The following is a 112,813-nucleotide window of genomic DNA, read 5'->3' as shown; positions in this document are numbered from 1 at the left end:
TTTGTGCTCAGGCACAGGGCTGTTCGCTGACGGCGCACGATTGCCGGGGAGGGTTCATTGCAGGCTTAAAAAGCCGCACCCCCGGATCGGTGATCCGGGGGTGCGGGCAGGAACTGCGGGAACCGTTCGTGCTAGAACTTCACGGCCGCGGGGTCGTCGTTCTTCGGCGCTTCGGTGGCTGCTGCGTCATCGGCGGTCTCGGCCTCGGAAGCGGCTTCCTCGAAGGAAGCCTCTTCGCCGCCGGGGCGGACGAAGTCGCTCAGGTCAACCTTGTTGCCCTCGGAGTCRGTGACCTCGGCCTGGCCCAGGACCACGGCGAGTGCCTTGCGGCGGCGAACCTCGGAAACCATCATCGGAACCTGGCCGCTCTGATCGATGATCTGGGCGAACTGGTTCGGGTCCATGCCGTACTGGCTGGCGGTGGTGACGATGTAGTCGATCAGCTCGTTCTGAGTGACATTGACTTCTTCCTTTTCGGCGATGGCGTCAAGGATGATTTCGTTCTGGAAGGCGCGCTCGGTGTTGGCCTTGACMTCGGCGCGGTGCTCCTCGGTGTCGTGCTCGCCTTCACCGTGGGAGTTCTCGGCGCTGAAGTGCTGCTCAAGCTGCTCTTCGACGACGGATGYCGGGACCGGGACCTCGACGAGCTCAACGAGCCTGTCCAGGACCTTGTCGCGGGCCTCGACGCCCTGCTCGACGGTCTTGGAGTCGGCGGCCTGCTTGGCGAGGTCCTCGCGAAGCTCGCCAAGGGTGTCGAACTCGGACGCCAGCTGGGCGAAGTCGTCGTTGGCCTCGGGAAGCTCGCGCTCCTTGACGGCCTTGACGACAACCTTAACCTGTGCGGACTCGCCGGCGTGGTCGCCGCCCACGAGGGTGGTGTCGAAGATGGCGTCCTCGTCGGCGCTGAGGCCGGTGACTGCCTCGTCGAGGCCTTCGAGCATGGTGCCGGCGCCGACCTGGTAGGACAGGCCGGACGCGGAGTCGACCTCGGCGCCGTCGATCGAAGCGGTGATGTCGATGGTGAGGAAGTCACCGTCGGCTGCCGGGCGGTCCACGGACTTCAGCGTGCCGAAGCGGCCGCGCAGTTCGTCAAGGGCCTTGTCGACGTCGGCGTCGGACGACTCCGCAGCGGCAACCTCGACCTTGATGCCGGAGTAGTCCGGGAGCTCGATCTCGGGGCGCACGTCGACCTCGGCGTGGAACTTCAGCTCGCCGTCGGTGGCGGACGGGTCCGGAACCTCGGTGATTTCAACCTCGGGACGGCTCAGCGGGCGGATGCCGGTTTCCTGCACGGCAGCCTGGTACCAGCCGTTGAGGCCTTCGTTGATGGCCGTTTCCAGGACGTAGCCGCGGCCGACGCGCTGGTCAATGAGCTTGGAGGGGACTTTGCCCTTGCGGAACCCGGGAACCTGGATCTGCGAAGCAACAGTCTTGTATGCCTCTTCGATGCTGGGCTTCAATTCCTCAAAGGGGACCTCAACATTGAGCTTGACCCGCGTGGGGGTGAGGTTCTCGACAGCGCTCTTCACAGTCTAAGTACTCCTGGTTTTGGGGGATGGGGTTCTGCAACGCCACATGTCTGGCAGTTGCTGCAGAGTCGGGGTGACAGGATTTGAACCTGCGACTTCCTGCTCCCAAAGCAGGCGCTCTAGCCAAGCTGAGCTACACCCCGTAAGTGCACAGAACAGTCTACGGTCATACTGTGCCGATTTGCACATTTGACACTGGGGGCCTGAATTGGGTTTAGTTATATCCGGCTTCAACAGCCGCCCGGAAGTTTTGCTGAAGTTCCAGCAAATTCCCGGGGACGTAGCTTAATGGTAAAGCCTCAGTCTTCCAAACTGATTACGCGGGTTCGATTCCCGTCGTCCCCTCCGAAACATGACGAAGCTAGGGCCCCTCTCCGGAGGGGCTTTTTTTCGTGCCCGTCGCCCCCATCGATTGCTCCGTAGCCGCCCTTTTGGCGCGTCAAAAGGGCATCTACTCAGCAATCGACGCGCCTGCCGGGCACCCCGGCCGGTTCAGGCTGACTGGCAGGCAGGGCACCAGTAGAGCTTCCGGGCGGCGTGCTCCGTCAACGCCACCGCTGTGCCGCAGTCCCGGCACTCCTGGCCGTGCCGTCGGTACACGAAGTGCGCGTCCCCGGGCTCCGGCAGCGTGCCGGCGGGGCGGGCTMCGTTGCCCCTTGCGCCCACGACGGCGGTTCCGTCGCCGCGGGTCGAGGTCCAGTAGCRCTCGGGGGTGGTGATGATCCGGCCGTCGCGCACGCCGTCGGACATCATCGCGACGGTGTCGTCCCACAGCTGTCCCGCGGCCGCCGCGGACAGGGCCGTGCCCGGCAGCCAAGGATCCAGCCGCTGCCGGAACAGCAGTTCGGCCCGGTAGACGTTGCCGACGCCGGCGATCACCTTTTGGTCCATCAGCAGCGTCGCCAGCGGGGTGCGCTTTTTCGCCAGGGCGGCGATGAAGCCCTCCCGGTCCCCCGGAAGATTCCGCAGCGGATCGGGTCCCAGCCGCTCGGTGACTGCCTGGGCCTCTGTTTCGGTGAGCGTCTCGCAGGTGGTTGCCCCGCGCAGGTCAGCCCAGCCGTGGGCGCTGGCCAGCCGCACCCGCACGGCGCCCACCGGAGCCGGTGGGCCGGCATACACGGCATCCGGGGCGGCGTCGCCGGAGACCTCCCGCTCCCCTATTTTGCGGGGCGCGCCGATGCTGGAAGCACCACGGAAACGCTCGTCCCCGCCAAAGTCCCACGCGCCGTAGAGCCCCAGGTGCACGTGCAGCACCAGGCCGTGGTCGAAGTCGAGGAACAGATGCTTGCCGTGCGCCACGGAGCCGGTGAGGACATGGCCGTCCAGCAGTGCCGCGCCCTGCACGAAACGCCCCTGCGGGCTGGACACGGTGAGCCGCTCCCCCGCAAAGACGTCGGCGAACTGCCGCGCCAGCCGGTGGATCGAATGCCCCTCTGGCACTACTCGACGACCTCGCCGGTGGTTTCGTAGGTGGCGATCTTGCCGATCCGGCGGACGTGGCGTTCGTCATTGCTGAACGGCTCGGTCAGGAAGGCCTCGATGATGGCGGTGGCCTCGTCGACGCTGTGCTGGCGGCCGCCCACGGCAACGACGTTGGCGTCATTGTGCTCACGCGCCAGCTTCGCGGTGGAGAGGTTCCAGGCCAAGGCGGCGCGGACTCCCTTGACCTTGTTCGCCGCGATCTGCTCCCCGTTGCCTGAACCGCCCAGGACGATGCCCAGTGCGTGGATGCCGGCTTCCTGGTCCGCGACGACCGCGCGGGCGGCGTTGATGCAGAACGAGGGGTAGTCATCGAGTGCGTCGTAGACCTTGGGCCCGTGGTCCACCACGTCGTATCCCTTGGCGCTGAGGTGGCCCACCAGGTGGGCGCTGAGCTCCATGCCGGCGTGGTCGGTGGCGATGTGAACGCGCGGGAAATCCGGGGCAGTGGTCACGGCGTATCCGTTTCTGTGGGGCGCCGGTGGGCTTTCGGCGCTGCTGGTCAGGGTTCTTCCCAGCCTACTAGGGCTGCGCCGTCGGCGCCCCGCCGTTGCGGCGTGCCCGCGCCGCCACGCGGGAGAGCACCTGCGCCACGCTGTCCGCCGTCGTCGCATTTCCCCCGCTCACTGCCAACCGCCGGCCGTCGGAGCGGTCGACGACGACGGCGGGGCCGCTGCTGACCAGCATCGCCGTCGTGGCGCCGTGGCTCCGGTAGCCCCAGCCGCCGTAGTCGGACGCCTTGACCTCTTTCGGCGTCGCCGAGTCGATGGCCGCTGCAGGAACATCAATGACCCGCACGAACCCGGCAGCGAACACCCGCAGCCCACTCCGGTCCACCCGGATCCGGGCAAAGAGGAACACGGCCGCCAGCAGTGCGACCGCCACCAGCAAGGCGGCCAGCCAGGGCACGGCGACGGTGAGCAGCGCCGCGGGGAACAGTGTGGCAATCCCCAGCATCACAAAGACCGAACTGCGCGCATGGACCCAGAGGCTCACGGAATCGCCGGCCAACTCGGGGTCCAGCTCCCGTCCCAGCGCGGCCTGCACGGCCCGCTCGTCATCCGTGGACCACCGCTCGTCGGCCTTGAAGACGAACCCCATGACCACTCCCAGGCCCAGGGCTGCGCCGCTGCCCATGGCCAGGACAACAACGTCCACCCGCGATCCACGGGCGTCCGGCAGGCCGAGCTGGCCCACCAGCACCGCGGCGAGGACGGTGGTGACGAACAGGCTCACCGCGAGTCCGGCGCCCATCATGAACCGGCGCATCATGACCGGCCGGGACAGCGGCGCCGCCTGCAGCAGGACGGCCCAGCCGACCAGCACGATCAGGGCCGCCCCCACCCCCACCAGCGCTCCAAAGGGCGCGAAGTCCGCGGCGCCAGCATCCGTCCAGCGGACGGCCAGCGGCTCGGGCAGGTCATTGCGGATCAGCAGGGCGCACACCACGAAGGCGGCCGCCAGCATCAGCGGGAACCCCACGGCGAAACGCAGCGCCCTGGCGTCAACCGAATCCCGGATCTTTCCCATGACTCCAACGCTACCCCTGCGCGGCCGCCCGGAGGGGACGCGCGGTGACGTGCACAACTTGCCAAGCTGCTGCAACGTGAAAGAATAATTTCACAGTATTGTTTCCACCGTTCCCACCCTTTTGGAGGCACCCTTTGCCCGGTATGAACCTCACGCGCGCCGAAGCCCGCGAGCGCGCCGAACTGATCGCCGTCGACTCCTACGAGGTCAGCCTCGACCTGACCCGCGGGGAGAAAGTGTTCGGCTCCACCACCGCCGTGAAGTTCACGGCCAAGCCCGGCTCCTCGACCTTCATCGACGCCGTGACCCACACGGTGCACAGCGTCACGCTGAACGGCCGCGAGCTGGATCCTGCGGAGGTCTCCGACGGCATCCGGATCCAGCTGCCGGACCTCGCCGCCGAGAACGAGCTCCTGGTGGTCGCGGACGCCCCTTACATGAACACGGGCGAGGGCCTGCACCGCTTCGTGGACCCGGTGGACAATGAGGTCTACCTGTACACGCAGTTCGAGGTTCCCGACTCCCGGCGGATGTTTGCCGTCTTCGAACAGCCCGACCTCAAGGCCAGCTTCAGCTTCACCGTCACCGCGCCGTCCCACTGGGACGTCGTCTCCAACTCCCCCACCCCGGTGCCGGTCGAAACCATCCCGGGCGAGGACGGCGGCGCCCGCTCGGTCTGGGAGTTCGCCCCCACCCCGCGGCTCTCCTCCTACGTCACGGCCCTGATCGCCGGGCCCTACCAGTCGGTCCGCAGCGAGGTGAAGTCCGCCGACGGGAAGGTCACCCCGCTGGGCGTCTTTGCCCGCAAGTCCCTGATGCAGTACCTCGATGCCGACAACATCTTCGACCTCACCCGCCAGGGCTTCGAGTTCTTCGAGGCCCAGTTCGGCTGCCCCTACCCGTTCGAGAAGTACGACCAGCTCTTCGTGCCGGAGTTCAACGCCGGCGCCATGGAAAACGCCGGCGCCGTGACCATCCTGGAAGGCTACGTCTTCCGCAGCAAGGTCACCGAGGCCCAGGTGGAGCGCCGCGCCATCACCGTGCTGCACGAGCTGGCCCACATGTGGTTCGGCGACCTCGTGACCATGCGCTGGTGGAATGACCTCTGGCTCAACGAGTCCTTCGCCGAGTACATGTCCCACCTCGCGGCCGTCGAGAACACCAAGTTCGACCACGCCTGGACCACCTTCGCTTCGGTGGAAAAGTCGTGGGCCTACCGCCAGGACCAGCTGCCCACCACGCACCCGATCTTCGCCGAGATCAACGACCTGCAGGACGTCGAGGTGAACTTCGACGGCATCACCTACGCGAAGGGCGCCTCGGTGCTGCGGCAGCTGGTGGCCTGGGTTGGCCCGGAGGAGTTCATGGCCGGCGTGCGCGAGTACTTCCGCAAGCACTCCTGGCAGAACACCGAGCTCAGTGACCTGATGGTCGAGCTGGAAAAGGCCAGCGGCCGCGACCTGGACCACTGGGGCCGGCTCTGGCTGGAAACCGCCGGGGTCAACACGCTCAAGCCGGAGCTGTCCGTCGGCGAGGACGGCACGATTACCTCGTTCGCCATCCTGCAGTCCGCCACCGAGTCCCAGCCGACCATCCGCCCGCACCGCCTAGCCGTCGGTTTCTACAACCTCGACGGCGCCGGGAAACTGGTGCGCGTGCACCGGGAGGAGCTCGACGTCGACGGCGAGCGCACCGAGGTCCCGGCCCTGGCCGGGCTCGCTCAGCCGGACCTGATCCTGCTCAACGACGACGACCTCGCCTATGCCAAGGTCCGGCTGGACCAGAAGTCCCTGGCCACCGCAACGGCGCACTTGAAGGACTTCGGCCAGAGCCTGCCCCGGACCCTGGTCTGGGGTTCGGCCTGGGACGCCGCGCGCGACGGCGAAACCCCGGCCCGCGGCTACGTGGAACTGATCCTGGCCAACATCGCCGAGGAATCCGACTCCTCCGTGATCCTGGTCCAGCTCCGACAGCTCGCCACCACGTTGAACTTCTACGTGGCCGCAGAACACAAGGAAGCCACCGCGACCGCCGCGGCCGACCGGCTCTGGGAGCTGGCCTCCCGCGTCCCGGCCGGCTCCGACGCGCAGCTGCAGTTCGTGAAGTCCTACGCCTTGCTGGCCCGCAGCGCCGGCCAGCTGGACACGGTCGCCGGCCTGCTGGACGGCTCGCGCGAGCTGCCCGGCCTCACCGTGGACCAGGACCTGCGCTGGGAGCTGATTGCATCCCTCGTGGTCGGGGGCCGGGCAGGCCAGGATCAGATCGACGCCGAGCTCGAGCACGACAACACCGCCACCGGCCAGAACGCGGCAGCCCTGGCCAAGGCGGCCATCCCCACCGCCGAGGCCAAGGCCGCGGCCTGGGAGTCGATCGTGGTCAAGGGCGAGCTGTCCAACGCGCTGCAGGGTTCGGCGGTCGCCGGGTTCAYCCGCGTGCTGGACACGGCCCTGCTGGAGCCCTACGCCGAGAAGTACTTCGAGGCCGTCCCGGGCATCGTCAAGGACCGCACCCACGCTCTGGCCCAGCAGATCGTCGTCGGACTTTACCCGGCGCAGCTGACCACGCAGGAAACGGTGGACCGCACCGATGCGTTCCTCGCCTCGCTGCCCGAAGACAGCGCGGCGCTGCGCCGGATGATGCTGGAGAACCGCGACGGCGTGGCCCGCGCCCTGCGCGCCCGCGCCGCGGACATCTAACTCCGGCCGAAGCTGACCCGCAAGGCGGGGACAGCAGCCCAGGACCCCGGCACCGCTAGGCGGCGCCGGGGTTCTGGCGTTTCAGCGCCGCTAGACTGGCGGCATGAGCCTCGACGAGCACCGTTACGCCCTGACCGTCCGTTGGACCGGAAACCTGGGCAGCGGGACCTCGTCGTATCGGGGCTACTCCCGCGACCACGACGTCGAGATCCCCGGGCTGCCGGTGCTGAAAGGCTCGGCGGACCCCACCTTCCACGGCGACCGGGAGCGGTACAACCCCGAACAGCTGCTGCTGGCGGCGCTCTCGCAGTGCCACATGCTGTCCTTCCTGCACGTCGCGGTGAAGCACGGCGTGGTGGTGACCGGCTACGAGGACCAGGCCGAGGGCCTGATGCGCACCAACCGGGACGGCAGCGGCCAGTTCGAATCGGTCACACTCAAACCCCGGGTCACGACGGCCGCGCCGGTGGCCGACGAGCTCTTCCAGGAACTGCACCGCGGAGCGAACGCGGTCTGCTTCATCGCCCGGAGCGTGAACTTCCCGGTCCGGCACGAGGCCTCCGCAGCCGTGGACCCGGCGGCAGCAACTCAGCTGGACTGAAACTCCACCTGGAACTCCTGCAGCAGCCGGCGCTCGGTGTCCGGGCTGAGACCGGCCCGGCGTTCCCGGTCCAGCCCGCGGCGGCGTTCATCGGCCAGTGTGTCACGCAACGTCTCCGTCCAGGGCCGCAAACTCATCCCGGCGGCCTGCGCCGCGGCGCCGCTGCGGGAGGAAAACCCGGCGTGGCCGTCCGGGAGCCATAGCGGCAGCGAGTCCGGACCTGCCCAGTAATTCGCACCGCGGGCGGCGAGCCAGTCAGACGGGGCCGCCACGACCTCCCCGGTTCCCCCGGACAGCCGCCGTGACTCCTCGAGGTACTCGGCAAAGGGCACCGGCTCGCCCACCGCGTTCAACGCCCCCGTGACGCCCTCCTCCGCCGCGGCCAAGACCCAGGCGGCCAGGTCCCGGACGTCGATGATCTGGGTGGCGTCCGCAGGAATATCCGGAGCCAGCACCGGACCCGTATCCCGGGCGAAACGGGCGGGCCAGTAACCGTACCGGTCCGAGCCATCCCCCGGCCCGCCGATCAGCCCGGCCCGGCAAAGGTGCGCCCGGCCCCCGGCCAGTTCCGTTGTCAGGCGTTCGATCGCCGACTTCGCTTCCCCGTAATTCTCCGCCGTCGCCGGGATGCCGGCCGGCAGCGGCGCCAGCACGGCGTCGTCCTCCGCCGCGCCGGGCACCGAGTGGTCCTCGTACACGGAACAGCTGGATACGAACGTCCAGTGCCGGGCACTGCCGGCGAGCGCCTCAAGGGCCTCCTGCGCCTGGCCCGGGTCCCGGGCGACCTCGATGACGGCGTCCCACTCCCCCGCGTGGACGGCCCCCTCGTAGGCGGCCGGGCCGGCCGAGCGGTCCGCTTGCAGCCACGTGGCCCCGTCCGGCGGCTGGGACGTTTTCCCGCGGGCCAGGCACATGACCTCGTGGCCGGCGGCGACGGCCTGCCGGGCGATTTCTGCTGACAGGAAGGCTGTGCCGCCGAGGACGAGGATGCGCATGGGGCCACGGTACGGCGCTAATGTTGAAGCTGAACAGAGTGTTATGCGCCCGGCGAACGCGGGCGTTCCTAAGGAGTAAACCCTGCTGATGTACAGCCTGACCGCCGCCGAGCCGCTCACGACGCCGGACATTTCGGCCATCAACCTGCCCGGTGTCCTGATCAGCATCGGGGTCGGCGTCGCCGCGTGGCTGGTGGCGTCCTTCGTGATCGCAGGCATCACGAAGCGGGTCGCCGCGGGCACCACATTCTTCAAGAAACCGCATTTCCGCTGGGTGGCCCCGGCGCTGCGTGCCCTGGACCATCAGCGGCGCGAGCAGCGCGCCAACACCATCGGTTCCCTGCTCAACAGCGTGGTGAGCGTCCTCGTCGTCGTGATCACGGTGATGTATGTGCTGCAGAACCTCAACGTGAACATCGCCCCGCTGCTGACCAGCGTGGGCATCCTCGGCGTCGCGATCGGCTTTGGCGCCCAGCAACTGATCCGCGACTTCCTGGCCGGCATCTTCATCACCATCGAGGACCAGTACGGGATCGGCGACGTCATTGAGACCTCCGAGGTGGTAGGCACGGTCGAGTCCATGGGCCTGCGCATCACCCGGGTCAGGGCCGAGGACGGCACGGTCTGGTACCTGCGCAATGGCGAGATCCTGCGGGTAGGAAACCGTTCACAGGGCAGCTATGTGGCGCCCGACAGCGGACCGGCCGACGACGCCGGCTCCGCAACCCAGCAACAGGCCGGAGAATAAAATGACGCTTCCCATTGCCGGCGAACCCCGCCAGCCCAAGATGCTGATGCAGAACGATCCATTCAGCCAGCCCGGTTACACGGACAATTTCTATGACGCCGTGGGCGGCCATGAGACGTTCGTGAAGCTCATCGATGTGTTTTACGACAGCGTCGCGACGGACCCGCTGCTTCGCCCGATGTATCCGGAAGAGGACCTCGGACCGGCGAAGCGGCGTTTCCTGATGTTCTTGGAGCAGTACTGGGGCGGTCCCACGACCTACGGTGAGGAACGCGGCCACCCGCGGCTGCGGATGCGGCACCAGCCGTTCCGCGTCACGCCCGAGGCCAAGGACGCCTGGCTGCACCACATGCGCACCGCTGTCGACGCCCTGGAACTGCCGCCGCTCTACGAGGGGACCCTCTGGGACTACATGGAACGGGCGGCGCTCTCGATGGTCAACAGCCCCTCCGGCGCCTAGGCCGGACATGGAAAGACCCCGGAGGCACTTGGGGGGATGTCTCCGGGGTCTTTCTGCCTCAAGAATACCCGGGTATGGGGCGGCAAGTGTTGCGGCCGTCTTTGCTGCCGCCGTGACGGGTAGGGTACTTTCCATGCCGATAATCCGCGACGACCGTCCCGCCGACCGCACCGCGCTGGCCGCGCTCAGGGCCAGGTGGGCCGCAGAGCAGGAGCCCGAACCGCGGGGCGGCCTGGCCTTCGACGAGATCTACGGCGACTGGATGGATGCCAACCCGCGCAAGTTCTTCGTGGCGGAGGAAGACGGCCAACTGATCGGGATGCTCAACCTCCTGGTCTTCGAACGGATGCCGAAGCCGGGGAAGCCGCCCTCCTTCTGGGTCTACCTCGGTAACGTTTACGTGCTGCCGGACTTCCGGAATGCCGGCGTCGGGGCGCAGCTGGTGCAGGCCGCAATTGAGTTCTCGCGAGGCCTCCCCGCGGCACGAATGGTCCTGTCGCCGTCTCCCGCGTCGCACAATTTCTACGCCCGGCTGGGATTCCAGCCCGCAGCGGAGCTCAGCGTTCTCCGGTTCTGACCGGGGACGCAGCCCCGTCCGGCTAGGCTGACGGGCATGGCGATCATTCATCAGGCTCAGCTGCAGCCCACGAAACTTGAACTCCTCCAAAGCTGGCTGCCGCGGCAGCCCTGGTTCACGAGAGGCGCCGCGGGGCTCGGCAAGGTGGGCGCCTTCCGGTTCGACGACCCGGACGGCGAAGTCGGCATGGAGACGATCCTCGTCGCGGCTGACGATACGGTCTTCCAGGTGCCGCTGAGCTACCGGGGCTCACCCCTGCACGGCGCCGAGGCGTCGTTAATCGGGACCATGCAGCACTCGGTCCTCGGCGAGCGGTGGGTTTACGACGCCGTCGGCGATCCCTGCTACCTGGACGCCCTGGCCGCCGCCATCCTGACGGGCCAGCCACAGGCGCAGCACTTCCTGGCGGTGGAGGGCAGGCTCGAGGCGATGCCGGAGACGGTCCTTGTTGGCAGCACCGGGCCGCATCGTTCCGCGGCGCCGGCCCTCGGCCCAGCCACAGTCTCCAACACGGACGCGGGAACGCTGGTCCGGACCGGAGCGCTGGAGCTGCTCGTCATCCGCCGGCTTCAACTGGCGGAACAGGCCGCTGGCCCCGAGGCCCTCACCGGAACCTGGGACGGCCAGCAGACCCCGGTCAAACTCGGGGCCGTCACGGCAGGCTGAGCGCGTCGAGCTCCGGGCGGCGCTGGCCTGGGGATCTGGGGACCTAGGGACCTGGGCTCGTCCTAGAGTCCCGATCCGGCACGGACCAGGACGTGCCCGCGGGGGCTGCTGAGCCGGAACCACCGGCCCGAGCGGAAGAGGCTTTGTTCGGCGTCGGCCAGGAATCCCAAGGTCAGCGCGGCGAAGGCCGCACCGGCTGGCAGGCCGCTCGCGTCGGGCAACTCCCGGCCCCAGACGGTGGCCCGGGCGTTGTTCACGATCAGGGCGCCCGGCTTGTCCGGGATGATGGCCGCGATTTCGCTAATGCCGGCCTCTGCCGCCAGTCGAAGGGTTGCATCCTGCAGCGTTCCAAGCGGCTCCCACCCGGCGCGGGGAGCGCCGACGCCGGCCCACGATTCGGTGACGGTCATCGGCGGCACCGGCAGTTCGACGTCGTCGGCGCCAGCACGGGCCAGACGGTCCAGCACCGCGGAGAGCGGGACGGTCACGTCGAGTTCGGCGGGCGCAGCCAGGGCGACGGTCCGGAGCCCCAGGATGGTCGGGGTGGCCTCCCCCAGCAGCCGGGGCCGCAGCACGCAGACATAAGCCGCCAGAACCGGCCCCGAGGCGTTCAGCCGGATGGCGCCGTCGTCGACAGCCCGGGCCCGGGTGGCGAAGGTGCGCAGGTCGGCGAGGTCGCGGGGATCGGTGAACTGCAGGGGCTGGGTTAGGACGTCAGACACAATCTCGACTCTACCGGCTGCGCCTCTTTTGAGCCGTGCCGGGGTGCCGTCTAGAGTCAAACCATGACTGAAGCCGAAGCCGGATTGCAGGCGATGCCCACCGAGGATCCCACCTCCTCGCTCATCCAACTCCTGAACCTCGGCGAGCTGGAGGGCGCAAGGACCGACGAGGACATCTTCATGGGCCCCTCCCAGAAGCAGCCGCGCCAGCGCGTCTTCGGCGGCCAAGTGCTGGCACAGTCCCTGGTAGCCGGCAGCCGTACCGTTCCCGAAGGCCGCGGAGTCCACTCCATGCACGGCTACTTCCTCCGGCCCGGCGACGCCAACAAGCCAATCACCTTCGGGGTCCAGCGGCTGCGCGACGGCCGGTCCTTTTCCGCTCGCCGGGTCCATGCCTACCAGGAGGGCATGCCTATCCTGTCGATGATCGCGTCTTTCCAGGACGAGGATGAAGGCATCGAGCACCAGACCGAAATGCCCGCCGGGATACCGGACCCGGAGTCGCTGCCGAGCACGGCCGACCTGCTCGGCAAATACGACCATCCCGTGGCGCGGCACTGGGCCTACGAGCGGCCCTTTGACATCCGCCACGTGGATCCGGCGCTGTACGTGTCCGCGAAGGGCCCCAAGGAGCCCCGGAACGCTGTCTGGATGCGTACCTTCGGCCCGATGCCCGACGACCCGGAGATGCACCGCGCCGCGCTGGCCTACGCCAGCGACTACACCCTGCTCGAATCCGTGCTGCGCCGGCACGGAATGAGTTGGATTACCCCGGGAATGTCCGTGGCCAGCCTGGACCACGCCATGTGGTGGCACCGGCCCGTCCGCGTCGATGAATGGCTGCTCTACGTCCAGGAATCGCCCAGCGCACAGGGTGCCCGCGGCCTGGCCACCGGCAAGATCTTCAGCCGCGACGGCCGGCACGTGGCGACCGTGGCCCAGGAGGGCATGATCCGGGTGCCGACCGACCTGAAAAACAAGGTCAAGGGTGCTGTGCAGACCAAGGTGCTGGAGCACCAGATGCGCAAGGCCGACCGCGGCTGAGGCAGGACCGCGCATACCTGAATAAATCTCAATCCCGGCGACTTGGCTAACGTGCCTCAAGGCTCCAACCAATAAGCCCTGCGACAACAACGACGCCACCAAGAAGCATGAAGCTCTTTGCTCCCAGACGTATCCTGCGGAGTTGCATGCTTTTATAAGCCTCCAGAATGTCTGCATCTTGCTGAATGAAGATATTCCAGTTAGTCATAAGTTTGGCTAGCGGGCTGGAGACGGCCAGGCAAAATAGACCCATCATCACAACGGCTAAACCAAACAACAAAGCCGCCATGATCATCCTCCTGGTTCGTCGCTGACTGGTGCCCGAATTCTAGGGTCAACGAAACCCGAAGGCCAATGCTCGGGCTCTCCCCTAGCACCTAGCTAGATTGCCTATCCACGGCTCATCACTACCTGCCCCCTAGAATCCCTAGGAACGGAAGGGAAGAAAGAATGGCCAAGCGTCAGATGCCCGGTATTTGGGTGTTGTATCTGCTTCCACCCTTCGCATTCGTTGCCTTCCTCTTCTGGCTCACGAGGGATGTCTGGCATTGGTTTTGACCGCTCCGTCGAATGGCTTTTGTCTTCCGGAAGTATGGCCGATGCAAAGGAAGGCTTCGTCCCGTTTGGGACGAAGCCTTCCTCATAAACCTTGCCAGTCGACTAAACCTTGCCAGTCGACGCTGCGGTACGGGCTCACCTAATTTCGAGTCCAACTTCCGGGGACCATTTCATGGGGAGCCGGCCCTTTGCATTGGCCCTGGCGGAACCGTGCTGCCGAACTTAGTCGCGGGTCAGGCGGCGGTGCGTCACGCGGTGCGGCTTGGCCGCGTCCGGGCCGAGGCGCTCGATCTTGTTCTCCTCGTAGGATTCGAAGTTGCCCTCGAACCAGTACCACTTGGAGGGGTTCTCCTCGTCGCCTTCGTAGGCGAGGATGTGGGTGGCCACCCGGTCCAGGAACCAGCGGTCGTGCGAGACGACGACGGCGCAGCCCGGGAATTCGAGCAGGGCGTTCTCGAGGCTGCTGAGCGTCTCAACGTCGAGGTCGTTGGTCGGTTCGTCGAGGAGCAGCAGGTTGCCGCCCTGCTTGAGGGTCAGCGCCAGGTTCAGGCGGTTGCGCTCACCACCGGAGAGCACGCCGGCCTTCTTCTGCTGGTCCGGACCCTTGAACCCGAATGCGGCAACATAGGCGCGGGACGGCATCTCGACCTGGCCGACCTGAATGAAGTCGAGTCCGTCGGACACGACCTCCCACAGGGTCTTGTTCGGGTCGATGCCGCCGCGGCTCTGGTCAGCGTAGGAGATCTTGACGGAGTCGCCGATCTTCAGTTCGCCGCCGTCGAGGGGTTCCAGGCCGACGATCGTCTTGAAGAGCGTGGTCTTGCCGACGCCGTTCGGGCCGATGACGCCCACGATGCCGTTGCGCGGCAGGGTGAAGGAGAGCCCGTCGATCAGGGTGCGGTCCTCGAAGCCCTTCTGGAGGTTCTTGGCCTCCAGGACCAGGCCACCGAGGCGCGGGCCCGGCGGGATCTGGATCTCTTCGAAGTCGAGCTTGCGGGTACGGTCCGCCTCGGCGGCCATTTCCTCGTAGCGGGCCAGACGGGCCTTGGACTTGGTCTGGCGGCCTTTCGCGTTGGAGCGGACCCATTCGAGTTCTTCGGCGAGGCGCTTGGCCTGCTTCGCGTCCTTCTTGCCTTGGATCTCCAGGCGGGCGCGCTTCTTCTCGAGGTACGTGGAGTAGTTGCCCTCGTACGGGTACAGGTGGCCGCGGTCGACTTCGGCGATCCATTCGGCCACGTGGTCCAGGAAGTACCGGTCGTGGGTCACGGCCAGGACTGCGCCCGGGTAGGAGGAGAGGTGCTGCTCGAGCCACAGCACGCTCTCGGCGTCGAGGTGGTTGGTGGGCTCGTCGAGGAGCAGCAGGTCCGGCTTCTGCAGCAGGAGCTTGCAGAGGGCGACGCGGCGGCGCTCACCACCGGAGAGCAGCGTGACGTCGGCATCGGCCGGCGGGCAGCGGAGGGCGTCCATGGCCTGCTCGAGCTGGGAATCGAGATCCCAGGCGTCGGCGGCGTCGATGGCTTCCTGCAACTGGCCCATTTCCTCGAGGAGGGCGTCGTAGTCGGCGTCCGGATTGGCCATTTCCTCGGAGATCTCGTTGAAGCGCTGGATCTTGCCGTAGATCTCGCCAACGCCTTCCTGGACGTTGCCCAGGACGGTCTTGTCCTCGTTCAGCGGCGGCTCCTGCAGCAGGATGCCGACGGTGTAGCCGGGGCTCAGCCGGGCTTCGCCGTTGGAGGGGGTGTCCAGGCCGGCCATGATCTTGAGAATGGTGGACTTACCGGCACCATTCGGGCCAACAACACCAATCTTGGCCCCCGGGAAGAAGGACATGCTCACGTCGTCGAGGATAAGTTTTTCGCCAACAGCCTTACGGGCCTTGGTCATTGTGTAGATAAATTCCGCCATGCCTATAAATCTAGTGGCTCGGCACGGATAACTCACATTCCGGCGCCCTGCCAGCCGGCGATGTGGCTCCGCGTGCCCGGACGACCTCCGGACGGGTTCTAGGCAGCCGAACCCGCGAAACAGCGGCCATCGGCCAAGACGGGCAAGACGGTCACTGCCACCGCGCCGTTGCGCAACTGGGCGACGACGCAGTCCCTGTACTGCCGGACCGCGGCCTCAACGGCATCAGCCTGCAGGCCGGTGGGGGTTTGGCTCGCAGTGACTTCGATGGATGCCCGAGGAAACCCAGCTTCGACGAGGGCCGCCCGGATTTGTTCCGTTCCGGGCTTGGACCCTCCGCTCGATAGCTTCGTCAGGGCCGCCTCTACCCGGTCCCTGGCAGCGGAAGTCGCAGGGCCCAAGGTTGCTGCCGTGGAGGGGATCCGGGCGGGTACGGGCGGCGCCGGGACAAGCGGAGCCTGCGTGGACGAAGCCTGCGTGGACGGGAGGCGGGCCGACGCTCCCCCGTTGCCGCCATCGACCGCCGAGCAACCTGCCGATGCTGCCAGCAACACGGCAAGCGCTCCGAGCACGGGCAGCACCGGATGGCGTTGGGTGTTCGTCCTGGCTCGCTTCACCCGGCAATTCTGCCATGTGGTCTCAGCCACCCGACCTCGCGGCCTCAATCCACCGAACTCAGGCGGCGGCCCCTTTCAGTTCGCCGGTCTCAGCATCAAAATCCGGCTCGTCATCGTCTGTTCCCGCAGCGTCGGCGTCGTCCGCGCCGGCATCCATGTCGCGGTCAGCGTCGTCCGGGGCGTCCTGCCCGGCGTCGGCTCCGTGCGGCACGGCGCCGTCGTGACCGGGGACCGGGCCATTAGTGGCAGTGCGCGTGAAATTGGCAGAGCCCCACATCAGGTCGTGGCCCACGGACTCGGCGTCGATTTCCGCCACGTGATAGACGCGGCCATCCTTTTCCCAGCTGCGCATTTTGAGCCGGCCGACGATGATGACCCGCTGGCCCTTCTTGATGCTGCAGCCCATGTTTCCGGCCAGCTGGCGGTAGCCCTGCACCGTGAACCAGTTGGTGTTTCCGTCCACCCAGGCGTTCGCGGAGCGGTCAAAGCGCCGCTCCGTCGAGCCCAACCGGAAGGAAGCGGTGGCGACGCCGCCCGGCGTCGTCGAACTCCTGATCTCCGAAGCAACGAAGCCGCGGACCGTGATGCTGTCGTTCATTGGTCTGTCCTGTCTGGGAATTGTCCCTGTTTCGAGGAGGATCTGTCCTGAAGAAGCGCTGTCTTGAATAAGCTGTCTCGATTGGTCCCGCTCCAGCGGGCAGTTCCAGCTTCACGCCCGGGTGTCCTGGCTGTCAGTGCGGGACTTCGCTATGTGGAAAACCCGGCCGGCCAGCAGGCACGGGCGCTCCTTGACTGGCGGGGCGCGCGGGGCACTGTAAACTTCTTGAGGCGTCCCCGGCATCAGCCGGGCGGCACGCCGAACGTGCCCCAGTAGCTCAGGGGATAGAGCAGCGGCCTTCTAATCCGCCGGTCGGGGGTTCGATTCCCTCCTGGGGCGCAACGTGCGGCCCTGGTCGCGGATCATCCGCCGCCCAGGGCCGCACCTTTCCCGCCTCGCACCGCCGAGGCCCACAACCGCCGCTGGAAACCGGGCCCCCTCAAATCCATTTGTTGTGCCTGAAGGTCAGGTAGAGCGCCACACCCATCACCAGCATCAGCCCCAGCGCCATGGGGTAGCCGAAAACCCAGTCAAGCTCCGGGATGAGGCGGAAGTTCATGCCGTAGATCGACGCGATCAGCGTGGGCGCGAAGAGAATGGCCGCCCAGGACGAGATCCGCTTGGTCTGTTCGTTCTGGGCAATGCTCGATTCCGTGAGGAGCCGCATTTCGTCGTTCTGCCGCTGGGCCACGAGTGCGGCGTTGACCGCGAGCGCGTTCTGGAGCAGGGCGCGGAAGGCTGCGATCCGTTCACTCAGGCGCAGCACGTGGTCCAGCACATCGCGGAAGTGGTCCTGCAGTTCCGGCCCGGGCACGCGGTTCGGGAGCCCGGCCCGGAGCGCCTGGAGTATGCCGGTCAGCGGCACCGTCGCACGCTGGAACATGATCACCTGCCGCGAGAGTTCGTAGATCCGGCGGGAAACTCCCGGATCGGCGGCGAAAAGCTCGTCTTCGATCTCGTCGACGTCGTTCTCCAGGCCGGCGGCCACAGGTTCGTACTCATCAACCACCTGGTCGAGGATGGCGTACAGCACGGCGTCCGGCCCCAGCGCCAAGAAGTCCGGCTGGGATTCCATCCTCCGGCGCACCCGGGCCAGGTCCGGTGATTCCGCCCGGCGGACGGTGACCACGAAATCGGGGCCAGTGAATATGTGGATCTCGCCGAACTGGACCTTTTCCACTTCGTCCAGGTAGCGGGCCGGCCGCAGCACCAGGAAGGTGGTCTCGCCGTAGTGTTCGAGCTTGGCGCGCTGGTGGCCGGCAAGCGCGTCCTCCACCGCAAGATGGTTCAGGTCAAACTCTTCGGCCACCGAGCGGAGCTCCTCGGCGTCCGGACGGTACAGCCCGATCCAGGCCATGCCCTGGCGCTGCCGCAGCAGGAAGTACGTCTCATCCAGGTCATCCGGGTCCGCAGTCCGGTACCCGTCCACGTAGACGGCGTTGTCGACGATCGTCACGGCTATGCCTCCTCGCCTGAACCGCCCGCTCCGGGCGTCCCCCCTTTGGCTGTGACGCTATACCGTCGGCCCTCCGGTGCCAACAGCCCGTGGCCTCCCGCGTGCGCCAAGCGGACCGGGCAGGAACGCACCCCCAGGCTGCATACCCCCCGACCATCAGCACGCTTAGTATTGAGGTGAGACGCGGGGCGCCAGGGAATGCCTGGGCAATCCGCCCGCAACCGAAAGGTACGGCCGCCATGACCCAGACTCCCGACAGATTCGATCCCAGCGACCGCATGGCTCCCCACGATGCCCACGACGCCCCGCCCGCGCAGTACCCCAGGCCGGCGGAGGCCCTGTCCGGAGACGTCGGGGGCTACCCGGCTGGCGCCGCGGGAAACAGCGCCGCCGTTGATACCGGAGCCCCGGTTGAAAGAGCCCCTGTTGAGACAACCTCGGTTGGCCAGACAGCCGAACCGCGCCAAGAAGCTCCCCACGCCGGGACCCCGGCACCGACGGCGGCCATAGACGAACCCCGCCGGGTCACCCGCGCAGGCATGGTGTGGACCGCCGTGGCCAGCGCGCTGGTGGTGCTGATCCTGCTGATCGTCTTTATCCTGCAGAACCAGGTCTATGTCCAGGTGAAGTTCTTCGGCCTCGCAGGATCCGTCCCGCTCGGCGTCGCTCTCTTCATCGCAGCGGTGGGCGGCGGCGTGCTGGTCGCCATCGCCGGGGCAGCCCGCATCGTCCAGTTGCGGCTCGCCACGCACCGCCAACGCGCCCGGCTCGCCGGCCAGGGCACACGAAACCGCTGAAATCCCGCTGACACCCCGGCGGCCTGCGCCGATCGTTCGGTCTTCGCCACCTACCGGCCCTAGGGCAGGGTCAGGATGACCGGCCCGTCTGCGGTGATCGCCACGGTGTGTTCGCTGTGGGCTGCCCGGCGCCCGTTGGCCGAACGGAGGGTCCACTCGTCGTCGTCGTGGTAGTAGTCGTCGTCGCCGCCGAGGATCAGCATGGGTTCGATCGCGATGACCAGTCCTTCGGTCAGTTTGAGGCCCCGGCCCGGCCGCCCGTGATTGGGCACGGGCGGTTCGGCGTGCATGGTCCGGCCAATGCCGTGGCCGCCGTGGTCGGCGAGCAGCCCGTAACCGGCCCGGCGTGCGGCGCCGCCGATCGCGTAGGCCACATCTCCCATTTTGTTGCCGATCCGCGCCGCCTCAATGCCGCGGGCTAGCGCCCCATCGGTAGCGTCGATCAGTGCCTGGTCCACCGGATCCGCCGTGCCCACGATGAAGCTGACGGCCGCGTCCCCGCACCAGCCGGCAAGGAAAGCGCCGCAGTCAACGCTCAGCAGGTCGCCGTCCGCGAGCCGGTAGTCGTTGGGGATGCCGTGCACCACGGCGTCGTTGACGGACGTGCAGATCACGCCCGGGAAGGGGACGGAGGCCCAGCGGGGGTGGTAGTTCAGGAACGCCGGCGTGGCGCCTGCCTCGGCCATCACCTGCGCGGCCACGGCGTCGAGGTCCTTGAGGGACACCCCGACGGCGGCAGCCTCACGGACCTGCGCCAGCGCGTTCGCCACCACCCGCCCGGCCTCGCGCATGAGGGCAATCTCTTCGGGGCTCTTGATCATGGACATGGCATTCCTTCCGACGCTGGGGCAGGTGGCTGCGACGCTCAGATGACGGGCCGGGTGGTCACCGGCTCCGACGGCTTGCTGAACAGCTGCTTGGTTTTCGGATCAAGGAAGATCAGGTACAGGGCGAACAGCAGGGCAATGATCGCGGCGGCGTTGCGCGCCAGGGCGAGCGCGAGGCCCAGGTCGTCGGTCTGCAGGTAGGGGAAGACTTCCAGCTGGTCCGAGATGGCGTAGACCATGAAGAAGGACACCATGAAGTACAGAGCCTTGACCTGCCAGTCGTCCCGGATGCCGGTGACCGCAAAGAGCGGGATGAGCCAGACGACGTACCAGGACTGGATCATCGGGGCCAGGAAGACGACGGCGGCGAACGCCAGGGTGAGGCGCCGCATCAGGCGGTCGAAATCGCCGCGGAAGATCTGCCAGCCGACAATGCCTAGCGCAAGCAGCTTCCCGGCGTCGTACACCCACTTGGCCATCCCCCAGCCGTCCAGGCTGAAGGCGTTGAAGATCGAGGCGACAATGAGCCCGAGCAAGCCAACCGGCGCATACCAGATCCAGATGCTGCCGGGGGCGGAGAGCCCGTTGATCCAGCCGAAGCCAAAGCCGTTGACCAAGCTCATCGCATAAAGCAGCCCCAGGCTGATGCCGGCGGTCAGGGCCCAGAAGATGAACTTGCGCGGCCAGCCGGCATTCTTGCCTGCCCACAGCAGGCCGATGAACGGCAGGAACACGATCGTGATGGGTTTGACCGAGATGGAGAGCGTGACCAGGACCAGGCCAAGCGGCACGCGTTTGGTGGCGCAGTAGTAGAGGCCGGCGAGGGCCAGGCCGATCATCAGGGCATCGTTGTGCACGCTGGCGATGAAGTTGGTCAGGAACAGTGGGTTGGCGGCGGTGAGCCAGAGGGCGCGGTGCGGATTGACGCCGTGGAGCTCAGCCAGCTTGGGTACGTAGATCACGCAGAGCACAATGCCGACCAGAGCCGCGAGCCGGAACAGCATGACGCTGGCCTCCGGGTGGACGTTCGTGGACCAGACAACAAACTGTTCGATCCAAAGGAACAGCTGCCCGTACGGTACCGGCGCCTCGGTCCACATCTTGTCCGCGCCCAACTGGAAGTAGTTCGACAGCGCCGAGATGCCGTTCTCGTAGGGGTTGAACCCCTCCACCATGAGTCGACCCTGGCCGATGTAGGCGTAAACGTCGCGGCTGAACAAGGGGACGGAGAACATCATCGGCAGACCCCAGGCCGCCACGGCCGTCAACGTTGCCTTGCGAGCGCCGGGGCCCCAGGTGCGCACGCGCTGGCCGAGCCGGAGCCAGGCGCGGACCAGCAGCATGCCGCCCACGGCCAACAGGACGATGCTCAGCCCGACACCGACGGCCTCGGTCCGCATCCAGATGAACAAAGGCAGGCGCCGCAGTTCGGAGACCGGGGCGAGCCAGCCAACGCCAAGCGAACCGACCGCCATGAACATGGAGCCCAGGAAGCCCGACAGGATCGGCGAGCGGGCGTTGTCTACATCAGCAGCAACTGCCTTCGGGGAGGTGCGGGACGTACCGGCAGCCGTTTCCCCCGCCGCAGGTACAGGCGCCGTCATCTCAGGATCGTCCAATCTCTTGTGGGGCTTGGTTGGCCCGCAGCTGGCCGGTAATCCGGCCATGGGGCAAGCCGCGATGACGAAAATCTTCGACGGCCGCGTACCCGAAATCCTAGCACCGGACCGCTCAGCGGCGGCGGAACGGTAGGCTGGGCGGGTGCCTATAACTAACGAACGCATCGTGTGGATCGACTGCGAAATGACCGGCCTGGACTCCAAGAACGACGCCCTCATCGAAGTGGCGGCCCTGGTGACGGACTCGGAACTGAACATCCTCGGCGACGGCGTCGACGTCGTGATCAAGCCCGACGACGCCGCGCTGGCCCAAATGAACGACTTCGTGCGCGACATGCACACCCGGTCCGGCCTGCTTGCGGAACTCCCCGATGGCAAGACCATGGCGGAAGCGCAGGCCTTGGTGCTCGAGTACATCAAGAAGTGGGTCCCGGACCCGAAGAAGGCCCCGCTGGGCGGCAACTCGGTCGGCACCGACCGCGTGTTCCTGGTCCGCGACATGCCGGAGCTCGTGGAACACCTGCACTACCGCGTGATCGATGTCAGCACCATCAAGGAGCTCTCCCGGCGCTGGTACGCCCGGGCATACTTCCAGTCCCCCGCCAAGCTCGGCGGCCACCGCGCACTGGGTGACATCAAGGATTCCATCGACGAGCTGCGCTACTACCGGGAGGCTGTCTTCGTGCCGGCCCCCGGGCCGGACAGCGCCACCGCCCAGCGGATCGCCAAGTCGATCATGGCACCCCAGGAAGCACCTGCCGCCGCACCGCAGGAAGCCCCTGCGGAGTAATCTCCACCACGTTTGGGGAAAATTTCGGCGAATTCGGGAAAAGTGGCAAAACCACCCCCAAAGAGCAGGTAAGCTATTTGTCGTTGCCTTTCCAGCCAGCCGGTTCACCGGACGGCACGGCGGGGCACACATGGTGGGCGTAGCTCAGTTGGCAGAGCGCCTGGTTGTGGTCCAGGAGGTCGCGGGTTCAACCCCCGTCGCTCACCCTCACCAAGGACGGCAGAATTGTCCGACCTTGCCAAAGGCCGCACCGGTTATCCGGTGCGGCCTTTGTTGTCTGTCCAGAAAATGCCTGCCCAGAACTTGCCCAGCGTCGTCCGTGCACGGAAGGAACCTCATGAAGCGCCAGCTCTTTGAAGAAGACCACGAGATGTTCCGTGAAATGGCAGCGGAGTTCAACAACCGGGCCGTCGCCCCGCACTACGCCCAGTGGGACCAGGACCACATCATGCCCCGCGCACTGTGGACGGCGGCCGGCGAACAGGGCCTGCTGGGGCTCGCCGTCCCCGAGGAGTTCGGCGGCATGGGCATGGCCGACTACCGCTTCCGTGCCGTCCTGGACGAAGAATTCGCCAAGAGCAACCACCTTGCCGTGGGCCTGGCCTTCCACCTGCACGACGACATGGTCCTCCCCCACCTGCTGGCCTACGGCTCGGACGATCTCAAATCGCGCTGGCTCCCCGGCATGGTCTCCGGGGAAACGGTCACCTCGGTTGCCTGGACAGAACCCGGCGCGGGGTCGGATCTGCGCGGCATCCGCACCAAGGCCGTGCGGGACGGCGACGACTGGCTGATCACTGGCCAGAAGACCTTCATCGGCAACGGCATCTCCGGGGACGCCTCCTTGGTCCTTGCCCGCACCGATGGCGGCACCGGCCGCGGCGGCCGCAACTCCTTCTCGCTGTTCATGGTGCGCAAGACCGAGGGGTACAACACTGGCAAGCAGCTGGACAAGATGGGGCTGAAGGCTTCCGATACGGCGGAGCTGTTCTTCGACAACGTCCGGGTRCCGCACGCGGACCTCGTCGGCGAGGAGGGCAAGGGCCTGCAGTACGCCGCCGAGCAGCTCCCCCAGGGCCGGCTCGCGATCGCCGTGGCGAGCTCCGCCGTCGTCCGCGCCGTTTATGAAGCGACGGTCAACTACACGAAGGACCGCAACGCCTTCGGCGAACGGATCATCGACTTCCAAAACAGCCGCTTCGAGCTCGCCGACATCCTCACCGAGGTCGAGGTCACCGAAACCTACGTCGACCGGGCCATCCAGGCCTTCAACGCAGGGGAACTCGACGCCGCTTCGGCAGCACGGGCCAAGCTCTGGGCCTCCGAACGGGCCAAGTCCGTCACCGACAGGTGCCTGCAGCTGCACGGCGGCTACGGCTACATCCTGGAGTACCCGGTGGCGCAGGCCTACCTCGCGGCTCGCCTGCTCACGATCTTCGGCGGCACGAACGAAATCATGCGCGACGTCGTCGGCCGCACCATCGCCGACTGACGGTCCGGCCCACAACCCACAGCACCAAAGGAACTCTTTCGACATGACAGTCCTTCCCATCACCATCTGGGGCGAACCCGTTCTGCACCGCCGGGCCGCCGAGGTCGAGGTCTTCGACGACGAACTGCGCACGCTGATCGCGGACATGTTCGAGACCAACGACGCCGCAAACGGCGTCGGCCTTGCCGCGCCCCAGGTCGGCGTGGGCAAGCGCTTGTTCGTGTACAAGTACGAGAACGACGACGGCGCCCCGCCGTCCGGCGTCGTCGTCAACCCGGTGCTGACCCTCTCCAAAGTCTCCGGCGCGCTGCCCGACCCCGACGAGGAAGAGGAAGGCTGCCTGTCCTTCCCGGGCGGTCATTACCCGCTCAAACGGGCCGAATGGGCCCGGGTGCAGGGCTTCGACGGCGACGGCAACCAGATCGAGTTCGAGGCGACGGGCTGGTTCTCCCGGGTCATGCAGCACGAATACGACCACCTTGACGGCAAGCTGTACGTCAACCGGCTGATCGACCGGTACTCCCGCAAGGCGATGAAGCAGGCCAAGAAGAGCGGCTGGGGCGTGCCCGGGCTGACGTGGATGCCGGGCGTGGACCCGGATCCCTTCGGGCACTAGCGCCCCGGCGGGCCCACGCTCGGCGTCGACGCGGCCAGCGTCGCGACGAACTTTCCCCACCTTTGACCCGACGCACAGGAAATCCCCCGGCGGTTTGGCGCGACGCGCCGGCCGTCGGTCGCAGAAGTGAGAAATTTCCGCCGCCGCCGGATAAGGACCCATCAGGGCCGCCGGCCTACTCGCCGTTCGACTTCTGCAGCTGGGCGGCGTGGTCGGGGACGTAGCGGAAGAGGTCCCGCGGCGGCCGGGTGTAGTTGACGGCGCGCGGCCTCTGCGGGAGTGTTACCGGCTCCGTCCTGACTTCGGTGTAGTCGATGCTGGAGAGCAAATGGGCAATCATGTTGATCCGGGCCCGGCGTTTGTCCTCCGCCTCCACCACAAACCACGGGGATTCGGCGGTATCCGTCTGCATGAACATGTCGTCCTTGGCCCGCGAGTAGTCCTCCCACCGCAGGATCGCCTCGCGGTCCATCGGCGAGAGCTTCCATTGCCGCAGCGGGTCTTCCAGCCTGGACCTGAAACGCCGTTCCTGCTCAGCGTGGCTGATCGAGAACCAGTATTTGAAAAGCAGGATGCCGTCCTGGATCAGCAGCCGTTCAAAAACCGGGCACTGGGACATGAAGCGTTTGTGTTCCGCGGGCGTGCAGAATCCCATCACCCGTTCGACGCCGGCGCGGTTGTACCAGGAGCGGTCCATCAGCACGATTTCCCCGGCCGCCGGCAGGTGCTGCACGTAGCGCTGGAAGTACCATTCACCGCGCTCCCGTTCGGTCGGCGCCGGCAGCGCCACAATCCGGGCAACACGGGGATTCAGGTATTCGGTGACGCGCTTGATGGCGCTGCCCTTGCCGGCGGCGTCGCGACCTTCGAAGATCACCAGCACCCGCGCTCCCGTGCTTTGGACCCATTCCTGTAGCGCAACCAGCTCCGCTTGAAGCCGCGTCAGTTCCGCCGTGTAGATGCCAAGCGGCAGCCGGCGAGGCTGCCCCGGCTTCTCCCCCGGGTTGTCCTTATGGCGCGCGGGCTCCCTGCCGGCGCTGCCCTTGCCCGCATTTCCCTTACCCGCGTTTCCCTTGCGATGTGCCATGCTTCCCGCCCGGTCGTGGCGGCTGAATCCCAGCCTCCTGTCCTGCCGCGCCCATTCTCGCGGAGCGCCCCACGGCCCACAAGGGGATCCCGGCCCRGGGACAGGGCGAACGCCGTGCTCTTATGCTTGGCCCCATGGAAGCCACCAAGCCGGCGCAGCCCATCCTCACGGTCACCGTGAACCCAGCCCTGGACATCAGCACCACCACCGGGGTGGTCACCAGCGGGCATAAGCTCCGTTGCGGGCCCAGCCGCCTGGATCCGGGCGGCGGCGGCGTGAACGTGGCCCGGGTGGTCCAACGGCTCGGCGGACGACCCCTGGCCATCTACACGGCGGGCGGCCCCACGGGTGAGGCTTACCGCAGACTGATCGAAGCGGAGCGGCTCCCCACCCTGGTGGTTCCAATCCAGGGCAGCACCCGGCAGGACTTCACGGTCGACGAGACCTCCACCGGCAAGCAGTTCCGCTTTGTCCTGCAGGGGCCCGAGCTGAGTGAACCCGAGTGGCGGCTGTGCCTGGCGCTCGTGGCGGATTCCATCCAGCCGGGCGGGTACGTGGTGGCCAGCGGAAGCCTGCCCCCCGGTGTACCGGACAACTTCTACGCCGAGGTGGCCCGGCTCGCGCGCGAGCAGAATGCGCGCTGCGTGGTCGACGCATCCGGGCCGGCCCTGGCCGCCGCCTTGTCGGAGGGGGTCTTCCTGGTCAAACCGAGCCGGCGGGAGCTCGGCCTGCATTTCGGCATCACCCTGGAGACCGAGCAAAGCGAGCTCGACGCGGCCATGGCGCTGGTGGCCGACGGATCCGCCGAGCATGTCGCGCTGACCCTGGGCGGCCAGGGAGCGGTCCTGGCGTCCCAGGGCGGCACGCTCCGTCTGGCCGTGCCGCAGGTCCGGGTGCAGAGCACGGTCGGCGCCGGCGACAGTTTCCTGGCAGCCTTCGTGCTCCGGCTGGCGCAGGGGCGCACGCTGGCCGAAGCGTTCCGTTCGGCGGTCGCTGCCGGCAGCGCGACGGTCACCACGCGCGCCACCGAGCTGTGCCACCGGCCCGACGTCGAACGGCTCGAGGCAGAACTCGCGGAACAAGCCTCCCGGGCCTAGCCGGGAAACCTGCCTTCCGCTGGCATGATGGGCCGCATGGGGGAAACCGGAACACGCTCAAGACCGAGGCCGCGCACCTTCAAGGAACCATCCGGCCGGGTGGTATCGCTCCTCGTCTGGGGAGGCAGCGCTGCGGCCGTCGGCTGGCTGCTGCTCGCCGGCAGGGGCGGGGCTGCCGCGGCGGCTGCGCCGTGGCTCGCGGCCGCGTCGCTGCTGGTCTACCTGACGCAGTGGCAGCCGCGGCTGGTCGTGGGGTCCGACGGGTTTGACGTGGTCAACGGCCTGCGGCGGCACCGGATCCCGTTTGCCGCGGTGGACGACGTCGAAGTCCGCTACACCGTCACGGTGAGGGCAGCCGGCAGGAAGTACGTCAGCTGGGGTGCCCCGACGCCGCCCAGCGCCTTTGGCGCGGGATTCGAACAGGCGCGGGACTGGAAACAACGCCCCTTCGGGATGCTGCCATCCAACGAGCGCATGAGCCAGGCTACGACGCCGGGGGCCCGGGATGCGATTGTCCGGGCCTGGCAGGATGCCCGGCAGCCGGGCGCAGCCGGCGGCCCCGGCCAGAGTTCGGCCGAGCGCACGGTCGTGTCGGAGTGGAACGTCCCGATGCTGGTCGTGGGTCTGCTCGTGGCCGGCTGGTGCGTGGTCTCCGTGCTCACCTGACTGCTGGACGGCCTGTTTCCTAGGGCATCACCTTGTAGAGCTCGATGACGGTCTCTTCAGGCGGGGACGTGAAGCCGCCCTCGATGCCGGCCTGCATTTTGGGCATCAGGATGCCGTCACGGAATTTCTCCCAGCTCTCCTGGGAGTCGTGGACCGCCATGATGGTCCACCCACCGGCCGATGCGCCGCCGGCATGAAAGACCTGCCCCTCCGGCAGGCGGCCTTCGCCGGGATGAACCGCGGCAATGGACGCCTCGTATTGTTCTTTGGTTCCCCCCGGGAAAAAGTGCACAACTCCGTAGGCCATTTCTGCTCCTCGAGTGGTGGGCCGTAGCTGACGATTCCAGTCCTAGACCTGGCAGTGTCGGGTGTCAATGAGCCAGGAATCGCTCCGCTCCCGACGGCGCAGACAACAGCGCAGACATCAGCGCGGCACGATGCTCTGCTGCTCCGGGCAGGCACCGAGAACCCGTTCCATCGCGTTCTTCTCGGCCGCTGTCACCCACAGCGCGTAGGCGGCCTTCACCGAGATTTGCCGAGCGACGTAGTGGCAGCGGAACGCCTTGTTGGGCGGGAGCCAGCTCGCAGCGTCGGACGCACTCTTGTCCTGGTTGGCCTGGCCGTCCACGGCGATCAGGTTCAGCGGATCGTTGGCGAGGTGCTGGCGCAAGAGCGGGCTCAGCTGCTGGGCGCCCGTCTGCCAGGCGTCGCCCAGGGCCACGACGTGGTCGATCTGCACGGCTTTGCTGGAATCCGCGCCGCGCCGGAAGTCAACCGTGCGCCCGGTGTAGGGCTCCTGGAAGGTCCCGGACCCGATCCGGCAGCGGGAGCCCTTGGTGAACCTGGCGCCGGCCAGGTCGCGGCGGAGAATGTCGTTGCGCGTGTCGCAGCCGTTGCGGTCGACGTCGAGCCATGCCTGGCCGAAGGCGCTGCGGTCATAGTTGCCACTGGCCGCGCGGCCCTTCACCGGGAGCGACGCCAGGACGTCCGCGGCTCGTCCGGGCGGCACCGGCCGCACCGCCGGGACCATCTTCATCCAGCCTGCCGCCAGCACCGGAGCTTCGGTGGGGCCCGTAATCCGCGGCTCCCCCAGAGCAAACTGGCCGGCGGTGAAGAACCAGGCGACGCCCGTTAGCAGTGCCAGCACCGCAGCGGCCAGCAGGGCCCAGGCCTGGCGGGACCGGCGCCGGGCGCGCCGGTAATCGCGCCAAGAGGTGGTCACGGCGGTATCGGCGAGGGCGAGGTCTGGTGCACCCCTTCAGCCTAGGCAGGGGCGCCGACGGCGGCCCGCTTGTCCACAGTGTGCAGGACAGGTCGCTGCCCCCGGGGCAGGCGTCCGCAGGGGCGCCGGAGGCTCAGCGCCCGGCGGTCACTGTTCCTTGGTGACCCGCCGGAGGTCCTCCTCGGCGAGGTTCAGCAGCTCTTCCAACTGGCTGACCCGCGCATCGTCGATCTCGCCGGCCTCGCGTTTGGCACGGGCGTCGTCGAGGAGGCGCTTGGCTTCCTTGGCGTTGCGCCGGGCTACGTCGAGGGCGTGTTCCAGAGTGGTTTCGTGCTCCACAGCCGAGTTCTGTTCCATGGCTCCATTGTGGTTCCCTTTCCCGGCCGATTCCAGCGGACCGGCCGGGAAGGTCCAAAGAGGGGCTAGCCGACCTCGACCGGCAGGCCGGCAGCTTCGAGGGTCGCGGCCGCGTCTTTGGCCGGGAATGACGGCGGGTTGACGCCAGCCATTTCCTCCATCACGCGGACCACCTGGCAGCTGTAGCCGAACTCGTTGTCGTACCAGACGTAGAGCACCAGGTTCTTGTCGTTGGAGATGGTGGCCAGGCCATCGACGATGCCGGCGCGGCGGGAGCCGACGAAGTCTGTTGAGACAACCTCGGGCGAATCGATGTAATCGACCTGCTTGCGCAGTTCGGAGTGCAGCGACATTTCCCGCAGGTAATCGTTGACCTCGTCCTTGGTGGTGCCGTTTTCCAGGCTGAGGTTCAGGATGGCCAGGGAGACGTCCGGGGTGGGGACGCGGATGGAGCTGCCGGTGAGCTTGCCGAGGAGTTCCGGCAGCGCCTTGGCGACGGCCTTGGCGGCGCCGGTCTCGGTGATGACCATGTTCAGCGCGGCGGAGCGGCCGCGGCGGTCGCCCTTGTGGAAGTTGTCGATCAGGTTCTGGTCGTTGGTGAAGGAGTGGACCGTCTCGACGTGGCCGTGCACCACGCCGTAGCGGTCGTTGATCGCCTTCAGCACCGGGGTGATGGCGTTCGTGGTGCAGGACGCCGCCGAGACGATCTTGTCCGAATCCGTGATCGTGGCGTGGTTGATGCCGTGCACGATGTTCTTCAGCTCGCCCTTGCCGGGCGCGGTGAGCAGGACGCGGGAAACGCCCTTGCTCTGCAGGTGCTGGGACAGGCCCTCGGCGTCGCGCCAGCGGCCGGTGTTGTCGACGACCAGAGCGTCGTGGATGCCGTAAGCGGTGTAGTCGACCGTGGCAGGGTTGTCCGAGTAGATGACCTGGATCTGGACGCCGTTGGCGGTGATGGTGTCGTTTTCGAGGTCCACCTTGATGGTGCCTTCGAAGGAGCCGTGCACCGAGTCGCGGCGCAGCAGGCTGGCGCGCTTGGTGAGGTCGTTGTCGGAGCCGCGGCGCACCACGATCGCGCGCAGCCGCAGGCCGTGCCCGCCGCCGGCCTTCTCGATCAGGAGGCGGGCCAGGAGCCGGCCGATGCGGCCGAAGCCGTAGAGGACGACGTCGGTGCTGGTGCGGTCGTCGCCGCCGCGCTTGCCGACAACTTCGGCCAGTTCGTTGCGCAGGAACTCGTCCAGGCTGACGCCTTCGCCTTCGGCGCGGTACTTTTCGGTCAGGCGGGCAATGTCGATCGCTGCCGCGCCGAGGTCGAGCTTGGTGAGGGCGTCAAGCAGGGGCGCCGTCTCTTCGAGGCGCAGTTCTTCCTTGCTCATCCGGCGGGCAAAGCGGTGCGCCTTCAGGATGTTCATGGTGGACTTGTTGATCAGGCTCCGGCCGTGGATGGACGTCACCACGTTGTTTTCGCGGTACAGCCGGCCGATTACCGGAATCATGGCCTCGGCGAGCGCCTCCCGGCCCATCCACGTATCAAGACAAGAATCTGACGTCTGGCTCACAGAACTACCTTCCTAAAATCCACCACATACGTCGTCGTATGCGGCTGTCGGCTGCCGGCGGGTCTCCGGAACCTGAACGCGGCGGGGATTCGGTCCACCCCGCGCGCCTGCATGGAGCGCAAAGAAAAAGCCACCGGCTGCGAACGCAGACCCGGTGGCAGAACATCTACGTTCGCTATCCATTCTAAAGCGGCGGCCCCACCCCTGAGGCCGGGGGCAGCGTGAAATCACTCACACGCCTGCGGGGCACGGCCGACCCGGTGACGTAGGATGTCCGGATGGGACTCATAGTTGCACTACTTGTCATCTGGCTCATTCTTTCGATCCTGGGCTTCGTCGTTAAGGGCCTGCTCTGGCTGGCCGTCATCGGCCTGGTCCTGTTTGTCGCGACGGYGGCGTGGGGCTGGGTGAAGCGGAAGGCCAAGGCCTGATCCGACACCTACGTCCTGGACGAAGGGGGCTGGCACCGAACGGTGCCGGCCCCCTTCTTGTTATCCTGTGGCGGGCCAGGCCGCGTCATTCGAATCGGGTGGCCGTTAGTCCGGTTTGGCCGCGGATTAGACCGGCCATCGCGGCGACGGCTGCGAGGGCCAGCAGCAGGCTGAGGCCCAGGGCGGCGAAGTACGACGGCGCGGGCCAAGACATGCGGTACGTGCCGTCGACGAAGGTCACCATGAGCCACGCCACGAGGAATCCGAGGCCGACGGAGAGCAGCAGGACGGTCAGGAGGGGGACGGCTGCTTCGCGGGTGATGATCCGGCGCAGGACGGACTCCGGCATCCCCATCAGCCGCATCAGGCCGAGAACTCTCTTCCGGTCCAGGATCGCGGAGGCGGTGGCGACGGCAAGGGACAGGCCGGCGATTGCGATCGCGACGAACATGCCGAGGTAGGCGAGCACGGCCAGGCCCTGGATCAGGCGGGTGCTTGATTGTAGTCCTGCGTCCAAGGAGGAATTGGCGGGATGTGCTGTAACACCTGAAGTATTCAAGAGTGTCCGGGCGCGATCCATGGCCTCGGGCGTCCCGTCAGTGCCGAGCACCATCACCACCGGCACCATTCCGTCCACGTTGGCGGCAGCGGGAGCGGGGGTCAGTGCCAGCGGTTGCGTTGTCCAGGAGTATAGGAACGACATATCAACCGTGACTATCTCTGTTGCTGGGATGTCATCGAATCCCAGGCCGGGGGCGTCCGCGGCGCGAAGATAGATTTCGGGGCTGGCATCCCTTTCTGAGAGGACTGCCGGGCCATAGCCAACGGTTGCGCTCCTGATTCCGGGCAGTTCCCTGGCGTGGCGGGCGGCCGCCTCGACCTGGGCCGGAGTGTGCCCGGCCCCAACGTTGGCGTGGAGGCTGGTGGGTTGCAGCAGACCGGGCCTGGTCGGAGGCGCCTCAGCGGACTTGATGATGCTGGATGCTCCGGCGAAGACGGAGACGACGAACACGGCGATCACGAGCCCGGAGACGGAACGGAAGGTCGCCACCGGGGTTTTGTGGATCCGGCTGGCGGCAATGACTGCCGCCGCGCTCCGCGCCTGCCGCAGCCCGATCCGGCTCACGAGACGGGTCAGCCAGGGGCCGATGACAACGATGCCGACGAGGATCAGCAGAAAGCCGACGATAAGGAGTGGTGATTCCAGCCACGGCAGCCGCACCTCCAGGACCCGGATCATGAGTACGGCCGTGGTCATGGCGGCCAGTCCAGCCAGCAAGGGCACGGTCCGCCAGTTGGAGGGTGTCTTTTCCGGCACTGCCCTCGTCACGCCGAGCGGGCCAATGCCGGCACGGGCCGTGCGTTGCGCGGCGACGAGTGCCGATGCTGCGACGACCACTCCAACGACGACGGCGTCCGCGGCCCAGCCCGTGGCCAGATCGGCCGCGAACATCCTGCTGCCGTTGACTGGGATCTGTGCAGCAGCAGGTCTCAGCAGGACGGCCAGCCCGACGCCGAGAACTGCCCCGACCAGGCTGGGGACGGCTGTTTCGACCGCGGCGATTCGGGAGATGACCCGAGGGGACGCACCAATAAGCCGGAGGGTCGCGAAACGTTCCCTGCGCTGGGCCGCCCCGAGTCCGGTAACAATGCTGATCAGCAGCAGTACGGGAAAGAACACCGCAATGGCCCCGATGGACAGCACCGTGTTATAGGCGGCTGCGCTGCCACCGTAAGGGTTGGTCGTGAAGTCTGACACGAGAAAAGTTGGCCCGTTCTGGCGGAGTTCGGCCTCCGTTGCTCCCGCGACGACGATCAGGGAATCCGGTCCGGGCAGCGCAGCATTGTCAATCGTCCCGGCAAACGACCCGAAACGGTCGCCAAGCTCATTCCGAGGCGTTGACTCGATCAGACGCTGCAGCGCCGGCGAGACATAGTACTGACCCGGCACCGGCGGGGCGCCGATCCCGGGGATCTTGACGGTAGTCGAATCCAGGGCGGCGAAATCGCGGCGGTTAATCAGTTGGTCTCGGAATACCTCCGCCGGGTTGGCCCGCATGAGCGCCGTGTCCGGGGTCAGCGGCACCGGCGTCCCGGGGCCGGAAGCGGTCGGGTCCTCCGCGGGAGGGGCGGAGACGGACGGGAGTCCGGTTTCGCGCAGCCAGGCACCGCGGTCATCACGTGCGCTCAGGCCGTTGGCGCCGCCCCACAGCAGCAACAACAGGCACACTCCGACGGCGACCCCTGCAGCGATGCCGGCGAGCCTGCCGTACGCGGACCGGCTGCCGACGACGGCCAGCTTGAACAGCCCGGGATTCACGCGGATACCCGGTAGCCGGCGCCGATGGCACCGTCGCGGACGATGACTTCCCGGTCCGCATACGCGGCGGTGCGGGCGTCGTGGGTGATCATCACCACCGTGGTCCCAGCTTCGCGGACCAGTTCTAGCATCAAGGTCAGTACGTTCTCTGCTGCGAGGGAATCCAGCGCACCGGTGGGTTCGTCTGCGAACAACACGGCAGGGGTGGTCACGAGTGCCCGGGCTACGGCGACTCGCTGGGCCTGCCCGCCGGACAGTTCACCGGGGAGCTTGGCACCCTTCCCGTCCAGGCCAAGGCGATCCAGGAGCTCCGCGGACCGGCGCCGCGCCTCCGGCCGCCGGACACCGGCCAGCAAGAGGGGGATGCTGACGTTATCCACCGCCGTCAGCTCAGGCAGCAGCTGGCCGAACTGAAAGACGAACCCGAAATCCGTCAGCCGCAGCCGGGCCCGTTCCGGTTCGCCGAGGGTATTGACCTCTATCGGTGACAGGCCGCCCGGACGGTAGCTCACAGAACCGCCGTCCGGGACAAGGACGCCGGCCAGGCAGTGCAGCAGCGTGGACTTGCCGGAGCCGGACGGGCCCATGACGGCGAGCACTTCCCCCGCGTGGACGTCGAGGTCGATGCCGCGCAAGGCTTCGGCCTGCCCGAAGGAGTGGCGCAGTCCCTGGGCGCTGAGGATTGGTGCAGCGTTGGCGTGGGTGCTCATGCGCTCTGGAGCTCCTTCTTGAGTTGGGTCAGGCGGGCGCTGGTGAGGTCGATCCAGCGCAGATCGGCCTCGATGTGGAACAGTCCGTGGTCGCACATCAGCACCCGCAGCAGGTCCGCGTCCTTCTTCAGCCGGGTCAGTTCCCGCATCCGGGCCATGTGTTCACGGCGCTGCACATCGAGCAGCTGGTCGGCGTCGTCGTCGAGCAGCAGCGCGATCACGGTCTTGGCAAAGAGCTCGCTTTGCAGGGATCCCGAGGGAACGTCAGGAGTGAACAGCCATTCGCGGACCCGGTCACGACCGGCCACCGTGATCTCGTATTTCTTGCGGTCCGGACCGCCGCCGGTCTCTTCCCCCAGGGCACGGATCAGCTCGTCGCGAACCATCCGGGCGAGCGTGGAATAGACCTGCCCGAAGGCAAGCGCCTTCTCGGCACCAAAGTAGCGGTCATACGAATGCTTGAGGTCATAGCCGTAGCTCGGTTCGCGGCTCAGCAGGCCCAGCAGGGTGAGGGAATTGTTCACAGCACCATCTATACACTGAGTGCATAGTGCTGGCCAGCCCTGCGATGGCGTGTTCCTTAACGCGCGAAGTGAATGGATGGGTTGACCGATACGCCGGGTTCTGTGCTCCCGCGCTGTTACCGGCACGGGAGTAGCGGCCATCCATCTACGGACGCCGTTGCCGACGCCCTCCAGCAGCCTACCCGGACACTCGGGCGGGCAGCCCTCAAACGTGTCCTGTCTGGCCTTGCTCCGGGTGGGGTTTACCTAGCCTTCCCGGTCACCCGGGAAGCTGGTGGTCTCTTACACCGCCGTTTCACCCTTACCTGCTCCCCCGGCCGTGCAAACACGGCCCTGAGGCAGGCGGTCTATTCTCTGTGGCACTGGCCTGCGGGTTACCCCGAGTGGGCGTTACCCACCACCCTGCCCTGCGGAGCCCGGACGTTCCTCGAGCCACTTGCGTGACGCGCGGCCGCCTGGTCAACCCATCCGCTGTTCATTCTACGGTCTCCCCCGCCAGCTGCGGCACCGGATCCTTTTCGTCCCCCCGGTGGGAGAATGGAAGCAACCACTCCCGCCACGCAAGGAAGCGATTCGGATGGATTTCACCGCCGTCGTCATTTGGCTGATCATCGCCGCGCTCGTGCTCATGCTGGCCCGGGCCTCAATCCGGATCGTGCGCCAGTACGAACAGGGCGTGCTGTTCCGGCTGGGCCGGGTGATCGGAGTCCGGATGCCCGGCCTGCGCTTTATCATCCCGGTGATCGACCGGCTGCAGCTCGTCAGCCTGCGGATCGTGACCATGCCGATCCAGTCCCAGGGCATCATCACCCAGGACAACGTCAGCGTCGACATTTCCGCCGTTGCGTATTACCGGGTCATTGACGCCGTGAAATCCGTCGTGGCGATCGAAAACGTGGCCGCGGCGATCAACCAGATCGCCCAAACGACGCTCCGGAAGGTGGTCGGCCGGCACAGCCTTGATCAGACCCTGTCCGAAACGGAGCACATCAACAGCGATATCCGCGAAATCCTCGACGCGCTCACCTTGGAGTGGGGAGTCGAAGTCACGCTCGTCGAGCTGAAGGACATCCAGCTTCCCGAAAGCATGAAGCGCGCCATGGCCCGGCAGGCGGAGGCCGAGCGGGAGAAGCGGGCCAAGATCATCGCGGCCGAGGGTGAATCCATCGCAGCGGCGGCCCTCGGTGAGGCTTCAGACATTATGATGGCGCACCCGCTGGCCCTGCAGTTGCGAAACCTGCAGTCCCTCGTCGAGATCGCGGTGGATAAGAATTCCACGGTGGTCTTCCCGGCGCCGCTAATGAGTACCATCGGCGAGCTTTCCGCGTTCCTAGCACGGGAGACCAAGTCCGCCCAGGAGGCCGCGAGGGCCGAGACACCTGCCTCCGCACCTGTCGCGGCGTTGGCGCCCGGCCAAGTGGCAGCCTCCGTGCCGCCGCCTATCCCGGCGACGCCGTCCAAGGTAGCCTGAGCGCATGGAACTGCTACTCCTCGCCGTCAGCGCCGGGGTGCTGGTCGTCGCGACCGTCGTGCGTGACCTCCTGACCCGCCGGAAGCACGCGCGGCTGGGCAGCGACCCGGACTCTGAGCGGGCGCGGCGTGACGTCCAGCGGGCGAAGACTCTTGGCCAGTCGCATTTCGTCGGCCTGGACAACACCGGGCACCGGCGCTAGCCCCGCGTCAAAACCCGCGGCGTCGGCCGCACGTCCGCCGGTAGGATCGTACGGTGCTAATTCTGTTGCCGCCTTCCGAAGGCAAAACCCCCGCGACCGGCGGCGATGCCGTCGACGCGGCCTCGCTCAGCTTCCCCGACCTCAATGCTTACCGGGCAAAAGTGCTTGAGGCGCTCGGCACGGTCAGCGCCCACGAGGACGCGCTGGCGCTGCTGGGGGTCGGCGCCTCGCTGAAGGCCGACGTCGAACGCAACACGCGCCTGCACGCGGAACCGGCCGCACCGGCGCACCAGGTGTATTCCGGCGTGCTTTACGACGCCCTCGGCTACCGCTCGCTGACCCCGGCGCAGCGGAAGAAGGCGGACACTTCCGTGCTGGTGATTTCGGCGCTCTGGGGCGCCATTCGCTTCGCCGACCGGGTGCCGGCGTACCGGCTGTCGATGGGTACGGCGCTGCCCGACGTCGGGCGGCTGGCCTCGTTCTGGAAACCGCAGCTAACTGCCGCCCTCGCCGCCGTCTCGGAGGGCGAACTGCTGGTCGACTGCCGTTCGAGCACCTACGCCGCGGCCTGGGCTCCACCGCCCGAGCAGACCGTGGCGGTGAACGTCTTCAGCGAGGTCAACGGGGTCCGCAAGGTGGTCAGCCACTTCGCCAAGCACACCCGCGGGGAGCTTGCCCGGCACCTGCTGACGCGGCGCGGCAAGGCCCCCCAGACGCCCGCACAGCTGAGACAAGCCGCGGCCGAGAAGTGGTCCGCGGAGCTGGTGGGGGGCACGGCCCGCAAGCCGCACACCCTCAACCTCATCCTGCCCAACTAGCTCGCAGTAGTTGTCGTTTTCAGAGCCGAAAACGACAACTAATGCCAGTCACCTGGCCTAGGCCCACTCGGCCGAGCGGACCAGGATGCAGCCGGAGTCGGGGCAGAAGACGATGTCGTCCTCGGCGGCGGCCTTGATCTCGGCGAGGTCGCCGGGGCTCAGCTGCATGCCGGAGCCCTCGGAGGTGCCGTGGAAGAGCCGCGCCGCGCCGACGCCGCGCTTGGCGAGCGTCTTCTCGTAGACGGCGAGCATGCCCGCGTCCAATCCCTCGGCGAACTCGGCGCGCTGGCCGCGCACCACGGTCGTCTCGGCGGCCACCTCCGCCAGCTGCTCGTCCAGTTCCGCACGGATGGTGCCAAAGGATCCTTGGATATCGTCGACGATCTGCTGCTGCGTGGCCTGGCGCAGGCGCAGCGAGTCCAGCCGCTCCAGGACCTCGAGTTCGACGTCTTCGAGGTCGGAGCGGCGCTTGTTCAGGGAGGCGATGTCGCGCTGCAGGGCCACGAGGTCCTTGGACAGCCCGGTGCCGCTGTTGAGCCTGGCCTCGTCGCGTTCGATCCGGGAGGCGACCTGCTCGACGTCGGCCTCGGCGCGCTTGAGTTCCAGTTCGGCGTCGTGCACCGCCACCTTCGCGGCGCCGAGTTCACCGTTGGCCACGCTGAGGGCGGCCTCCAGGTCCGTGATCCGGGAGTCGCTTTCAAGGCTGCGGCGGCGGTTGGAGAGGGACTTGAGCTTGGCGTCCAGTCCCTGCAATTCGAGCAACTTCAACTGTTCCGCCGGTGCTGCCTTGGCCACTATTTCCTCCGCTTGTTCACTTACCGGCCGGAGCCGGGCACCGTACCGGCGCTCCCTAGACTCTATCGCCTAGCCTGCTCCCCGGCATCGCTACGCCCACCCCGGGGGCACCGCACCCTAGCGCCTGGCATGCTCCCCGGCCTCGCTACGCTCACCCGGGGCCCCTCGCACGCCAGGCTTAGCCGGGAGTCAGAATGAAGTCCCAGGGGTCGCTGTTGGTGGTGCTGACCCGGATCTCGATGTCGTGGCCCTGGTCCGCCAGCACATTCCGCAAGGCGTCGGCGGCCGCCGGCAGCCAGAGCCACTCGCTGGCAAAGTGCGAAACATCGATCAGGTAGGGCCGGTCATTGACGGCAGCCTCGCGGGCCTCCGACGCCGGATGGTGGCGCAGGTCCGCGGTCAGGTAGACGTCCGCGTGGTTCGCCCGGACCTGGTCGAACAGCGAGTCGCCGGCACCGCCGCACAAGGCGACCCGGCGCACCAGGCCGTCCCGGTCGCCGGAAACCCGGACGCCGCCGGCCACCGACGGCAGGATGCCGAACACCCGCGCGGCAAAGTCCCCCAGCGTCTCGACGTCGGCAAGGTCGCCCACCCGGCCGATCCCCTCCTCGGGAAGTCCGTTCGCGGCCGGCGTCAGCGGCACCACGTCCTGCAGGCCCAGCGCGTCGGCCAGCACGTCGGAGACGCCACCGACGGCGGAATCACCGTTGGTGTGGACCGTCAGCAGCGCGGTCCCGGTCTCGATCAGCCGGTGCACTGCCTTGCCCTTGGGGGTGTTGGCGGCGACGGACGTGACTCCCCTGAGCAGCAGCGGGTGGTGCGTGATCAGCAGTTCGGCGCCCCAGTCGACGGCTTCCTCGATGACTTCCAGGGTGGGGTCCACGGCGAAGAGGATCTTGGTCACCTCTGCGGCCGGGTGCCCGGCCACGAGGCCCACCTCATCCCATTCCTCCGCCAGGGATTCGGGCCAGAGCTCCTCGACGGCCAGCAGGATCGTGCCCAGCGTGGCGGCCCCGCCGGTGCTGATGGCGTCGGCGGGCTCAGCTGAAACGTCGGTGTTCTCAGGTTCCATAACCTCATTTTTACCCTATCCGCGGTCTCCGCCACCCCTGCCGGGAGTCCCGGATAGGGCCGGAATGCCGGGTTCGGGAATGATCCGGGCCGTTCGTCCATTGAACAGGACATGAGAACTTTCGTCCTCGGCGGTGGCTGCTTCTGGTGCCTCGACGCCGTCTACCAGAAGACCAAGGGTGTCAGCTCGGTTGTCTCGGGCTACACCGGAGGCCACGACCGCAACCCCGACTATTACTCGGTCTGCTCCGGAACCACCGGTCACGCGGAGGTGGTGGCGGTGACCTTCGACGAAGAGGTGATCCCGGCCGAGGTCATCCTCGACATGTTCTTCGCGCTGCACGATCCGACGACACTGAACCGGCAGGGATACGACGTCGGCACCCAGTACCGGTCCTCAATGTTCTACGAGACCACCGAAGAGAAGATCCTCTTCGAAGAAGCGATCGGCCGCAACCAGGAGCTCTGGTCCGACCCGATCGTCACCGAGGTCAGCCGACTGCCGGTCTTCCACGTGGCCGAAGATTTCCACCAGGACTACTACGCGAAGTACCCCGAGCAGGGCTACTGCCAGGTGATCATCAACCCCAAGCTGGCGAAGGCCAGGAAATATTACTCTGCATGGCTTAATGCTTAGCTAGGGCCTGAAAGCCCTCGTTAGGCTGACCTTAGAATTCCTCCTCACAGATAGGCATACCTACCCATGGCACGGATCTATGACGATGTTACCCAGCTGGTCGGCGGCACCCCGCTGGTCCGCCTCAACCGGCTGAGTGAAGGCCTGGACGCCACCGTTGCGGTCAAGCTGGAGTTCTACAACCCGGCCAACAGCGTCAAGGACCGAATCGGCGTGGCCATCATCGACGCCGCCGAGAAGTCCGGTGCGCTGAAGCCCGGCGGAACCATCGTCGAGGGCACCTCCGGCAACACGGGCATCGCCCTGGCCATGGTCGGCGCTGCCCGCGGTTACAAGGTCATCCTCACCATGCCGGAGACCATGTCCACGGAACGTCGCGTCATGCTCCGCGCCTACGGTGCCGAAATTGTGCTGACCCCGGGCTCCGAGGGCATGCGCGGAGCCGTCGAAAAGGCCCAGGAGATTGTCGCCAACACGGAGAACTCCATCTGGGCTCAGCAGTTCGCCAACGAGGCCAACCCCGAGGTGCACCGCCGGACCACGGCCGAGGAAGTCTGGGCCGACACCGACGGCAAGGTGGACATCTTCGTCGCCGGAGTCGGCACCGGCGGAACCGTCACCGGCGTCGGACAGGTGCTGAAGGAGCGCAAGCCCGACGTGCAGATCATCGCCGTCGAGCCCAAGGACTCCCCCATCCTCAACGGCGGCGCCCCGGGCCCGCACAAGATCCAGGGCCTCGGTGCGAACTTCGTGCCGGACATCCTGGACACCAACGTCTACGACGAGGTCATCGACGCCACCCTGGAGGACTCCGTCCGTGTAGCCCGCGATCTGGGCGTCAAGGAAGGCATTCTCGGCGGCATCTCCTCCGGCGCGATCGTCTGGGCAGCCCTCGAGCTCGCCAAGCGCCCGGAGAACGCCGGTAAGCTGATTGTTGCCGTCGTTTGCGACTTCGGGGAGCGCTACATTTCCACCGTGCTGTACGACGACATCCGCGGCTAATTCAGCCCCTGTCCCAAGATTTCGTAGAAAGGTCTTTGTGAGCTTCTTCGCAAGGCTGAAGGAAGACCTCGACGCCGCCCGGTCCCACGATCCGGCGGCGCGGGGTTCTTTCGAAAACTTCTTTGCCTACTCCGGCCTGCACGCGATCTGGGCGCACCGCCTGACGCACCGGCTTTGGCAGAACCCATCGCTGCGCTTCCCCGCGCGGCTGATCTCCCAGCTGGCCCGTTTCCTGACCGGCATCGAGATCCACCCCGGCGCCACGATCGGCCGCCGCTTCTTCATCGACCACGGCATGGGCGTCGTCATCGGCGAGACCGCCGAGATCGGCGAAGATGTCATGGTCTACCATGGTGTCACCCTCGGCGGCCGGTCGCTGGCCAAGATCAAGCGCCACCCCACCATCGAGGACCGCGTCGTGATCGGCGCGGGGGCCAAGGTCCTGGGGCCCATCACGATCGGCCGGGACAGCGCCATCGGCGCCAACGCCGTCGTGGTCAAGGACGCCCCGGCAGAATCGATCCTGACCGGCGTGCCGGCCACCTGGCGGCACCGCGACGCCCAGCGCGAGACCAAGCCCGCCGTCGACCCGGCGGAATACCTGATCGAGTACCGGATCTAGGCTCGCCCTTAACGCCAGCGGCCGGCGTCCCCCATTGGGGGACGCCGGCCGCTGTGGCTTAACCGGACTCGGCTAGTGCGTGTCCACTGCCGCGATCTCGGACTTGTCCTCGCCCCAGAGGGTGTGGAAGGTGCCCTCGGTGTCGATGCGGCCGTAGGTGTGCGCACCGAACAGATCGCGCTGGCCCTGGATCACGGCGGCCGGCAGGCGCTTGCGGCGCAGGCCGTCGTAGTAGGCCAGCGAGGAGGAGAACACCGGCACCGGGATGCCGAGCTGCACTGCGGTGGCCACCACGCGGCGCCAGGCCGGGAGGACCTCGGCGATCGCCTTGGTGAACGCCGGTGCGAAGAGCAGGTTGGCCGGCTTCTCCTCCGCGGCGTAGGCCTTGGTGATTTCCTTGAGCAGCTCGGCACGGATGATGCAGCCGCCACGCCACAGCGAGGCGATCTCGTCCAGCTTGAGGTCCCAGCCGTATTCGCCCGCGGCCGAGGTCAGCATGTCCAGGCCCTGCGCGTAGGAGACCAGCTTGGAGGCGTACAGCGCCTGCCGGACATCCTCGACGAAGGTCTCGGGGACCTCGACGGCGGCCTCGCCGCCGGCGAGCAGCTCCTGGGCCAGCTTGCGCTGTTCAGCCTGCGAGGACAGCGCGCGGGCGAAGACCGATTCGGCGATGCCGGAGACCGGGGAACCGAGCTCGAGGGCGGAGATGACGGTCCAGCGGCCGGTCCCCTTCTGCCCTGCTGCGTCCACGACGACGTCGACGAACGGCTTGCCGGTCTTGGCGTCGACGTGGCCGAGGACCTCGGCGGAGATCTCGATCAGGAAGGAGGCTAGCTCGCCCTTGTTCCACTCGGCGAAGATCTTGGACTGCTCGGCCGGTTCGATGCCCGCGCCGGAGCGCAGAAGGTCGAAAGCCTCGCCGATGACCTGCATGTCGGCGTATTCGATGCCGTTGTGCACCATCTTGACGAAGTGGCCGGCGCCGTCGGTGCCGATCCAGGCGCAGCAGGGCTGGCCGTCGACGTGGGCGGCGATCTTTTCCAGCAGCGGACCAAGCGCCTCATAGGACTCCTTGGAGCCGCCCGGCATGATCGAGGGGCCGTTGAGCGCACCTTCCTCGCCGCCGGAGACCCCGATGCCGACAAAGTGCAGGTCCTTCTTCGCGAGGGCGGCCTCGCGGCGGCGGGTGTCCTCATAGTGCGAGTTGCCGGCGTCGATGATGATGTCGCCGGCCTCCAGCAACGGCTCCAGCTGCTCGATTACGGAGTCCACCGGCTTTCCGGCCTTCACCATGATGAGTACGCGGCGCGGCTTCTCCAGCGAGTCAACGAGTTCCTGCAGCGTTTCCGTCCGGACGAAGTCGCCGTCCTGGCCGTGCTTTTCAAGGAGCGCGTCGGTTTTCTCCACGGATCGGTTGTGCAGGGCAACGGTGAAGCCGTTACGGGCCAGGTTCCGGGCCAGGTTGGCCCCCATCACCGCAAGGCCGGTGACACCGATGTGTGCTGACATCAAAACTCCAATTCATTCTGTGCATCGAGTGCAGTTCGTTCCACATATGCTGCGGAACACGCTTCTTGGGATCAGTGGCTGTCAATAAACCATATGTATTTCCGCGGACTGCACGAAAGCAGCGCCCACGTGGCGGAATACGGCGCGTCACAAACAGTCTATGATTTTCCGCGGCCACTGCGCCTGTAGCCGCAGGGATTGCGACGTCCGCCACTATGCTTACGACTATGTCGACCAGCCTGCATCACCGCGCCATTGAGCATCTGGGAGCCCGCATCGTCTCCGGTGAGCTTCCCTCCGGCCATGTCATGCTGGCCGAACACCTTGAGGATGAGCTGAAAGTCTCCCGCTCGGTAGTCCGTGAAGCGGTGCGGGTGCTGCAGTCGCTGGGGCTGGTCGAGACCATCAAACGCGTCGGGATCCGGGTGCTGCCCGCCAGCCGCTGGAACCCGTTCGATCCGCTTGTGATCCGCTGGCGCCTTGCCGGCGAGGGCCGCGGCGCCCAGCTGCGCTCCCTGGCTGAGTTGCGCACCGCCGTGGAGCCGATGGCGGCCGAACTCGCGGCCGGGAACGCCCCGGACGACCTCCGCAGCGAGCTGGTGGAGGTCTCTCACGCCATGCGGGAGGCGGGCGTGGCCGGCGACGTGCCGCGGTTCCTGGAACTGGACATCAAGTTCCACTCCCTGCTGCTGGGCGGCTCGGGCAATGAAATGTTCGCCAACATGGTGGGCCAGGTGGCCGAGACGCTGACCGGCCGCACCGTCCACGGCCTGATGCCTGACCATCCGCGGACCTCCGCGCTGCAGTGGCACGTGGATGTGGCGGAAGCTATTGCGGCCGGCAACGGCGCGGCCGCCCGCGAGGCCTCCAACAAGATCATGCGCGAGACCATCGCCGACATGGAACCCAGCTGGAAGGACCAGCCCCGCGTGTTCGTCCCGCTCCAGCCCCGCTAGGCAAGCCTCCAGCCAAGGTGAGGCTCCGAGCGGCAGCCAGCGCGGCCCGGGTTCATCCCGACGATGGCGAAATTCAACCGCTAGGCGTTTCACATTTGGACGCATTCACGGTATATTTCTAACAAGCCTTCCACCGCGGCATCCCCCAATAGTCGCGGTGGAAGGCTTTTCCATTGCCCGGAGGCTTTTGCATTGCCCGGAGGCTTTTGCATTGCCTACAGGTTTTCCAGTTCCGGCAGGGTCTTCAATTTCCGCAGGAACTCCCTCACGCGACAGCCGTTCAGGCGGCGTCCGCCACCGCATCCCGGAGCCGCCAGCCTCCGCCGAGCCCGTCCCGGACGATTTCCATCGTGGTCAGCGCCGATCCCCTGTTCCGGCCCAGCGTGGCCTGGATCTGCCACACCTCGACGTCGACCCGGCTTAGGCCCTTCGGCATCCGGCGCTCGGCTTCCCACCAGCTAACGCGCTCAAACCACCGCACCGGCTCCGCCCCGACCACCCATTCACGGCCACCGCGGACCACTGCCAGGGGCTCCCCCGCCGGGCCCGTCTTCACGATCACATGTTCCATGCCCGTGACAGTACGGGCGGGCGCCGACATTTTCGCGGCCACAGTAACCAGGGCCAAGATGGCAGTAAAAAACCCCGCCTTGGCCGGCCAACTGGCCTGCCGCGACGGGGTTTTTCCTTGGTGGGTCCTACCGGGATCGAACCGATGACATCCACGGTGTAAACGTGGCGCTCTACCAGCTGAGCTAAAGACCCAAGGTGTCGTTTCCGCACTTCAGTGCGTCAACCAACGAACAATGACTCTACCGGAAACGGCGCCAGAAACGCCAATCGGCAGCCGGCCCCGGGCTTGCCTTACAGACCAGGAAGTTCCGCGGCCAGCCAGGTCAGGGATTCGCTGACTCCTGCCTCCAGTTTGATGGTGGCAAGATCATCGCCGCGTGTCTGCCCCCGGTTGATGATCACCACGGGCTTGTCCTGCTTGGCGGCGTGCCGGACGAAGCGCAGGCCGCTCATCACGGTCAGGGAGGATCCGGCCACCAGCAGGGCGGCTGCGTCATCCACCATGGCGTAAGCGCGCTCCACCCGGTCCTTGGGAACATTCTCGCCAAAATAGACGAAGTCGGGCTTCAGGGTTCCCCCGCAGGCCGGGCAGTTCGCGACCGTGAATCCGGCGATCAGCTCCGAATCCTCCACCGTGGCGTCGGCGTCGGGCGCCATTTCCACTACACCGGCGGCGAGAGCATCGCTAAGGAAGTCCGGGTTGAGTTCCTCCAGGACACCGGCCAGCAGTGAGCGGCTGTAGCGGCGCTGGCAGGCAAGGCACACCACCTGGTCGAAGCGGCCGTGCAGGTCCACCACGTTGACGCTGCCGGCGTCCTCGTGCAGCCGGTCCACGTTCTGCGTGATCAGGCCGGTGAGGAGCCCGCGGTGTTCCAGGCGGGCTGCGGCGGTGTGGCCGTCGTTGGGATCGGCGCGGCGCAGATGCGACCATCCGATGTGGTTCCGCGCCCAATACCGGCGGCGGTTTTCGGGTTCGCCGATGAATTCCTGGTACGTCATCGGTGCCCGCGGAGCAGCACCCGGGCCCCGGTAGTCCGGGATGCCCGAATCGGTGCTCAGACCGGCGCCGGTGAGCAAAGCGAAGCGCTCCCCCGCGAGGAGGCCGTGGATTTCGCGCAGGACCTCGAGTTCGCTGCGCGCCGGTTCGGCGGTCACCGCCGGCGGCAGGCTGGCGAAGCCGGTCATGCCGACACCTGGCCGCCGTTGCCTCACCGCGCCCGTCCCCGCCGTCAGTTCCCGGCGAGCCCGGCCAGGGCGGCGCGGTAGCCGGCGAAGTCCCGGGCCTGCCCACGAGGGTTCACCACGACGTAGCGGACAATTCCGTCCGCGTCGATGATGAAGGTGCCGCGCTTGGCCATGCCGCTGTCCGGGTCGAAGACACCGTATTGCTCGGCAACGGCCCCGTGCGGCCAGAAGTCAGCAAGCAGGTCGAAGGTGTAGCCTTCCTTTTCCGCGTAGGCGCGCTGCGCGAACTTGCTGTCCACCGACACACCCAGCACGGCGGCGTCGGCGTCTTCAAAGAGCGCAAGGTTGTCCCGGATTTCGCAAAGTTCGCCCGTACAAATGCCCGAGAACGCAAAGGGGAAGAACACGAGGACCACATTGCGTCCGCGCAGCCCCGAGAGGCGGACGGGTTCACCGAACTGGTTCAGAAGTTCGAAGTCGGGAGCCGGCTGCCCTACGGCCGGCACGGCAGTAGCGAGAGCCGCAGCTGCGCCGGATTGGGTCACTTGTTCTTCCGGGTGACCAGGCGGGTGGCGCTCCAGTCCTTGGAAACGCCCGCGGACGTAGTGTAGTGCAGGCCCGCGGTGGGGGCGGCATCCTGGATATCCGCCGGTGAAACGTAGCCCACGCGCCCGTTCTTCGGGGTGAGCACCCAGACCACGCCGCCCTCGGTCAGGGTGGTGCGCGAGCCGACGAGGGTGTCAACGAGGTCTCCGTCGTCGGACCGCCACCAGAGAATCACGGCGTCGACGACCTCGTGGTCGTCCTCATCGAAGAGCTCCGAGCCGGTGAGATCCTCGATGTCGTCGCGCAAGTCGAAGTCGACGTCGTCGTCATAACCGAATTCTTGAATCAGATCTCCATTTTTGAAACCCAATTTTTCCGCCACATTTACCGAAGTGGCGGCGTCGGCCTCGCTCACGTGTTGCTCCTATGCTGTTTGTACGTCTTGGTGTACTGCTTGGTGGACCCAATGGTGCTAGTGATTTCCATTACTACAAGCCAACACCCTTTGCGCCTTTGCTTCAAGCTGCTGACGCCGCGATCCGCCATATTCTGCGTCACACCGGCCGTTCCGGGGGCCCCGGAGGGGGCACGCGTCACACAACCAGTATGCCCGTGAAATACGGTGGCGGCCCCATGCGGTGGCTACGCATCCGCGGACGCACACGGCTAGAGTGGCTGATGACGACTATGCCTGCGCGGCCAACCGACCGCTGACACAGGCAGGCATGGTTGTGATTGGACCTAGCCCGGCATACAGGACCGGGCTGCTGTTACCGATATGTCGCACACGTCGCGTTCACGCCAGGCAGTCACCCTGCCGGAGCTGAGGGTGCCGATGAATGCGCTCAAAGAGAGGTTGGACGTGGCTGCAGGAGAAGATACCTCCCATATCCTCAGCGGGTTGACTAACCAGCTGCCTGATCGTGATCCGGAAGAGACCGCCGAATGGCTGGAGTCCCTGGACACCCTGATTCAGGAACAGGGCACCGAACGTGCCCAATACATCATGCGTAGCCTGCTCCAGCGGGCCGGCGCGCAGAGCGTGGGCGTGCCGATGGTGACCACCACGGACTACGTCAACACCATCCCGGTGGACCAGGAAGCACCGTTCCCCGGTGACGAAGAGATCGAACGCAAGTACCGCGCCTGGCTGCGCTGGAACGCGGCCGTCATGGTGCACCGCTCCCAGCGCCCGGACATCGGCGTGGGCGGACACATCTCCACCTACGCCGGCGCCGCGACCCTCTACGAAGTCGGCTTCAACCACTTCTTCCGCGGCAAGGACCACCCCGGCGGCGGCGACCAGGTCTTCTTCCAGGGCCACGCCTCCCCCGGCATGTACGCCCGCGCCTTCATGGAAGGCCGGCTGACCGAGGAGGACCTGGACGGCTTCCGCCAGGAGAAGTCCAAGGAAGGCCACGCACTCTCCAGCTACCCGCACCCGCGCCTCATGCCGGAGTTCTGGGAGTTCCCCACGGTGTCGATGGGCATCGGCCCGATGAACGCCATTTACCAGGCGCAGTCGAACCGCTACCTGCACAACCGCGGCATCAAGGACACCTCGGACCAGCAGGTCTGGGCATTCCTGGGCGACGGCGAAATGGACGAGCCGGAATCGCGCGGCCTGCTGCAGCTCGCCGCGAACGACAAGCTGGACAACCTGAACTTCGTCATCAACTGCAACCTGCAGCGTCTCGACGGCCCGGTCCGCGGCAACGGCAAGATCATGCAGGAGCTCGAAGCATTCTTCCGCGGCGCCGGCTGGAACGTCATCAAGGTCGTCTGGGGCCGCGAGTGGGACAACCTGCTCGCCAAGGACGAAGACGGCTCGCTCGTGAAGATCATGAATGAGACGGTCGACGGCGACTACCAGACCTACAAGGCCGAATCCGGCGGGTTCGTCCGCGAGCACTTCTTCGGCAAGACCCCGCAGACCAAGGACATGGTCGCGGACATGACGGACCAGGAGATCTGGAACCTCAAGCGCGGCGGCCACGACTACAACAAGGTCTACGCCGCGTACAAGGCCGCCACCGAGTTCAAGGGCAAGCCGACGGTCATCCTGGCCCACACGGTCAAGGGTTACGGCCTGGGCACCCACTTCGAGGGCCGCAACGCGACCCACCAGATGAAGAAGCTGACGCTGGCGGACCTGAAAGCCTTCCGCGACCACCTGCGCATCCCGGTCACGGACGAGCAGCTCGAGGCCGACCCGTACCAGCCGCCGTACTACCACCCTGGCGCCGACGCCCCGGAGATCCAGTACCTGATGGAGCGCCGCCGTGCCCTCGGCGGGTTCGTCCCCGAGCGCCGTTCCAAGCACACCGACGTCACCCTGCCGGGCGACAAGGCTTACGAGGTCGCCAACCGTGGTTCCGGCAAGCAGCAGGCCGCCACCACGATGGCCTTCGTCCGCCTGCTCAAGGACCTGATGCGGGACAAGGACTTCGGCACCCGGATTGTGCCGATCATCCCGGATGAGGCCCGCACCTTCGGCATGGATGCGTTCTTCCCGACGGCGAAAATCTACAACCCGAACGGCCAGAACTACCTGTCCGTGGACCGCGACTTGGTCCTGGCCTACAAGGAATCCATTGCCGGCCAGATCGTGCACGCCGGCATCAATGAGGCCGGTTCGGTCGCAGCCTTCACCGCGGCGGGCACCTCCTACGCCACGCACGGCGAACCGCTGATCCCGATCTACGTGTTCTACTCGATGTTCGGTTTCCAGCGCACCGGCGACTCCTTCTGGGCCGCCGCGGACCAGATGACCCGAGGGTTCATCATCGGTGCCACCGCGGGCCGGACCACGCTGACCGGCGAGGGCCTGCAGCACGCTGACGGCCACTCCCCGATCCTCGCCTCGACCAACCCGGCCGTCGTCACCTACGACCCGGCCTACGGTTACGAAATCGGCGTCATCATGCGCGACGGCCTGAACCGGATGTACGGTCCCGGCCCCGCGGACAACGACCCGTCCCGGAACCTGATGTACTACATCACGGTCTACAATGAGCCGATCGTCCAGCCCCCGGCACCGGCCGAGCTCGACGTCGAAGGCATCATCAAGGGCATCTACCTGCTGGCGCCGGCCAAGATCGACGGCCCCCGCACGCAGATCCTGGCCTCCGGCGTCTCCGTCCCCTGGGCCCTCGAAGCCCAGCGTGTCCTCGCCGAGGACTGGGGCGTTTCGGCCGATGTCTGGTCCGTGACCTCGTGGACAGAGCTTCGCCGTGACGCCATGGCTGCCGAGGAAGAGGCCTTCCTCAACCCCGGCCAGCCTGCCCGCGTCCCGTTCGTCACCGAACAGCTCGCTGGCGCCACCGGACCGATCGTGGCCGTCTCGGACTACATGAAGGCCGTTCCGGACCAGATCCGGCAGTTCATCCCGAACGAGTTCGCCTCGCTCGGCGCTGACGGCTTCGGTTTCTCGGACACCCGCGCCGCCGCGCGCCGCTTCTTCAAGAACGACATCCACTCGATCGTGGTCCGTTCGCTGCAGATGCTGGCCCGCCGCGGCGAGGTCGACGCTCAGGCCCCGGCCCAGGCAATCGAGAAGTACCGCCTGCTCAACGTCAACGCCGGCACCACCGGCAACGCGGGCGGCGACTCCTAGCCGCGTGCCAGCGCAGAAAACAGTACGACGGCGGTCCCGGCTGGGGCCGCCGTCGTGCGTTTAACGCTGTGATGCAGCCCAAAGCGACTTGTAGCCTTTGCACAAATGGAGCTTGAACGGCGGGCACCGTATGCTCGATGCATGGCAGAGCCCACCACCACTCCCGCAAAACGCAAACCGTCCGTGCGGGCGCTCACCCCGGAGAAGGCCGAGACGCTGAAAAGGCTCCGCGCCAGCGTGGGCCAGCTGTCCACCGCAACCCTGCGCCAGCTGGAAAAATCCCTGCCCTGGTACAGCCGGCTGAACTCCGATGAGCGCTCCGCCCTGGGCATGGTCGCGCAGAACGGCATCGCCGCCTTCGTGACCTGGTTCGAACGGCCCAGCTCGCCGTCCTGGATCCTCTCCGACGTTTTCGGCACCGCCCCCACCGAACTCACGCGCTCGATCAGCCTGCAAAAGGCGCTGCAGCTGATCCGGATTGTCGTGGAGGTTGTCGAGGACCAGGTGCCGATCATCGCGCCCGAAGCCGACCAGGCCGGCTTGCGCGAAGCCGTGCTCCGCTACTCCCGCGAGGTCGCGTTTGCCGCCGCGGATGTCTATGCCCGGGCCGCCGAGACCCGCGGCTCCTGGGACACCCGGCTGGAGGCGCTGATTGTCGACGCGATCCTGCGCGGCGAAAACACCGATGCGCTGCGCTCCCGGATCGCCGCCCTGGGCTGGAAAGCCCAGGAACGGTTCACCGTGATGGTGGGGAATTCCCCCTCGGAACCCAGCGCCAGCTATGTCAGCGAACTCCGCCGCACGGCCGGGCGCTTCGCCGAAGACGCCCTCGTCGGCATCCAGGGCGACCGGCTCATCCTGATCCTGGGCGGCGTGCAGGACCGCGAGACGGCCTGCCAGAAACTCAGCGAGCTTTTCGCGCCCGGTCCGGTGGTCTACGGCGCCGAGGCCGGTTCGTTGCTGGAAGCCAGCAGCTCGGCCCAGTCCGCCTTCGCCGGTCTCACTGCGGCCAGGGCGTGGCCCTCCGCGCCGCGTCCCGTGGCGGCCGATGACCTCCTGCCCGAGCGCGTGATCTCCGGCGACGACGCGGCCAGGCGCTCCCTGGTCAAGAACATCTACCGGCCCCTGGTGGCGGCATCCAACGGCCTCGTGGAGACCCTCGGCACCTACCTCGAACTCGGCCATTCGCTCGAAGCGACGGCCCGCGAGCTCTTCGTCCACGCCAACACCGTCCGCTACCGGCTCAAGCGTGTCTGCGACGTCACGGGCTGGGATCCGCTGATCCCCCGGGAGGCCTTCGTGCTCCAGGCGGCGCTCGTGGTGGGCCGGCTTTCGGCCCCGCCCAGGCCCTCCACGGAACGCCAGCCCTCGCGTAACAACACCTGACCCGTTGTAGACTTCCTACAACCTGACCCAGTGAGCTTGGTGCATGAAAGTACCGATGAATCACGCGGCAATTTGGAAAGCTGGATACGTGCTTGCAATCGTTTGCCCTGGACAGGGCTCCCAGACCCCTGGTTTTCTGGCCCCCTGGCTGGAACTGCCTCCCGTCGCAGGCCATTTGGCCTCCCTTAGCGAAATAGCAGGTATCGACCTCACCGCCCACGGCACCACGTCCGATGAGGAGACCATCAAGGACACCGCTGTCGCGCAGCCCCTGATCGTCGCCGCCGGGCTGGTGGCCGCCAAGTCCCTCTTCGACGTCGAACTGGGTACCCTCCCGGTAATCCTCGCCGGACACTCCGTCGGTGAAATCACCGCCTCCGCCCTGGCCGGCGTGCTGACCGAGACCGAAGCCATGACCTTCGTCCGTGAACGCGCCAACGGCATGGCCAAGGCCGCCGCGGCCACCCCCACCGGCATGAGCGCCGTCGTGGGCGGAGACCCCGCCGAAGTCCTGGCCGCGATCGAGGCCTGTGGCCTCACCCCGGCCAACGTCAACGGAGCCGGCCAGACCGTCGCCGCCGGCACCCTGGAACAGCTCAAGGCCCTCGCCGACAACCCGCCGGCCAAGGCCCGCGTGATCCCGCTGAAGGTCGCCGGCGCGTTCCACACCTCGCACATGGCCCCGGCGGTCGCCGCGCTGCAGGCCCTCCGGCCGTCCCTGCACCCGCGCAACCCGCAGGTTCCGCTGCTCTCCAACTTCGACGGCGCCGAGGTCACCGAAGGCGGCGCCGCGGTCGACAGCCTGATCGCACAGGTCTCCCGCCCGGTCCGCTGGGATCTCTGCATGGAGACGCTCGTGAAGCGCGGCGTTACCGGAGTGATCGAACTCGCCCCTGCCGGGACGCTGGCCGGCCTGGCCAAGCGCGGCATGCCGGGCGTGAAGACCGTCACCGTCAAGACCCCGGACGACCTGTCCGCCGCCTTGGCCCTATTCGCAGAACTGGAGGGAGGGGAATGAGCGCTCCTACTCTGAAGCAGGCTCCCCTGCAGGAGAACACCCGTGTGATGGGCGTCGGCGCCTACCGCCCCAGCGTCATCGTCACCAACGAGGATGTCTGCCAGTGGATCGATTCCTCGGACGAGTGGATCCGGCAGCGCACCGGCATCATCACCCGCCACCGGGCTCCCGCTGACGTCAGCGTGATCGACATGGCCGAGGGCGCTGCCCGCGAAGCCCTGCAGAAGGCCGGCGTTGAGGCCTCCGAACTCGGCGCCGTGATCGTCTCCACCGTGACCCACCCGTATGCGACGCCCTCGGCTGCGGCGAGCCTGGCAGACCGCCTCGGCGCCACCCCGGCACCGGCGTTCGACATCTCCGCCGCCTGTGCCGGCTACTGCTACGGCATCGCCCAGGCCGACGCGCTGGTCCGCTCCGGCGCGGCCAAGTACGTGCTGGTGGTGGGTGCGGAGAAGCTCTCCGACGTCATCGACAACACCGAGCGCACCATTTCCTTCCTGCTCGGCGACGGCGCCGGCGCCGTCGTCATTGGCCCCTCCGACGCCCCCGGCATCGGCCCCTCGGTGTGGGGTTCGGACGGCAGCAAATGGGACGCCATCGGCATGACCCACTCGATGCTGGACATCCGCGACTTCGCCGCCGCCGGCAAGCGTGAGACCGCCCTCAGCGAGGGCGAAGCCACGGTGACCGAAGCTGCCCTGTGGCCCACGCTCCGGCAGGACGGCCAGACGGTCTTCCGCTGGGCCGTCTGGGAAATGGCCAAGGTGGCCCAGCAGGCCCTTGACGCCGCCGGTGTCCGCGCCGAAGACCTCGCCGCGTTCATCCCGCACCAGGCCAATATGCGGATCATCGATGAGATGGCCAAGAAGCTCAAGCTTCCGGAGACCGTCAAGGTCGCCCGGGATATCGCCGAAGCAGGCAACACCTCGGCAGCCTCCATCCCCCTCGCCACCCACCGTTTGCTGCAGGAAAACCCTGAACTGAGCGGCGGACTGGCCCTGCAGATCGGGTTCGGAGCCGGACTCGTCTTCGGCGCCCAAGTGATTGTGCTTCCGTAGGCGGTCACCGCACTTCCCAAGCTGAAGCGTTCTTCGACAGCGCGGATTCCCAAGCAAGCCGAACCCTCGGTTTGAATCATTTCGCCAGCGGCTCCCGGTACAACCACCGGAAGCCGACGGCAACAACAAGAAAAGGAGCCATCAATGGCTAGCAACGAAGAGATCCTGGCCGGCCTGGCTGAAATCGTCAACGAAGAGACCGGCCTGGCCCCCGAGGCTGTCGAGCTGGACAAGTCCTTCACCGAGGACCTGGACATCGACTCCATCTCCATGATGACCATCGTGGTCAACGCCGAGGAAAAGTTCGGCGTGCGCATCCCGGACGAAGAGGTCAAGAACCTCAAGACCGTCGGCGACGCCGTCAGCTTCATCGCCAACGCCCAGGCCTAATTCCGCCTGAGCCACGGCTTCGGCCGGCAGACCGGGTCTGTGACCCGGTTCGGCCCTTCGGCCGGTTTTGCGGCCCGGTCCGGGACGTCCGATAACGTCCCGGACCGGGAACACCGCAGCCGACCCCGGATCTTGTTTATCCCCGTTTCTTGCATGACCACCGAGTTTTCCCTACGCAGGCCCCGGCCGTCTTTCAACAGGCTCCGGATAAGGCAGGCGCACCGACAGAGAGTGATCCCATGGCACGCAAAGTAGTCATTACCGGTCTGGGTGCCACCACACCCATCGGCGGCGATGTCCCCACGATGTGGAAGAACGCGCTGAAGGGCGTCTCCGGCGCGCACACGCTTGAGGACGACTGGGTGGCCAAATACGAACTGCCCGTGCACTTCGCCGCCCGCGCCTCCACGCCCGCCTCCGAGGTTCTGAGCCGGGTCGAAGCCAAGCGCATGGACCCGTCAACGCAGTTCGCCGTTGTCGCCTCCCGCGAGGCCTGGGCCGACGCCGGCATCGCCGACATCGACCACGACCGCCTTGCCGTAGCCTTTGCTACCGGCATCGGCGGCGTCTGGACCCTCCTGGACGCTTGGGATACCCTGCGCGAAAAGGGCCCCCGCCGCGTCCTGCCCATGACCGTGCCGATGCTGATGCCTAACGGCCCCGCCGCGGCGGTCAGCCTGGACCTCGGCGCCCGCGCCGGCGCCCACACCCCCGTTTCGGCCTGCGCGTCCGGCACCGAAGCCGTTCACATGGGACTGGACCTGATCCGCTCCGGCAAGGCCGACGTCGTCGTCTGCGGCGGCGCCGAAGCCGCCATCCACCCGATGCCGATCGCCGCGTTCGCCTCGATGCAGGCGCTTTCCCGCCGCAACGACGATCCCGAGCACGCCTCCCGCCCCTACGACCGCGACCGCGACGGCTTCGTGATGGGTGAAGGCGCCGGAGCACTGGTCCTCGAGGCCGAGGAGCACGCCCTGGCCCGCGGTGCCCGGATCTACGCCGAACTCGCCGGCACCTCGGTGACCGCCGACGCGTACCACATCACCGCGCCGGATCCGGAAGGCCTCGGCGCCACCCGCGCCCTGAAGGCGGCAATGTTCGACGGCCGGATCCAGGCCGAGGACGTGGTCCACGTCAACGCGCACGCCACCTCCACCCCGGTGGGCGACAAGCCCGAGTACACCGCCCTCAGGGCAGCCCTCGGCACCCACGTGGACAACGTGGCGGTCTCCGCCACCAAGTCGCAGATGGGGCACCTGCTGGGCGCCTCCGGTGCCGTGGAGGCCGTGCTGACCGTCATGGCCGTGTACGACCGCAAGGCACCCGTGACGATCAACCTCGAAAACCAGGATCCGGAGATCCCGCTCGACGTCGTCACCTCCGAGCGTGCGCTGCCTAGCGGCAACATTGTGGCCCTGAGCAACTCCTTCGGCTTCGGCGGCCACAACGCCGTCATCGCCGTCCGCAGCGTCTAGGCCGTCCCGGTCCGGGCTCATGTCCGGGCCCGGATCCTGGCCCCCGCGCAGCACGCCGAAATGACAGATGGCGGCAGTGTTCCTCGTGAACACTGCCGCCATCTGTCATTTGGCGTTGCTATGGAGTTTGTTGCGTTGCGTCCCTGACGGGCGGGACGGGGCCTAGCCGACCTGGTGCAGCCAGCGGACGGGGGCGCCTTCGGCGGCGTGCCGGAAGGGTTCGAGTTCCTCGTCCCAGGCCTCGCCGAGGGCCAGGGAGAGCTCGTGGTAGACCGCCGAAGGGTCGCCGGCGCCTGATTCGTAGGCGTAGCGGATGCGGTCCTCGGAGACCATGATGTTCCCGTGGACGTCGGTGACGGCGTGGAAGATGCCGAGTTCCGGGGTGTGCGACCAGCGGCCGCCGTCGACGCCCTGGCTGGGCTCCTCCGTGACCTCGTAGCGCAGGTGCGCCCAGCCGCGGAGCGCAGACGCCAATTGAGCCCCCGTGCCCGGTATTCCGGTCCACGACAGCTCGGCCCGGAACATTCCGGGCGCGGCAGGCTGGGCAGTCCACTCAAGGTCCGTCCGCTTGTCCACGACAGACCCAATGGCCCACTCAACGTGGGGGCACAGGGCGGTCGGGGCCGAGTGAACGAACAGGACACCGCGGGTTAGTGCAACAGACATTCCATCCTCCATAGCTATAGGTACGTCTTCCCCAACGACCTCTGCCTGGATGCCTGCCTGCTGCGTCAATCCGCGTGCGGGGCGTTTGCCCCTGCCAGACTATTCAGTTTTGACAATCCATTTGGTGCAAAAAATCTGTGCAAAAAATAGGTCCGGACCTCAGGTGTTGACACGATGCTTCAGAGCTTCAAGCACCACTTGAAAGTTGCCGGGCGTGAATCTCATTCTGCCGTACCCCGCCTAATTACGCCAGTGCAATTCGGCGCGTCGCTCCCGGCGAGTCGTTTTCGTTTTGCTAGAGCCCCGGGACCGCCGTGGAAGGCCGTCCCGGAGCGGATCCGGGACAGCGCAGGGCACGGCACGGAAGGCGGCGCCGGGGCCAGCGCGGACCGTGGCCGGTCAGGCCCTCGGATGCGCCTGTTGGTAACTTTGCCGCAGCCGGTCGACCGATACGTGGGTGTAGATCTGCGTAGTGGCCAGGCTGCTGTGCCCCAGAATCTCCTGCACCGCCCGCAAGTCCGCCCCGCCGTCGAGCAGGTGCGTTGCCGCCGAGTGGCGGAGCGCGTGCGGACCCGTGGCCGAGGTGTCCCCCAGCCCGTCCAGCAGGCCCTTCACGACGCTGCGGACCTGCCGCTGGTCCACCCGTTTCCCGCGCGCGCCAAGGAAGAGCGCCGGGCCCGAGTCGGCCGCCATCAGGGCCGGACGTCCGCGACGAAGCCAATCGTCGACGGCGAGCGCGGCGGGCAGGCCGTACGGCACGGTCCGCTCCTTGTTGCCTTTGCCCAGTACGCGTAGGGTCCGGCGGTCCGGGTCGAGGTCGTCGATGTCCAGGCCGGCGAGCTCCCCGACGCGGACTCCCGTGGCATAGAGCAGTTCGAGCATGGCGCGGTTGCGCAGGGCCATTGGCTCTCCCTCAGCGGCGGCGGACTCTGCCCCTGCCACGAGCCGCTGGACCTGCCCCTGCTGCAGCACACCGGGAAGGGACTTCTCACGCTTCGGAGCCTTTAGCCGTAGGGCCGGATCCACCGTGATGAGCTCCTCCCGCACGGCCCAGGCGGTAAAGGCCCTCGCGGTGGCGGCACGCCGGGCGAGTGTGGCGCGGGACATGCCCGACTCGCTCTGGGCACCAAGCCAGCGCCGCAGCGTGCCCAGTTCAAGGTCGGCCAGTTCCGCGGCGCCCTCGGACGCCGCGTGCGCCAGCAGGCTGCCGACGTCGGAGAGGTACGCGCGCACCGTGTGGGCGGACCGGCCCCGCTCCGCTTCCAGGTACCGGCCGAAGCCGTGGGCGGCCTCAGCGAGCGCGGCGGGAATCTGCTGTGTTGACACCCTCCCACTTTCCCAGCAACCCGGGCCGCAACCCGTGCAGCCGAGCGGCGCGCCGTCAACACACGCGCTGCCGCATCACCGTTGCCCGGACTGCGACTCGCTGCTGCAGCGGCAGGCACGGCCGATCGCCGCCGGACTATCAGGGCGCAGCACAGCCGGTACACCGCGTCAGCCCGCCGTGGCGGATCGTTTCCATCCGCCCCGTTGGGATTCGGCGAGGCCCAGGAGTCCGAGCCGCCCCAGGCCTGCCCTGACCGATTCCGGACTCAGCCCGGCAACCACGGAAAGCTTCTCGACAGTGCTCGTAACGCGCAGCGGAAGTGCATCCAACAGGATCAGGTCCTCCAGGGTCAGCCCGTCGTGGGCCTCCGCCCGGCTTGGCTTAGCCTCCGTCAGCGAGTCGCCGCTCGGCGAGGCAAGCTCCGCGATCTCGCCGGCGTCCGTGACGCATACTGCGCCGCCTTCGCGCAGCAGCCGGTGGCAGCCGGCCGAGTTGGCACTGTGCACCGAGCCCGGAACTGCCCCGACCGCCCTGCCCAGGGCCTCGGCATGGTGGGCGGTGTTGAGTGCCCCGGACCTCCACCGCGCCTCGACGACCACCGTGACAGACGCCAACGCCGCTATGAGCCGGTTTCGCTGCAGGAAGCGGTACCTGGTGGGCGCCGAACCGGGCGGAACCTCGGCCAGCACGGCACCCTGATTGGCTACCGCCCGGAGCAGATCCTCGTTGCCGGAAGGGTAGAACCGGTCCACTCCCCCTGCCATGACAGCGATGGTGGGCAGCGCCCCGGCGGATCCTGCCAGCGCGGCCCGATGGGCGTGGGCGTCGATGCCATAGGCGCCCCCGGAGACGATCGTGAAGCCCCGCTGGGCGAGTCCGTAGGCGAGGTCGCCCGTCACCGCTGAGCCGTAGGCCGTGCTGTCCCGGGAACCCACCAGTGCGATGGCTTTGCCTGCCGGCGGCAACTCCTGTTCCTCGCCGCGCCACCAGAGGCACAACGGCTCCTGCAGCCCCAGGTCCGCGAGCTGGCCGGGCCACAGTGGGTCCGTCGGGATGAGCAGCCGTCCGCCGAGGCGCTGCATGGTCGCCAGGTCGCGTGCGGGGGCCAGATCCGGTACGCGCGGCGCCCAACGCTTCAGCGCCATGCCCAGGCCGGTCCAGCCGCCGCCGGCGCCGTGCTCCTCCAGCACCCGGGACAGTTCCTGCTCCGTGCCCGGGCCGGCCGACAGCTCCCCGGTGGCGATCCGCAGGGCGTCCTCCGGACCGGCTACCCGCACAAGCGCCAGGCCGGCGGCGTCCTGCGGTTCCAGGAGCCTCGAAAGCGCCGCCCGGGCAGTCCTTTCCTTCTCTGTCATGCTTCGGTTCCCTCCATATGCTGTGGTGCCGTCTTCGGGGGGACGGGTTGGGCAAGTGCCCTCACGCTGCGGCCGATGTTGCTTGCCGCAGGTTGAGGGCTTGGCCGATGTCATCCGCGTCGGGACCGTCGCGACCGGAAAGGTCCGCCAGCGTCCAGGACAAACGCAGTACGCGGTCGTAGCCGCGGGCCGTCAACGCGCCGCGTTCCAGCGCGTGGTCGAGGATCCGTGTTGTAGGGCCCGACAGCCGCAGCGGGCCGCGGAGCACCCTGCCAGGTACCTGCGAGTTGGTTTCCAGTCCGAGCCGCCGGAGCCGGTCCAGCTGCCGTTCCCGGGCAGCGCGCACCCGCGCCGCGATGTCGGCAGTTGCTTCCTCTGCGCGGGGCTGGCCAAAGTCTGCGAGTGCAACGCGTTCGACTTCCAGCTGGATGTCGACCCTGTCGAGCAGCGGCCCGGACATCCGGGCGAGGTAGCGTCGCCGCATCATCGGCGTGCAGGTGCAATCCACGCCCTTGCCCGAGCCCTTGCCGCATGGGCAGGGGTTGGCCGCCAGGACCAGTTGGAACCGGGCCGGATAGGCCGCGGTGCCTGCCGAGCGGTGGATGACCAGCTCGCCGCTTTCCAGCGGCTGCCGGAGCGCGTCGAGGACCCGGCGCTCATATTCAGGGGCTTCGTCCAGGAACAAGACGCCGCGGTGCGCCCTGGAGGCCGCGCCGGGCCGCGGCAGCCCCGAACCTCCCCCGATGATGGCGGCGGCCGTGGCCGTGTGGTGCGGGTTCTCGTAGGGCGGCCGCCGCAGCAAGGTTACGGAGGCCGAGGTGAGCGAACTGAGGGAATGGATGGCCGTCACCTCCATGGCTTCCCGGTCGCCGAGGTCGGGCAGCAGCCCGGGAAGGCGCTCGGCCAGCATGGTCTTGCCGGCCCCGGGCGGCCCCGTCAGCAGCACATGGTGGGCCCCGGCAGCGGCCACTTCCAGGGCCCGGCGGCCCTCGCCCTGGCCGGAGACGTCGCACATGTCCGGTGCCATCGCGGCCGCAGCCGTGCCGCCGTCGTCGGGCTCTTCATCATCCGGCTCAAAATCCAGCGCCAGGTCCTGCGGGTCGGCACCGAAGTCGAACGCCAGCCTGGCCAGGGTCCGGTAGCCGCGAACCCTCGCCCCTGGCACCAACCCGGCCTCGGCAGCGTTGGCCTGCGCCACCACCACGTCCGGATACCCGGCCTGAACGGCGGCCATCACGGCGGGCAAAATACCGCGCACCGGACGTAGCCGTCCGTCCAGGCCCAGTTCGGCGATGAAGACATGCCGCCCGGTGGAGCGCACGTCGTTCGCGGCCAGCAGCACCGACATAGCGATGGACAGGTCGAATCCGGATCCGCGCTTCGGCAACGACGCGGGGATCAGGTTCGCCGTGATCTTCCTGCGGCTGAGCGGGATTCCCGAGTTCTGAGCGGCTGAGCGGATCCGTTCCTTCGCCTCATTGAGCGAGGCGTCGGGCAGGCCCAGGATCACGAAGGCGGGCAGGGTTTGTCCGATGTCGGCCTCAACCTCGACGATGTAGCCGTTCAGCCCGACGAGTGCCACCGAGTAGGTCCGTCCCAGCGCCATCTACCCCACTCCTTTGAGGTGTTCGATGGCCGGGGTGCCGGTGCCGTCGTCGAGCACGGCGATGACGTCCACGCGGCGCAGCGGCATCCGCAGCTCATGGTCCCGGCACCACGCGGAGGCCAGCCGGTGCAGCCGGGCGAGCTTATCCGCGCCCACGGCTTCGAAGGGGTGCCCATAGGCGAGGGATTTGCGGGTCTTGACCTCGGCGATGACGAGAGCGTCGCCGTCGAGCGCCACAATATCGATCTCGCCCTCGGGGCAACGCCAGTTGCGGTCAACAATCCGCATGCCCTGGGCTTCGATGAAGCCGGCGGCGAGCTCCTCACCGCTCCGGCCCAGCATGTCCTTAGCTCTCATGCCTCCAGCGTGGGACGTGCACGAACCGTGCCACAGAGGCTTACCGGGCTATGTGGACAACGTCGGCCGCGGGGCCGGTTGAGGGCAGGAGTTAGTTCCCCAGCCCCTCCACCTTCGGCAGGGCCAGTTCCTCGCTGCGCGGGAGCTCCTCCACATTGACATCCTTGAAGGTGATGACGCGGACGCTCTTGACGAACCGGGCGGATCGGTACACGTCCCACACCCAGGCGTCCTGCAGCGTCAGGTCGAAATAGACCTCGCCGTCGGCGCTGCGCGCCTGCAGGTCCACGTGGTTGGCCAGGTAGAAACGCCGCTCGGTCTCGACCACATAGCTGAACAGCCCGACAACGTCGCGGTATTCGCGGTAGAGCTGCAGCTCCATGTCGGTTTCATAGTTTTCAAGGTCCTCGGCACTCATGGTTCCATCTTGCACCATCGGGCGCCGGACGCGCGCCACGGGCCCGGCCCACGGCCCACCACGGCACAGTCGCCCGCCACAGCACAGTCGCAGGCCCCGCCGGAAACCGGCTCAGTCGCCGAGCAGTTGCCAGCTGACCCGGTGGTACGGCGTGGGGCCGGCCGCGCGGAGTGCATCCTTGTGCGCGGCGGTGCCGTAGCCCTTGTTCTCGTCCCAGCCGAACGCCGGGTACTCGGTGTGCAGGGCAGCCATTTGGCGGTCCCGTTCGACCTTGGCCAGCACGGACGCCGCGGCCACGGACAGGCACTGCATGTCCGCCTTGACCAGCGTGTGGACCGGCGCGTCGCAGCCCGGCTCCTCGGTGCCCTCGTCGAACAGCGAGGCCTGCGCCACGGGCGAAAGCCAGTTGTGGCTACCGTCGAGCAACACCACGTCAGGCGTCACGCCGGCGGCCAGCACCGCAAACCAGGCCCGGTTGCCGGCGAGCCGGAGCGCGCCGATGATTCCGAGCGCGTCGATCTCCGCCGCGCTGGCATGTCCCACGGCCGAGGCGACGCTCCAGCTGCGCACCAGCGGTTCCAGCCGTTCCCGGTCAGCGACCTTGAGCAGCTTGCTGTCCCGCACATCGGCGAGCAGCTTCTGCTTGTGCAGGTCCACGACGGCGATCCCCACACTGACGGGCCCGGCCAGGGCGCCGCGGCCGACCTCGTCGATGCCGGCGAGCAGCCGGGCACCCGAGGCGCGGAAGCGGCGCTCGTAGTCGAGGGTTGGTGCTTCGGACACTGCTGCCGCCCTTACTTCCCTGACGGTGCCGGGACGCCGCGGAAGACGTCCGGATAGTTGTCCAGCGAGGTGATCCGGTTCAGCGGCCATGCGATCACGACGGCTTTGCCTTCGACGTCGGCCAGATCGATGAAGCCTCCGTTGGTCTCCATGTGGGCGCGGGAGTCGGCGGAGTGGTTTCGGTTGTCGCCCATGACCCACACCTTCCCGGCCGGGACCACGACGTCGAAGTCGCGAACCTGCGGAACCTCGGTTTTGTTGACGTATTTCTCGTCCAGAGGCGCCCCGTTGACGGTGAGCCGGCCGCTCCCGTCGCAGCACACGACGTGGTCCCCCGGCAGGCCGATCACACGCTTGACCAGGTGCTGCTCGGAGTTGTCCGGGAGCAGGCCGACGAACGTCAGCGCATCCTGGACTCCGGTCAGCGGCCCGGCAGGCTTCGCCGCGGTCGGCACCAGCCAGCCCTTGGTGTCCCGGAACACGACGACGTCCCCGCGCTGCAGGGCCATCGGTTCCGGCACCAGCAGGTTGACGAAGATCCGGTCGTTGACGTCCAGGGTGTTCATCATGGACTCGGACGGGATGTAGAAGGCACGGAACAGGAAAGTCTTGATCAGGAAGGACAGCACGACGGCTATCACCACCACCGTGGCGATCTCCTTGAGCCACATCAGCATGGGGTTCCGGCCTTCACGGGCCTTCGCCTTCCGGGCACGCGTCGACGACGGCCCGGCGTGCGAGGGTCCCGCCAGCGGGGTGCCCGCAGCACGCTCCGGCTGAGCTCGCCCGGGATGCACCGGATCAGTCTCGCCCGCGTACACAGGATCAGCCGGCGGGGGTTCCGGCGCGTGTTCCGGACGCGGCGTGGCTGGCAGCTGCGTCGTCGGGTGATTGGTGCCCGGGATGGGCGAGGAGGTCACTCGGGGCTCGTCGTGCCCCCGCGGATCAGGAGTCCGGGGTCCGGTCTCGGGCATCTACTGTCCGTTCTTCATCGTCGTGCCGGCCTCGGTGGGCCGCGGTATTGCTGCAAATCTATCAATCGGCCAGATGATCTGTACCGGACGGCCGATCACGCGCTCCAGCGGGACCATTCCGCCCCCCGGCGCGCCGAGCAGGCTGCGCGAATCGGCCGATTTTGAACGGTGGTCCCCCATCAGCCAAAGCCGGCCTTCCGGGACAATCACGTCGAACTTCAGCTGGCTCGGGGCATCGCCCTCATATAGATAGCGTTCCTCAACTTGCTGGCCGTTGACTGTGAGCCGGCCGTCCGCGCCGCAGCACACGACGCGGTCGCCGGGAAGCCCGATGACACGCTTGACGTAGGTCGTGTCGCTGCCGGTCAGGCCCAGCCAGTGGCCCGCGCCGGCGAGGAAGTCGGCCGCTGGCCCCTTGCCGCTGTTCAGCGGGGCGAAGGAGCCGCGGCCGTCGAACACCACCACATCACCGCGGCGCACCTGCTCGAACGCGAAGTCGGTGCGGGAAACCAGAATCCTGTCCCCGTCGCGGAGCAGCGGCTCCATCGACGCGGAGGGGATGTAGTAGACATCAAGCCACAGGGAGCGGACCAGGCCGCTGATGGCCACGGCGAGCACCAGGCCCAGAAGCGCAAAACGCCAGCCCAGTTTCCTGGGCCGGCGTTTTGTCTGTTCCATGATCCGTGTCCTCTTACGCTTTTCTTAGTTGAACGGCGCAGTGGCGGAGCGTTCCGGCAAACGCCGGAGCCCTCCGTGGATCCGCTTGGAAAGTCCGGAGGACTTTACTTGGCGGTCTGGAAGTCGCGCTTTTCCTTGATCTTCGCAGCCTTACCGCGCAGTGCACGCATGTAGTAAAGCTTGGCGCGGCGCACGTCACCCTTGGAGACGAGCTCGATCTTGTCGATGATCGGGGAGTGTACCGGGAAGGTACGCTCCACGCCGACGCCGAAGGAGACCTTGCGGACGGTGAAGGTTTCGCGGACGCCGTCGCCCTGGCGGCCCAGGACGAAGCCCTGGAAGACCTGGACGCGGGAGTTCTTGCCTTCGATGATGTTCACGTGCACCTTGATGGTGTCACCTGCGCGGAACTCGGGAACATCGTTGCGCAGCGAGGCTGCATCTACGGAATCGAGGATATGCATTGATCCACTCCTGGTGAACGCCACAGGTCATTCACGTTGGGTCACGGCGGCCAAGCCCGGGTGCTGTGCGCACCGGAAATTTCCGCCGAAAGTTTTGTCGTTCCGGCTCCGCCAGGAATTGGCAGGGCCGGGGTGCCGCGCTGTTGGTGTCGCTCCCCCTGTGGCAGGTTCGCACCCAGCGGGCACAAGGACTAATTTTGCCACATTCCGCCGTGTTTTGGTGAATTGGCCGGGCGCACCGGCCTGGTGCAGCGGCGCGGCTCAGGCGTCGGGGCGTCGCCGGAGCCGGCCGTCGACGACGTCGTAGCCCAGCTCCCCCAGTGCGGTGCGGTCCGCGCGGGGCAGCGTGCCGGCGTCGAACACGTCCAGCAGGTCAGGCCGGCGCTCGGCGGTACGCCGGTACTGTTCGTGGCGCCGCCACTGCGCGATCTTGCCGTGGTTGCCGCTGAGCAGCACGGCCGGGACCTCGCGGTCCCGCCAGCTGGAGGGCTTGGTGTACACGGGATACTCGAGCAGTCCGTCGGAGTGGGATTCCTCCACGAGCGATTCGGGGTTGCCGACGACGCCGGGCAGCAACCGCCCGACGGCCTCGACCATGGCCAGCACGGCCACCTCTCCGCCGTTGAGCACGTAGTCCCCGAGGCTCATGGGCCGGACGGTGAAGCGCTCCGAGGCCCACTCCAGGACGCGCTCGTCAATGCCCTCATAACGCCCGCAGGCAAAGACCAGCTGGTCCTCCTCGGCAAGTTCGTGCGCAATGGTCTGGCTGAAGCGCTCCCCCGCCGGAGAAGGGACGATCAGCACGGGTTTGCTGGCTTCCGCGGGACGCGCCGGTCCCGCTTCGGCCACGGCAGTCAGCGCCTGGGCCCACGGTTCGGCCTTCATCACCATTCCGGCCCCGCCACCGTACGGGGTGTCGTCCACCGTGCGGTGCCGGTCCATGGTGAAGTCCCGGAGGTCATGGACGTTGAGTTCCAGGAGCCCGTCCTGCCGGGCCTTTCCGATCAGGGACAGTTCCAGCGGTGCCAGGTACTCGGGGAAGATACTGACGACGTCGATCCGCATCTTAGGCGTTGTCCCCGTTGCCGTTTTCGGCGTCACCGCTTCCCTCGCCGTCGCCGTCGTCGGGGGTCTCGCCGGTTGCGGTGTTGACCTCGAAGAGGCCGGCCGGCGGGGTGACGAGGACATACTTCTCCGCGACGTTTACCTCGGGCACAATCTGCTCCACGAACGGGATCAGGATTTCCTTGCCGTCCTTGTCCGTCACCACGAGCAGGTCCTGGACCGGCATGGTGTGCAGCCCGGAGACCTTGCCCACCACCGTCTCGCCGACGCGGACGTCCAGGCCCATGAGCTCGTGCTCGTACCAGCCCTCGTCGTCGTCCTCGTCCAACTCCTCGGTCTCGATGTAGAGCTTGGCGCCACGGAGCGCTTCCGCGTCGTTGCGGGTCTCCACCTCCTCGAACGCCAGCAGCAGGATGTCCTTGTTCCAGCGCGCGCTCTCCACGGTCAGCGGACCGGCGGAGGCGGGCTCCACCACGAACTGGGTGCCGGGAACGAAGCGGTCACCCGGCGCGTCCGTGAGCACCTGGACGGTCACTTCGCCGCGGATGCCGTGGGGCTTGCCGATTCGTGCCACCTGAAGCTGCATCTGTTCCTCTGTTCGGATTCTCGTAAAGTCTGGGATTTGTTGGTGCGTTTACTGCGCAAAACAGTCCGGCCCCTCCACCATAAGCTGGTGAAGGGGCCGGACTAAAGACAAGTACTGCTGGTCGCGCTACCGGCGGCGGTCGGTGTCGACGACGTCGACCCTGACCGGCTCGCCGTCGGCCAGCGCCGCCACCACAGTGCGCAAAGCGCGTGCGGTGCGGCCCTGGCGTCCGATCACCCGTCCGAGATCGTCCTGATGAACGCGCACCTCGAGGGTGTCCCCGCGGCGGTTGTTCTTCGCACTGACCTTGACGTCCTCGGGACTGTCAACAATCCCGCGGACCAGGTGTTCGAGCGCTTCTGCCAGCAATTTACTCAGCCTCGGTGGTCTCTGCTTCGGCGTCGGCGGGAGCCTCGGCTGCTTCGTCCTTCTTGGCCTTCTTGGTGATGGCTTCCGGGATGATCACGGAACCCTTTTCCGGGGTGACGAAGGCTTCCTTGGGAGCCTTGGTCTTCAAGGTGCCCTCCTGGCCCGGGAGACCCTTGAACTTCTGCCAGTCACCGGTGATCTTCAGGATCGCGGCAACCTGCTCGGACGGCTGTGCGCCGACGCCGAGCCAGTACTGGGCACGGTCCGAGTTGACCTCGATGTACGAGGGCTCTTCGGTCGGGTGGTACTTGCCGATCTCTTCGATGGCACGGCCGTCACGCTTGGAGCGTGCGTCCATGACGACGATACGGTAGTACGGTGCGCGCATCTTGCCGAAGCGCTTAAGGCGAATCTTTACGGCCACTTTTGTGGTCACTCCTGTTTCTGAAACGGGGTCGAGCCCGGCGTTCTGCACCCGTGGGGCGGGCCGTACTAGGGGGTTCTAAAGGACAGGATCCGGACGCGGAGAGAGGGGCCACGCAGATCGAGTACCTGTTCATTGTGCCAGATCACCGCCCGGATTTCGACTTGACACCCGCGGGCTGCGTGTCCGGCACTTTTCGGGCGGGCCAGCCTGGAGGCGTCAGGAGGTCCAGACGTAGAGTCCGGACTTGGTGGCGGGGTCGACGCCGGCGGCCAGCTCGGCAAGCTGGCGTACATAGCGGGCGGCCTGCTCGGCACCGAAGGGCATGTCCTCCTCCGCAGCCCAGGCTGCGGCGACGTCCGCGAGGACGTCACCGTCGCCCTCGGTCTCGTAGCTGAGCAGCTCGCCCAAGGCACGGACCATCGCCGCGGGCACGCCGAGCAGCGAATCACTGGCCACGTCCACCATGGCCAGCTCATAGTCCGCGCCGGCGGCGTGCACGGCGGTTCCGGCCAGGTCGCCCAGCCGCTCGACTTCGAAGTCGCTGATGTCAGCAATCCGGACCGCACCCGGAGCGGCCGCGGCGCCGGAGTCGAGGGCGGCAGCACGCTTGAGGGCGGCATCATGGGTGGCGACGAAGATTTCAGTAAAGCCCAAGGAAGTGCTCCTCATGAGGGTCGGCGGCGCTGGCCGCGGTTTTGGCGTCGCATTCAGCCTAGCCGCTCCGGCCCGGGCCGGGGCGGCCTGGGCATGCCTGGATGCTTAGCGGACCGCGACGCGGATGCTATTGCGCCACGGGTCCTCGAAGCGCAGTTCGGCCCCGGTGTGGCGCGACGGGACGCCGGCGGACTTGAGCCGGTCGGCGAGGGCGCCGACGTCGTCGCCGGACGGTACCTCGATCAGCACCTCGCCGAGACCCAGGGTGTCGCGGCGGGGGCCTGCGCCGCGGCTGTTCCAGACGTTCATGGCCATGTGGTGGTGGTAGCCGCCGGCAGAGACGAAGAGCGCCTGCCCGTGCCAACCGGCGGTCTTCTCGAAACCGAGGGTGCCGACGTAGAAGTCATGTGCGGACTGCACGTCGCCGACCTGCAGGTGGACGTGCCCCACGCCTGCCTCCGTGTCGCGCTGTCCGCTCAGGGCGGCTTCGGTCAGGTGCTGTTCCAGGTAGCGCTGCGGCGGCAGGGCCAGGCTGTCCATCACGACGGTCTTGCCGTCCCAGGACCAGGCGTCGCGCGGGCGGTCCCAGTAGAGCTCGATGCCGTTGCCCTCCGGGTCGCTGAAGTAGAAGGCCTCACTGACGAGGTGGTCGGCGCTGCCGGTAAAGGACTGCGGCTCGTACTGCGCGGCGGAGGCCACGGTTGCGGCCAGCGAGGGCTGGTCTTCGAACAACAGCGCGGTGTGGAAGAGGCCAGCTTCGCCGCGGGAGGGCAGGTTCAGTCCGGGGGCGGGAGCAAGGTGGACCAGGGGCTTGCGCTTGCGTCCGAGGTAGAGTCCACCGTCCTGCTCGGCCACGACGTCGAGGCCGAGGGCGCGCTGGTAGTAGTCGGTCATCAGCTTCATATCGCCGACCTTGAGCATCACGGTACCCATGGTGAGTTCGGCAGGAAGAAGATCCTGGGTGCTGGCTGCTGCGGTCAWTGAATCGCTCCCGTGGTCCTGCGGCCACCGACCTTCGGCAACCGTCATAGGGTTAAATTACTTGAAGCTTCAATTTATTCCTAACGGGCCTGAGCGGCGGCGTGCACCAGTTCTCCGCGCAGCACGATTGCCCTCAATTCGCGCAGGGTCGAAATATTTGCGCGCGGGTCCTCGGCGCAGACCAGGACGTCGGCGCTGGCGCCCTCTGCAATCGCCTGGGCTCCGAGCCAGGCCCGGGCTGCCCAGGCCCCGGCGTCGAGGGCGGCACCGGCAGGGAGGCCGGCCGCTTGCAGTGCCTCAAGTTCATCGACGATGCGTCCGTGCTTGATGACGCTTCCAGCGTCCGTCCCGGCGTAGATTGCCACCCCGGCCTCATGGGCCTCGAGGATCCGTTCGGCGCGGCGCTCCCAGAGCCCGAGCATGTGTGCCGCGTAGCGGGGAAATTTTGCCTGCGCCTGGTCCGCGATGTCCGGGAAGGTGGCGATGTTGATCAGGGTGGGGACGATCGGAACGCCCTGCTCCACGAACCGGTCCAGGTGCCGGGGCAGCAGGCCGGTTCCGTGCTCGATGCAGTCGATCCCGGCGTCGAGCATGTCGTCAAGGGTGTCCTCGGCGAAGCAGTGCGCGGTGATGCGGGCGCCTTCGTCGTGGGCGGCCTGGACCGCGTCCTTGACGCTGCGGGCGGGGAAGCTGGCGGCGAGGTCGCCGGCGTCGCGGTCGATCCAGTCCCCCACCAGCTTGACCCAGCCGTCCCCCGCGCGGGCCTGCTTGCGGACGGCCTCCACGAGGTCTTCGGGCTCCACCTCGGCGGCGAATCCCCTCAGGTACCGGCGAGTCCTGGCGATGTGCCGGCCCGAGCGGATGATGCGCGGCAGCTCACGCCGTTGCTGGATCCAGCGAGTGTCGTGGACGGCACCGGCGTCGCGGACCAGCAGGGTTCCGGCGCCGCGGTCGGTCAGGGCCTGCTGCTCTGCCACGACGTCGGAGACGTCGCCCCCGGGTCCCAGCCCGATGTGGCAGTGCGCGTCGACGAGTCCGGGGATCACCCAGCCGTCCAGCACCTGGTCCGGCGCGGACGCTGGGCGCTGGAAGGTGAGCCGACCGTCGACGGACCACAGCCCCCGTCGCTCCTCGTCGACTCCGGTGAGGATCGGGCCGCTGAACTCGATGATGGCACTCATGGGCTAAAGCCTAATCCTCATGGCGGTTCTCGGTCCCAAGGCGTCCAGTCCCAGCCGGGCTTCGTGCCTCCGCAACGCTGCCAGCTCTCCTGCCGGATGAGGGACGGGTGAGAAGCCGCAACTTGCGTAGAACGGCCCATTGAACGGGACATCGGAAAAAGTGCACAGCGTCATCGATTCATAACCCCGGCCACGGGCCAGCTGGAGCGCCGCCGCCACCAGCGCCCGGCCGATTCCCTGACCGGCGGAGTCGGGATGCACCGAAAGTTGTTCCAGGTGGGCCTGTCCATCGACTTCATCGACCCTGGCGAAACTCACGACAGGAGTTCCGGCAACCAGGATAAAGAGCGGTTCGGAAGCCCCTGCGGGTTCCGCATTCGGGAGCGCGAGGCCTAGGGACGCTTCCAGCAGGCGGTCAGCCGCCGTCTCTATGGCGGGCAGGGCGACAAGGTCCTCCGGCAGAGCCGGCCTGATGCTGGGGCCGGGCATATCAGGAGGCGTGCGCGTGCCCGCTGCGGTTGACGTCGGCGATGAAGGTGCGGATGGCGCGGTCACCTTCCTTCGAATCCTGCGGCCGGTGCCCTCCCGGGGCAGTGCGGTGCAGGGCGCCCGTCTCCCTCAGATAGCCGGCAATTTCCTCATAGAGCGGCTCCCAGCCGCCGGTGAGGACCAGCGTCGGCACGCCGGGGACGATGTGCAGCGGCGCGTCCCACGGCGGCGCCTGCAGTCTCAGCCGGCGCGCCGCCCGTGCATCCTCAATCGCAGGCTCGCCCACAGTCCCGCGCACCGGGGCGTGGGCGGCAAATACGCGGCGGACGAACTCCCGCTGGAAGTCGTCGTCGGAGAGACTGTGCCGGACGTCGAAGAGCGGCTGCATGAGCGCCCGGTGCGCGGCTGTCGCCGGCAGTTCGGCGGTGAGCGAGAGGCAGGCCGGTTCCACGAGGGTGAGGGACTGCACCAAGTCCGGACGTTCGACGGCCGCCATCATGGCGGCAATGGCGCCCTGCGAATGGGCCACCACGTGGCCACCGGCAGCGCCGCGGCCATCGTCCGCCAGGGCCCGCAGGACGATGTCAGCGTCGGCGGCGAAGTCCGTTTCTTGCGGCTCGGCGACGGCGTCGAAGCCGTGCCGCCGCAAGAACAAGGCGTCGTAGCTCAACGCCATGCCGTGCTGCTTCGGCCACGCCGCGGCACCAAAGCTGCCGGCCCCGTGGACGAAGACTACGCGCTGCTTGAACATGTCCTAAGCCTATGGCACCGGTCCGTTAACGAGGCCGAAGACATCCACGCCGCCGGGACAGTGTCGGAGCCGAACGGCTCCTGCTACTTGCTGCCGCCGAGGAACTTGTCGAAGCCCTTCGGAAGGTTCAACTGGGACGGGTCGAACTCCCCGCCCTGCTGACCGAAGGATGCACCGGTCGGAACGGTCTTCGGCCCGGCAGCGCGGCGCGCCTCCGCATCCTTGAGTTCCTGCGCGGCCTTGGCAGGGTTGCCGGAGCGGGCCTTCTTCTTGGGTGCGCTCTTCGCGCCCTTGCGGGCTCCGCCGCCGCCCATCCCGGGCATTCCCGGCATTCCCGGGATGCCGCCGCCGGCCGCCATCTTCTTCATCATCTTCTGGGCCTGGGCAAAACGTTCCAGCAGGCCGTTGACCTCGGAGACGTGCACGCCGGAACCGCGGGCAATGCGGGCGCGGCGGGAGCCGTTGATGATCTTCGGGGCCACCCGCTCGTGCGGGGTCATGGAGCGGACGATCGCCTCGACCCGGTCGATCTCGCGTTCGTCGAACTGCTCCAGCTGCTGGCGGATGTTCTGCGCACCCGGCATCATCATGAGCATCTTCTTCATCGAGCCCATGTTGCGGATCTGCTGCATCTGGGCGAGGAAGTCCTCGAGGGTGAAGTCTTCCTGGTCGGCGAACTTCTTCGCCATCCGGGCTGCCTCGTCCTTGTCCCAGGACTTCTCGGCCTGCTCGATCAAGGTGAGTACGTCACCCATGTCAAGGATGCGCGAGGCCATCCGGTCCGGGTGGAAGAGCTCGAAGTCATCCAGGCCTTCGCCGGTGGACGCGAACATGACCGGCTTGCCGGTGACCGACGCAACGGACAGCGCGGCACCGCCGCGCGCGTCGCCGTCGAGCTTGGAGAGCACGATGCCGGTGAAGTTGACGCCCTCGTCGAACGCCATCGCCGTGTTGACGGCGTCCTGGCCGATCATGGAGTCGATCACGAAGAGGACTTCGTTGGGGACGATGGCCCGGCGGATCTGGCGGGCCTGTTCCATCATTTCGGCGTCAACGCCGAGCCGGCCGGCGGTGTCAACGATGACGACGTCGTGCAGGGTGCGCTTGGCTTCCTCGACGCCGGCCCGGGCGACGGCGACCGGGTCGCCGGCAGGGTGGTCCAGCTCGGTGGAGGTGGCGCCCGGGTGCGGGGCGAAGACGGGAACGCCCGCCCGCTGGCCGACAACCTGCAGCTGGGTTACGGCGTTGGGGCGCTGCAGGTCGCACGCAACCAGCATGGGGCTGTGGCCCTGCGCCTTGAGGAACTTGGAAAGCTTGCCGGCGAGCGTGGTCTTGCCGGCACCCTGGAGGCCGGCGAGCATGATGATGGTGGGACCGGTCTTGGCGAGCCGGATCCGGCGGGTCTCGCCACCGAGGATCTCGACGAGTTCCTCGTTGACGATCTTCACGATCTGCTGGCTCGGGTTCAGCGCACCGGATACCTCGGCGCCGAGGGCCCGTTCGCGCACCCGGCCGGTGAACTCCCGGACCACGGGCACGGCAACGTCGGCGTCCAGCAGGGCGCGCCGGATCTCGCGGACCGTGGCGTCAACGTCCGCCTCGGTGAGGCGGCCCTTGCCACGGAGGTTCTTGAAGGTTGCTGTCAACCGGTCAGAGAGTGAATTGAACACGCGCCGTGCACTTCTTTCAGTGGATCTACAGCTGGCGGCCGGTGCGGCGCGCCAGAGTCGTGACTGTTTCGCCGGAACCAGCCGGTACGAACTGCCTCGACAACGGGACTCGACTATCTAGGGTACCAAGTCGGGCCTTCAAGATGGCATGCTGGCTTAGGTGACCAGTCAAGCAACTGTAAAGACCCTGCTCATCCTCGGCGCCTCGGGCGACTTGACCGGCAGGCTGCTGCTGCCCGGGCTGGCCCGGCTGGTGGCGAGGGGCCACGCCCCTGGCCTTACTTTGGTGGGTGCAGGATCGGACGACTGGACCGAGGAACAGTGGCATGAGCGCCTCGAGACCTCGTTCGCCGACGCCAACTCCCAGGCCGACACCAGCGGCAAGCGCGAGCTGAAGCGAATCCGCGAAACCACCAGCTACCACCAGCTGGATGTCACCGCCGAGGGGCAACTGGCAGGGCTGCTGGCCAAACTGGAAGGTCCCGTGGCTGTCTACTTTGCGCTGCCGCCGAAGATCAGCCAGCTTGCCTGCGAGGCCCTGACCCCGGAACAGGTACCCGCGGGGACCCGGCTGGTGATGGAAAAGCCGTTTGGCTCCAGCGAGGAGTCTGCGCGGAACCTCAACAAGACCCTGGCCGCGTTGGTCCCCGAGGACCACATCCACCGGGTGGACCATTTCCTGGGCAAGGCGACGGTGTTGAATATCCTGGGCCTGCGCTTCGCCAACACCTTCCTTGAGCCGGTGTGGAACCGGGAGCACATCGAGAGCGTGGAGATCATCTTCGATGAGGACCTCGCGCTCGAGGGCAGGGCCCGCTACTACGACGGCGCCGGCGCCCTGCGCGACATGATCCAAAGCCACCTGCTGCAGATCATGGCCCTGATGGCGATCGAACCGCCCGCCTCGGTGGACGAGCGAGACCTGCGGGACGCCGTCGCCACCCTCCTGCGGGCCAGCAGCATCAAGGCCCCGTACGCCAAAAGCACGCGCCGCGCCCGGTACACGGCCGGCTCCATCGACGGCAGGAAGGTCCCGGACTACGCCAAGGAAGAGGGCGTGGACGCATCGCGCAACACCGAGACCCTGGCGGAGGTGCAGGTGGACATCGACAACTGGCGCTGGCAGGGCGTGCCGTTCATCCTCCGTTCCGGCAAGGCACTGGGCTCCATGCGCAAGGAGGCCGTGGTCACCTTCCGCCCCGTGCCGCACCTGCCCAAGGGCTTCACCGGCGTGGACTCCCCCAACCAGCTGCGGATCGGCTTCGGCCCGGACACGCTGCAGTTCGACGTCGACGTGAACGGCCCCGGCAACGTGCTGAGCCTGGACCGGGCCACGCTCAAGGCGGAACTCAGCGCCTCGGAACTGCTCCCCTACGGCGAAGTCCTGGAGGGCGTGCTCAACGGCGACCCGCTGCTCTCCGTGCGCGGCGACACCGCTGAGGACTGCTGGCGGATTCTCGAACCGGTGCTCAAGGCCTGGGCCCGGGACAGCGTCCCGCTGGAGGAATACGCCGCCGGGACCGCCGGGCCGGAAGGCTGGCCCGCGTAACCGTCTGCGAAACACGAAAAAGCGGGCCGGACACCTTTCCAGGTGTCCGGCCCGCCGTCGCAACCCCCGATCGCGGCCGCTGGCGCGGTGTGCGGCTGGAGGGCTGCCGCCTAGATGGCCGCCGCGCCGCGTTCGCCGGTCCGGACGCGGACTGCCTCGAAGACATCCATCGTCCAGACCTTCCCGTCGCCGGCCCGTCCGGTGTTCGAGCTGGCGATGATGACATCCAGGATGTCGTCCGCCTGTTCGTCGGTGGCCAGCACTTCCACCCGGATCTTGGGGAGCAGGTCCACGTTGTACTCGGCGCCGCGGTACACCTCGGTGTAGCCGCGCTGCCGGCCGTAACCGCTGGCCGCGCTGACCGTCAGGCCCTGCACTCCGTACGCTTCCAGGCCTTCCCTGATGGTGTCGAGCTTTTCCGGTCGGACGATTGCGGTAATCAGTTTCATGCTTCCACGCTTTCCTTGCCGGTTGCCGGCTTCTTGCCGTTCGAGGTGACGTCCACGGTCTCGGCGGCCGGGACCTCGACGCTGTCGACCATCGGCTTCCCGGTGATCAGTTCGTGCAGCGGCTGGAAGCTCCCGCCGTGGCCGCCGACGCCGAACTCGTAGGCGGTCTCGGCGTGCAGGCTGAGGTCCACACCCACGACTTCCTGCTCCTGGGAAACCCGGAAGCCCATCAGCTTGTGGATCGGGAAGGCGATGATGAAGGTCATGATCGCGGTGAAGGCCACGGAAAGCAGCGCGGCGAGAACCTGCGCTACGAGCTGGGTGGTGCCGCCGCCGTAGAACAGTCCCGCAGTGCCCTGGGCCGGGGTGGCCAGGAAGCCGATCGCCACGGTGCCCACGACACCGGACACGAGGTGGACGCCGACGACGTCGAGCGAGTCGTCGTAACCGAACTTGAACTTCAGGCCGACGGCGAGGGCCGAGGCCACGCCGGCGACGATACCCAGGGCGATCGCGCCGAGCGGTGAGACGTTGGCGCAGGCCGGGGTAATCGCGACCAGGCCGGCGACCACACCGGAAGCGGCACCGAGGGAGGTCGGGTGGCCGTCGCGGAAGCGTTCGACGGCGAGCCAGCCAAGCATTGCGGCGGCCGGGGCAGCGAGCGTGTTGACCCAGATCAGGCCGGCCTGCTCAACCGTGGCGGCGGCGCCGGCGTTGAAGCCGAACCAGCCGAACCAGAGGATGGCGGCACCCAGCATCACGAACGGGACGTTGTGCGGGCGGTGGTTCGGGTCCTTGCCGAAGCCCTTGCGGTTGCCAATGATCAGGACCAGGATCAGCCCGGCGACACCGGCATTGATGTGCACCACGGTTCCGCCGGCGAAGTCGATCACCGGGGCGAAGGTCTGGCCGAACCAGCCGTCCTTGGAGAAGAGCCCGCCGCCCCAGACCATGAAGGCCAGCGGCGCGTAGACAAGCGTCGCCCAGATGGGCGTGAAGATGACCCAGGCCGAGAACTTTGCCCGGTCGGCAACCGCACCCGAGATCAGGGCCACCGTGATGATGGCAAAGGTCGCGGCGTAGCCTACCTTGAGCAGGTCCGCGGGGTCCGTGAAGTTGTGCAACCCGAAGTGGCTGAAGGGGTTCGCGAAGATCTGGAAGAAGTTGTCTGAGTTGCTCGTGGCCATCGAAGCGCCCCACAGGACCCACGTGATGCCAACGGTCCCAATCGCGACGAAGCTCATCATCATCATGTTCAATGCCGACTTGGCACGGGTCATGCCGCCATAGAAGAATGCCAGGCCCGGGGTCATGAACAGCACGAGGGCTGACGCGACCAGGAGCCAAACGAGACCTGCGGTGAGTTCCATGGTCTGCGTCCTCTCTTGCTCTTAGGTGCGGACTTGTCCGCCGATCCAACGCGTTTTGCGTTCTAAGAAGAGTTTGCTGGCGCAGTGTTTCACCGGCAGAGGATTTACATTGCCGGGTTGTTACAAGAACCTCCCGGAAGTAAATGGTGCGTCTCACGCTTGTTACGGTTATGTTTCACGCGTTCAAACACGCCCCGGCCGGCCTTGCGGCACCAAATGCAGAACCGAAAGCAGCATCATGAGCAAAGCGTCCCGTTCCGCCAACGGAACCCGGGCCCTGCCCGGCCTCCGGCAGCCCGGCAGTCCCCGACTGCCCCGGGACATCAAGGTGATGCTGGTTGCGGCCTTCCTCATTGCCCTGGGCTTCGGCCTCGTCGCCCCGGTACTCCCCCAGTTCGCCACCACCTTCGACGTCGGTGCGACGGCGGCCGCGGTGATTGTCAGCATCTTCGCGTTCATGCGGCTCATTTTCGCCCCGGCCGGCGGTGCGCTGATCGTAAAGCTGGGCGAACGCCCGGTGTACGTGGCCGGGCTCTTGATCGTGGCGGCGTCCACGGCCGCGTGCGCCTTCGCCCAGGACTACTGGCAGCTGCTCGTCTTCCGCGGGCTGGGCGGGGCCGGCTCAGTGATGTTCACGGTGGCCTCGATGGCCCTCGTGGTGAGGCTCGCCCCGCCGGAAAGCCGCGGCCGCGTCTCGGGCGCCTATGCCTCGGCTTTCCTGATCGGCAACGTGTGCGGGCCGATCGTGGGCGGCCTGCTGGCCAGCTTCGGCCTGCGGGTTCCGTTCCTGGCGTACGCGGCCGCGCTGGTGCTGGCCGCCGCCGTCGTACAGACCCAGCTCAGCCACGTCCCCGCAGGCTCCCGTGAGGCAGGAGCGGCGGCGCCGGCCATGCTGCTCCGCGACGCTCTGCGGGACAGCGCCTACCGGGCCGGGCTGGCCTCCAGTTTCGCCAACGGGTGGGCCACCTTCGGCGTCCGGATGGCCACCGTGCCGCTTTTCGCGGTCGCTGCACTCGGCGCCGGATCCTCGTCCGCGGGCTGGGCACTGGCCGTGTTCGCGGCCGGCAACGCGGCGGCCCTGACCTTCTCCGGGCGGCTCGCGGACAACCTCGGCCGGAAGCCGATGATGCTCACCGGACTGGTGGTCACCGGCCTCGCCACCGCCGCCATCGGCTTCACGCACGAGTTGCTGTGGTTCCTGGCGGCCTCGACCGTTGCCGGCATCGGGTCCGGGCTGCTGGGCCCGGCGCAGCAGGCCGCGATCGCCGACGTCGTGGGCAATGAGCGCTCCGGCGGGCGGGTGCTGGCAGTGTTCCAGATGACTTCGGACAGCGGCGCGATCGTGGGGCCGGTCATCGCCGGACTGCTGGCGGACCAGCTGGGCTACGGCTGGGCCTTCGGCATTACCGGCGGAGTTCTCCTCGCGGCGGCTGCGGGCTGGGTGCTGGCGCGGGAGACCTTTCAGCGGCCCCCCGCACCGGCGGCCTAGTTCAGGAGCGCGTCGACGAAGCTTTCGGCGTCGAAGGGCGCCAAGTCGTCCGCGCCTTCGCCGAGTCCGATCAGCTTGACGGGTACGCCGAGGGACTTCTGGATCGCGACCACGATGCCGCCCTTGGCGGTGCCGTCCAGCTTGGTCAGCACGATGCCGCTGATGTTCACGACCTCGGCGAATACGCGCGCCTGGTTCAGGCCGTTCTGGCCGGTGGTCGCGTCCAGGACCAGGAGCACCTCGTCCACCTCGGCGAGCTTTTCGATCACGCGCTTGACCTTGCCGAGCTCGTCCATCAGGCCGACCTTGTTCTGCAGCCTGCCGGCGGTGTCGATCATGACGACGTCGACTTCCTGGTCGATGCCGGCCTTGACCGCCTCGTACGCGACGGAGGCCGGGTCCGCGCCGTCGATGTCGGACTTGACCGTGGGAACGCCGACGCGCTGGCCCCAGGTGGCGAGCTGCTCCGCGGCTGCGGCGCGGAAGGTGTCCGCGGCGCCAAGCAGCACGTCCTTGTCCTCCGCCACCAGCACGCGGGCGAGCTTGCCGACCGTGGTCGTCTTGCCGACGCCGTTGACGCCGACCACCATCATCACCGCGGGCTTGTCCGCGTGGCGTTCCACGTTCAGGCTGCGGTCCATGGTGGGGTCCACGAGCTTGATGAGTTCCTCGCGCAGCAGGGCCTTGACCTCCTCCGGCGAGCGGGTGCCGAGCACCTTGACGCGTTCGCGGAGCGCGTCCACGAGCTGCATCGTCGGCTCGGTGCCGAGGTCGGCCAGCAGCAGGGTCTCCTCCACCTCGTCCCAGACGTTCTCGTCGATCTTGTCAGCGGAGAGCAGGGCGAGCAGGCCTTTGCCCAGGATGTTGTTGGACTTGACCAGGCGTTCGCGAAGCCGGGTCAGGCGGCCGGCTACCGGCAGCGGGGTCTCGACCGGAACGGTCTCCAGGCCCGCAACGTTGTCCGGCACCTCAACCGTTTCGAGGCCCTCAAGGTCGACGGCCTCCGGTGCCGCGGCACCGCGGGGCGGAGCCGGGCGGTCCTCCAGCAGCGTGCCGCCGCCGGTACCCTGCACGGGGTCGTTCGCGTCGCGCTGCGACGGGTAGTCGGTGATGTTCTTCCGGGTCTTCATGAGCACCGGAATCAGCGCACCGATAACCACCAGGGCAACGAGGATGGGCAAGATGATGGGGAGGATGTCGTTCACTCCCCTAGCTTCTCATAAACCCCAAACGCCCCGTCGGCAGCCCTGGCTCCGTCCGGGGATGCCATCACAGGCCGGGCTTCAGACCTCGGCCCCCAGTCGCTGGCTGATCACGGTGGAGACGCCGTCCCCGCGCATCGTGACGCCGTAGAGTGCGTCCGCGACCTCCATGGTTCGCTTCTGGTGGGTGATGACGATCAGCTGGCTGGACTCGCGCAGTTCCTCGAAGATGGTGATGAGCCGGCCAAGGTTCGTGTCGTCCAGGGCTGCCTCCACCTCGTCCATGACGTAGAAGGGCGAGGGGCGGGCTTTGAAGATTGCGACCAGCAGGGCCACCGCCGTCAGCGACCGTTCGCCGCCGGAGAGCAGGGACAGCCGTTTGATCTTCTTGCCGGCAGGCCGGGCTTCCACTTCGATGCCGGTGGTGAGCATGTCCGAGGGGTCGGTCAGCACCAGCCGGCCTTCGCCGCCGGGGAACAGCCGGGCGAAGACCCGGACGAACTGGGCCGCGGTGTCCTCGAAGGCCTCGGCGAAGACCTTCTGCACCCGTTCGTCGACCTCCTTGATGATGTCCAGCAGGTCCTTGCGGCTGGACTTGAGGTCCTCCAATTGGGTGCTGAGGAACTGGTGGCGCTCCTCAAGGGCGGCAAACTCCTCCAGTGCGAGCGGGTTGACCCGGCCCAGGGCGGAGAGGTCCCGCTCGGCTTTGCGCAGCCGCTTTTCCTGCTCCTCGCGGACGAAGGGTTTGCCCTCGATGATCTCCTGCCCATCCTCGTCCACGGGGGCGCGGAGTGCTGCCCACTTGTCCCCGGATTCGCCGGCCGGCAGGGGCACAGGCTGGTCGGGTCCGAAGTCGGCCACCAGCTGGTCGGCGGTCAGTCCGAGCTCCTCAACGCTGCGCAGCTCCAGGGCCTCGATCCGCAGGCGCTGCTGTGCGCGGGCCAGTTCGTCCCGGTGCACGGAGTCGGTCAGCTCGGCCAGGTCCCGGGCGAGGGCATCATTGCCGGTGCGCACCTCAGCCAGTTCGCGCTCCATCTGCTCGCGGCGCGCCTCGGCGCGGTCCCGTTCACGGCGCGCCAGTTCCACCGATACGTCGATGAAGCCGATCACTTGCCCCACGGCGGCGGCCACGGCGGCGGCGCGGCCGGCCTGGAGCCGACGGCGGCGGGCCCGTTCGGCGGCCTCCTCGCGGGCGCGGCGTTCGGTGGCGGCGGCCCGTTCCAGCGATGCGGCACGGTTGCGGGTGGCGGTCAGCTGTTCCTCCGCGCTGCGCAGCGTGAGGCGGGCCTCCATTTCGGCCGCGCGCGCGGCGGACGCCGCCACAGCCAGGGCGTCACGATGTTCGGGCGAAGGCTCTTCCTCCGTGGGTGCCTCCTGGGCGGCGGCCAGCCGGGCGGCCACGGTCTCGAGCGCCTCCTGCTCCGACTGGATGTTTGCCTCTGCCCTGGCCAGCGACGCGGTGAGGCGTTCGCTTTCGCCGACGGCGCTGCGCAGCACCGAGTTGAGGTGGCCAAGCCGTTCGGCGACGGCAGCGAGCCGGGCGTCCGAGTCGTGCAGCTTTTCCAGTGCGGCATCGGCACGGTCCTGGGCGGCGCCACGGCGGGATTCCGCGGCGGCCAGGGCGAAGCGGTTGCGTTCCAGCTCTGCGCAGACGGCTGCGAGCCGCTCGGCCGCGTCGTCGACGGCGGCCTGGACTTCAAGCAGGGACGGCGCCGTGGCTGAGCCGCCGCTGACGCTCAGTGCGGTGAACACGTCGCCGGTCCGGGTCACGGCTGTCAGCTCCGGGTGCTCGGCAATGAGCCGTGCCGCGGCGTCGATGTCCTCGACGACGGCGGTGTCCCCAAGCAGCCGGCCGAGCGGCACCCCGGTGCCGCCGTTGATGCTTGCGGCGGCCGGCGTGACGAGTGAGGTGGCCCAGCGGGCACCGTCGGGGAGGCCTGTCTCAATATCGTGCGCCAAGGAAGCACCCGGGCCGGAGGCGTCGGCGAGCAGCAGCGTGGCCCGGCCGGCGTCGTCGCCCTTGAGGAGCTGCAGGGCCTCGGCGGCGGTCGCGGCGTCGCGGACCACCAGGGCGTCGGAGCAGCTGCCCAGCGCGGCGGCGATGGCGGCCTCGTAGCCGGCCTGCACGCTCAGCATGCCCGCAAGGGGACCCAGCACTCCCGGGAGTCCGGCGGTGAGGACGCGTTCCGAGCCGTCCTTGCGGTTCAGGCCGAGTTGCAGGGCGTCCCGGCGTGCCACCAGCGCGTCGCGTTCCCGCTCGCCGTCGCGTTCGGCCGCCTTGAGGGCGTCGATTTCGGCGACGACGGCGTCGAGGGCCATGCTTGCGGCTTCGTATTCGGCGTCGAGGGTCTCCTCGCCGTCCTCGACGCCGGCCACCTGCGACTCGAGGGCAGTGAATTCACTCTGGGCGACGCGGCGCCGCTCTTCGCCGGCCTTCTGTGAGTCCCGCAACCGGCCAAGTTCGGCCTGGGCGGACTCGACCCGGGACCTCGCTGCACCCACTTGGCCGGCGAGCCGGGCAAGTCCCTCGCGCCGGTCCGCGGCGGCCCGGAGCAGGGTGGCGAGACGCTTGTCCTCGGCCGCTGCTGCGCTTTCGGCGTCCTGTTTCGCGGCGGTGGCGGCATCGAGTGCGCTGCGCCGTTGGAGGATCTGGTCTTCCAGCCCGGCTTGTTCCGCGCGGACCCGGGCCGCCTGCTGCTCGAGCTGCTCGGGGTCCCGGCCGGAGGCCGGGGCCGCGTCGGACGCCCCCAGCAGGCGGCGGCGTTCCTCGGCGAGCGATCCGAGGGAGCGCAGCCGTTCGCGGCCAGACGAGAGCTGGTACCAGTTGTCCCGCGCGGCGTTGAGCTTCGGGGTGGCTTCGGCAGCGAGTTGCTCCAGGCCGGCCTGCCGTTGACGGCCGCTTTCGAGTTCGCGTTCGACGACGGCGCGGCGGGCCTTGAGCGCGGTCTCATCCGCGACGTCCTGGGCCAGCACGGACTGCAGCTGGACCAATTCGTCGGCAAGGAGCCGGGAGCGGGCGTCCCGGACCTCGAACTGGACGGTCTGGGCTCGCCGGGCTACTTCCGCCTGCTTGCCCAGCGGGGTGAGCTGGCGCCGGATTTCCACGGTGAGGTCACTGAGCCGTGCGAGGTTTGCCTGCATGGCCTCGAGTTTGCGGACCGTCTTTTCCTTGCGGCGACGGTGCTTGAGGATCCCGGCGGCCTCCTCGATGAAGCCGCGGCGGTCCTCCGGGGTGGCGTGCAGGACCTTGTCCAGCTGCCCCTGCCCGACGATCACGTGCATCTCACGGCCCAGCCCGGAGTCGGAGAGCAGTTCCTGGATGTCCAGCAGGCGGCAGCTGGCCCCGTTGATGGCATATTCCGATCCGCCGGTGCGGAACAAGGTGCGGGAGATCGTCACTTCGCTGTAGTCGATCGGCAGGGCGCCGTCGCTGTTGTCGATGGTCAGCGAGACGTGCGCGCGGCCCAACGGCGGCCGGCCGGAGGTGCCGGCAAAGATGACGTCTTCCATTTTGCCGCCGCGGAGCGTCTTGGCGCCTTGTTCACCCATCACCCAGGACAACGCGTCGACCACGTTGGACTTGCCCGAGCCGTTGGGGCCCACCACGGCGGTGACGCCGGGTTCGAACTCAAAGGTCGTCGCGGAGGCGAACGACTTGAATCCGCGGACGGTCAGGCTTTTGAGGTGCAAGGTGTTTCGGTTCTCCTGGATGGCGGCAGCGGGGTTGTTGCCTGCCCTAAATGTACTGGGACACGGCGGAAATCCGCGGATTTGCGGCGTTCCGCCGGGCTACCAGCGCCCGTTCCGCGGCCGCGGCTGGCAGACGGGGCATGTGTAGGAGGACCGGTTCATGAACTGCTCGCGTTTCATCAGGCTCACGATTCCCGCCTCCGCACAGCGCCGGCATTCCAGGCCCTCCCGGCCGTAGGCGTTCAGCGACCGCTCAAAGTAGCCGGAGGCGCCGTTGACGTTGACGTAGAGCGAATCGAAACTGGTTCCGCCGGCGGCGAGTGCGTCCGTCATGACCTGGCGGGCGGCGTCGAGCACCCGCAGCGCCTCGGACCGCCGGAGGGTGTCCGTGGGCCGGGCGTAGTGGAGCTTGGCCAGCCAGAGCGCCTCGTCCGCGTAGATGTTCCCGATTCCCGAGACGAGCGCCTGGTCAAGGAGCGCCCGCTTCAGGCCGGTTTTGCGTGAGCGGAGCCGCCGGTAGAACAGGTCGAAGGAAAAGTGCGGATCCAGCGGGTCCCGGGCGATATGGGAGGCTTCCTCGGCAATCAGCGGCAGCGGCGTCTCCGCAAGTCCGCCGGGGCCGCCGTCGGCCGTGGGCACCAGCGAGGTGAGGAAGAGCCCGCCAAAGATGCGCTGGTCCACGAACCGCAGCTGTTCGGGCATGCCTGCCGCGGGACTGAGCCGCAGCCGGATTTTCAGGTGCTTCTCGTCCGTCACGGCGGCGTCCTGCATCAGCAGCTGGCCGGACATGCCCAGGTGGGCCATCAGCGCGACGGCTGGCGCCGGCGCTGCGTCGTCCCCGGAGGCGATTCCTGCGTCGTCCCCGGCGTCTGCGGTGTCCGCCAGCGGCAGCCAGAGGAACTTGCCGCGGCGGACGACGTCGAGCACCCGGGCACCGGCCAGGTTCCCGGCAAAGTCCTCGACGCCCAGCGCGTGCCTGCGGATGGAGCGCGGGTCCAGCACCTCGACGGAGGTGATGGTCCGGCCGCGCACCCAGTTCACCAGGCCGCGCCGGACCACTTCAACCTCGGGCAGTTCGGGCAACGCGGCGCCTAGCTGCCGGTGTGGGTGCTGGGCTGTACAGCCTCGGCCCGGGCCGGGTCCGGGGTCCGGGCGGGCGCAGGCGCGGAGAGCCGGCGCCAGGCGTCGGCAGCTGCTTCCTGCTCGGCTTCCTTCTTGGAGTTTCCCGAGCCGGTGCCATAGTCGTTGCCGCCGATCCGCAGCACCGCCTCGAAGGTCCGCGCGTGGTCCGGGCCGGAGCCCTCGACGGCGTAGTTGATCGTGCCAAGCTGGCGGCTGGCCGCGAGTTCCTGGATGCTGGTTTTCCAGTCCGTGCCGGCGCCCAGCGCGGCGGCGTCCTGGAGCAGCGGGCCGACGAGGCGCATGACAAGCTGGCGCGCGGTTTCCAGGTCGTTGGACAGGTAGGTGGCGCCGATCAGCGCCTCCATGGTGTCCGCCAGGATGGAGGCTTTATTCTTGCCCTCCGTGAGCTTTTCGCCCTGGCCGAGGTAGATGTACTCCCCCAGCCCGATGCTGCGGCCGATGCCGGCCAGCGCCCGGGTGCTCACGACGGCGGAACGGCGCTTGGCCAGATCGCCCTCGGGCAGTTCGGGGTTGTCGCGGTAAAGCGCGTCGGTCACGGAGAAGCCCAGGATGGAGTCGCCGAGGAACTCGAGCCGCTCGTTGGTGGGGATGCCGCCGTTTTCGTAGGCGTAGGAACGGTGTGTCAGAGCAAGACGAAGCGTCCCGGCGTCAATAGTGACACCGAGACGCTTCAGAAGCTCTTCAGTTGAAGACATCTTAGTCAGCCTGTTGGCGGATTAGACGTCTGCGACCTTGCGGCCCTTGTACTCAAGGAACAGCGCGGTGCCAGCAGAGTCGGTAACGACCTTTGCCTGGTGCGGCAGGCTGTAAACAACCTGTCCGTTTTCCACGGTCTTCACCAGGTGGGGGGCGGTTGCCTTCCACTGGGAGCGGCGGGCGCGGGTATTCGAGCGAGACATTTTCCGCTTCGGGACAGCCACGGCTAACTCATTTCTCTCTAGTCCAACACTTACAAATCAGTTTTGCCGGTCAGGCTTAGCCAAGTCAGCTAGGGCAGCCCAGCGAGGATCTACGACCTCGTGGTGATGCCCCGGCTCGTCTTCCAGGCGAACTCCGCATTCGGAGCAAAGGCCCTGGCAGTCTTCCCGGCACACCGGCTGGAACGGCAGCATGGTGACAACTGCGTCCCGCAACACCGGCTCAAGATCGATCAGATCGTGCTCGACTCGACGTTGCTCTTCTTCGTCTTCTTCGTCCGGGAATTCAGCATCCCCGTAGAAGAAAAGTTCTTGCACATTGACCTCAAGGTCATACGCAAGGGGATCCAGGCATCGACCGCATTCGCCGGTTACTTCGACGTTCGCGGTGCCCGATACCAGAATTCCTTCGTGTACGGCCTCCAGGCGCAGATCCAGCTCGACATCCGAGCCTTCCTGCACGCCAATGATCGCCACACCAAGGTCACTTGGTGCGGGTACATGTTCCTTCAGTGTCCGCATGCTTCCCGGACTGCGTCCGAGGTCCTTGACGTCGAACGCCAGGGGCGAACTAGCATCTCGTTTAATGAGAACTCCTGTTGAACATATGACCGACGTACCATCTTAGCCTGATCTTCCGGACGGACTCAAACCGGGCTGCAGCGCGCGGTTGAGCACCGCGCGAAGGGGCCGGTCAGGGCCGCGCAACCGGCAGCAGGCCGCCGAGTACCGATCAAGCTTACCCTCTGCGCGGCGGATCCTGGAGCGGCTCGCCGGACCGCAGGCGTTTCAGCACGGACTTCGGCACGAAGTCCGAGACGTCGCCGCCGAGGGTGAAGACTTCCTTGATCAGCGTGGAGGACAGGTGCAGATAGTGGCCCTCGGCCGGAATGAACACCGTTTCGACGCCGGTCAGCTGCCGGTTCATGGTGGCCATCGGCAACTCGTAATCGAAGTCCGAAGACGAGCGCAAGCCCTTCACGATCGCGTTCGCCCCGCGCTGCCGGCAGTACTCGGCGAGCAGCCCCTCCCCCACAGGTTCCACCACGATCCCGCGCAGTGACGCCAGGGTCTCCTTTGCCATGTCGAGCCGTTCCTCGAGCCCGAAGCGGTATTTCTTGGCGTAGTTGGTGGACACGGCCACAATGACCTCGTCGAAGAGGCTGGCGGCCCGGGCAATGACTTCCAGGTGGCCGTTGTGAATAGGGTCAAAGGAGCCAGGGCATACAGCGCGTCTCATGCTCCGAACCTACCGCATGGGCCTTGCGGGCCGGGATAGCATGGCGGAATGTCAGCATCTAAGAGTTCTACAGCCACGTCCGCGCCGTTCAGCGTTGCCGGCGGAGTCGTCCTCGTGACCGGAGCCGCCATGGGCATGGGGCGGCTCTACGCGCTCCGCGCCGCACGTGAGGGCGCCGCCGCCGTCATTCTCTGGGACGTCGACGCCGACGGCCTAGCGAGCACCGCTGCGGAGGTTTCCGCTCTCGGTGCGCGCGCCGTCGTCCGCCGGGTTGACCTGGCCAGCCGGGACGACATTGCGGCGGCCGCTGCGGAGGCGCAGGCCGAGGGGCCGCTGACCCTGCTGGTCAACAACGCAGGCATTGTCCGCGGCGCCTTGTTCTGGGAGCACGAACCGGCCCGTGACATCGCCCTGACCATGGACATCAACGCCCTCGCCCCGATGTATGTCACCCACGCGTTTCTGCCCGCCATGATGTCCGACGCCGGCCGGCCGCGCCGCATCCTCAACATCGCCTCGGCCGCCGGCACCGTCTCCAACCCGCGGATGAGCGTCTATGCCGCCTCCAAGTGGGCGGTTATCGGCTGGAGCGACTCGCTGCGGCTGGAACTCGAGCAGCAGGGCTACAGTCACCTGAAGGTGACCACCTTCTGCCCCAGCTACATCTCCACCGGCATGTTCGCCGGCGCCCGCGGTCCGCTCTTCACGCCCCTGATGACCCCGGACGACGCCGTCAACCGCGCCTGGCGGGCCACCGTGGCCGGCCAGCCGCAGCTGATCGCCCCGGCGACGGCACAGCTCGGCAAGGTGCTGCGCGGCCTGCTGCCGGTCCGGGCCTGGGATTTCGTCGGCGGGAAGATTTTCGGCATCTACACGACGATGGACAAGTTCACCGGCCGCACGGACACCACCTCAAGCAGTCCCTCCAAGGCCGCCGGAGAGGCCCCGGGCCAGGCAGGAACCCAGTGACCGGACAGCCCCTGGCGCCCTGGCAGCGTGCCGCGACCGGCGCGAACCTCCTCTCCCCCGGCGGGGACCTGGGCGTCACCATCTTCGAAGAGATGACAACCTTGGCGCTCAAGACCGGAGCCATCAACTTAGGCCAAGGTTTCCCGGACGAGGACGGACCGGCGGAGATCAAGGATGCCGCCCAGGCCGCGATCGCCGCAGGCGCCAACCAGTACGCGCCGGGCAAGGGCATCCTCGAGCTGCGGGAAGCCATTTCCTTGCACCAGGAGCGGTTCTACGGGCTGATCCCCGATCCGCAGACGGAAATCATCGTCACCACGGGAGCCACGGAGGCCATCGCCGCGGCCCTGCTGGCCATGGTGGGCCCGGGCGACGAGGTCCTGACTTTCGAGCCGTTCTACGACTCCTACGGCGCCATCATTGGTCTCTCGGGCGCCACGCACGTCACCGCTCCGCTGCTGGCCCCCGATTTCATGCCCGATCTCGAGGCCCTTGCCGCTGCCTTTACCAGCCGCACCAAGGTGGTGCTGGTGAACAATCCGCACAACCCGACCGGCGCGGTGTTCCCGCGGGAGGTGCTCGAACGCGTCGTAGAGCTCGCGGCCCAGCACGACGCCGTCATCATCACCGACGAGGTCTACGAACACCTCACCTTCGGCACAGCGCATCTGCCAATCGCTACCATCCCCGGCGCGGCTGAGCGCACCCTGACGATCTCGTCCGCGGGAAAGACGTTTTCCTTCACCGGCTGGAAGATCGGCTGGCTGTCCGGCCCCGAGCACCTGGTTTCCGCGGCCCGGACGGTCAAGCAGTTCCTGAGCTACAGTTCCGGCACCCCCTTCCAGAGCGCTATTGCGGTGGGACTGGGCCTGCCGGACGAGTTCTACGCCGGCATTGCCGACACCCTGCGGCTCAAGCGGGACATCCTCAGCGAAGGACTGCGCGCGGCGGGACTCGAGGTCTTCACCCCGCAGGGGACGTACTTCGTGAACGTGGACACCGCTCCTCTGGGGATTTCGGATTCGGTGGATTTGGCGCGCCGGCTGCCGGAACTGGTGGGCGTCGCCGCCATCCCTGTCCCGGTGTTTTGCCACGCCGAGGGCGCCGAGCGGACCCGCAGCCTGCTCCGCTTCGCGTTCTGCAAGAAGACCTACGTGCTGGAGGAGGCCGCCGAGCGGCTTTCCACCCTGCGGGACAGGCTGTGAGCACGGACGGAGCGCCGGACGCTGGACCGGCGTCCAGGAGGTTCCTGCGGACCACCGGCCAGCACGCCGTGATTGAGCCCGACGAGTTCACCGAGGGCGGGTTCGTGCTGAGCATCGGCGGGGCCGAGCAGTCGCACGTGAACCTGTCGGACCCGGGCGACATCTTTTACGAGTACCTGCGCCGGATCGGCCATGTCGTGGATCTCGCGGCGCCGTGGGGCGAACCCATAGCCGCCCTCCACCTGGGCGCCGGGGCGCTGACGCTGGCGCGCTACATCCAGGCGACCCGGCCCGGCTCCGTGCAGTATGCGGTGGAGCTGGAGCGCGAATTGCTGGACTTCGTGCTGCAGCAGTTGCCGATGCCGGCGGGGACGGAGCTGCACACCGTGATTGGCGACGCCCGCGAAGCGCTGACAACCCTGCCCGCGGAGCTGCGCTTCGACGTCGTGATCCTGGACATCTTCTCCGGCCCCGAGGCGCCCGAACATATCGCCAGCGCCGGCTTCTACCAGGAAGCAGCGGCCCGGCTGACCCCTCGGGGCGTCCTGATCGTCAATGTCGGCGACGAGCCCGGCCTGACCCTTGTCCGGAGCCAGGTGGCGGCATTGCGCCGGGCCATGGCTGACGTGGCGGCTTTCGCCGAGACCGGCATGTTCGCCGGCCGGCACCCCGGCAACATCATCCTGACCGGGACCCAGGTCCCGTGGCCCGATGCCTGGACCGCGGCGCTCACGGCCCGCGGTCCGCACCCGGCAAAGGTACTTTCCGGCGTCGAACTGGACGTGCTCTCGGACTAGCTGGTGCGGGGCTGCCCGAGAGTCGTAACCAAGCCTGCGGGACAGTCCTCTATATTGGCCAAAGGCCAAAGCAGCCGCACGTCGCTATCGTTGGGGAGAATTCTGTGGATGTTGGACTGTTGGTAGGCATTTTTTGGATCCTGGGACAGCTAGCAGTGGTCCTGGGTGTGCTCTATATGGTTGTCCGCGTAGCGGTTGGACACGCGCTCAAGGCTCAGCGCAGGAGAGAAATGCGTGCCGCCGAGGTCACCATTCCCCGAGGCTAGGGTCCGGCGGGCCACTGGCCGTCAGTCGATCGGCTATCCGCCAGGCGTGCCGAGAATGCGCGCCACGATCTGTCCGGCCGATTCCGCCGCTTCGATCCGCTCTTCCTGTACGAACGGTAGCGGCTGCCATCCGTGGAACCAGGACCGCATCTCGTCGACGGTGAAGTTCGCCGCTTGTGGCCGCATCGCATGCCTGCGGACGGTTTCATCGAACGTGAGGTCGTAGGCGAAAAACCTCGAGTCGCCGCTTCTGGCCGCGGTGCGCTCGAGCATCGCCGAATACCGCCCAGCGTTGAAGATTCCTTCGAGGATGACGTGGTGCTCGGCGCGGAGGCAGTGAGCCGCTGCGGCTTCCAGAAGGTCCGCGTGGGCGAGGCTCTGCTGCTCTCGTTCCCGGTACACGCTTCGCCGGAAATAGTCTTGGCTGAGGATCGCAGTCGGACCGTCCAAGGCTTCTTGGAGCATTGCCGCTACGGTGCTCTTCCCGGAGCCGGAGTTACCACGCAGGACGACGAGCATGCCTAGAACGTAGCAGGAGCCGGAAGGGAACCGTCACCGGGCACGCGCGGTGACGACCATGAATGAGGCGTCAGGGGTGAAGGGAGTGCGCGCCCAGTCCCCGTATACGGCGTCCACCTCGAAGCCGGCTGTGGCGAGCTGCCGGAGAAGGCTGTCGACGTGGCGGAAGGCGAAGCGCGCCGTCTCGGTCACTCTTTCACCGGTCCGCAGGAACTGATTATGGAACCTGGCTGTGACAACGCCATCTTCGGGCTCTGACACCTCTGCCCACTCGTCAAGCGGCCCATGCGGGGTGTCGCGGCGGGAGCGCTCCTGCGACGCCCAGCGTTCCCATGCCCGGGCTGCGGGGTTCCTGCTGTCGAAGGCCAGTACTCCACCCGCCCGCAGATCAGCGTGGAGATCCCGCAAGGTGCGCTGCCACTCCGGATCGAGGATGTGCTGGAGGACGTTGCCCGTAAGCACCGTGAAGTCGAATTGCATCGGAGGGATGGCGCGGCTGTCGCCCAGGATCCAGTCCACGCCGGCTGCTCCTGGCCGACGCCGCGCGAAAGCAAGCATCGCAGCCGACGGGTCCACGCCGACAACAGTGCGTCCTTCCCGGGCAAAAGTCACTGTCAGAATGCCGGTCCCGCACCCAACGTCGAGTATGGACTCCGCCTCACAGTCGTCAGCAATTGAGCGGTAGAAGTCGTGGTCCGGGCCATCCGGATTGTCCTGGTCGTAAAGGTTAACGAGTCTGGTGTCGTAGTCGCTCACAACGGGACCCCACGCACCAGCATCTACTCCGACGGTTCGCCGGGCGTGTCCGCCTCCGCGGCCTCGACCCCGGGCTCGGCAAACCAGAGCCGCGTCTCGCCGTATTTCTTCTCCGCGAACCGCTCCATGCCCTCGGGCCAGGACGGCTCCGGGGTGCGGGCGGAGCGTTCCACCACGACGACGGCGCCCTCGGCCAGGTGCGGAAGCAGCTTGGCGAGCACCGCGGCCAGCGCGACCTCGTCCAGCGGATAGGGCGGGTCCAGGAACACCAGGTCCCAGCGGGTTGCCTCGGCGGCGCGGTCCAGGAAGGATTCGACCTTCGAACGGTGCACGGAGACCACTTTGCGCCGCGCCACGGTATTGACCAGGTCCGCGTTGCGCTGGCAGACCTCGCTGGCCTTACCGTCGAATTCCACCAGGTCCACGGCCAGCGCGCCCCGGCTGGCGCTTTCCACGCCGAGTGAACCGGAGCCGGCGTAAAGGTCCAGCACCCGCGCGTCGGCAACGACCTCGAAGGCGTCCAGCCTGGAAAAGAGCGCTTCCTTCACCCGATCCGTCGTGGGCCGCGTCAGGGAGCCAGGGACGCTGACCAGCGGTGTGCCGCCGGCGGCCCCGGCGATGATGCGGCTCATGCCTGCCGCTCCGATCCGGACGCGATAAGCCCGGCCTTGCTTCGTGTCCTAGCCGCGTTCAAGGAACGCCTCCTTCTCCGGGTTGAGGTAGTCGTCGATTGCCGCGGCCAGTCCCGTGTGCCGGGCCAGGTCCGGGTCGGCGCCGATGATCGCCTGGGCGTCCTGCCGTGCGCGGGCGATCAGGTCCTCGTGCTCCAGGACCCGCAGCAGCTTCAGCGTCGAGCGGCCGCCCGACTGGGACGCGCCCAGGATGTCGCCCTCGCGGCGCAGCTTGAGGTCCTCCTGGGAGAGCTCAAAGCCGTCCGTGGTGGCCGCAACCGCGTCCAGGCGGCGACGGCTGGGATGCTCAGGTTCCAGGGTGGTGACCAGCAGGCAGGTTCCCGGCAGCCCGCCGCGGCCCACCCGGCCACGGAGCTGGTGCAGCTGGGAGATGCCGAAGCGATCCGCGTCCAGGATCACCATGAGCGTGGCGTTGTGCACGTCCACTCCCACCTCGATCACGGTGGTGGAGACCAGTAGCTTGGTCTGGTTGGCCGTGAACGAGGCCATGGTTTCCGATTTCAGGACCGGATCCTGCCGGCCGTGGAGCGGCGCCACGGGTACGCCGGCCAGCGCCGGTTCGTCGCGCAGGAGTTCGACGACGCCGGTCACCGAGGCGAGTTCCCGGGCTCCGTTGTCGGCCAGGTCGGCGTCGGTGGGCTCGGCCTCGCCGGGGCTGAAGTCGCCGTCGTCGTCGGTGCCGATTTTGGGGCAGACGACGTAAACCTGGTGGCCGGCGTCGATCTCCTCGCGGGAACGGGTCCAGATCCGGGTGGCCCAGGCTGGGTGTTCGGCCAGGCCCACCACGTGGGTGGAGATCGGGGCACGGCCCGCCGGCAGTTCGTCCAGCACCGAGGTCTCCAGGTCGCCAAACACGGTCATGGCGACGGTGCGCGGGATGGGCGTGGCGGTCATGACCAGCAGGTGGGGCGGCTTGCTGGCCTTGGACCGGAGCGCATCACGCTGCTCGACGCCGAAACGGTGCTGCTCGTCCACGACGATCAGCCCTAGGTCGTAGAAGGAAACGTTCTCGCTGAGCAGGGCGTGCGTGCCGATCACGATTCCGGCGGTCCCCGACGCGGCGTCCAGCATGGCCTGCTTCCGGGCGGCGGTGGGCATCGAGCCGGTCAGCAGCGTGACCTGGACGGAGTCCGGGCCGAGGCCGCCGAGCAATCCGTCCCGGGAAAGCGGTCCGAGCGTGCGGCGGATGGACTCGAAATGCTGCGCCGCGAGCACCTCGGTGGGCGCCAGCAGCGCCGCCTGTCCTCCGGCGTCGACCACCTGCAGCATGGCGCGCAGGGCGACGATCGTCTTGCCGGAGCCCACCTCGCCCTGCAGCAGCCGGTTCATCGGCGAGTCCCGGGTCAGTTCCTCGGACAGGGTTTTGCCAACAGCTGCCTGGCCCGCCGTCAGGGTGAAGGGCAACTGGCGGTCGAACGCAGCCAGCAGGCCGTCCGCGGCGGGACGGCGCGCCGTCGCTTCCTCCGCGGCGAGCTGGGCGCGGCGCCGGGCCAGGGCTGATTGCAGCACCAGCGCCTCCTGGTAGCGGAAACGGTCCCGGGCACGCCGCCAGTCCGCCGCCGTCTCCGGGGCATGGATCAGCCGGTACGCGTCCGCGACCGGCAGGAATTTTTCCCGCGCGGAGATGTCGGCGGGCAGCGGGTCATCCAGGCTGTTCAGGTCGGCGGTTTCCAGCAGCGTGGAAATAACTTTCTGGATGGACCAGCTGGTCAGCTTGGCGGTGGCCGGGTAGACCGGGATGGGCATCGCCGCGAGCTTCTCCGGGTCCATGCCCGGGACGTCGGGATCCTCATCCAGCAACTGGAACTCGGGGTTGGTCAGGCCGAGGGAGCCGCCGTAGCGGGTCACCTTGCCGGAGAACAGGGTGCGCCGGCCCGGCTGGAGCTCGGCTCGGGCGCGGAAACCGTTGAAAAAGCTCACCTTCAGGGTGCCGGCGTCGTCGGTAATTACGACGTCGGTCAGCGAACCGCGCCGGGCGCGCATGGCGCGGGTGCTGTTGGAGAGCACGCGGGCGATCAAGGTTACTTCCTCGTCCAGCGGGACCTCGCTGATGGGGGTCAGCTCGCCTCGGATCATGTACCGGCGAGGGAAATAGTTCAGCAACCCGCCGACTGTGGTGATGCCGAGGTGCTTTTCGATCACGGCCGCGGAGCGCTTGCCGATGCGGCGCTCCAGGCCTAGTTCAAGTTCAGCGTTCATGTCCGTCGAGGTCCGCGCTGCGGGGGTCTGCGGCAGGAACTGCTTCCAAGGGAGGAGAATCAGCGTCCCGGGGCAGCGCCAACTCGCTGACGCTGATGTCCGAGGGTTCGCCCAGCGAGCGGATCAGGGCGACGGCGGGCGCGGCGTCGGGCACGTGGACATGCACCCGCCACCGGTAGGCGCCCTCGGCGTTGGCGTCGCCGCCCACCTGGCTCATGATGACGGACTCGCCCATCTCGTCCAGCCGTTGCCGCATGGTGGCCGCGTCCAGCGGCGAGAGCGTGATGGTGCACATGACTTCGACGCCGTCATCCCCCGGCATGTCCACGTGGATGTGCGGGTCCTGGACGTCATAGCCATGCAGGCCGTCGAGCAACTGGTCCTGGAGTTCCTCGCCCAGCACGGCGGAGCGCAGGCAGTCCAGGACCAACAGCATCCCAACCCCGCCGGCGTCCACCACGTGGGCGGTGTGCAGGGCCTCAAGCTGGTCCTCGGTGTGCACCACGGCGGCCAGCGCGGCCTCGACGGCGGCGTCGAGCGCCAGGCCCAGGGTGTGGTTGCTGTCGTCGCCGTCGTGCTCGGCGTCGACGGCGGCAGCGGCGCGGGCTGCTGCTTCCATCACGGAAAGCATGGTGCCGGAAACCGGGTCACTCAAGGCGGACCACGCCCGGATCTGGGCACGGTTGAGGGCGGCGGCCAGCAGGGGCGAACTGAGTCGCGGATGCCCGGCCAAAGGTTCGGCGGCGGCGCACAGGAAGACTGCGAAGAGCGTTCCGGAATTGCCCCGCGCCTGCTCCATGGCGGCCTGGCCTGCCCTGGCCAGGACAGCCCCGACGTCGTTCTGGGCCGGGTCGGGCGGGCCCACGACATGCAGCGCAGGGCCGGCGTCCAGCTGCGGCAAGGCAGCCGTGTCGGTGGCTACGTCCTGGAGCGCGCGGGCTGCGGCGCGGACGGTGAGGTAGAGGTTGGTTCCGGTGTCCCCGTCGGCTACCGGAAAGATGTTGATGGCGTTCAGGCGGTCGCTGTGGTTTCCAAGCGTTGTCTCCGCCTTGCCCAACCACCGCTTCATCGCTTGCGCGTTGGCGGCAATCTTAGTCTGCAAAGTGATCCCATCCCACAGTGTCAGCGGGCCGGCCCGCGATCGTGACGCCTGTGCTGTCCTTTGGTGCAGAGGCTCCTACCGAGCCTATCGCAGTGAAACCGTGAGGCAGCTGAACGCCGGCGGGGAAGGCTGCGAGCAGTCCGTGGTCCTCGCCGCCGCCAAGGACCCAGTCCATCGGCTCCGCGCCCAGCAGGGAAGCAGCCGGCTGCAACGGCACACCGAGCTCCTTGAGAGCCACCGGGTCCAGGTCCAGTACGGCGTGGCTGGCCGCGGCCATCCGCGCCCCGTCCCGGACCAGGCCGTCGGAAATATCCATCAGGGCGGTGGCGCCGGATTCCCGGGCCAGCGGCCCTGCCGCGAGCGGCGGCCGGGGGCGGCACTGGGTGTCCATCAGGGCGCGCTGTTCGTCGGTGAGGGTGTGGACGGCGTTGCCGGATTCCAGCAGGGCCAGACCGGCGGCAGCGCGTCCGGTGGTGCCTGCGAGCGCCAGGGTGTCCCCCGGACGGGCGCCGGAGCGCAGCACCGGCGCGTGCCCGTCGAGCGTGCCCAGGATGGCGACGCTGACAGCCAGTTCGCGGCCCCGGCCCAGGTCCCCGCCGGCTACCGCGCAGTCCGGCGCGCCCAGTTCGCGGATCCCGGCGCTCATCCCGTCGGCGAAGTCCTCCACCCAGGACACGAGGGTTTGCGGGGGCATGGTCAGGCTGACAACCATCGAGGTGGCACGCGCCCCCATGGCATTTATGTCGCTGAGGTTCTGGGCCGCGGCCTTCCAACCGACGTCGTAGCCGGTGGTGCGGTAGCCGTTGTTCCATTCGAGCCGGAAGTCCTGGTCCACAACCTGGGTGTCGATGCTGACCACTGTCCGGCCGTCCGGCGCTGCCACGATCGCGGCGTCGTCGCCGGGTCCCAGCAACAGGGCACTGCTGTCCCCGCCGTGGAGCCGCGGGAAGATCCGGGCAAGCAGTTCCGACTCGGAGAGTTCGGCCACGGTCAGGGCGTCGGGGTTCCGGGCCTCGGGGTTTTGGGGCTTTTGCGTCAGTGGTTCGGGCACAGCCCTACGCTACCGCGAGGCTGTGACAAGGGAGGCGTCGGGTCGCTCCGAAGCGTCCGGATGGCCGCCGCAGCCGGGATAGGCTGGATGGATGCAGCTGCTCCGCCCGCACGGTTCCCGTCGTCCACTTCGTCTTCTGGCAACCGCCGCCGCGGCCGGGCTCGCGCTCAGCGCCTGCTCCCCCGCCGTGGACGTCGCGCCCGCCAAAGACGCAGCGAACGCGGCCTGCGCGCCCATGATGCTCGCGTTGCCGGACAGCCTTGGTGACGCGAAGCTGCGCAAGACCAACAGCCAGGCGACGGCGGCATGGGGTGACCCTTCGCTGGTGGTCCTGCGCTGCGGCGTCAATGTCCCCGGACCCACCACGGACCGCTGCGTGAGCGTGAACGGCGTCGACTGGGTCATCAAGGAGGGGAACCCGGTCTGGACGCTGACCACTTTCGGGCGCGAACCCGCCACGGAAATCCTGATGGATCCCAACAAGATCAGCTCGGCCACGGTGCTGGCCGAGCTCGCGTCCCCGGCCTCGAAGATCAAAGCCACGCGCAAGTGCGTCGGCCAGGAGGATCTGCAGAACCTGCCTGCCGGCAAGTAGCCCGGCGCGCAGGTATCTCGGCCTCGCTTTTAGCGCAGCCCGGTCTTGCGGTGCAGCGCCAGGTAGATGAGCTCGTCGATCAGCTCCGCGTAGCCCAGTCCCGAGGCCTTCCACATCTGCGGGTACATGCTCTTGGGTGTGAACCCGGGCATGGTGTTGATCTCGTTGATGATCAGTTCACCCTCGGGCGTGTAGAAGAAGTCCACCCGGCTCAGGCCCTCGGCGCCCACGGCGTCGAACGCGACGGCGGCAAGCTCGCGGACCCGGGCGATGGCCTCTTCGGGGAGGTCGGCCGGGCAGCTGAGCGCGGCGGCGTCGTCCTCGACGTACTTGGCGTTGAAGTCGTAGAAATCGTGGCCGCCGCCGGCAACAGAGATTTCGCCCGGCATCGAGGTCCGGGGAGCATCGTTGCCGCGGCCCTCCAGCACGGCGCATTCGATCTCGCGCCCCACGATGCCGGCCTCGATCACGAGTTTCGGATCGTGTTCCCGGGCGGCCTCAATTGCGGCGTCCAGTCCCTCGAGCGAATCCACCTTGGAGATTCCCATCGAGGAGCCTGCCCGCGCCGGCTTGACGAAGACCGGGAAGCCGAGGGCATCCACGCGCTTGCGCACCTGTTCGGGATCGGTCAGCCACTGCCGGTCCGTGACGGCAATGTACGGCCCCACGTGCAGGCCGGCGGACTCGAAGACCACCTTCATGTAGTGCTTGTCCATGCCGACCGCGGAGGCGAGCACGCCGGCACCCACGTAACGGGTGTCGGAGAGCTCCAGAAGCCCCTGGATGGTGCCGTCCTCGCCGAACGGTCCGTGCAGCAGGGGAAAGACCACGTCCACCGAGCCCAGCTCCTGCGGGACCTGGTTCGGGGAGGCGACGATCAGCTGGTGTTCCCCGCCAATCTCGGCCAGCGTCACGGTCTGGTCCGACGGCGCCACTTCCGGCAGCGAGGATGCGGAGAGCGACCACTGCTTGAGGTCGCYGGAGGCCAGCACCCATTGGCCGGTCTTGGCGATCCCGATCGGGATCACCTCGTACTTAGTCTGGTCAATCGCGCCGAGGACCCCGGCCGCAGTGACGCAGCTGACCGCGTGCTCGCTGGAGCGGCCGCCGAACAGCACCGCCACACGGGGCCTGGATTGGTCGGATTGTGCCTCTGTAGTCAAATTCTTTTCCGACACTCTCAGTAATCGCCTTCGGGTTTCAGGTCCCGGGACAGCAGCAGCGGCCCCAGTTCGTCGACGGACAGTTTTCCGGCCAGGACCGCGACGACGGCGGCCGTGATGGGCATCTCGACGCCGAGCTTGCCGGCCAGTTCATGCACGGCCTGCGCCGATTTGATGCCTTCGGCGGTCTGCGTCATTTCGGCCGCGACCTGCTCCAGGCTCAGGCCGGTTCCGAGCAGCCGTCCGGCCGTGTGGTTCCGCGATAGCGCGGAGGAACAGGTGGCGACGAGGTCACCCAGCCCGGCGAGCCCGGCCATGGTCCGGGCCTCGCCGCCGAGGGCCAGCGTCAGCCGCGACGTCTCGGCCAGGCCGCGTGTGATGACGGAAGCCTTGGTGTTGTCGCCCATCTGCTTGCCCTCGCAGATGCCTACGGCCAGGGCAATGATGTTCTTGACGATGCCGCCGATTTCCACGCCCACCACATCCGACGTCGTGTACGGGCGGAAGTAGGGTGCCGTGCAGCTGCGGGCCATCCAGCCTGCGGCGGCGTCGTCCGTGCAGGCGACGACGGACGCCGTCGGCTCCTCACGGGCAATTTCCATGGCCAGGTTGGGCCCGGACACCACGGCGACGCGCTCGGCGGGAATAGCCAGCTCCTCGCAGACCACCTCGCTCATCCGGGCATCCGTGTGCAGTTCCAGGCCCTTCATCAGGGAGACCACCAGAGCGTCGGGTCCGATCAGGTGCTTCCACTCGCGCAACTGGGGCCGCAGGGTCTGGGCAGGGACGGCCAGGACCACCAGGTCCGCGCCGTCGAGTACCTCGGCCACGTCGGTGGAGGCGGTGATGCTGGCGGGCAGGGCGATGCCTTTGAGGTACTGCTCGTTGCGGTGCTCGTTGTTGATCTGGTCCACGACGGCGGCGCGCCGGCCCCAGAGCCGGACGCTGCGTTCGACGCCCGAGGCCGTGGCCGCGTCGGCCAGGATCTTCGCGAAGGTGGTACCCCAGGATCCGGCACCGAGCACGGCAACGCTCTTGGCCGAGCTGGAGGAATCCAGCTTGGGAAGCTCTGCCGTCACTTGGTGCCGTCCGTTGCGGCGCCAGCATCGGTGTCTGTATCAGTGCCCTCGGCGGCTCCGCCGCTGTGCCCGCCACGTTCGATGAAGCGCCCGTGGGTGGACTGGTTGTGCGCCGAGGGGTCCCAGCGCACCAGCGGCGGCTGTCCGCCGCGCAGGGTTGCGAGCAGCTCGGTGATGGCGTCCAAGATCACGTTTGTCGCTTCGGTCAGCGTCGCCTTGTCCAGGGGACGTCCGGCAAAAGCACTAAGGTCCACAGGGTCGCCCACCAGCACCCGTGAGGTCTTACGGGGGAACACATGGAAGCGCTTGGCGTAGCGCGGAAAGACTTCATGGGCGCCCCAGTGGGCCATCGGGACCACCGGGATACCGCTTTCCAGCGCCATCCGGGCAGCACCGGTGTGGCCCTTCATGGGCCACAGCTCAGGGTCGCGTGTCAGCGTGCCCTCGGGGTAGATGATGATGGCACCACCCTCGTCTACGACCTCCCTGGCGATCTGCAGCGAACGGTTGGCGCCCGCCGTCGAGCGCTCCACCGGGACCTGCTTGGTGTTGCGGAGCACCGAACCCAGTACCGGCACCTTGAACAGGCTGCCCTTGGCCAGGAAGTGCGGCATCCTGTTCTGGTTGAAGAGCATGTGCCCGATCACCAGCGGATCGATCTCGGTGCAGTGGTTGGGCACGGCAATGAAACCGCCGGCGGGAAGCTTCTCCAGGCCCTCCCACTTCTTATTCATCAGCAGGTTCATGACGGGCCGGACGATGCCGGCCACGATGACAAAGGTGATGTGGCTCTTGGCCGTTTCCTTCACGTGGTCCCCGCTACCGGGCTGACGTGATGTCGAAGTCGGCGCCCAGGCCGGCGAGCTTCTCGGTGAAGCGCTCGTAGCCCCGGTTGATGATGTCGATGCCGGTGACCTTGGAGGTGCCGGTCGCGGCCAGGGCAGCGATGAGGTGGCTGAAGCCGCCGCGCAGGTCGGGCACGTCGATGTCGGCACCCTTGAGCTGCGTCGGCCCGGAAATGACGGCCGAGTGCAGGAAGTTCCGCTGGCCGAACCGGCAGGGGACGCTGCCGAGGCATTCGCGGTGGACCTGGATGCTGGCGCCCATCCGGATCAGGGCATCGGTGAAGCCGAAGCGGTTTTCGTACACGGTCTCGTGCACGATCGAGACGCCTTCGGCCTGGGTCAGGGCCACCACCAGCGGCTGCTGCCAGTCGGTCATGAAGCCGGGGTGGACGTCGGTCTCCAGCACCAGCGGGTTGAGCTTTCCGCCGGGGTGGTAGAAGCGGATGCCGTCCTCACCGATGTCCATGCCGCCGCCCACCTTGCGGTAGGTGTTCAGGAAGGTCATCATGTCCCGCTGCGTGGCGCCCTCGACGAAGATGTCGCCGCGCGTCACCAGGGCGGCCGAGGCCCAGGACGCGGATTCGTTGCGGTCAGAGAGTGCACGGTGGTTGTAGCCGCCCAAGTCCTGCACACCCTCGATCCGGATGGTGCGGTCGGTCTGGACGCTGATGATTGCGCCCATCTTCTGCAGCACGGCGATGAGGTCGACAATTTCCGGTTCGGTGGCCGCGCCGGACAGCTCGGTGATGCCTTCGGCCCGGGTGGCGCTGAGCAGTACTTGTTCGGTCGCTCCAACGGACGGGTAGGGCAGCGCGATCTTGGCGCCCTTGAGGCCGTTCGGCGCGGAGATGTGGATCCCGCCCGGGCGCTTCTCCACGACGGCGCCGAACTGGCGCAGCACGTTGAGGTGGTAGTCGATGGGGCGGTCACCGATCTTGCAGCCGCCAAGGTCGGGGATGAAGGCCTCGCCGATGGCGTGGATCAGGGGTCCGCAGAGCAGGATCGGGATGCGGGAGTCACCGGCGTGCGCGTCGATGGCAGTGTGCGAGGCCGTCTTGGCGTTGGTCGGGTCCAGTGTCAGGTCCCCGGTAACGGGGTCCTTGTCCACCGTGACGCCGTGAAGTTGGAGCAGGCTGGTGACAACCTCAACGTCCTTGATTTCGGGAACGTTGCGCAACACGGACGGCTCATTGCCCAGCAGGGCGGCAACCATCGCCTTGGGGACAAGATTCTTGGCCCCCCGAACGGTGACGCGGCCGGTCAGCGGGACGCCTCCGCGGATTGTCAGAACACTACTCATTTACCAGTTTCCTCACGACTACTCGCCCCCCAAATCCTTACAAAGGCTCCAGCTAAGCATAGGAGCTAGCGTTACCGATCCGAAATACGGCGCGAAGCAGTGCCGCCGATCAGTTCGCCGTCTTTCCGGCATTGAGGCGCGCCACCGCCGTCGACAACGCTGTAGCGAAGCCGCACCACGCTGCGTAGGGGGCAAGTGCCACACCGGCACGGCGGTCCAGTCTGTAGGTGCGCCGCACCAGGTCGACACTGCTCGCCGTCAGCACGGCGCATTCCGCCGCAGCGAGCCACGGCCGACGCGCCCGCCAGAAGAGCCAGCTCCAGGACGCATTGAGGACGAGGTTTGTCGCGAGTGCACGCCGGTAGGCGGCTCGCTCTTCCCTCTCCTTGCCGTCCGGAGCGCCGGTCCCATCGCCGCTGTCCAGCGCGACGGCGGAGCTCACGGCGAGGTCCGCGTACAGCGCTGTCCAAACCACAGGAAATGCAATGGCTGGCGGTTGCCAATCAGGCTTGCGGAGCCGTCGATACCAGGCGTCGTCAGGGTCCGTCGCCAATCCACCGACCGCTGCCGTCGCAGCTGTCGCGGCCGTCGTCCACATCACCGTAGTGAATTTCATCGCTGCTCCCTAGGGGCTGAATTTTGCCGTCCGAGTGAGGTGCTTCCCTCAAGGCCGATAGTACTCAGGAGCTCAGGAACTCAGGACAGCTTCGCCGGCAGTGTCGTCGGTTTGAATGCCGGCCGCGTGGCCTCGTAGGCGGTGATGTCTTCCTCGTGCTGCAGGGTCAGCCCGATGTCGTCCAGGCCCTCCAGCAGGCGCCAGCGGGTGTAGTCGTCAATCTCAAACGGTGCCACCACATTGCCGCACTCTACGGTCTTGGAGACGAGGTCGACTTTGACTTCGGTGCCGGGGGCGTTTTCCAGCACCTTCCAGATCAGTTCGATGTCGTCCTGGGCCAGTTCCGCGGCGAGCAGGCCCTGCTTGCCCGAATTGCCGCGGAAGATGTCTGCGAACCGGGAGGACAGCACTGCCTTGAAGCCGTAGTCCTTCAGCGCCCAGACAGCGTGCTCGCGGGAGGAGCCCGTGCCGAAATCCGGCCCGGCCACCAGCACGGAGCCGGCGCTGAACGGTTCCTGGTTCAGGATGAACGACGGGTCCTTGCGCCAGGCCGAGAAGAGCGCGTCTTCGAAGCCGGTGCGGGTTATGCGCTTGAGGTAGACGGCGGGGATGATCTGGTCCGTGTCGACGTTGCTCTGTCGCAGCGGGACACCGACGCCGGTGTGGGTGGTGAACTTTTCCATTGCGGATCCTTCGGAAGCTGGGTCTGCCAAACGGGGCAGGTGGCCGGGGCGGGTGGCGCTACGCGGCGCCCACGTGCTGGCCGGCGGGTTCGGTCACGGGCTCCAGGTCCGACGGCGAGCTCAACGTGCCGCGCACCGCCGTCGCCGCCGCCACCACGGGCGAGACGAGGTGGGTGCGGCCGCCCTTGCCCTGGCGTCCCTCGAAGTTGCGGTTGGATGTTGAGGCGCAGCGCTCCCCCACCTCCAGCTGGTCCGGGTTCATGCCCAGGCACATCGAGCAGCCGGCAAAGCGCCACTCGGCACCGAAGTCCGTGAACACCTTGTCCAGCCCCTCGGCCTCGGCCTCGAGCCGGACACGGGCCGAGCCGGGCACCACGAGCATCCGGATGTCCGGATCCTTGGTGCGGCCGCGGATGATGTCCGCCGCGGCCCGCAGGTCCTCCATCCGGGAGTTGGTGCAGGAACCCAGGAAGACGGTGTCGACCCGGATCTCCTTCATCGGCGTGCCGGCCTCGAGGCCCATGTACTGCAGGGCACGTTCCGCGGCGGCCTTGGCGTTTTCGTCGCCGAAGTCCGCGGGCGAAGGCACGTTGGCGGACAGGGACACGCCCTGGCCAGGGTTGGTTCCCCAGGTCACGAACGGCTCCAGCGTGTCGGCGTCGAGGTCCACCTCGGCGTCGAACGTCGCGTCATCGTCGGTCCGCAGCGTGTTCCAGTACTCGACGGCGGCGTCCCAGTCCGCGCCCTGGGGCGCGTGCGGGCGCCCCTGCATGTAGTCATAGGTGGTCTGGTCCGGTGCCACCAGGCCGGCGCGGGCGCCGGCCTCGATGGACATGTTGCAGATGGTCATCCGGGCTTCCATCGAGAGCGCCCGGATGGCGGAACCGCGGTACTCCAGGACGTAGCCCTGGCCGCCGCCGGTACCGATCTCGGCGATGACGGCCAGAATGATGTCCTTGGCGCTCACGCCCGGCCGCAGCGTGCCCTCAACGTTGATTGCCATGGTCTTGAAAGGCTTGAGCGACAGCGTCTGGGTGGCCATGACGTGCTCCACCTCGGAGGTGCCGATTCCCATGGCGAGCGCGCCGAAGGCCCCGTGCGTGGACGTGTGTGAGTCGCCGCAGACCACGGTCATGCCCGGCTGGGTGAGGCCCAACTGCGGGCCGACCACGTGGACGATCCCCTGCTCGGCATCCCCGAGGGAGTGCAGGCGGACGCCGAATTCCTTGCAGTTGTTCCGCAGGGTCTCGATCTGGGTCCGGCTGGTGAGGTCCGCGATTGGCTTGTCGATGGCCAGCGTGGGAGTGTTGTGGTCCTCGGTCGCGATGGTGAGGTCCGGCCGGCGCAGCTTGCGGCCGGCGAGGCGCAGGCCCTCGAAAGCCTGCGGGGAGGTCACCTCGTGCACGAGGTGGAGGTCAATGAAGAGGAGGTCCGGCTGGGCGTTGGCGCCTTCGCCGTCCCCCTTGCGCACCACGTGCGCGTCCCAGACTTTCTCGGCCAATGTCTTTGCCACGGCCTGCTCCCTTCACTGCTGTTTTGCCCCGCGACTGCCTGCGCTGCTAGCGACGCGTCCCGTTCCGGCCGGTTGATGATCTCCACTGAATCAGCACTGCCGCCAAATATGCCAGCGCAATGATTTGCATCTCAGATATTGAGACGGCAATATCATTACATGGACAATTCTAGTGGCGTCGGCGTCATCGATAAAGCGGCCCATGTACTCGACGCGCTCGAGGCCGGCCCCACCACCCTGGCGCAGCTCGTTGCGGCCACCGGACTCGCTCGGCCGACGGTGCACCGCCTTGCGCTGGCGCTCGTTCACCACCGACTGGTGAGCCGCGACATCCAGGGCCGGTTCGTGCTCGGCAGCCGCCTGGTCGAGCTCGCCTCTGCAGCCGGCGAGGACCGGCTCATTGCGTCCGCCGGCCCCGTGCTGATGCAGCTGCGCGACGCCACGGGCGAGAGCGCCCAGATATTCCGCCGGCAGGGCGACTGGCGTGTCTGCGTCGCCTCCGCCGAGCGGCCCATCGGCCTGCGGGACACCATTCCGGTGGGCACCCAGCTTTCGATGAAGGCCGGTTCCGCAGCGCAGGTGCTGCTGGCTTGGGAAGACCACGACCGCCTGCTCGAGGGCCTGCAGGCCGCCCGCTTCACGCCCACAGTTTTGGCCGGAGTACGACGCCGCGGCTGGGCGCAGAGCCTCGGGGAACGTGAGCCGGGGGTCGCTTCCGTGTCCGCGCCCGTCCGCGGGCCATCCGGCCGCGTGATTGCCGCAGTCTCCATTTCCGGTCCGATCGAACGCCTGACCCGCCAGCCCGGTCGGCTGCACGCGGAGGTCGTCTGCAACGCCGCCCGCGTCCTGACCGAGGCGTTGCGCAAGACCAACGACTAAGCGTCGCCGCTTTCCCTGCCGGCGCCGCTAGGCTGTGGCCATGAACAGCTATGCGGTCTTCCTGCGCGGGGTCAACGTCGGCGGGATCAACATCAAGATGGCGGAGCTCAAAGAGGCCCTGAAGACGCGTCCGTTTTCAGCCGTGAAAACGCTGCTGGCCAGCGGCAACGTGGTGCTCGCCAGCGAGCTTTCGGCAGCGGAGGTCAAGGCAGAATTCGAGGCCTGCCTGCGCGGGGCCTTCGGCTACGACGCCTGGGTGGTGGTGCTGTCCGCCGACCGCGTGGCCGAACTTGTCGAGGCCTGCCCCTATCCCCCGGACGACACCACGACGCACAGCTACGTCACGCTCTCCTCGGATTCCGGGATACTTTCCGAGCTCTACCACGCCGGGAGCGCCCTTGAGGGCGTGGAGCTGACACGGCTGGGGCCCGAAGCCATGGCCTGGCTGGCGCCCGCAGGCGGCACCCTCGACAGCCCCTTCAGCAAGCTCTCATCCAAGGCCAAGTACAAGGCCAGCACCACTACCCGTAACCTGCGGACCCTGGTCAAGGTCCGCGACGCCGTGGAAACAGTCACCGCCGAGTAGCCACAGGCCTGCCCGGGAACATCACCCTGCCGCGGATTTCAAAGCGGCGTTGAAGGACTTGAGCCGGCTGATCTCCAGTTCCACCGGGTCCACCACGAGTTCCTCCGCGACGGCGGACACGGCAGCCCGCAGGCGCTTCCTGGCCACCCGCGCCCGGGCACGGGCCGCGGCGGCGGCGATAAATCTCGCCGCAAGGGCCAGCACGATGCCCAACAGCACTCCCCCGGCCACCATGACGGTGGGCACAGGCCAGCCCTCCACCCGGGGAATCTCCGGCACAGGCAGCTGGAAGTAGCCCAACGCGGCCAGCACCCCAAGCCAGCCCAGGCCTCCGAGCGCAACCACCAGGCCCAGCCACTGGACCACGTTGAAGGCCGTCCACCACCAGGAACCGCGCCCGGCTTTGAGATCTGTGCTGGCAATCGCTTGGTCCAGCGCGTCGGGAAGCCGCTCCCGGCCCTCGCGGGCCGCTCCGCGGATCACCGCACGCCAGGGGCCCGGAGCGCCGTCGGACGCGGCGTCCGCAAAGTCGCGCACGGCGGCGTCGGTACGCGCCCGTTCCGGGGCCCCGGCCGGTGGCAGCGAGGTGCGGTTCAGCTCGGGCCGCGCGTCCGTCCGCCGCAGGTTCAGCCGCCGCAGCGGGTCGGGCCGGAACCGGACCAACCAGCGCGTCACCGGCCAACCGGTGCGGCGTGTGGCTTCCTGCCGGTAGGACCGTGCCACGGCATCCACCACCAGCGGCACATTGGCGGCGACAGCCAGCTCCCCGGCCAGCCGGCCCCGGGTCTCAGCCCTCACGCCGGCGGCCTCGCCCGCGCCGGAGGCCTCGGCGAGCCGTGCGGAGGCCCGGTCGACGTCCGCAGCGAGCCGCTGCGAGAGCGCCAGCCGCTGCATGACAACCTGGCGGATGGCGGAGCGGACCTTGTCCACGCCGGTACCGACGACGGCCGACGCACCCAACACCTGCACTTTGCCCAGGCCGTCCCGGGCCAGGATGCCCTTCAGGGATTCGAGCACAGGCCGGATCTCATGTTCCGGCAGGCGGTCCACCTGGTTGAGCACCACGAGCGTGACGGCCGCGTGCGAGGCCAGCGGGGCGAGGAAGTCATTGTGCACGGCGGCATCGGCATACTTCTGCGGATCCAGCACCCACACCAGCACGTCCACGAGGCCCACCATGCGCTGCACGATCTCCCGGTTTTCGGCGCGCGTCGAGTCAAAGTCCGGCAGGTCCAGCAGAATCAGCCCGGTGGTCTCGTCGGCGAATCCCGGGACTGCTGCGGCGTGGTGCCGGGCCCGGACATCCAGCCAGTCGAGCAGCCCGTCGCTGCCCTCGGCGCCCCAGATGCCGGCCAGCGGTTCGGAGGTGGTGGGGCGCCGGGCTGCCGCGGTCGCGATTTCCTCGCCGCTGACCGCGTTGAACAGCGATGACTTGCCGCTCCCGGTCCCGCCGAAGAAGCCGACCACAGTGTGGTCTGCCGAAAGTGAGCGGCGGGAGCTCGCTCGGTCCAGCACCGCCAGGACTTCCTCCAGGGACTCGTCCGGCAGGGCGCCCGCGGCGAGTTCCCGGGCATCGTTCAGGGCTTCCAGCCTGCGGTGCAGCTGCGAGGCCTGCTTGGCGGCGGTGTGGCGGTTCATGCCGAGGCCGCCAGCCGGCCGAGGTCCGCGGCGTGCTCCGCGAGGGCGGACGGGGGCACCCCGTCGGGCATCTCAAGCCGGGCCAGGAACCGTTGCTGTTCCGCCTGCAACAGCCGCTGGCAGCGGGCCTGCAGGTCCTCGCGTGCCGTCTTGGCGAGCCGGCGGACCGCGTCTTCTCCGAAGACGGCTTCCAGGACGCGCTGGCCCACGACGGCGGTACCGCCGGCCACGCCGATCTCAAGACCGGTCAGGCCGGCGGTCATCGAAAAGACCACGATCATCAGCGCCGCGCCAAGTCCATTGATGCCGAAGGAGAGCCAGCGGGCCTGGCTGCGCTTGCCCTGGCCCTCTGTCCGGATCAGTTCCATCAGGCTGCCCTGCCAGGCCCGGATCTCGGCAGCCACAGCGTCGGCGAAGGATTCGCTGGTGCCGGAGAGGTCATCGGTGCCGAGAAGCTGACGGCCGGCCGGGTCGGAGCGCCAGCGCTGGTCGGCCTCTTCGGCGGCGTTGGCGGCTTCGTCAAGAATGACCGCCTGCAGGCCAGTCTCGATCGCGGTCTCCACCCGCACGGCCGGGGTGGGTTCGCCCCGGAAGAAGGCGCCCATCCGGTCCCTGAGCCGGCCGATGGTTTGTTCCATGGCGCGGAAGAACTCGCCCGTACCCACGAAATCCTGCCAGCGGGCCAGGACTTCGCCTCGCAGCAGGGCGCCATCCCGCGTTGCGTCGAGGATGCGCCCGACGGCGTCCGCATAGGCACTGCTGGCGTCCTTGGCCAGCACCTCGGCAGCGCGCTGCTGGGCCGCCACGGCGCCCGCGACGCTCTCGACCCGGCCGCCCAGCGCCCTGACCGTTCCGTTGAGCGTCCGGCGGGCTACCGCGGCCCGGCCGGCAGCGTCGACAGCAAGTTCCCGGAGCCAGCCGCTCAGCGCCGCCACGGCATCAGCCGGCAGCATCCCCATCGAATCAAGCTCCACCTCGCGCACGACGAAGAGCCGCGCAGCGCCCAATCCCTCTCGAGTCAGCATGGCCTGGAGGTCTGCGCTGACCTCCTCTTCTGCTGCCGCCGGGACACGGTCCAGGACCACGGCCACCATGATGTCCCGTGAGGCAGCGTCCAGCAGCAGGCGCCAGGGAACGGCGTCGGCGTATCGGTTGGCGGTGGTGACGAACACCCACAGGTCGGCTGCGGCCAGAAGCTGGCCGGCGAGCCGGCGGTTGTCATCGGAAACGGAGTCGACGTCGGGCGCGTCCAGCAGCGCAATGCCCTGCGGCACCGCCGGATCCGCGGCGAGCACGAGGGAGGTGATGGCGGCCGCGTCCGGGGTGGGGCCGGCCTGGTGGGCGGGCAGGGGCGCGTCGACCACCGTTCCGCGGATCCGACTCAGGCTCGGCAGCACCCGCTGGTCCGCAAACCACTCGGCGTCGCCGGGGTGGTGCAGCAAGATTGGCTGGCGGGTGGTCGGGCGGATGGCGCCGGCCCGGGTCACCGGGTGTCCTACAAGAGCGTTGACCAGGGTGGACTTGCCCGCACCGGTTGACCCGCCGACGACGGCGAGCAGCGGAGCCTCCAGGCTGCGGTACCGGGGCAGGATGTAGTCATCCAGTTGGGCCAGGACCTGACGGATGTCGAGCCGCGCGGCATCGGCCCCGGGGAGGGCCAGGGGTAGCGACACCGCTGACAGTTCCCCCCGGACCGTCTCGAGCAGTTCGACGGCGGCAGCTTGCCGCGCGGCGGGCGTCTGCGGCCCGGGGCGGCGGTTGCTTTCGTTGGAGCTCACAGCCTCATCATGCCAGTTGGGCCTCCCCGGGCGGTGCCGCTTGCGTCCGGGTGGTTGGCGGTGACAACAAAAAACGGCCCCGGGCTGATGCCCGGGACCGTTTCCATGGTGACCCCAGCGGGATTCGAACCCGCGTTACCGCCGTGAGAGGGCAGCGTACTAGGCCGCTATACGATGGGGCCCTAATACTTCCTTACTTGCACTTCCGAACAGCATTCCTGCCGTTCGAGCCAAGTCAGTATTTCACAGACTTAGCGCGTGTTCCAAATCGGTCAAACCGCTTCAGAACCCCTGATTTACCGCGGAAAACCGTGGATTATTCAGAGCTGGGATACCAGGACTCGAACCTAGAATGACGGTACCAGAAACCGTAGTGTTGCCAATTACACCATATCCCAATGGAACTTTCGGGCCGGTTCCGCAGGTCCAAACCCGCGCTCCCAGCGCCTCAGCACGAGTAATTACTTTACCCGAGACTTTTGCCGCGCACAAATCGAGGCTGGCGGGGCCATCCTCGGGCCCCGAGGACGGGCTAGCCAGTGCCCACATTCTGCGCACGTTGCAGCGCGTCCTGCGCCAGCTCGGCCTCGCCCAGACGCTGGTAAACACCGGCCAGTACCCGCCAAGGCACGTCCGACTTAGGATCGAGAACCGCCGCCCGTTGCAGGTCCGCGACGCTGTCCGCACCGCGGCCGAGCCCGAAGTTCGCAACGCCGCGCTGGAGGTAGACGGCCGATGAGTACGGGGCCATCACAGTCAGTTGGTCAAGTTGCGTCTTGGCCGCATCGAGCTGGCCGGCATAGATGTGGCCGATTGCGGTGGCAAGGCCGGCCTCCAAAGACTGGGGTGTCCGGACCAGCGCACGGCTTCCCCACTTCACGGCGTTGGCGGCGGCGGTCTTGTCACCATCGGTGCCCGGTCCAGCAAACGCTTGAGCCGCCAACATGGCTGTGTCGCTGTCCCAGGGGCGCAGACCATAGGCCTGCTGGAAGTATGCGTCTGCTCCGGTCGGGTTTCCCTCGCGGGCGGCTCGGGCGCCGGCTGCCATGGGCCATTCCGCTGCCGACGCGGGCACTGCCACGGCTAGGGCGGCCGCCACGAGGGCCAGTCCGGCAATCCTCGAGGAAGCCAAGTCCCGCGCCAAACCCAGGACGCCTCCCTGACGATTCCGTCCATTCTGCTCGATCGCCACCAGCCCGCCACCCAGGAAGGCCACCAGTCCGGTCGTCCCGGGAGAACTGAAATGGGTCAGGAGCGCGACCGCATAAGCACAGACAGCTGCCAGCACAACTATCAGCTGTTGCTTCCCCGCTGGTTCCGCGGCCTGGGCGATTCTTGCCAGCGCGCTCCGGATGAACAACCCGGCGCACACGAGCGCAGCGATGAGCAGGGGCGCACCACCGGCCACCAGTAACTGCAAAGGCCAGCTATGCGGTGAATCAGTCGGGAACCTGTCCCCCACTGTTTGCGCCCACGATTGATCCACGTAGGCGGGGAATGCGTCGACAAAACCACTTGGGCCGACGCCGCTCCATAGGTGGTCTTTCACGAGACCGAGGGTCCGGTTCCAGAGCATGGACCGGCCATCAACAGTGTCTGCCGAGAACAGTCGAGCGCGCATGGGTGGGATGAGCAATGCCGAGGCACCGACGGCAACGACCGCTCCGGCGAGACCCAAGACGACCGTGAGCTTCCTGCCTTGGCGCGCTCTGAACAGAACAACTGTTGCCGTGATGGCAACGATTGCCAACGCTGCCAAGGCAGCCCGCGATGCGGAGAGCAGGACAATCGCCACGGCGGAGGCTAAACCAAGCACCGTCAGCCACTTACCTCTGCCGGCAGATTTTCCAAACGGCGCAGAAAGCACGCCTGCTATTACGACGCCAATCAGACCCTGGTCTGTCGCATTTCCCAATGTCGCGCCGGTTCGGTCTCCAACGGCCCCGCCTATTGGCCGCAGTCCCACGGCCTCAAATCCGCTCAAGGCTAGAAGAAGGACCGCAGCGGCCGCGAGTGACAGCCGCAAAGTTTGCCAGTTGCCGGTTGTGGCCTTTCCTCCCAGAATCTTCGCCCCCACGAAAAACATCGCGACATAAAGTCCGAGCGTGGGAATTCCCTCGTATCTGGGCCATCGCCCCAGAAGGCTGGCCAGCGGGCTCTCCGAGAACAACATCGCGACGACGATCCAGCCAGCACCAAGTCCAATGGCAACCTTCAGGGTCCTTGGAACGAGGCCGGCCCTCGGTGACAGGACGCCGAAGAGTACGGCCACGATAAGGATCAGGATCTTTGCCCAGACAAAGCGGAACAGCCCGCCCGGTTGAAATGCCAGTACGGAAATAACCGCTAGGCCAATGGAGAGGGCCGGAAATGAGACGGCGTCCGCCATTGGACGGACGGATTTCTTCATCGCCCCAAGTGTTGTCGTCACGAAACATCGTCCATCCGAGAGTTTTCCCGACTTAGGAATCTGATCCAGTCGGCCCCACTTAGTATGCAGGAAGTTACGGGCTTCGCCGCTTTACAAATGCCTTTCCCCGGTTACACTGAGTCGTTATTTGAAAACTGAATGATGGCGCGGCGTAATCCGTTGCCGGAAATCACTCTTTGGGGGGAGTAAAGATGCTCTATAGGAGCACCCGATTCCGTGCGCGGTTTGCGACCGTATTGGCGGTACTTGCGTCTTTGATATTTTTTGGACTGGCGCCGGCGCATGCCGAAGAAGCCGACAATGCGTCCATCAGCGGCACCGTCACCGCACCAGCCGGCGTGGACCTGGCCCGCATTTGGATCTCAGCCGAGAGCACGGCGGAGTACCGCGGTACGCAGCCCGATTCGGAAGGACACTTCACTGTCAGCGGCCTGCCTGCCGGCAGCTACAAGGTCCATTTTTCCGGCAACGACAGTGGCGCGGTAGACGGTTGGTACGGAGGCGCTTCTTCCTCCGAGGGGGCCACCGAGGTGCTGGTAGGTTCAGGGCAGGCACTCACCGGAATTAATGCCACCCTCGATAAAGGCGCTTCGGTAAGCGGCAAGATCACTGGAGCTGCCGGCGTCGATGTTGCGCAAATCGGGGTATCGGCTTGGCAGCCAGACGGATATCTTCCGAGATACAGCCAGGTGGACGCCGACGGCAACTACAAAATCGTAGGACTTCCGGCCGGAACGTTCACGGTCAAGTTTGACGGTAGGAACGCCGGCGCCCTGGATCAGTGGTACCCGGCTGCCTCCTCTTTCGAGAGCGCAAAGATGTTCACTCTCACGGCCGGCCAGGAACTTTCCGGCATCGACGCCGCCATGGTCAAGGGTGCTTCAATCACAGGCACCGTCACCGCGCCTGCGGGCGTGGATCTTTCGACCGTGGGCGTCACGGCTTGGCCCACCTCGGGCATGACGAATAACAGCTTGGAGGTGCACCCCGACGAAACCGGCCGCTATGTCATCAAGGGACTGCCTAGGGGAAGCTACAAGGTTCAGTTCGCCTCTTACCAGGGGGATTTCCTGGAGCAGTGGTACGCGAACGCTACCTCCTTTGAAGGCGGCACTACCGTCACGATGGCGGACGGGGAGGACGTTGTAGGGATCGACGCGGCTTTGCTCAAGGGCGCCTCGATCAGCGGGAAGGTCACGGTTCCCGCGGGCGTGGATTATTCGGCCGTCAGCGTTTATGTCCAGTCCGAAGTGGGGTGGATTTGGCGCTACGCCGAGGTGGACACCGAAGGCCATTACAGCGTCTCGGGACTTCCCGCAGGACGGTACAAAGTCCAGTTCACCGCGAACGGCACGAGCGCCATGGACCAGTGGTATGGCGGCGGCACTTCCCCTGAATCCGCCGTCGACGTAGTCGTCGCAGCCGATCAGGACGTCTCGGGAATCGACGCCACCCTGCTCAAGGGAGCGTCCATCAGCGGAAAGATTACCGCTCCGGACGGCGTGGATATCTCCGCCGTCAGCGTGGAGGTCGAGTCCAAGAATGAGCCAAGCTCCGCCGGCAAGTCCGTCCGTGTAGACCCGGACGGTCGCTACAGGGTCCAGGGACTTTCCTCGGGCAGTTACACGGTGCGGTTCTCCCCCGGCGACTCCGGCGCGTTGGATCTCTGGTACCCGAACGCGGCCTCCGAGACGAGTGCAACTGCAGTCTCGGTAGAAAGCGAGCAAGACGTCACAGGGATAGACGCAACCCTTGTCAAGGGAGCAACCGTTAGCGGAAAGATCACCATTCCCGCCGGTTTCAGCCCCAACTCTCTTACAGTCCAGATCTCTACGATGGGGCCCGGTCGGGGCAGCTCAAATATCACGAATGTCGAAAACGATGGAAGCTACAAGTTTATTGGACTCTATGCCGGTGACTACGTAGTAGAAGTCACCTCCTTCAGAACCGGCCTCCTGGACCTCCGCGGTTCCAATGGCATTCCCATCAAACTTGAGACTGGCCAGGATCTGTCCGGCGTGAATGCCACCATGACCAAGGGCGCTTCAATCAGCGGCAAGGTCAGCGCTCCCGCGGAAGTTGATTTGACGTCGGTCCGCGTCATCGTGACGCAAGAAGACGGGTCCACCTTCGCCGGCAGTTCCGAGCCACGATCGGATGGGAGCTACGAGATCAATGGCCTGGCTGCCGGAAGCTACAAAGTAAGCTTTGCTGGCCAGGACTCCGGCAGCCTCAGCGAGTGGTACGACAATGTGCCGACTGCCGACAAAGCGCTGCCGATCACCCTTCAAGCCGGGCAGGACCGCACGGGAGTCGATGCGATACTGGCGCTGGGCGGCAGCGTTAGCGGGAAAGTGAACATCCTCCCGGATTTCAATCCGATCGAGAGCTACTACGCAGCGACTATCTTCCAAGCGGGAGACATTAACAAGGTGGTCGGCCGTGCATCCATCGGCTCCGATGGTCATTTCACCCTGCGGGGCCTCCCCACGGGTAGCTATAAGATTCTTTTCTCCTCCTACAACACTGGCGCCTTGGACCGTTGGTACGGCGATGCCGATAACTTCGGGGCAGCCACCCCGATCACCGTTGCCGCGGGACAGGCCATCACAGCTGCGGACACAACCTTGATCAGGGGAGCAACTGTCAGCGGGAAGGTTACCGCCCCCGAGACCATGGACCTGCGCCTCACCCGGATCACGGCCTACCCGGATGGCGTGCTGGACGGTGCTCAATTCAGCAGCCAGTTGGCTGCCGATGGGAGCTACAAGATCGTCGGGTTGCCTGCCGGAAGCTACAAGTTGAAGTTCGACGGCGGCAGCAGCGGCGCCACCGACCTCTGGTACGGCGGCTCAAATCTGGCAACGGCGTCCATGGTCACCGTCGCTACCAGCCAGGACCGCACGGGAATCGACCTGACAGCAATCAAGGGTGCTTCCCTCAGCGGAAAGGTGTCAGGGCTGGACGGTGTCCGCTACCCGGTCGACGTGCTGGACCCTGCGGGCAAGACGGTTAAGAACGGCTATACGGACGCCTCCGGCGCCTTCAGCGTCGTCGGTCTGGCGGAGGGATCTTACAAGGTTGCCTTCAACCGTTCGAGTGGTTATGCGCAGGAAGAAGCGCAGTTCTACGACAACAAGCCCGAATCGTCCGGGCCGGCGCAGGCGGCACCCATCGCTGTCGCCTCGGGCCAATCCGTAGATGGCATCAACGCCTCTTTGGTTCAAGGCGGATCGATTACGGGAACGGCAACCGACAAGGCAGGCAAGCCGATCGCGGGCGCGTGGGTCCAGGCCTACACTCTCGATGGATCGCTGGTGACCCGCAATGGCGCCACCGACTTCACGGGGAAGTTCACGATCCCGGGTCTCACCACGGGGAAGTACATCGTCGTGCTGCATAGCAACCTCGGCAAGCTGTACTCCGGCAATACCGCCAGCGAAACGTCGGCTACACAGGTCGACGTCGTGTCAGGGAAGGCCAGTGTTCTCGATCTCGCCTACGCTTCCGGGACCGATCCACTAACAGCACCGGTTCCCACCATCACCGGAACGGCGAAAGTCGGGGCCACGCTCACGGCAGTCCCGGGAACCTGGGCTCCGGCCCCGGTCACCCTGGCCTACCAGTGGAAGGCCAACGGCGCCGCCATCAGCGGAGCAACGGCCAGCACCTACAA

The 112,813-nt window shown here is 67.3% G+C and carries 109 protein-coding genes, 7 tRNA genes, 1 other RNA gene and 1 pseudogene; 40 read left to right on the top strand and 78 right to left on the bottom strand.

Features of this window, described 5'->3' with window-relative positions; translation table 11 throughout:
- Positions 1-131: 131 nt before the first annotated feature.
- A complete protein-coding gene (gene tig / locus AC1DK9_RS15515) occupies positions 132-1,529 on the bottom strand; it encodes a trigger factor (RefSeq protein WP_476916478.1) in 1,398 nt (465 codons plus the stop codon).
- A gap of 68 nt (positions 1,530-1,597) precedes the next feature.
- Positions 1,598-1,672, bottom strand: a tRNA-Pro gene (locus AC1DK9_RS15510).
- Between the two features lie 131 nt (positions 1,673-1,803).
- Here AC1DK9_RS15510 and AC1DK9_RS15505 point away from each other — a divergent pair.
- Positions 1,804-1,874: transfer RNA gene (locus tag AC1DK9_RS15505), tRNA-Gly, on the top strand.
- Between the two features lie 147 nt (positions 1,875-2,021).
- On the opposite strand, the gene AC1DK9_RS15500 is transcribed toward AC1DK9_RS15505, so the two are convergent.
- From AC1DK9_RS15500 to AC1DK9_RS15490, 3 genes are all read right to left on the bottom strand, one after another.
- Entirely contained in the window at positions 2,022-2,969 is a 948-nt protein-coding gene (locus AC1DK9_RS15500) for an Fpg/Nei family DNA glycosylase (RefSeq protein ID WP_476916477.1), read from the bottom strand.
- Positions 2,969-3,463 carry a ribose-5-phosphate isomerase gene (locus tag AC1DK9_RS15495; protein WP_476862827.1) on the bottom strand — a complete coding sequence of 165 codons (495 nt, stop codon included), beginning with the start codon at positions 3,461-3,463 and terminating at the stop codon, positions 2,969-2,971. The genes AC1DK9_RS15500 and AC1DK9_RS15495 overlap by 1 nt, the downstream gene beginning before the upstream one ends.
- Before the next feature lie 67 nt (positions 3,464-3,530).
- Complete coding sequence (locus AC1DK9_RS15490) at positions 3,531-4,538, bottom strand: hypothetical protein (RefSeq protein WP_476916476.1); 1,008 nt, start codon at positions 4,536-4,538, stop codon at positions 3,531-3,533.
- A 143-nt stretch (positions 4,539-4,681) separates the two neighbouring features.
- On the opposite strand from AC1DK9_RS15490, the gene pepN reads away from it, so the two are divergent.
- Positions 4,682-7,234: an aminopeptidase N gene (gene pepN, locus AC1DK9_RS15485; RefSeq protein ID WP_476916475.1), complete on the top strand. Its 2,553-nt coding sequence runs from the start codon at positions 4,682-4,684 to the stop codon at positions 7,232-7,234.
- 103 nt (positions 7,235-7,337) lie between these two features.
- Positions 7,338-7,835 carry an OsmC family protein gene (locus tag AC1DK9_RS15480; protein WP_476916474.1) on the top strand — a complete coding sequence of 166 codons (498 nt, stop codon included), beginning with the start codon at positions 7,338-7,340 and terminating at the stop codon, positions 7,833-7,835.
- Here AC1DK9_RS15480 and AC1DK9_RS15475 read toward each other — a convergent pair.
- Positions 7,823-8,830 carry an NAD-dependent epimerase/dehydratase family protein gene (locus AC1DK9_RS15475; protein ID WP_476916473.1) on the bottom strand — a complete coding sequence of 336 codons (1,008 nt, stop codon included), beginning with the start codon at positions 8,828-8,830 and terminating at the stop codon, positions 7,823-7,825. The genes AC1DK9_RS15480 and AC1DK9_RS15475 overlap by 13 nt on opposite strands.
- Positions 8,831-8,918: 88 nt before the next feature.
- Here AC1DK9_RS15475 and AC1DK9_RS15470 point away from each other — a divergent pair, with 88 nt between their 5' ends.
- From AC1DK9_RS15470 to AC1DK9_RS15455, 4 genes are all read left to right on the top strand, one after another.
- The gene (locus tag AC1DK9_RS15470; protein ID WP_476862822.1) at positions 8,919-9,578 is read left to right on the top strand and encodes a mechanosensitive ion channel family protein; all 660 of its coding nucleotides are present in this window, start codon (positions 8,919-8,921) and stop codon (positions 9,576-9,578) included.
- A 1-nt stretch (position 9,579) separates the two neighbouring features.
- Positions 9,580-10,038, top strand: a complete 459-nt coding sequence (locus AC1DK9_RS15465) for a globin (RefSeq protein ID WP_476862821.1) — start codon at positions 9,580-9,582, stop codon at positions 10,036-10,038.
- Between the two features lie 133 nt (positions 10,039-10,171).
- On the top strand, positions 10,172-10,615 hold the full coding sequence (locus tag AC1DK9_RS15460) for a GNAT family N-acetyltransferase (RefSeq protein WP_476916472.1): 444 nt from the start codon (positions 10,172-10,174) through the stop codon (positions 10,613-10,615).
- A 36-nt stretch (positions 10,616-10,651) separates the two neighbouring features.
- Positions 10,652-11,281, top strand: a complete 630-nt coding sequence (locus AC1DK9_RS15455) for a CG0192-related protein (protein WP_476916471.1) — start codon at positions 10,652-10,654, stop codon at positions 11,279-11,281.
- 62 nt (positions 11,282-11,343) lie between these two features.
- Here the strand turns inward: AC1DK9_RS15455 and AC1DK9_RS15450 are convergent, their stop codons facing one another.
- Positions 11,344-12,003, bottom strand: a complete 660-nt coding sequence (locus AC1DK9_RS15450) for a DUF8185 domain-containing protein (RefSeq protein ID WP_476862818.1) — start codon at positions 12,001-12,003, stop codon at positions 11,344-11,346.
- A 63-nt stretch (positions 12,004-12,066) separates the two neighbouring features.
- Between AC1DK9_RS15450 and tesB the strand changes: the two genes are divergently transcribed.
- Positions 12,067-13,047: an acyl-CoA thioesterase II gene (gene tesB, locus AC1DK9_RS15445; protein WP_476916470.1), complete on the top strand. Its 981-nt coding sequence runs from the start codon at positions 12,067-12,069 to the stop codon at positions 13,045-13,047.
- A gap of 46 nt (positions 13,048-13,093) precedes the next feature.
- Here tesB and AC1DK9_RS15440 read toward each other — a convergent pair whose 3' ends face one another.
- From AC1DK9_RS15440 to AC1DK9_RS15425, 4 genes are all read right to left on the bottom strand, one after another.
- Positions 13,094-13,336: a hypothetical protein gene (locus AC1DK9_RS15440; protein WP_476916469.1), complete on the bottom strand. Its 243-nt coding sequence runs from the start codon at positions 13,334-13,336 to the stop codon at positions 13,094-13,096.
- A 491-nt stretch (positions 13,337-13,827) separates the two neighbouring features.
- Positions 13,828-15,510, bottom strand: a complete 1,683-nt coding sequence (gene ettA, locus AC1DK9_RS15435) for an energy-dependent translational throttle protein EttA (protein ID WP_476862816.1) — start codon at positions 15,508-15,510, stop codon at positions 13,828-13,830.
- A gap of 98 nt (positions 15,511-15,608) precedes the next feature.
- On the bottom strand, positions 15,609-16,064 hold the full coding sequence (locus tag AC1DK9_RS15430; RefSeq protein ID WP_476916553.1) for a DUF6993 domain-containing protein: 456 nt from the start codon (positions 16,062-16,064) through the stop codon (positions 15,609-15,611).
- A 121-nt stretch (positions 16,065-16,185) separates the two neighbouring features.
- A complete protein-coding gene (locus tag AC1DK9_RS15425) occupies positions 16,186-16,725 on the bottom strand; it encodes a single-stranded DNA-binding protein (RefSeq protein WP_476916468.1) in 540 nt (179 codons plus the stop codon).
- A 266-nt stretch (positions 16,726-16,991) separates the two neighbouring features.
- Between AC1DK9_RS15425 and AC1DK9_RS15420 the strand changes: the two genes are divergently transcribed.
- Positions 16,992-17,064 (top strand) — tRNA-Arg (locus tag AC1DK9_RS15420).
- 100 nt (positions 17,065-17,164) lie between these two features.
- Here the strand turns inward: AC1DK9_RS15420 and AC1DK9_RS15415 are convergent.
- The gene (locus AC1DK9_RS15415) at positions 17,165-18,181 is read right to left on the bottom strand and encodes a magnesium and cobalt transport protein CorA (protein ID WP_476916467.1); all 1,017 of its coding nucleotides are present in this window, start codon (positions 18,179-18,181) and stop codon (positions 17,165-17,167) included.
- A 239-nt stretch (positions 18,182-18,420) separates the two neighbouring features.
- Between AC1DK9_RS15415 and AC1DK9_RS15410 the strand changes: the two genes are divergently transcribed.
- On the top strand, positions 18,421-18,978 hold the full coding sequence (locus tag AC1DK9_RS15410; protein WP_476916466.1) for a LapA family protein: 558 nt from the start codon (positions 18,421-18,423) through the stop codon (positions 18,976-18,978).
- A 59-nt stretch (positions 18,979-19,037) separates the two neighbouring features.
- Here the strand turns inward: AC1DK9_RS15410 and map are convergent, their stop codons facing one another.
- Together map and mptB are read right to left on the bottom strand one after the other, a co-directional pair.
- Positions 19,038-19,805 carry a type I methionyl aminopeptidase gene (gene map / locus AC1DK9_RS15405; RefSeq protein ID WP_476916465.1) on the bottom strand — a complete coding sequence of 256 codons (768 nt, stop codon included), beginning with the start codon at positions 19,803-19,805 and terminating at the stop codon, positions 19,038-19,040.
- A gap of 38 nt (positions 19,806-19,843) precedes the next feature.
- Positions 19,844-21,409: a polyprenol phosphomannose-dependent alpha 1,6 mannosyltransferase MptB gene (gene mptB, locus AC1DK9_RS15400; RefSeq protein ID WP_476916464.1), complete on the bottom strand. Its 1,566-nt coding sequence runs from the start codon at positions 21,407-21,409 to the stop codon at positions 19,844-19,846.
- 157 nt (positions 21,410-21,566) lie between these two features.
- On the opposite strand from mptB, the gene orn reads away from it, so the two are divergent.
- From orn to def, 4 genes are all read left to right on the top strand, one after another.
- Positions 21,567-22,214 carry an oligoribonuclease gene (gene orn, locus AC1DK9_RS15395; RefSeq protein ID WP_476916463.1) on the top strand — a complete coding sequence of 216 codons (648 nt, stop codon included), beginning with the start codon at positions 21,567-21,569 and terminating at the stop codon, positions 22,212-22,214.
- 133 nt (positions 22,215-22,347) lie between these two features.
- Positions 22,348-22,420 (top strand) — tRNA-His (locus tag AC1DK9_RS15390).
- Positions 22,421-22,551: 131 nt separating this feature from the next.
- Entirely contained in the window at positions 22,552-23,706 is a 1,155-nt protein-coding gene (locus AC1DK9_RS15385) for an acyl-CoA dehydrogenase family protein (protein ID WP_476916462.1), read from the top strand.
- Positions 23,707-23,749: 43 nt separating this feature from the next.
- Entirely contained in the window at positions 23,750-24,322 is a 573-nt protein-coding gene (def, locus tag AC1DK9_RS15380; protein ID WP_476862808.1) for a peptide deformylase, read from the top strand.
- Between the two features lie 175 nt (positions 24,323-24,497).
- On the opposite strand, the gene ppk2 is transcribed toward def, so the two are convergent.
- Positions 24,498-25,409, bottom strand: a complete 912-nt coding sequence (gene ppk2 / locus AC1DK9_RS15375; protein WP_476862807.1) for a polyphosphate kinase 2 — start codon at positions 25,407-25,409, stop codon at positions 24,498-24,500.
- A 134-nt stretch (positions 25,410-25,543) separates the two neighbouring features.
- Between ppk2 and AC1DK9_RS15370 the strand changes: the two genes are divergently transcribed.
- Together AC1DK9_RS15370 and AC1DK9_RS15365 are read left to right on the top strand one after the other, a co-directional pair.
- Positions 25,544-26,506, top strand: coding sequence for a 1-phosphofructokinase family hexose kinase (locus AC1DK9_RS15370; protein WP_476916461.1), 963 nt, complete (start codon positions 25,544-25,546; stop codon positions 26,504-26,506).
- Between the two features lie 99 nt (positions 26,507-26,605).
- Positions 26,606-27,172 carry a hypothetical protein gene (locus AC1DK9_RS15365; RefSeq protein ID WP_476916460.1) on the top strand — a complete coding sequence of 189 codons (567 nt, stop codon included), beginning with the start codon at positions 26,606-26,608 and terminating at the stop codon, positions 27,170-27,172.
- Positions 27,173-27,191: 19 nt separating this feature from the next.
- Here AC1DK9_RS15365 and AC1DK9_RS15360 read toward each other — a convergent pair whose 3' ends face one another.
- The 4 genes from AC1DK9_RS15360 to AC1DK9_RS15345 form a co-directional block, all read right to left on the bottom strand.
- Positions 27,192-27,479, bottom strand: coding sequence for a hypothetical protein (locus AC1DK9_RS15360; RefSeq protein ID WP_441417537.1), 288 nt, complete (start codon positions 27,477-27,479; stop codon positions 27,192-27,194).
- Positions 27,480-27,596: 117 nt separating this feature from the next.
- Positions 27,597-28,394, bottom strand: a complete 798-nt coding sequence (locus AC1DK9_RS15355) for an HNH endonuclease family protein (RefSeq protein ID WP_476862804.1) — start codon at positions 28,392-28,394, stop codon at positions 27,597-27,599.
- A gap of 147 nt (positions 28,395-28,541) precedes the next feature.
- On the bottom strand, positions 28,542-28,751 hold the full coding sequence (locus AC1DK9_RS15350) for a hypothetical protein (RefSeq protein WP_476862803.1): 210 nt from the start codon (positions 28,749-28,751) through the stop codon (positions 28,542-28,544).
- Positions 28,752-28,816: 65 nt separating this feature from the next.
- Positions 28,817-30,310 carry a glyceraldehyde-3-phosphate dehydrogenase gene (locus AC1DK9_RS15345; protein WP_476862802.1) on the bottom strand — a complete coding sequence of 498 codons (1,494 nt, stop codon included), beginning with the start codon at positions 30,308-30,310 and terminating at the stop codon, positions 28,817-28,819.
- A gap of 278 nt (positions 30,311-30,588) precedes the next feature.
- Here AC1DK9_RS15345 and AC1DK9_RS15340 point away from each other — a divergent pair, with 278 nt between their 5' ends.
- Positions 30,589-30,741 carry a hypothetical protein gene (locus tag AC1DK9_RS15340; protein WP_476916459.1) on the top strand — a complete coding sequence of 51 codons (153 nt, stop codon included), beginning with the start codon at positions 30,589-30,591 and terminating at the stop codon, positions 30,739-30,741.
- Positions 30,742-30,826: 85 nt separating this feature from the next.
- Here AC1DK9_RS15340 and AC1DK9_RS15335 read toward each other — a convergent pair whose 3' ends face one another.
- The 4 genes from AC1DK9_RS15335 to rnpB form a co-directional block, all read right to left on the bottom strand.
- Positions 30,827-33,061: an FtsX-like permease family protein gene (locus AC1DK9_RS15335; protein WP_476916458.1), complete on the bottom strand. Its 2,235-nt coding sequence runs from the start codon at positions 33,059-33,061 to the stop codon at positions 30,827-30,829.
- The gene (locus AC1DK9_RS15330; protein WP_476916457.1) at positions 33,058-33,771 is read right to left on the bottom strand and encodes an ABC transporter ATP-binding protein; all 714 of its coding nucleotides are present in this window, start codon (positions 33,769-33,771) and stop codon (positions 33,058-33,060) included. Before AC1DK9_RS15330 ends, AC1DK9_RS15335 begins: the two co-directional genes overlap by 4 nt.
- Positions 33,768-34,295, bottom strand: coding sequence for a PadR family transcriptional regulator (locus AC1DK9_RS15325; protein ID WP_476862799.1), 528 nt, complete (start codon positions 34,293-34,295; stop codon positions 33,768-33,770). Before AC1DK9_RS15325 ends, AC1DK9_RS15330 begins: the two co-directional genes overlap by 4 nt.
- A 73-nt stretch (positions 34,296-34,368) precedes the next feature.
- An RNA gene (gene rnpB / locus AC1DK9_RS15320) (RNase P RNA component class A) lies at positions 34,369-34,762 on the bottom strand.
- A 110-nt stretch (positions 34,763-34,872) separates the two neighbouring features.
- Between rnpB and AC1DK9_RS15315 the strand changes: the two genes are divergently transcribed.
- Genes AC1DK9_RS15315 through AC1DK9_RS15305 form a run of 3 tightly spaced genes read left to right on the top strand, consistent with a single transcriptional unit; the run spans position 34,873 to position 36,786 of the window.
- Positions 34,873-35,766, top strand: coding sequence for a slipin family protein (locus AC1DK9_RS15315; RefSeq protein ID WP_476916456.1), 894 nt, complete (start codon positions 34,873-34,875; stop codon positions 35,764-35,766).
- A 4-nt stretch (positions 35,767-35,770) separates the two neighbouring features.
- Positions 35,771-35,968: a hypothetical protein gene (locus AC1DK9_RS15310; protein WP_476916455.1), complete on the top strand. Its 198-nt coding sequence runs from the start codon at positions 35,771-35,773 to the stop codon at positions 35,966-35,968.
- 53 nt (positions 35,969-36,021) lie between these two features.
- Entirely contained in the window at positions 36,022-36,786 is a 765-nt protein-coding gene (locus AC1DK9_RS15305; protein ID WP_476916454.1) for a YaaA family protein, read from the top strand.
- Positions 36,787-36,843: 57 nt separating this feature from the next.
- Here AC1DK9_RS15305 and AC1DK9_RS15300 read toward each other — a convergent pair whose 3' ends face one another.
- Positions 36,844-37,581, bottom strand: a complete 738-nt coding sequence (locus AC1DK9_RS15300) for a zinc ribbon domain-containing protein (protein ID WP_476862795.1) — start codon at positions 37,579-37,581, stop codon at positions 36,844-36,846.
- 178 nt (positions 37,582-37,759) lie between these two features.
- Entirely contained in the window at positions 37,760-38,653 is an 894-nt protein-coding gene (locus tag AC1DK9_RS15295; RefSeq protein ID WP_476862794.1) for a Nif3-like dinuclear metal center hexameric protein, read from the bottom strand.
- A gap of 111 nt (positions 38,654-38,764) precedes the next feature.
- Between AC1DK9_RS15295 and msrA the strand changes: the two genes are divergently transcribed.
- The 3 genes from msrA (at position 38,765) to epsC (ending at position 40,913) form a co-directional block, all read left to right on the top strand.
- Positions 38,765-39,289 carry a peptide-methionine (S)-S-oxide reductase MsrA gene (msrA, locus tag AC1DK9_RS15290; protein ID WP_441417529.1) on the top strand — a complete coding sequence of 175 codons (525 nt, stop codon included), beginning with the start codon at positions 38,765-38,767 and terminating at the stop codon, positions 39,287-39,289.
- A 66-nt stretch (positions 39,290-39,355) separates the two neighbouring features.
- Positions 39,356-40,291 carry a cysteine synthase A gene (gene cysK / locus AC1DK9_RS15285; protein WP_476862792.1) on the top strand — a complete coding sequence of 312 codons (936 nt, stop codon included), beginning with the start codon at positions 39,356-39,358 and terminating at the stop codon, positions 40,289-40,291.
- A 37-nt stretch (positions 40,292-40,328) separates the two neighbouring features.
- Entirely contained in the window at positions 40,329-40,913 is a 585-nt protein-coding gene (gene epsC / locus AC1DK9_RS15280; RefSeq protein WP_476916453.1) for a serine O-acetyltransferase EpsC, read from the top strand.
- A 72-nt stretch (positions 40,914-40,985) separates the two neighbouring features.
- Here epsC and gndA read toward each other — a convergent pair whose 3' ends face one another.
- Positions 40,986-42,422 (bottom strand): NADP-dependent phosphogluconate dehydrogenase, encoded by a 1,437-nt coding sequence (gene gndA, locus AC1DK9_RS15275; RefSeq protein ID WP_476916452.1) that lies wholly within the window; start codon positions 42,420-42,422, stop codon positions 40,986-40,988.
- Positions 42,423-42,649: 227 nt separating this feature from the next.
- Here gndA and AC1DK9_RS15270 point away from each other — a divergent pair, with 227 nt between their 5' ends.
- The gene (locus AC1DK9_RS15270) at positions 42,650-43,378 is read left to right on the top strand and encodes a FadR/GntR family transcriptional regulator (RefSeq protein WP_476916451.1); all 729 of its coding nucleotides are present in this window, start codon (positions 42,650-42,652) and stop codon (positions 43,376-43,378) included.
- A 280-nt stretch (positions 43,379-43,658) separates the two neighbouring features.
- Here the strand turns inward: AC1DK9_RS15270 and AC1DK9_RS15265 are convergent, their stop codons facing one another.
- From AC1DK9_RS15265 to AC1DK9_RS15245, 5 genes are all read right to left on the bottom strand, one after another.
- A complete protein-coding gene (locus AC1DK9_RS15265; RefSeq protein WP_476862788.1) occupies positions 43,659-43,949 on the bottom strand; it encodes a hypothetical protein in 291 nt (96 codons plus the stop codon).
- 118 nt (positions 43,950-44,067) lie between these two features.
- Positions 44,068-44,143 (bottom strand) — tRNA-Val (locus AC1DK9_RS15260).
- Positions 44,144-44,242: 99 nt separating this feature from the next.
- Positions 44,243-45,136, bottom strand: coding sequence for an NAD-dependent protein deacetylase (locus tag AC1DK9_RS15255; protein ID WP_476916450.1), 894 nt, complete (start codon positions 45,134-45,136; stop codon positions 44,243-44,245).
- A 44-nt stretch (positions 45,137-45,180) separates the two neighbouring features.
- Positions 45,181-45,681, bottom strand: a complete 501-nt coding sequence (locus AC1DK9_RS15250) for a peroxiredoxin (protein WP_476916449.1) — start codon at positions 45,679-45,681, stop codon at positions 45,181-45,183.
- Complete coding sequence (locus AC1DK9_RS15245) at positions 45,678-46,097, bottom strand: DUF3052 domain-containing protein (protein WP_476862785.1); 420 nt, start codon at positions 46,095-46,097, stop codon at positions 45,678-45,680. Before AC1DK9_RS15245 ends, AC1DK9_RS15250 begins: the two co-directional genes overlap by 4 nt.
- A gap of 420 nt (positions 46,098-46,517) precedes the next feature.
- Between AC1DK9_RS15245 and aceE the strand changes: the two genes are divergently transcribed.
- From aceE to fabF, 6 genes are all read left to right on the top strand, one after another.
- Positions 46,518-49,298, top strand: a complete 2,781-nt coding sequence (gene aceE / locus AC1DK9_RS15240) for a pyruvate dehydrogenase (acetyl-transferring), homodimeric type (protein ID WP_476862784.1) — start codon at positions 46,518-46,520, stop codon at positions 49,296-49,298.
- A gap of 141 nt (positions 49,299-49,439) precedes the next feature.
- Positions 49,440-50,684: a PucR family transcriptional regulator gene (locus AC1DK9_RS15235; protein ID WP_476916448.1), complete on the top strand. Its 1,245-nt coding sequence runs from the start codon at positions 49,440-49,442 to the stop codon at positions 50,682-50,684.
- Between the two features lie 88 nt (positions 50,685-50,772).
- Positions 50,773-51,702 (top strand): ACP S-malonyltransferase, encoded by a 930-nt coding sequence (locus AC1DK9_RS15230; protein ID WP_476862782.1) that lies wholly within the window; start codon positions 50,773-50,775, stop codon positions 51,700-51,702.
- Positions 51,699-52,760 carry a beta-ketoacyl-ACP synthase III gene (locus tag AC1DK9_RS15225; RefSeq protein ID WP_476916447.1) on the top strand — a complete coding sequence of 354 codons (1,062 nt, stop codon included), beginning with the start codon at positions 51,699-51,701 and terminating at the stop codon, positions 52,758-52,760. The genes AC1DK9_RS15230 and AC1DK9_RS15225 overlap by 4 nt, the downstream gene beginning before the upstream one ends.
- Positions 52,761-52,904: 144 nt before the next feature.
- The gene (locus AC1DK9_RS15220) at positions 52,905-53,150 is read left to right on the top strand and encodes an acyl carrier protein (RefSeq protein WP_175320862.1); all 246 of its coding nucleotides are present in this window, start codon (positions 52,905-52,907) and stop codon (positions 53,148-53,150) included.
- Between the two features lie 239 nt (positions 53,151-53,389).
- Positions 53,390-54,625, top strand: a complete 1,236-nt coding sequence (gene fabF / locus AC1DK9_RS15215) for a beta-ketoacyl-ACP synthase II (protein WP_476916446.1) — start codon at positions 53,390-53,392, stop codon at positions 54,623-54,625.
- 162 nt (positions 54,626-54,787) lie between these two features.
- Here fabF and AC1DK9_RS15210 read toward each other — a convergent pair whose 3' ends face one another.
- The 20 genes from AC1DK9_RS15210 to ffh form a co-directional block, all read right to left on the bottom strand.
- Positions 54,788-55,291 (bottom strand): DUF3145 domain-containing protein, encoded by a 504-nt coding sequence (locus tag AC1DK9_RS15210; RefSeq protein ID WP_264354247.1) that lies wholly within the window; start codon positions 55,289-55,291, stop codon positions 54,788-54,790.
- Between the two features lie 399 nt (positions 55,292-55,690).
- Positions 55,691-56,617: a tyrosine recombinase XerC gene (locus tag AC1DK9_RS15205; protein ID WP_476862779.1), complete on the bottom strand. Its 927-nt coding sequence runs from the start codon at positions 56,615-56,617 to the stop codon at positions 55,691-55,693.
- A gap of 168 nt (positions 56,618-56,785) precedes the next feature.
- Entirely contained in the window at positions 56,786-57,973 is a 1,188-nt protein-coding gene (gene dprA, locus AC1DK9_RS15200; RefSeq protein WP_476916445.1) for a DNA-processing protein DprA, read from the bottom strand.
- Between the two features lie 61 nt (positions 57,974-58,034).
- Positions 58,035-59,579: a YifB family Mg chelatase-like AAA ATPase gene (locus tag AC1DK9_RS15195; protein ID WP_476916444.1), complete on the bottom strand. Its 1,545-nt coding sequence runs from the start codon at positions 59,577-59,579 to the stop codon at positions 58,035-58,037.
- A complete protein-coding gene (locus AC1DK9_RS15190; RefSeq protein ID WP_476862776.1) occupies positions 59,580-59,936 on the bottom strand; it encodes a YraN family protein in 357 nt (118 codons plus the stop codon).
- A gap of 91 nt (positions 59,937-60,027) precedes the next feature.
- On the bottom strand, positions 60,028-60,354 hold the full coding sequence (locus AC1DK9_RS15185; protein ID WP_056426737.1) for a DUF2469 domain-containing protein: 327 nt from the start codon (positions 60,352-60,354) through the stop codon (positions 60,028-60,030).
- 111 nt (positions 60,355-60,465) lie between these two features.
- On the bottom strand, positions 60,466-61,137 hold the full coding sequence (locus AC1DK9_RS15180; protein ID WP_476916443.1) for a ribonuclease HII: 672 nt from the start codon (positions 61,135-61,137) through the stop codon (positions 60,466-60,468).
- An 11-nt stretch (positions 61,138-61,148) separates the two neighbouring features.
- Positions 61,149-61,934, bottom strand: a complete 786-nt coding sequence (gene lepB / locus AC1DK9_RS15175) for a signal peptidase I (RefSeq protein WP_476916442.1) — start codon at positions 61,932-61,934, stop codon at positions 61,149-61,151.
- A 177-nt stretch (positions 61,935-62,111) separates the two neighbouring features.
- On the bottom strand, positions 62,112-62,789 hold the full coding sequence (gene lepB, locus AC1DK9_RS15170; protein ID WP_476916441.1) for a signal peptidase I: 678 nt from the start codon (positions 62,787-62,789) through the stop codon (positions 62,112-62,114).
- A 104-nt stretch (positions 62,790-62,893) separates the two neighbouring features.
- Positions 62,894-63,253: a 50S ribosomal protein L19 gene (gene rplS / locus AC1DK9_RS15165; protein ID WP_056738299.1), complete on the bottom strand. Its 360-nt coding sequence runs from the start codon at positions 63,251-63,253 to the stop codon at positions 62,894-62,896.
- A gap of 261 nt (positions 63,254-63,514) precedes the next feature.
- A complete protein-coding gene (trmD, locus tag AC1DK9_RS15160; RefSeq protein WP_476916440.1) occupies positions 63,515-64,318 on the bottom strand; it encodes a tRNA (guanosine(37)-N1)-methyltransferase TrmD in 804 nt (267 codons plus the stop codon).
- A 1-nt stretch (position 64,319) separates the two neighbouring features.
- Positions 64,320-64,904, bottom strand: a complete 585-nt coding sequence (gene rimM, locus AC1DK9_RS15155) for a ribosome maturation factor RimM (protein WP_476916439.1) — start codon at positions 64,902-64,904, stop codon at positions 64,320-64,322.
- A 126-nt stretch (positions 64,905-65,030) separates the two neighbouring features.
- The gene (locus tag AC1DK9_RS15150; protein ID WP_056426755.1) at positions 65,031-65,273 is read right to left on the bottom strand and encodes an RNA-binding protein; all 243 of its coding nucleotides are present in this window, start codon (positions 65,271-65,273) and stop codon (positions 65,031-65,033) included.
- 1 nt (position 65,274) lies between these two features.
- Positions 65,275-65,697 carry a 30S ribosomal protein S16 gene (gene rpsP, locus AC1DK9_RS15145; protein ID WP_476862770.1) on the bottom strand — a complete coding sequence of 141 codons (423 nt, stop codon included), beginning with the start codon at positions 65,695-65,697 and terminating at the stop codon, positions 65,275-65,277.
- A gap of 219 nt (positions 65,698-65,916) precedes the next feature.
- A complete protein-coding gene (locus AC1DK9_RS15140; RefSeq protein WP_476916438.1) occupies positions 65,917-66,354 on the bottom strand; it encodes a hypothetical protein in 438 nt (145 codons plus the stop codon).
- Between the two features lie 105 nt (positions 66,355-66,459).
- On the bottom strand, positions 66,460-67,335 hold the full coding sequence (locus AC1DK9_RS15135) for a VOC family protein (protein WP_476916552.1): 876 nt from the start codon (positions 67,333-67,335) through the stop codon (positions 66,460-66,462).
- Positions 67,336-67,415: 80 nt separating this feature from the next.
- On the bottom strand, positions 67,416-68,516 hold the full coding sequence (locus tag AC1DK9_RS15130; protein ID WP_476916437.1) for an amidohydrolase family protein: 1,101 nt from the start codon (positions 68,514-68,516) through the stop codon (positions 67,416-67,418).
- A 3-nt stretch (positions 68,517-68,519) separates the two neighbouring features.
- Entirely contained in the window at positions 68,520-69,005 is a 486-nt protein-coding gene (locus AC1DK9_RS15125; RefSeq protein ID WP_476916436.1) for a GNAT family N-acetyltransferase, read from the bottom strand.
- Position 69,006: 1 nt separating this feature from the next.
- A complete protein-coding gene (locus AC1DK9_RS15120; protein ID WP_476862765.1) occupies positions 69,007-69,756 on the bottom strand; it encodes an alpha/beta fold hydrolase in 750 nt (249 codons plus the stop codon).
- Between the two features lie 83 nt (positions 69,757-69,839).
- Positions 69,840-71,426: a signal recognition particle protein gene (gene ffh / locus AC1DK9_RS15115; protein WP_476916435.1), complete on the bottom strand. Its 1,587-nt coding sequence runs from the start codon at positions 71,424-71,426 to the stop codon at positions 69,840-69,842.
- 160 nt (positions 71,427-71,586) lie between these two features.
- Here ffh and AC1DK9_RS15110 point away from each other — a divergent pair, with 160 nt between their 5' ends.
- Positions 71,587-72,975 (top strand): glucose-6-phosphate dehydrogenase, encoded by a 1,389-nt coding sequence (locus AC1DK9_RS15110; RefSeq protein WP_476862763.1) that lies wholly within the window; start codon positions 71,587-71,589, stop codon positions 72,973-72,975.
- Between the two features lie 110 nt (positions 72,976-73,085).
- Here AC1DK9_RS15110 and AC1DK9_RS15105 read toward each other — a convergent pair whose 3' ends face one another.
- Entirely contained in the window at positions 73,086-73,424 is a 339-nt protein-coding gene (locus AC1DK9_RS15105; RefSeq protein ID WP_175320845.1) for a P-II family nitrogen regulator, read from the bottom strand.
- A complete protein-coding gene (locus AC1DK9_RS15100) occupies positions 73,421-74,794 on the bottom strand; it encodes an ammonium transporter (protein WP_476916434.1) in 1,374 nt (457 codons plus the stop codon). Before AC1DK9_RS15100 ends, AC1DK9_RS15105 begins: the two co-directional genes overlap by 4 nt.
- A 238-nt stretch (positions 74,795-75,032) precedes the next feature.
- On the opposite strand from AC1DK9_RS15100, the gene AC1DK9_RS15095 reads away from it, so the two are divergent.
- A complete protein-coding gene (locus tag AC1DK9_RS15095) occupies positions 75,033-76,283 on the top strand; it encodes an MFS transporter (protein ID WP_476916433.1) in 1,251 nt (416 codons plus the stop codon).
- Here the strand turns inward: AC1DK9_RS15095 and ftsY are convergent.
- The 7 genes from ftsY to coaD form a co-directional block, all read right to left on the bottom strand.
- On the bottom strand, positions 76,280-77,488 hold the full coding sequence (gene ftsY, locus AC1DK9_RS15090) for a signal recognition particle-docking protein FtsY (RefSeq protein ID WP_476916432.1): 1,209 nt from the start codon (positions 77,486-77,488) through the stop codon (positions 76,280-76,282). The genes AC1DK9_RS15095 and ftsY overlap by 4 nt on opposite strands.
- 78 nt (positions 77,489-77,566) lie before the next feature.
- Positions 77,567-81,175 carry a chromosome segregation protein SMC gene (smc, locus tag AC1DK9_RS15085; RefSeq protein ID WP_476916431.1) on the bottom strand — a complete coding sequence of 1,203 codons (3,609 nt, stop codon included), beginning with the start codon at positions 81,173-81,175 and terminating at the stop codon, positions 77,567-77,569.
- A gap of 99 nt (positions 81,176-81,274) precedes the next feature.
- Entirely contained in the window at positions 81,275-82,258 is a 984-nt protein-coding gene (gene mutM / locus AC1DK9_RS15080) for a bifunctional DNA-formamidopyrimidine glycosylase/DNA-(apurinic or apyrimidinic site) lyase (RefSeq protein ID WP_476916430.1), read from the bottom strand.
- Between the two features lie 8 nt (positions 82,259-82,266).
- Entirely contained in the window at positions 82,267-83,013 is a 747-nt protein-coding gene (gene rnc, locus AC1DK9_RS15075) for a ribonuclease III (RefSeq protein ID WP_476916429.1), read from the bottom strand.
- A gap of 21 nt (positions 83,014-83,034) precedes the next feature.
- Entirely contained in the window at positions 83,035-83,238 is a 204-nt protein-coding gene (gene rpmF, locus AC1DK9_RS15070; RefSeq protein ID WP_056738282.1) for a 50S ribosomal protein L32, read from the bottom strand.
- Between the two features lie 36 nt (positions 83,239-83,274).
- Positions 83,275-83,799: a YceD family protein gene (locus tag AC1DK9_RS15065; RefSeq protein ID WP_476916551.1), complete on the bottom strand. Its 525-nt coding sequence runs from the start codon at positions 83,797-83,799 to the stop codon at positions 83,275-83,277.
- 175 nt (positions 83,800-83,974) lie between these two features.
- A complete protein-coding gene (coaD, locus tag AC1DK9_RS15060; protein WP_476916428.1) occupies positions 83,975-84,475 on the bottom strand; it encodes a pantetheine-phosphate adenylyltransferase in 501 nt (166 codons plus the stop codon).
- A gap of 48 nt (positions 84,476-84,523) precedes the next feature.
- Between coaD and AC1DK9_RS15055 the strand changes: the two genes are divergently transcribed.
- The 3 genes from AC1DK9_RS15055 to AC1DK9_RS15045 are packed head-to-tail and all read left to right on the top strand — an operon-like array spanning position 84,524 to position 87,446.
- Positions 84,524-85,444 (top strand): SDR family NAD(P)-dependent oxidoreductase, encoded by a 921-nt coding sequence (locus tag AC1DK9_RS15055; RefSeq protein ID WP_476916427.1) that lies wholly within the window; start codon positions 84,524-84,526, stop codon positions 85,442-85,444.
- Positions 85,441-86,649, top strand: a complete 1,209-nt coding sequence (locus tag AC1DK9_RS15050) for an aminotransferase class I/II-fold pyridoxal phosphate-dependent enzyme (protein WP_476916426.1) — start codon at positions 85,441-85,443, stop codon at positions 86,647-86,649. The genes AC1DK9_RS15055 and AC1DK9_RS15050 overlap by 4 nt, the downstream gene beginning before the upstream one ends.
- A complete protein-coding gene (locus AC1DK9_RS15045; protein ID WP_476916425.1) occupies positions 86,646-87,446 on the top strand; it encodes a spermidine synthase in 801 nt (266 codons plus the stop codon). The genes AC1DK9_RS15050 and AC1DK9_RS15045 overlap by 4 nt, the downstream gene beginning before the upstream one ends.
- Positions 87,447-87,745: 299 nt before the next feature.
- On the opposite strand, the gene AC1DK9_RS15040 is transcribed toward AC1DK9_RS15045, so the two are convergent.
- The 6 genes from AC1DK9_RS15040 to thiL are packed head-to-tail and all read right to left on the bottom strand — an operon-like array spanning position 87,746 to position 93,974.
- The gene (locus tag AC1DK9_RS15040) at positions 87,746-88,231 is read right to left on the bottom strand and encodes an AAA family ATPase (protein WP_476916424.1); all 486 of its coding nucleotides are present in this window, start codon (positions 88,229-88,231) and stop codon (positions 87,746-87,748) included.
- Between the two features lie 33 nt (positions 88,232-88,264).
- A complete protein-coding gene (locus AC1DK9_RS15035; protein ID WP_476916423.1) occupies positions 88,265-88,987 on the bottom strand; it encodes a class I SAM-dependent methyltransferase in 723 nt (240 codons plus the stop codon).
- A gap of 23 nt (positions 88,988-89,010) precedes the next feature.
- Entirely contained in the window at positions 89,011-89,619 is a 609-nt protein-coding gene (gene rsmD, locus AC1DK9_RS15030; RefSeq protein WP_476916422.1) for a 16S rRNA (guanine(966)-N(2))-methyltransferase RsmD, read from the bottom strand.
- 48 nt (positions 89,620-89,667) lie between these two features.
- Positions 89,668-91,878 carry an ATP-dependent DNA helicase RecG gene (locus tag AC1DK9_RS15025; RefSeq protein ID WP_476916421.1) on the bottom strand — a complete coding sequence of 737 codons (2,211 nt, stop codon included), beginning with the start codon at positions 91,876-91,878 and terminating at the stop codon, positions 89,668-89,670.
- Complete coding sequence (locus AC1DK9_RS15020; protein WP_476916550.1) at positions 91,868-92,947, bottom strand: DAK2 domain-containing protein; 1,080 nt, start codon at positions 92,945-92,947, stop codon at positions 91,868-91,870. Before AC1DK9_RS15020 ends, AC1DK9_RS15025 begins: the two co-directional genes overlap by 11 nt.
- Positions 92,948-92,969: 22 nt before the next feature.
- The gene (gene thiL, locus AC1DK9_RS15015; protein WP_476916549.1) at positions 92,970-93,974 is read right to left on the bottom strand and encodes a thiamine-phosphate kinase; all 1,005 of its coding nucleotides are present in this window, start codon (positions 93,972-93,974) and stop codon (positions 92,970-92,972) included.
- Between the two features lie 148 nt (positions 93,975-94,122).
- Between thiL and AC1DK9_RS15010 the strand changes: the two genes are divergently transcribed.
- The gene (locus AC1DK9_RS15010) at positions 94,123-94,626 is read left to right on the top strand and encodes a DUF3515 domain-containing protein (RefSeq protein ID WP_476862748.1); all 504 of its coding nucleotides are present in this window, start codon (positions 94,123-94,125) and stop codon (positions 94,624-94,626) included.
- A gap of 29 nt (positions 94,627-94,655) precedes the next feature.
- Here the strand turns inward: AC1DK9_RS15010 and AC1DK9_RS15005 are convergent, their stop codons facing one another.
- The 7 genes from AC1DK9_RS15005 to leuC form a co-directional block, all read right to left on the bottom strand.
- Positions 94,656-95,804, bottom strand: coding sequence for a D-alanine--D-alanine ligase family protein (locus AC1DK9_RS15005; protein WP_476916420.1), 1,149 nt, complete (start codon positions 95,802-95,804; stop codon positions 94,656-94,658).
- Between the two features lie 2 nt (positions 95,805-95,806).
- Positions 95,807-96,868, bottom strand: coding sequence for an NAD(P)H-dependent glycerol-3-phosphate dehydrogenase (locus tag AC1DK9_RS15000; RefSeq protein WP_476916419.1), 1,062 nt, complete (start codon positions 96,866-96,868; stop codon positions 95,807-95,809).
- A complete protein-coding gene (locus AC1DK9_RS14995; RefSeq protein WP_476916418.1) occupies positions 96,865-97,677 on the bottom strand; it encodes a lysophospholipid acyltransferase family protein in 813 nt (270 codons plus the stop codon). Before AC1DK9_RS14995 ends, AC1DK9_RS15000 begins: the two co-directional genes overlap by 4 nt.
- 10 nt (positions 97,678-97,687) lie before the next feature.
- A complete protein-coding gene (murA, locus tag AC1DK9_RS14990; protein ID WP_476862744.1) occupies positions 97,688-99,013 on the bottom strand; it encodes a UDP-N-acetylglucosamine 1-carboxyvinyltransferase in 1,326 nt (441 codons plus the stop codon).
- 109 nt (positions 99,014-99,122) lie between these two features.
- Complete coding sequence (locus tag AC1DK9_RS14985) at positions 99,123-99,611, bottom strand: TspO/MBR family protein (RefSeq protein ID WP_476916548.1); 489 nt, start codon at positions 99,609-99,611, stop codon at positions 99,123-99,125.
- Between the two features lie 98 nt (positions 99,612-99,709).
- On the bottom strand, positions 99,710-100,312 hold the full coding sequence (gene leuD, locus AC1DK9_RS14980; RefSeq protein WP_476862741.1) for a 3-isopropylmalate dehydratase small subunit: 603 nt from the start codon (positions 100,310-100,312) through the stop codon (positions 99,710-99,712).
- A gap of 58 nt (positions 100,313-100,370) precedes the next feature.
- Complete coding sequence (leuC, locus tag AC1DK9_RS14975) at positions 100,371-101,825, bottom strand: 3-isopropylmalate dehydratase large subunit (protein WP_476916417.1); 1,455 nt, start codon at positions 101,823-101,825, stop codon at positions 100,371-100,373.
- 159 nt (positions 101,826-101,984) lie between these two features.
- On the opposite strand from leuC, the gene AC1DK9_RS14970 reads away from it, so the two are divergent.
- Complete coding sequence (locus AC1DK9_RS14970) at positions 101,985-102,704, top strand: IclR family transcriptional regulator (RefSeq protein WP_175322958.1); 720 nt, start codon at positions 101,985-101,987, stop codon at positions 102,702-102,704.
- A 40-nt stretch (positions 102,705-102,744) separates the two neighbouring features.
- Complete coding sequence (locus tag AC1DK9_RS14965) at positions 102,745-103,290, top strand: DUF1697 domain-containing protein (RefSeq protein WP_476916416.1); 546 nt, start codon at positions 102,745-102,747, stop codon at positions 103,288-103,290.
- Between the two features lie 21 nt (positions 103,291-103,311).
- Here AC1DK9_RS14965 and AC1DK9_RS14960 read toward each other — a convergent pair whose 3' ends face one another.
- The 5 genes from AC1DK9_RS14960 to AC1DK9_RS14940 all read right to left on the bottom strand — a co-directional run bounded on the left by AC1DK9_RS14960 (position 103,312) and on the right by AC1DK9_RS14940 (position 109,137).
- Complete coding sequence (locus AC1DK9_RS14960; RefSeq protein WP_476916415.1) at positions 103,312-104,928, bottom strand: GTPase; 1,617 nt, start codon at positions 104,926-104,928, stop codon at positions 103,312-103,314.
- Complete coding sequence (locus AC1DK9_RS14955) at positions 104,925-106,706, bottom strand: dynamin family protein (RefSeq protein ID WP_476916414.1); 1,782 nt, start codon at positions 106,704-106,706, stop codon at positions 104,925-104,927. The genes AC1DK9_RS14960 and AC1DK9_RS14955 overlap by 4 nt, the downstream gene beginning before the upstream one ends.
- Positions 106,707-106,812: 106 nt before the next feature.
- Positions 106,813-106,888 (bottom strand) — tRNA-Glu (locus tag AC1DK9_RS14950).
- 144 nt (positions 106,889-107,032) lie between these two features.
- Positions 107,033-107,104 (bottom strand) — tRNA-Gln (locus tag AC1DK9_RS14945).
- 134 nt (positions 107,105-107,238) lie between these two features.
- Complete coding sequence (locus AC1DK9_RS14940; protein WP_476916413.1) at positions 107,239-109,137, bottom strand: O-antigen ligase family protein; 1,899 nt, start codon at positions 109,135-109,137, stop codon at positions 107,239-107,241.
- Between the two features lie 191 nt (positions 109,138-109,328).
- Here AC1DK9_RS14940 and AC1DK9_RS14935 point away from each other — a divergent pair.
- Together AC1DK9_RS14935 and AC1DK9_RS14930 are read left to right on the top strand one after the other, a co-directional pair.
- A pseudogene (locus tag AC1DK9_RS14935) lies at positions 109,329-109,595 on the top strand (carboxypeptidase-like regulatory domain-containing protein); the annotation flags it as partial.
- A 72-nt stretch (positions 109,596-109,667) separates the two neighbouring features.
- The coding region (locus AC1DK9_RS14930; RefSeq protein ID WP_476916547.1) for a carboxypeptidase regulatory-like domain-containing protein at positions 109,668-112,813 on the top strand (3,146 nt) is incomplete at its 3' end.

Source organism: Arthrobacter sp. 01T414, from assembly GCF_056398965.1.
This window is presented reverse-complemented; position numbering and strand designations above follow the sequence as displayed.

Bases quoted from the DNA above. Each gene is read 5' to 3' on its own strand.
- AC1DK9_RS15490 (WP_476916476.1), bottom strand. From the start codon at position 4,538: ATGGGAAAGATCCGGGATTCGGTTGACGCCAGGGCGCTGCGTTTCGCC.
- AC1DK9_RS15480 (WP_476916474.1), top strand. From the start codon at position 7,338: ATGAGCCTCGACGAGCACCGTTACGCCCTGACCGTCCGTTGGACCGGA.
- AC1DK9_RS15475 (WP_476916473.1), bottom strand. From the start codon at position 8,830: ATGCGCATCCTCGTCCTCGGCGGCACAGCCTTCCTGTCAGCAGAAATC.
- AC1DK9_RS15470 (WP_476862822.1), top strand. From the start codon at position 8,919: ATGTACAGCCTGACCGCCGCCGAGCCGCTCACGACGCCGGACATTTCG.
- AC1DK9_RS15465 (WP_476862821.1), top strand. From the start codon at position 9,580: ATGACGCTTCCCATTGCCGGCGAACCCCGCCAGCCCAAGATGCTGATG.
- AC1DK9_RS15460 (WP_476916472.1), top strand. From the start codon at position 10,172: ATGCCGATAATCCGCGACGACCGTCCCGCCGACCGCACCGCGCTGGCC.
- AC1DK9_RS15455 (WP_476916471.1), top strand. From the start codon at position 10,652: ATGGCGATCATTCATCAGGCTCAGCTGCAGCCCACGAAACTTGAACTC.
- tesB (WP_476916470.1), top strand. From the start codon at position 12,067: ATGACTGAAGCCGAAGCCGGATTGCAGGCGATGCCCACCGAGGATCCC.
- AC1DK9_RS15440 (WP_476916469.1), bottom strand. From the start codon at position 13,336: ATGGCGGCTTTGTTGTTTGGTTTAGCCGTTGTGATGATGGGTCTATTT.
- ettA (WP_476862816.1), bottom strand. From the start codon at position 15,510: ATGGCGGAATTTATCTACACAATGACCAAGGCCCGTAAGGCTGTTGGC.
- AC1DK9_RS15425 (WP_476916468.1), bottom strand. From the start codon at position 16,725: ATGAACGACAGCATCACGGTCCGCGGCTTCGTTGCTTCGGAGATCAGG.
- AC1DK9_RS15410 (WP_476916466.1), top strand. From the start codon at position 18,421: ATGACCCAGACTCCCGACAGATTCGATCCCAGCGACCGCATGGCTCCC.
- map (WP_476916465.1), bottom strand. From the start codon at position 19,805: ATGTCCATGATCAAGAGCCCCGAAGAGATTGCCCTCATGCGCGAGGCC.
- mptB (WP_476916464.1), bottom strand. From the start codon at position 21,409: ATGACGGCGCCTGTACCTGCGGCGGGGGAAACGGCTGCCGGTACGTCC.
- def (WP_476862808.1), top strand. From the start codon at position 23,750: ATGACAGTCCTTCCCATCACCATCTGGGGCGAACCCGTTCTGCACCGC.
- ppk2 (WP_476862807.1), bottom strand. From the start codon at position 25,409: ATGGCACATCGCAAGGGAAACGCGGGTAAGGGAAATGCGGGCAAGGGC.
- AC1DK9_RS15370 (WP_476916461.1), top strand. From the start codon at position 25,544: ATGGAAGCCACCAAGCCGGCGCAGCCCATCCTCACGGTCACCGTGAAC.
- AC1DK9_RS15360 (WP_441417537.1), bottom strand. From the start codon at position 27,479: ATGGCCTACGGAGTTGTGCACTTTTTCCCGGGGGGAACCAAAGAACAA.
- AC1DK9_RS15350 (WP_476862803.1), bottom strand. From the start codon at position 28,751: ATGGAACAGAACTCGGCTGTGGAGCACGAAACCACTCTGGAACACGCC.
- AC1DK9_RS15330 (WP_476916457.1), bottom strand. From the start codon at position 33,771: ATGAGCACCCACGCCAACGCTGCACCAATCCTCAGCGCCCAGGGACTG.
- AC1DK9_RS15315 (WP_476916456.1), top strand. From the start codon at position 34,873: ATGGATTTCACCGCCGTCGTCATTTGGCTGATCATCGCCGCGCTCGTG.
- AC1DK9_RS15310 (WP_476916455.1), top strand. From the start codon at position 35,771: ATGGAACTGCTACTCCTCGCCGTCAGCGCCGGGGTGCTGGTCGTCGCG.
- AC1DK9_RS15295 (WP_476862794.1), bottom strand. From the start codon at position 38,653: ATGGAACCTGAGAACACCGACGTTTCAGCTGAGCCCGCCGACGCCATC.
- msrA (WP_441417529.1), top strand. From the start codon at position 38,765: ATGAGAACTTTCGTCCTCGGCGGTGGCTGCTTCTGGTGCCTCGACGCC.
- cysK (WP_476862792.1), top strand. From the start codon at position 39,356: ATGGCACGGATCTATGACGATGTTACCCAGCTGGTCGGCGGCACCCCG.
- gndA (WP_476916452.1), bottom strand. From the start codon at position 42,422: ATGTCAGCACACATCGGTGTCACCGGCCTTGCGGTGATGGGGGCCAAC.
- AC1DK9_RS15270 (WP_476916451.1), top strand. From the start codon at position 42,650: ATGTCGACCAGCCTGCATCACCGCGCCATTGAGCATCTGGGAGCCCGC.
- AC1DK9_RS15265 (WP_476862788.1), bottom strand. From the start codon at position 43,949: ATGGAACATGTGATCGTGAAGACGGGCCCGGCGGGGGAGCCCCTGGCA.
- AC1DK9_RS15255 (WP_476916450.1), bottom strand. From the start codon at position 45,136: ATGACCGGCTTCGCCAGCCTGCCGCCGGCGGTGACCGCCGAACCGGCG.
- aceE (WP_476862784.1), top strand. From the start codon at position 46,518: ATGAATGCGCTCAAAGAGAGGTTGGACGTGGCTGCAGGAGAAGATACC.
- AC1DK9_RS15235 (WP_476916448.1), top strand. From the start codon at position 49,440: ATGGCAGAGCCCACCACCACTCCCGCAAAACGCAAACCGTCCGTGCGG.
- AC1DK9_RS15225 (WP_476916447.1), top strand. From the start codon at position 51,699: ATGAGCGCTCCTACTCTGAAGCAGGCTCCCCTGCAGGAGAACACCCGT.
- AC1DK9_RS15220 (WP_175320862.1), top strand. From the start codon at position 52,905: ATGGCTAGCAACGAAGAGATCCTGGCCGGCCTGGCTGAAATCGTCAAC.
- fabF (WP_476916446.1), top strand. From the start codon at position 53,390: ATGGCACGCAAAGTAGTCATTACCGGTCTGGGTGCCACCACACCCATC.
- AC1DK9_RS15210 (WP_264354247.1), bottom strand. From the start codon at position 55,291: ATGTCTGTTGCACTAACCCGCGGTGTCCTGTTCGTTCACTCGGCCCCG.
- dprA (WP_476916445.1), bottom strand. From the start codon at position 57,973: ATGACAGAGAAGGAAAGGACTGCCCGGGCGGCGCTTTCGAGGCTCCTG.
- AC1DK9_RS15195 (WP_476916444.1), bottom strand. From the start codon at position 59,579: ATGGCGCTGGGACGGACCTACTCGGTGGCACTCGTCGGGCTGAACGGC.
- AC1DK9_RS15190 (WP_476862776.1), bottom strand. From the start codon at position 59,936: ATGAGAGCTAAGGACATGCTGGGCCGGAGCGGTGAGGAGCTCGCCGCC.
- AC1DK9_RS15185 (WP_056426737.1), bottom strand. From the start codon at position 60,354: ATGAGTGCCGAGGACCTTGAAAACTATGAAACCGACATGGAGCTGCAG.
- lepB (WP_476916441.1), bottom strand. From the start codon at position 62,789: ATGGAACAGACAAAACGCCGGCCCAGGAAACTGGGCTGGCGTTTTGCG.
- rplS (WP_056738299.1), bottom strand. From the start codon at position 63,253: ATGCATATCCTCGATTCCGTAGATGCAGCCTCGCTGCGCAACGATGTT.
- trmD (WP_476916440.1), bottom strand. From the start codon at position 64,318: ATGCGGATCGACGTCGTCAGTATCTTCCCCGAGTACCTGGCACCGCTG.
- rimM (WP_476916439.1), bottom strand. From the start codon at position 64,904: ATGCAGCTTCAGGTGGCACGAATCGGCAAGCCCCACGGCATCCGCGGC.
- AC1DK9_RS15130 (WP_476916437.1), bottom strand. From the start codon at position 68,516: ATGAGTGCCATCATCGAGTTCAGCGGCCCGATCCTCACCGGAGTCGAC.
- AC1DK9_RS15125 (WP_476916436.1), bottom strand. From the start codon at position 69,005: ATGCCCGGCCCCAGCATCAGGCCGGCTCTGCCGGAGGACCTTGTCGCC.
- AC1DK9_RS15120 (WP_476862765.1), bottom strand. From the start codon at position 69,756: ATGTTCAAGCAGCGCGTAGTCTTCGTCCACGGGGCCGGCAGCTTTGGT.
- AC1DK9_RS15105 (WP_175320845.1), bottom strand. From the start codon at position 73,424: ATGAAACTGATTACCGCAATCGTCCGACCGGAAAAGCTCGACACCATC.
- AC1DK9_RS15100 (WP_476916434.1), bottom strand. From the start codon at position 74,794: ATGGAACTCACCGCAGGTCTCGTTTGGCTCCTGGTCGCGTCAGCCCTC.
- AC1DK9_RS15095 (WP_476916433.1), top strand. From the start codon at position 75,033: ATGAGCAAAGCGTCCCGTTCCGCCAACGGAACCCGGGCCCTGCCCGGC.
- rnc (WP_476916429.1), bottom strand. From the start codon at position 83,013: ATGTCTTCAACTGAAGAGCTTCTGAAGCGTCTCGGTGTCACTATTGAC.
- coaD (WP_476916428.1), bottom strand. From the start codon at position 84,475: ATGAGACGCGCTGTATGCCCTGGCTCCTTTGACCCTATTCACAACGGC.
- AC1DK9_RS15055 (WP_476916427.1), top strand. From the start codon at position 84,524: ATGTCAGCATCTAAGAGTTCTACAGCCACGTCCGCGCCGTTCAGCGTT.
- AC1DK9_RS15040 (WP_476916424.1), bottom strand. From the start codon at position 88,231: ATGCTCGTCGTCCTGCGTGGTAACTCCGGCTCCGGGAAGAGCACCGTA.
- rsmD (WP_476916422.1), bottom strand. From the start codon at position 89,619: ATGAGCCGCATCATCGCCGGGGCCGCCGGCGGCACACCGCTGGTCAGC.
- AC1DK9_RS15025 (WP_476916421.1), bottom strand. From the start codon at position 91,878: ATGAACGCTGAACTTGAACTAGGCCTGGAGCGCCGCATCGGCAAGCGC.
- AC1DK9_RS15020 (WP_476916550.1), bottom strand. From the start codon at position 92,947: ATGAAGCGGTGGTTGGGCAAGGCGGAGACAACGCTTGGAAACCACAGC.
- AC1DK9_RS15010 (WP_476862748.1), top strand. From the start codon at position 94,123: ATGCAGCTGCTCCGCCCGCACGGTTCCCGTCGTCCACTTCGTCTTCTG.
- murA (WP_476862744.1), bottom strand. From the start codon at position 99,013: ATGAGTAGTGTTCTGACAATCCGCGGAGGCGTCCCGCTGACCGGCCGC.
- AC1DK9_RS14985 (WP_476916548.1), bottom strand. From the start codon at position 99,611: ATGTGGACGACGGCCGCGACAGCTGCGACGGCAGCGGTCGGTGGATTG.
- leuD (WP_476862741.1), bottom strand. From the start codon at position 100,312: ATGGAAAAGTTCACCACCCACACCGGCGTCGGTGTCCCGCTGCGACAG.
- AC1DK9_RS14970 (WP_175322958.1), top strand. From the start codon at position 101,985: ATGGACAATTCTAGTGGCGTCGGCGTCATCGATAAAGCGGCCCATGTA.
- AC1DK9_RS14965 (WP_476916416.1), top strand. From the start codon at position 102,745: ATGAACAGCTATGCGGTCTTCCTGCGCGGGGTCAACGTCGGCGGGATC.
- AC1DK9_RS14960 (WP_476916415.1), bottom strand. From the start codon at position 104,928: ATGAACCGCCACACCGCCGCCAAGCAGGCCTCGCAGCTGCACCGCAGG.